Here is a 114,160-nt window from a genome sequence, read left to right on the forward strand (position 1 = left end):
GCGCTGGCGCGTTTTGAGGAAGATGAGATGATTGGCATCGTGCGGTTCGGTAAAGCCGATTGCGTACGCTCCGCGCTCTGCCAGCGAACGCTTAACGCCTACGATTAAGCTCGCCTGATATCACCATGTAAAAGCCCAACGTGTGTTGGGCTTTTTTTGTTTTTATCTTTTGCGTTTTCTCTGTGGCTGGAAGGTGGGTGCGCTTGCGCTTACCCCCCTTATGGGCGGTTTTGCAGGGCAGGTAAGCGGAGCGCACCTGCCGTTTCGCAGACGAATGGTGGGTGCGCTTACGCTTACCCACCCTACGGCAGGTTTTGTAGGGCAGGTAAGCGGAGCGCACCTGCCAATGCAGGCGAATGGTGGGTGCGCTTGCGCTTACCCACTCTACGGAAGGTTTTGTAGGGCAGGTAAGCGGAGCGCACCTGCCGTTTTTCTGGCGCGATATAAAAACAAAAAAGCCTGAGGGTTAGCTCAGGCTCTTTCTTTGAATATGGCGGTGAGGGAGGGATTGATTCGGCCCGTTGGGCCTCACCCTGCGGGCAGTCAGCTCGCGTGGCTCGCAGACTGTCCCCCTGGCTGCGCCAGTGGTCGAACCCTGGTCGAGGCTTCTCATCCCTCCCGGGTCGGCGCGATATAAAAACAAAAAAGCCCGTACTCGCGTACAGGCTCTTTCTTTGAATATGGCGGTGAGGGAGGGATTCGAACCCTCGATACGTTGCCGTATACACACTTTCCAGGCGTGCTCCTTCAGCCACTCGGACACCTCACCATATTGTCTTGCTGCCTCGCGTAGCGGGGCAACGGGGCGCTACTATAGGGATCTGCATGAAAACGGTCAAGCAGATTTTTTTCTTTCTTTATCGTTCGGTTAAGGGTTAAACGAAATGGCGTTTTCTCCTGCAAAACCCGCCATTACAGCCCTCAATACCGCCTGATATCCCTTCATTCGCTTCGCTTATCGCGTTTTCTGTACCAGGCTTAAACCACAACTATGAGACAGAGAATGTGGAGCACTATGAAAGAGCGAAATCGTACTATCGGCATCGCGCCTTATGGCGGATCGGCGGGCGGCTGGGGCGCACTGAAGGCCGTTGCTGACGCTATCCGCGGCCAGATGTCGGTGAAGCAGGACGTGATTGCCCTGTTCAAAGTCAATCAGCCGCAGGGGTTTGACTGCCCAGGCTGCGCCTGGCCCGATCCGCAGCACGCCTCGTCGTTTGAGTTTTGCGAAAACGGCGCGAAAGCGGTCTCCTGGGAGGCCACCAGCAAACGCACCACGCCGGATTTTTTCGCGGCGCATACCGTCAGCGAACTTTGGGAGCGCAATGCGTTTGAGCTGGAAGGCGAGGGGCGACTGACGCACCCGATGAAATACGACGCGGCTAGCGATACCTATCAACCTATTGAATGGGAAACGGCGTTTCAGGAGATTGGCGAGCGCCTGCGCAGCTATGACGACCCGGACAGCGTGGAGTTTTACACCTCGGGGCGCGCCTCCAACGAAGCCGCATTCCTGTGGCAGCTTTTCGCCCGCGAATATGGCACCAACAACTTCCCGGATTGCTCCAACATGTGCCACGAACCGACCAGCGTCGGCTTGCCAGAATCTATCGGCGTCGGCAAAGGCACCGTAGAGCTTGACGATTTCGACCACTGCGACCTGGTGCTGTGCATCGGTCATAATCCCGGCACTAATCACCCGCGTATGCTCGGCACGCTGCGCGAAGTCTCGAAGCGCGGCGCGACTATTGTCGCTATAAACCCGCTTCGCGAGCGTGGCCTAGAGCGGTTTACCTCGCCGCAAAGCCCTATTGAGATGCTGTCGTTGAGTTCCACTGCGCTCGCCTCGACGTACTATAAAGTGCGCGTCGGCGGCGACGCGGCCATGCTCAAAGGCGTAATGAAAATTTTGCTCTCCATGCATGAAGAGGCGCTGGCGAACGGTGAGCCGGGCATCATTGATGAGGCGTTTATCCGTGAGCATACCGAAGGGTTTGAGGCGCTGAAGGCGGATCTCGACGCGACCGAGTGGGATCACATCCTGAAAGTCTCCGGTATGGAGCGCAAAGAAATCCAGAATGTCGCGCGTCTGTATGCAAAGGCGGAGCGGACCATTATCTGTTACGGCATGGGGATAACCCAGCATCAGTACGGCACCCAGAACGTGCAGCAGATCGCCAACCTCCTGCTGCTGCGCGGCAATATCGGCAAAAAAGGCGCAGGCATCTGCCCGCTGCGTGGGCATTCTAACGTGCAGGGCGACCGCACGGTGGGCATCACGGAGATCCCGCCGCAGTCGCTGCTTGACAGTATCGAGCGCGTTTTTGGTTTTAAACCGCCGCAGAAACACGGCCATGGCGCTGTCGCTGCGATTCAGGCGATGCGCGACGGTAAAGCCAAAGCGCTGCTGTGCCTGGGCGGTAATCTGGCCGAGGCGATTTCCGATCCGCAGGTCACATTTCCGGCCATGCACAATCTCGATTTAGTCGTACATATGGCGACCAAACTTAACCGTTCGCATTTGCTGCTCGGCAAGCACAACTATATTCTGCCGGTGCTGGGCCGCACGGAAACGGACGTGCAGGCGTCGGGCGAACAGAGCATTACCGTTGAGGATTCGATGTCGATGGTGCACGCCTCGCGGGGCATGCTGCAACCAGCGTCGCCGCACCTGCGCTCAGAGCCCGCTATCGTGGCGGGGCTTGCCAAAGCGACGCTGCCGGAGACGGTCGTCAACTGGGACAAAATGATCGGTGATTACAGTTTTATCCGTGACGCCATCGAGGCGGTGTTCCCGGCGTTCGCGAACTTCAATGAGCGCGTGAAGCAGCCGGGCGGTTTCCGTCTGCGCAACGCGGCCTCGGAGCGCGTCTGGAATACGCCATCCGGCAAGGCGCAGTTTAAGGTGATGCAGGGGATTAATGAGGATCCGCGATCGCTTAAGTGCCACGATCTGGTGCTGACCACGCTGCGCAGCCATGACCAGTACAATACGACGCTGTATGGCCTGAATGACCGCTACCGCGGCGTGACCGGGCGGCGCGACGTGTTGTTTATCAACCCGGATGAGGCAGAAAAACGCGAGCTGCGCGTGGGCGATCAGGTAAACGTGACCGCGCTTGATCCGGACGGCAATCCGACCTCGCGGCGGCTCAATAACCTGACAGTGGTGGTTATCGATATGGCTCCTGGCTCGGTGGGGGCCTATTACCCCGAGGCCAATGTGCTGGTGCCGCTGGACAGTCATGACACTCAAAGCGGGATCCCTGCTTACAAAAGTATCCCAATCGCGATGGAGCGCGTCGCCGAGCCGGTGACGACGTCGGGGGCGCGGCGCTAACCGGTGGGCACCTGCTTTCTCGCGGGCGTGGTGGGTGCGCTGGCGCTTACCCACCCTACGGCAGGTTTTGTAGGGCAGGTAAGCGGAGCGCACCTGCCGTTTTCCTGGCGCGATATAAAACAAAAAAGCCTGTACTTGCGTACAGGCTCTTTCATTGAATATGGCGGTGAGGGAGGGATTGATTCGGCCCGTTGGGCCTCACCCTGCGGGCAGTCAGCTCGCATGGCTCGCAGACTGTCCCCCTGGCTGCGCCAGTGGTCGAACCCGGGTCGAGGCTTCTCATCCCTCCCGGGTCGGCGCGATATAAAACAAAAAAGCCCGTACTCGCGTACAGGCTCTTTCTTTGAATATGGCGGTGAGGGAGGGATTCGAACCCTCGATACGTTGCCGTATACACACTTTCCAGGCGTGCTCCTTCAGCCACTCGGACACCTCACCATATTGTCATCCCGATGCTGTCGGGACGGGCGCTAATGTAGGGGAAAGGCCCATAGGCGTCAACGTAAATTTAGCGCTTTTCGGCGCGTTTAAACAAACTTCATACAAAATGCGCTTAAAACAACCATTTTTTATCTGGTCCCATGATCCGTTACAGGAATGAATATATGCGTTTTTTTTAATCGCTTACATTGACAGATTTCTTTAATCTGTGCGGCATAATCAAAAGCGATAAATAATTCGCATGGCAAATAATACAAAAAATAATGATTAAATCGCATGAATACAAGCCGAAGAAATTATCATCTATAGACTAATGAAACAGGCGTGCTGAAATAATTAGAGAGTAAGATAATATTCAATTAATATATATTTTGATTGAATGAAACAATGTAACAAGCACAAAATAAAATTTGCTATTTATCTGGAAACTTTAAAGAAAAATGAGGCAGGGAATTGTCAACTTATTTATCTGCGGATAATATGCGCGGGCATTTCATCATAGCGGATATTTATTCGCAAAAAAAATGGTTTTGGATTAACAATCAAGGAGAAGATATGAAAAAAAAACTCTGTTGGATGGCGCTTGCAGGCGCGCTGACATTTTATGCCGCTTCAGTTTTAGCCGCGGATGGTAAAATTAATTTCACAGGAAAAATTACCGATCAGGCATGTGAAATTGATGATGACGATAAAGTGCTGGATGTGGATCTGGGTGTCTATTCCGTTAATCAGTTTAACGCGACCGTCGGTGTTAAAACGCCGCCTATTCCTGTGAAGATTAAGCTCAAAAACTGCCCGGTTGTGGAATCAGGTGAAAACCCGCACTTTAGCGTTTATCTCACGGGCGATGCCGATCCGGTGAATAAAGATTACCTGAAAGTAGCAGATGGCGGTGCTACCGGCGTGGCGATTGTCATTACGGATGATGAAGGCACGCTTATTCCTATGAACCAGTTCTCTCAGCGTAAATTTGAAATTCCCGATGCGACGATGGATCTCAACCTCATTGCCTATTATGAGTCAACAAGCACCACGGTTGGCGCAGGGGTAGCTAACGGGACAACCGATATTACTTTTGATTATCGCTAATTAAGCAATTATTTAACGTATCATCAAGCCGTTAACACGGGTTAGCGGCTTGTTATTCTTCTTTCAAACTGAGTTGACTATGCGTGCGATGAGAAAATTTATTCTCAGGGTGAATCTTTTTATCTTTCTGCTCTTTATGGTAAATAACGTCACCGCCGGTGGTATTGTCGTTGGCGGTACTCGTATCATTTATGAGGGAAATAAAAAAGAGGCGGCACTGGGCGTTAAAAATAACAGCACTGAGAGCCCCTTTTTATTGCAAACGTGGGTGGATAACGGAGACGGGAAAACGCGCGGCCCTTTTATGGTCACACCGCCGCTATTTCGTATCGAGCCTTTAGAAGATCATGAATTGCGTATTGCGAAAACGGGTAGCCTGCCGGAGGATCGCGAATCGTTATTTTATCTGAATATCCGGGCCATCCCACCCTCATCTCAGGATGCGGTCAATACTCTCAAGCTCGTGGTGAAAACCCGCCTCAAGCTGTTTTACCGCCCGCAGGCGCTGGTTGCCGATGCGCAGACGGCTTATAAACAGCTCACATTTCATCTCGCCGGTGGTCAACTGGTGGCCGAAAACCCGACGCCCTTTTACATGGTATTTGACAGCCTGAAGGTGGGAACAACACGCATTCAGAGCGCTGATATGCTCGCGCCTTTCGCAAACCAGCACTTTACGCTGCCCGCAACAGAAACCGGGCGGGAGGTGAGCTGGCGCGTCATCAATGATTATGGCGGCGTGACAAAACCTGAGACTCGTCATTTGTGAGCCTGACAGCAAGGAATGCGCCAGTGAAAATAAACATTAATGCCTTAAACCCGGGGTTGCCCGGGCGTGCTTTCGCGTCGGTGCTGGCCACTACGCTGACCTTCACTGCGGGTGGCTTTGACAATGCTTGTGCGCAGGAGAAAGTCTGGTTTGATCCGGCGCTTATGGAGCAGGGTGATCCGGGCCAGCGGGGCGTCGATCTCTCCATTTTTAGCGTGAAAGACCAGCTCCCCGCGGGCAACTACCCGCTGCGCATTCGGCTTAACGACAGCGAAATGTTTACCCGAACGATTTCTCTGACGATGGATGCGAGCGGAGAAACCCATCCGGTTATTACGCCTGCGCTGTTACAGGAACTCAACGTCAAAACCGACGCCTATCCGGCGCTGGCGGCACTGGCACCGCTGGCACCGATTGAGGATATTGGCGCGCTGATCCCGGCGGCATCGGTGCGGCTTAATACGCATCGGATGGCGCTGGAAGTCAGTATTCCTCAGGCGGCGTTGCGACACACTGCCCGGGGCTATGTCGATCCACAATACTGGGATGACGGCGTCCCGGCGTTATTTAGCAACTACACGTTTAACGGTACGGATACGCATAGCGATGTGGGCGAGAGCGATTCTTCACGGTATCTCAACCTGCAGAACGGACTGAATATTGGCCCGTGGCGCGTTCGTAACTATTCCACCTGGAACAAAAGCGACGACGAGGCGCACTGGGACTCGATCTACACCTATGTGCAGCGGGATATTAAACCCTGGCGTTCACAGTTAACGCTTGGAGAAAGTTATTCCCCGTCAGCCATCTTTGACAGCGTGAAATTCAAAGGCGCGCAGCTCGCATCCGACGATAATATGCTGCCTGACAGTCTGCGCGGGTTTGCGCCGGTTATCCGGGGCATCGCAAATTCCAGTGCCGAAGTGACGGTACGCCAGAATGGCTACATCATTTTTCGCGATACCGTGGCGCCGGGGGCGTTTGAAATCAGCGATCTCTATCCCACCTCGCATAGCGGCGATCTGGAGGTCACCATTAAAGAGGCTGATGGCAAAGAGCGACGTTTCATTCAGCCCTTTTCCGCCGTACCGATCATGCAGCGGCCTGGTCAGGTGAAATACAGCCTGACGGCGGGTGAGTACGATCCAAACAGTGCTGAAGATGCTACACCGACGTTTGCACAGGGGACGATGATTTATGGCGTCAATAATCAGCTGACGCTTTACGGCGGTGCAATGGGCGCTGATACCTGGCAGGCCGCCGCGTTAGGGGTAGGCGTTGGGCTGGATGAATGGGGGTCGGTCTCACTTGATATCACGCATGCGCGCAGCCAGTTACAGAATGACACCACATCGTCAGGCGAGTCTTATCGTTTTCAGTACTCCAAAAACATTGCGCTGACGGACACCTCCATCACACTTGCCGGATACCGGTATTCCACCAGTGGTTACTTCGGCTTTGACGAAGCAAGCCATGACGCATCCTGGTTCGACGATCGCTACGGCGGGTACTATCAGCAGCGTAGCCAGCTACAAATCAGCATTAGTCAGACGCTCGACAGCATGGGTTCATTTTACCTGAACGGCTATCAGCGTGATTTCTGGAATCGCACGGATAAAGAACAGAACCTTTCTACTGGTTTCGCCTTCTCAGCAGCAGGTGCGACATGGTCGCTCTCCGCCACGTGGAATAAAACGCAAGAGCAGACTGACCGGCAAATTGCACTCAGCGTCAGCGTGCCGTTGAGCCGTTGGCTCTCTAACAGCTGGGCGACGTTTAACGTGAGCCAGAATCAGGATGGCGACACGCGTTACCAGAGCGGCCTCAGTGGCACGCTGATGGATGACGGCAGGCTTAGCTATTCGCTTCAGCAGAGCTATAACCAGGCGGGACAAGAAGGCGATAACACCGCCGACAGCAGCGCTGATGTAAACTACAAATCACGTTTCGCCAATATGAGCCTGGGGTATTACCACGCCGATGATTCGCAGCAGTGGAATTACGGTGTCTCTGGCGCGCTGGTGGTCCACCCTCATGGCATCACCTTTTCTCAGCCGCTCGGCGACGCTTTTGCGCTGGTGGATACCAATGGCGCAGGCGATATCCGCTTTAAAAATCAGGCCGGGGTGGCAACCGACTGGCTGGGCTATGCCGTCATTCCCTGGCTCACACCCTATGAGAGAAATGAACTGTCGCTTGATACCACCACACTGCCCGCGGGTGTCGATGCCGACAACACGCACATGACGCTTATCCCGAACAAAGGCGCACTGGTTTATGCCCGTTTTGACGCGCGTAAAGGATCTCGGGTGTTGCTGACCCTGCGACAGGCGAACGGTCAGCCTGTGCCGTTTGGCGCACTGGTCACGCTGGAGGGTATTGAAAACTATGAAAGTATGGTGGGTGAGGGCGGCGTGGTGTATCTGTCCGGCGTCAAACAGAACGGTATGGCGCAGGTGAAATGGGGCAACCATTCCGGGCAAACAGTGCAAAGCGCCTGTTGTTTTACACGACGCGGCATCAGGCGAAAGTGATTTGCTATCGCTGACCGCCGTGTGCCGATAATAAGAGAACGACCTTATGTTAAGAAAACTATCTGGCGTAATAGTGGTTTGCGCGGCGCTAAACACACCGCATTTGCAGGCAGCTACGGGTTTCTGCAATACCACGAACGGCCCCAAAATTTATACCGTCGATGCGAGCATGTCGGTCTCCGATCCTGATAATAACCAGACCGGGAAAACATTTACCGAACGGTTTGGTTCCTCAGAAAATTACAGCGCGCATTGCGATTGCGATGATAGCGACCTCAACAAAGATCCGCACCCAGGCGCGTACTATAAAGGTGAGTATCTGGCCCCCGCCACTCAATATGGCAGCGCATATTATATACATGTTAATGACAATATTGAGCTTGCGGCGGCCATCAACATCGCTAATGTGGGGGATGTGCAGGTGCCATTTACCGATATCTGGAACAAAAAAAATAATGGCTGTTCACTTAACAGTTTTACTACCGGGCAGAGTGGCGTGCTGGCATTTCGCATCAGCAAGCCTTTTTTTGGGCAGATGACGATTCCGCAAATGGCTGTGGCGGCGATTTACGGCACCGTAAGGCCAGGTCAATATTCCAGCGAGCCGATGGCTAAAGTCTTCGTTGAAGGCACTATCACCGTGCCGCAAAGCTGTGAAATCAATGCAGGCGAGGTGATCTCCGTAGATTTCGGCACCATTTTTGCCAAAAATTTCGCAACACGCGGCCATAAACCGGAAGGATTCGTGGATAAAAAAACAACCATTGCCTATATCTGTAAAAATATCAGCGATGGCGTGACGTTAACGATGACGTTTTCCGGCGCGCCAGCGAACAGCATCCCGGAGGCGCTCGCCACCACAAACCCGGATGTCGGAGTATTGCTTAAAGACGACGGCGAGCAGGTCATCCCTATAAACACAGGAGAAGTGCCAATGCCGCTGGATCCGTCAACCGATATGACCAACCGCACTGGCAAGGTCGATATCCTTACGGCACCGGTGAACCTTAGCGGTAATACGCCGCAAATGGGTGAATTTTCCGGCTCAGCATCAATCACCATCGATATTCGCTAATCCTTTTCGCTTTTCCTCTGACAGCTGCCCCAAAGGCGGCTGATTTTGTTATGGTTAATCCCATTAACCTGTCAGGAGAAGCGCCGTGGACATCCTCTTTTACCATCCCACTTTTGATATCAGCGAATGGGCGGTTTTATTGCAACGCCATCTGCCGCAGGCGCGCTTGCGCGCCTGGCAGCCCGGCGATAACGCCGCCGCAGATTACGCGCTGGTCTGGCATCCCCCGTATGACATGCTGCGCGGACGCGTGGATCTGAAGGCGATTTTCGCCCTCGGCGCGGGCGTCGATTCGCTGTTAAGTCGTTTGAATGAATACCCGGATCTGCTGCCGTCCGGCGTGCCGCTGTATCGGATGGAGGATACCGGTATGGCCGCCCAAATGCAGGAGTACGCCATAAGCCAGGTGCTGCACTGGTTCCGCCGCTTCGACGATTACGCCGCGCTACAGCGCGAGGCGCGCTGGGAGCCGCTTGAGGAGTATCGCCATGCGGATTTCCAGGTAGGCGTCCTCGGCGCGGGCGTGCTCGGCGGCCAGGTGGCGCAGAGTCTGAGCCGCATGGGGTTTCCTGTGCGCTGCTGGAGCCGCAGCCGCAAAGCGCTGCCTGGCGTTGAAAGCTTTGCGGGGCCCGATGAACTACCAGCTTTTCTGCGCGGCACACGGGTGCTGATTAATCTCCTGCCCAACACGCCGGAAACGGTGGGCATTATTAACGCGCAGTTGCTGGCGGCGCTTAACGACAACGCGTATGTCCTGAACCTGGCGCGCGGTGTACATCTGGTGGAGGAAGATCTACTGGCCGCGCTGGATCGCGGGAAAGTGAAGGGCGCGATGCTGGATGTTTTTCATCAGGAGCCATTGCCAGCCGATAGCCCCCTGTGGCGACACCCGCGCGTGCGCATTACGCCTCACGTGGCGGCTGTTACCCGGCCTGAAGAAGCGGTGGCCTTTATCGCACAGAGTATTACGCGAATCGAGCGCGGCGATATACCACCGAATCAGGTGGACGTGGCTCGCGGCTACTAGCGCCCCGGCGATTCGGCTAAAAATCGCCGGGGATACCTGTTATCCTTGCATAAAATCACAGAGGAGAGCGCCATGTATCCCGTTGACCTGCATATGCACACCGTCGCCAGCACCCATGCCTACAGCAACCTGCATGATTACATCGCCGCGGCGAAGCAAAAAGGTGTCCGGCTTCTGGCTATCACCGATCACGGCCCGGACATGGCGGATGCGCCGCATCACTGGCACTTTATTAATATGCGTATCTGGCCGCGCGTCGTGGATGGCGTCGGCATTCTGCGCGGTATTGAAGCGAATATTAAAAACCGCGAAGGCGAGATTGACTGCACCGGCCCGATGCTCGATTCACTCGATCTGATTGTTGCGGGCTTCCACGAGCCGGTATTTGCGCCGCAGGATAAAGACGCCAATACCGAAGCGATGATCGCGACGATGGCAAGCGGCACGGTGCATATCATCAGCCACCCCGGAAACCCGAAATATCCCGTCGATATTCCGGCTGTCGCCGCTGCTGCCGCCAAATATCAGGTCGCGCTTGAAATTAATAACTCATCGTTTACCCACTCCCGTAAAGGCAGCGGACCAAACTGCAAAGCGATCGCCGCCGCAGTACGCGATGCGGGCGGCTGGGTGGCGCTGGGTTCGGACTCCCATACTGCGTTTACGCTCGGCGATTTCCATGAATGCCGCAAGGTGCTGGATGAGGTCGATTTCCCGGAAGATCGCATCCTTAACGTGTCGCCGCGCCGTCTGCTCAATTTTCTTGAAACCCGCGGAATGACGCCGATTGCTGAATTTGTCGCCCTTTAATTTTGTCTGAAATGGAATCTGTTAATGAATGAGTTTTCAATAATTTGCCGCCTGCTCGGCTCGCTCTGGTACCGTGCGCCGCAGGATCCGGTTGTGGCACCGATTTACGGTCTTATCCGCGAAGGCAAGCTCGCGCAGAACTGGCCGCTTGAGCAGGATGAGCTACTGGCGCGGCTGCAAAAAAATGCCCAGCCGGACGCCGTCGAGGCAGATTATCAGGCGCTGTTTGGTCAGGATGACGCCCGGGTGTCGCCGCTGCGTTCCGCCTGGGTGGCAGAGAGTAGCGAGCAGGAGATTCGCGCCTTTTTAACCGCGCGCGGCATGCCGCTCGGCGAGGCGGCGGCGGATCATTTTGGTCTGCTGCTGCTGGCGGCCTCATGGCTTGAAGATCAGTCTGCGGAAGATGAAATTGAGGCGCAGGAAACCTTATTCGGCGAGTTCCTGATCCCATGGTATGAAACGTTCCTCGGCAAAGTGGAAGCGCACGCCGCCACGTCATTCTGGCGCACGCTGGCGCAGATCACGCGTGAAGCCATCCAGGCGATGTGGGAAGAACTGCAGGAAGAGGAAGAAGAGGGGGATGCGGAGTAATTTTTATATGTGATTAGCGTCACATATAAAATGTAACTCACTGTGCGTTATTTCATGTGACGTGCGACAGATCGCATTTCTTCGGCGGCGTTTTGTTAAGATACGCCGCCATGAACAGACACTTTTCTCTCGCATTAACGACTGGCCTGCTTTCCGCCCTCTGGGCGTGGGCCGCCGTCGCACTCGGCCTGCCTTCCTGGGCAGGCTTTCTCGGCTGTACGGCCTGGTTCGCCAGCCCCAAAGGCGGCGTTACTGGCTTTCTGACTATTCTCTTTACGCTTGGCAGCGGTGTGCTGTGGGCGCAGGTAATTATCGCCGGTAGCGCTGTAGCGCCTGGAATCACGTGGTTAAGCTACGCCATGACCGGTGTAGTGGCGTTTCTAATGTGTATTCAGTCGCGCCAGACGCTACTCAGTTTTGTTCCAGGGACGTTTATCGGTGCCTGCGCCACGTTTGCCGCACAGGGCGACTGGAAAAGCGTGCTGCCCGCGCTGCTGCTGGGCCTGCTCTTTGGCGTAGCGATGAAAGCGAGTGGGCAATGGCTTGCCGGACGCGCAGCGCCAAAAAGCACCACGGTTGCTGAGTGAAATAAAACCCGCTTAGGCGGGTTTTATTGTTTTTCGCCTTGACGCTGCCGTGTTCCGTTTTCCTTAAGCTCTGTTAGTCCTGATTAAGCGCTTTACTCATTCCCCATCCCTCACTTTTTTTGCTCTGGCCTCTTCCCTGATCTTTAATTGTAATTTATATGTTAATAGTAAGTTAAAATAACAATACCTCAGGGGAACTATTATGATCTTTACGTCATTGCGTATTGCCGCTATTAGCGCTGCACTTGCATCTTTCTCTGGCGCAACCCTGGCGCAGTCGGTTGGAACGATTACCTTTCATGGCGCGATTGTTGAAGAAGGCTGTGCGGTCGCGCACCAGACGACGCACATTGAAGTATCGTGCTCGCATGGCACTAAGATGTACCGACAGACGCTCTCTCTGCGCGGCTCGGGTGTACGCGAACGCCATTCTGAGTGGGTGCACAGCCGCCTCGATTACCTCAATCCCTCGCATACGATGGGTATCCTGACACTGACCTACCGTTAAGCAGGTTTTGGCGGCAGCCTCCCGGTGTGCTGTTCTACACTTTAGGGAACACAAATGGTCAGGAGAGAAGTATGTCCGGACGTATCAATGTGGTGCAGGGTGATATCACCCTCATCGATGTCGACGTTATCGTCAACGCCGCCAATCCCTCATTGATGGGCGGCGGCGGGGTGGATGGCGCAATTCATCGTGCCGCCGGACCGGCGCTACTCGCCGCCTGCAGGCAGGTGCGCCAGCAGCAGGGCGAATGTCAGCCAGGCCACGCGGTGATAACTGAAGCGGGCGATCTCGCCGCGAAAGCCGTCGTACATACGGTGGGCCCGGTCTGGCGCGGGGGGCAGGATAACGAACCGCAACTGCTGGCGGATGCCTATCGCAACAGTCTTCAGCTTGTCGCCGCCAATGGTTACAACAGTGTGGCGTTCCCGGCGATCAGCACCGGTATCTACGGTTACCCGAAAGCGGCAGCGGCGCAAATCGCCTTTGAGACCGTTTCAGACTATCTCACCAGGCACCCTCAACCGAAGCAGGTATACTTTGTCTGCTATGACGAAGAAAACTTCCTGCTTTACCAGCGGTTACTGGGACAATACGACGAACAGCCGGGCGCATAACACCCGGCTCGGACGCGCTATCGCCCCGACGACGGCGCAGCACCCCAACCACAGTGGTTTACATCCGCTTGATGACAGCCTCGACGCCTTCGCCGCCCGCTACCTGCTGGCGGAGATGGCGGAGCAGACTATCGACGTCCAGTACTATATCTGGGAAGACGATATGTCCGGGCGGTTGCTGTTTGGCGCACTGCTGGCGGCGGCGCGACGCGGCGTGCGGGTGCGTATTCTGCTGGATGATAACAATACGGTGGGCATGGACAGCACGCTGCGGCTGCTGAATGCCCATCCGAATATTGAAATCCGTCTTTTTAACCCTTTCTCTTTTCGAACGCTACGCGCGCTCGGTTATCTCACCGATTTCGCCAGGCTCAACCGCCGGATGCATAACAAAAGCTTCACGGTGGATGGCGAAGTGACGATCATTGGCGGGCGCAACGTCGGCGATGCCTATTTTGGGGCAGGCGAACAGCCGCTGTTCTCCGATCTCGACGTGCTGGCGATTGGCCCGGTGGTGGCGGAGGTCACACAGGATTTCGAGCGCTACTGGCGCAGCCGGTCAGTCTCGACGCTGGATAACGTGCTGGACGTCAAGGACGAAGAGATAGACGCCCGCGTGCAGTTGCCGCCGCACTGGAAGGACGATCCGGTGGCGCAGCGCTACCTTGAGCGTCTGGAGAGTACGCGTTTTGCGAGCTATATCGAAACACGCACGCTCCCGCTTGTGTGGGCCAAAACGCGGCTGTTAAGCGACGATCCGCGCAAAGGGCAGGGGAGAGCGCGCCGACATACCCTCCTTCCGCAGCGCATGATGACGCACATCGGCGAGCCCAAATCGCAGTTCGATATCATCTCCTCCTATTTTGTGCCGACACGCGGCGGCGTGGCGATGCTACTGGCGCTGCGTCGTAAAGGCGTGAGGATCGCCATACTCACCAATTCGCTGGCGGCGAACGATGTCGCGGTCGTTCACGCGGGGTACGCACGCTGGCGTAAAAAACTGCTGCGTCACGGCGTCGAACTGTATGAGCTGAAACCGACGCGTGAGGCCGGGCGTGTACCGCATGACCGCGGGCTGACCGGCAATTCCGGCTCCAGCCTGCATGCCAAAACCTTCAGCGTCGATGGAAATCAGGTGTTTATCGGCTCGTTTAATTTCGATCCGCGCTCGGCGATGCTCAATACCGAAATGGGTTTTGTGATTGAAAGCGAAACGCTGGCGGGCGCGATTCATAAGCGCTTTACGCGTACGCGGCGCGAGGCGGCCTGGGCGCTACGTCTTGACCGCTGGGGGCGCATCAACTGGATAGAAGAGAAAGACGGTCAGGAGATTGTCTGGAAAAAGGAGCCGAAAACGCGCTTCTGGCAGCGCCTTTTGGTGCGCCTTGTGTATCGTCTGCCGGTTGAGTGGATGCTCTGAAAGCACGCGCCGCGAGGGCGCGTGTCACTATCACCCCGTCGCGGTACCCGGCGACGGGGTTTTATTTTGCGGCTTGCCTGAGAACAGAAAGCGTAGTAGCGGAATGCGCAGATGGGCCTCATACAGCGCCACCGCAATGCCAATCACAAACACCAGGCCTGCGATAAAGCCCAGCGCGTTAGAGTGAATGTGCGGCGTGATATACGCGCCGAAGAACAGCGTCAGCGGGTGGTGCACCAGATAGATAAACAGCGAAGCGTTAACAAAGTAGGTGACCCGCGCCGATTTGAAATTCAGCAGGCGGTGGCCGAGCGAGAACACCACATTCACCATCCACAGGCCCATCAGCATGCTAATAACGTTGTCAGTTTCATACATCCAGGCGTCGCCGCTGCCGTATCGCTGGTTCAGCAGATAGGCGACAAAGGCCACGGTCGAGCCCACCGCGCAGCCAGGCGAGAACGTCGTAAAACGGTTTTTCAGCGAGGCGTGTTTAAACGCCAGCGCGCCGAGAATAAAAAACGGCGAATAAAACAGGGTCTGCATCACCACAAAATTAAACAGCCCGTCGCTTAATATCGGCGCATAGACGATAAAAATAAAACGGCGCAAAGCAGCAAACGCGACGCCAAAAAGTAAAAACAACGCTGAGAGTTTTCCTAATGTCAGTCGTTCAGCCAGCGCCGCGCTTTTTTCTTCCGGGACGTTTTTTATCCACTGAAATATCAGCAGACCGAGCGTCGTGAAAACCACCAGCACTAACAAAAACCATAAATGCGACGTGAGTTCCCACACCAGCGTATTGTATTTGTCGTAACCGGAAAGCGTATGCCAGCTATCGGCGCGGCCTTTGACATATTGCAGCATCAAAAATTGCGGCAGTGTGAGCAAGGGGATCGCGGTCAGCATCGGAATGCCGACACGCTCCACGCGTACTTTCCACCAGCGTTTTCTTGGGTAACGCAGGAACAGCATGTAGGAAAAATATCCTGAAATAACAAAGAAGACCTGCATGCGGAAGGCGTGGATGAAGTCATTGAACACTGTCAGGCCTTCAGAGGGCGTCAGGCTGTTAACGTGCCACTGATGCGTGGAATAGATCAGCGAAATATGAAACGGGATGCCAAGGAGCATCAACCATGCGCGTATGGAATCGAGAAAAAATTCTCTCTGTGTTGGTGTCGTCATATCACTCCATAAAATCTCGGACTATTCGCCTTATCCCTCAGGCTGATTCTGTTTTAGATTCGGCCCCCACCCTACAGGAAGGCCGCGACACAGTCTCCAGGACAAATTCGCAAAGCGAAAATGGCGCGCATTCATTTGCTTAATCGCTGAACCGACGTGCTGAACAAAGCGGGGATTGTGTTGTCGGAAACCGCAAGTTTCCATTAAAATGGATCGGATTGATTTAAGCACACAAAGGGGGAAGTGCTTAGTTATATGAAACATAAAACACAGATGATGAAAATGGGTTGGCTGGGTGCAGCAGTGATGTTGTCACTTTATACCACTTCAGGTTGGGCCTTCACTATCGACGACGTCGCAAAACAGGCGAAATCCTTAGCGGGAAAAAGCTATGAAGCGCCGAAAAGCAACCTGCCCTCCGTTTTCCGCGATATGAAATACGCGGACTACCAACAGATCCAGTTCAATCACGACAAAGCCTACTGGAGCAAAATCAAAACCCCGTTCAAGCTTGAATTCTACCATCAGGGTATGTACTTCGACACGCCGGTTGCCCTTAACGAGGTGACGGCCAATACGGTTCGCAAAATTAAGTACAGCCCGGATTATTTCAATTTCGGTAATGTGCAGCACGACAAAGATACGGTTAAAGATCTGGGCTTTGCTGGTTTCAAAGTGCTCTACCCGATCAACAGCAAAGATAAAAACGACGAAATCGTCAGCATGCTCGGCGCGAGCTACTTCCGCGTGATTGGTCAGGGCCAGGTGTACGGGCTTTCCGCGCGCGGTCTGGCTATCGACACCGCGCTGCCCTCTGGCGAAGAGTTCCCGCGCTTTCGCGAGTTCTGGATTGAGCGTCCTAAACCGACCGACAAACGCCTGACGATTTACGCGCTGCTGGATTCTCCGCGCGCGACTGGCGCCTATCGCTTCATCATCACCCCCGGTCGCGATACGGTTGTGGATGTACAGTCGAAAGTCTACCTTCGCGATAAAGTGGGCAAACTGGGCGTTGCACCGCTGACCAGCATGTTCCTCTTCGGGCCGAACCAGCCGTCGCCGGCGACTAACTACCGCCCGGAACTGCATGACTCCAACGGTCTTTCCCTGCACGCCGGTAACGGCGAGTGGATCTGGCGTCCGCTGAATAACCCGAAACATCTCGCGGTCAGCACGTTTACCACCGAAAACCCGCAGGGCTTTGGCCTGTTGCAGCGTGGCCGTCAGTTCTCCCGTTTTGAAGATATTGACGACCGCTACGATCTGCGTCCGAGCGCGTGGGTCACCCCGCAAGGGCAGTGGGGGAAAGGCAAAATCGAGCTGGTGGAAATTCCAACCAACGACGAAACCAACGATAACATCGTCGCTTACTGGACGCCGGATCAGCTGCCGGATCCGGGCAAGGAGATGAATTTCAAATACACCATCACCTTTAGCCGTGACGAAGACAAACTGCACGCGCCGGAAAACGCGTGGGTGCTGCAGACGCGTCGTTCCACGGGCGATGTGAAACAGTCCAATCTCATTCGTCAGCCGGACGGTACCATCGCGTTTGTGGTGGATTTCACCGGCACCGAAATGCAAAAGCTGCCGGACAACACGCCGGTGACCGCTCAGGCGAGCATTGGCGATAACGGCGAAATCGTAGAAAACAGCGTGCGCTACAACCCGGTCACCAAAGGTTGGCGTATGACGCTTCGCGTGAAAATCAAAGACGCCAAGAAAACCACTGAAATGCGCGCTGCCCTTGTGAATGGCGACCAGCCGCTGAGTGAAACCTGGAGCTATCAGCTACCTGCCAATGAATAAGTCTACTGAGTATATCGACCTGCTGCCGCTTTCTGACGCTGAGAAAGCGGCGCTGCCGACATCGGACATGCAGGCCCTTCATCAGGCGCTGGACGCTGAAGGGCGCGTCTGGGCCCGCGAGGATGATTCCCCGCTGGGCTCGGTGAAAACGCGTCTCGAACAGCGCTGGTCAGACTCGCTCAAGGGCGATCAACTGATCAAAGACGATGAAGGCCGCACCCAGATCCAGGCCATGCCAAAGGCAACACGTTCCTCCATGTTCCCGGACCCGTGGCGCACCAACCCGATTGGGCGCTTCTGGGACCGTCTGCGCGGTCGTGAAGTGCTGCCGCGCTACATGGCGGGGCTGACGAAAGAAGAGCGCGCCGCGGAGCAGAAATGGCGTACGGTCGGCACCATCCGCCGTTACATTCTGCTGCTGCTGACGCTCTCTCAGACCGTCGTCGCCACCTGGTATATGAAAACCATTCTGCCGTATCAGGGCTGGGCGCTGATCAATCCGGCGGACATGATGGGCCAGGACTGGCTGGTGTCGCTGATGCAACTGCTGCCGTATGTGCTGCAAAGCGGCATCCTTATCCTGTTCGCTATCCTGTTCTGCTGGGTGAGCGCCGGGTTCTGGACGGCGCTGATGGGCTTTTTGCAGCTGCTTATCGGTAAAGATAAGTACAGCATCTCCGCCTCGACGGTGGGCGACGAGCCGATAAACCCTGAGCACCGCACTGCGCTTATCATGCCTATCTGTAACGAAGACGTGGATCGCGTCTTCGCGGGCCTGCGCGCCACCTGGGAGTCGGTGAAAGCCACCGGCCAGCAGGCGCACTTCGACGTGTATATCCTGAGCGACAGTTACAATCCGGATATCTGCGTTGCCGAGCAGAAAGCCTGGATGGAGCTGATTGCCGAAGTGCAGGGCGAAGGGCAGATTTTCTATCGCCGCCGTCGCCGTCGTGTGAAGCGTAAAAGCGGCAACATCGACGATTTCTGCCGCCGCTGGGGCAACCAGTACAGCTACATGGTGGTGCTGGACGCCGACTCCGTGATGACGGGCGACTGTCTGACCGGTCTGGTGCGTCTGATGGAAGCGAACCCGAACGCCGGGATCATCCAGTCGTCGCCGAAAGCCTCCGGGATGGACACGCTCTATGCTCGCTGCCAGCAATTTGCAACACGCGTTTACGGGCCTCTGTTTACCGCCGGCCTGCACTTCTGGCAACTGGGCGAATCGCACTACTGGGGCCATAACGCGATTATCCGCGTGAAGCCGTTTATCGAGCACTGTGCGCTGGCACCGCTCCCGGGCGAGGGCTCTTTCGCAGGCTCTATCCTCTCCCACGACTTTGTGGAAGCGGCGCTGATGCGTCGTGCAGGCTGGGGCGTATGGATTGCCTACGATCTGCCGGGCTCTTATGAAGAGCTGCCGCCGAACCTGCTGGATGAGCTTAAGCGCGACCGTCGCTGGTGTCATGGCAACCTGATGAACTTCCGTCTGTTCCTTGTTAAAGGGATGCACCCGGTTCACCGCGCGGTGTTCCTGACGGGCGTGATGTCTTATCTGTCAGCGCCGCTCTGGTTCCTGTTCCTGGCGCTCTCGACGGCATTGCAGGTAGTACACGCGCTCACCGAGCCGCAATACTTCCTCCAGCCGCGTCAGCTCTTCCCGGTGTGGCCGCAGTGGCGTCCTGAGCTCGCGATAGCGCTGTTTGCTTCAACGATGGTGCTGCTGTTCCTGCCGAAGCTTTTGAGCGTCATTCTCATCTGGTGTAAAGGCCCGAAAGAATACGGCGGTTTCCTGCGCGTGACGCTCTCTCTGCTGCTGGAAGTGCTGTTTTCGGTACTGCTGGCGCCGGTGCGTATGCTGTTCCACACCGTGTTTGTGGTGAGCGCGTTCCTTGGCTGGGAAGTGGTCTGGAACTCGCCGCAGCGCGACGACGACTCCACCCCGTGGAGCGAAGCGTTCATGCGTCATGGCTCTCAGCTGTTGCTGGGGCTGGTGTGGGCGGTCGGCATGGCGTGGCTTGATCTGCGCTTCCTGTTCTGGCTGGCGCCTATCGTGTTCTCGCTTATCCTGTCGCCGTTTGTGTCGGTGATTTCGAGCCGCGCGACCGTCGGCCTGCGCACCAAACGCTGGAAGCTGTTCCTGATCCCGGAAGAGTATTCGCCGCCGCAGGTGCTGGTGGATACCGACCGTTATCTGGTGCTCAACCGAAGCCGTTCACTGGACGATGGCTTTATGCACGCGGTGTTCCATCCGTCGTTTAACGCGCTGGCAACCGCCATGGCGACCGCGCGTCACCGCGCAAGCCACGTGCTGGAAATTGCCCGCGATCGTCATGTCGAGCAGGCGCTGAACGATACGCCGGAGAAACTGAACCGCGACCGCCGTCTGGTACTGTTGAGCGATCCGGTTACGATGGCGCGTATGCACTACCGCGTCTGGGCACACCCGGAGCGCTATTCATCCTGGGTAAATCATTATGAGACGCTGAAGCTTAACCCGCAGGCATTAAGCACGCCGTAAGCGTTAAGCGTAGTGAAATGAAAATGCCGGCCATTAAGGCCGGCATTTTTTTGCCCGCAGGACGGGCTGTTATACTGCATACATAACGTTAAAACGCGAGGTCGCCTTTGAGAATTATCGCCGTTCTGCTTGCCGTCTGGATGCTCTGCGGTTGTGGCAGCATCATCAGTCGCGCCGTGCCGGGGCAGGGGCATGGCAACCAGTATTACCCCGGCGTGCAGTGGGATGTGCGCGACAGGCCGTGGCGTTTTATCCTGATGCTCGACCTGCCGTTTTCACTTATCTTCGATACGCTGCTGTTGCCGGTTGATATGCATCACGGCCCGTATGAGTAACGCTTAGCGGGTGGTGTCCCACTCATCCGCCGCGGTGCGTCCCTCTTCGGTGTCCAGCGGCGGCTCCAGCTGAAATTCGCCCTCATCCCATTCATGCAGGGTATTTTCTTCCTGCCACTCCTGGCGCAGCTCAATCTCATCGAAATCGCCGTCAAACACGCTCTGTGCGGCATCGCCGGTTAACACGGTCAGGCAGTCGCCTTCGTCGGTTTCATCGGCGAAGAATTCTGCCTGCCACATGATCTCCCCGTCCTGCAGCACATATTTTTGCATATTGAACAGCTCGACAACCGCGTCCTCTTCCTCAACTCCCGGATTCGCGGCGAGGAACTCTTCGCGTGCTGCGTCAATGGCTTCTTCAAGCGTGGCGTACATAGTCATAGCTTTCTCCCTGAACGGACATGGTTGTTTCAGGAAAGAATAGTCGAAGATTGCGGTTTGCAAGTATGAATGGAAAAAATTTGGAAGGGGCGAGGCCCGCACGCGCCTAAGGCACGGCGGGCGAAAAGGTTTAGTAGCGGGACGGCACGCCTTCCGGGCGCGTTTTAAAGCGGCGGTGCAGCCACATATATTGATCCGGCGCCATCAGAATGCACTTCTCAACGATGCTATTCATCCAGGCGGCGGTCTCTTCGGCGCTGCCAAGCGGCGGCGCGCACTCCGGCTCCAGCGCAATCAGTTCGTAGCCGCTGCCGTCCGCTTTACGGCGCGGCACGAACGGCACGATGCAGGCCTTCGACATTTTCGCGAGCATCCAGGTGCCGGACGTCGTGGCGGCCTGATCGACTGCGAAAAATGGCACAAACACGCTGTTTCGCGGGCCGTAGTCATGGTCCGGCGCATACCAGATGATCTCGCCGCCTTTCAGCGCCTTGATCATCCCTTTGAGATCCTTACGGTCGAGCATCGTTTTATTGGAGCGCAGACGGCCCCAGGTTTGCAGCCAGTCGAGCAGGGGGTTGTCGTTCGGGCGATAGACCCCGATGCCCGGCGTATGCATCCCGAAGATGCGCGCGCCAAGCTCAAGCGTCAGAAAATGCACGCCGATAAGCAAAATGCCCTGTTTTTGCGCCAGCAGCGCTTTCACGGGTTCCACGCCGGACACCTCTGTCCAGCGCTCGACGCGCCAGTTGGGCCAGAACCAGGCCATGCCGGTTTCCATCAGCCCCATACCGACCGATTCAAAGTTCTTCACCACCAGCGCCTCGCGCTCGGCGTCGCTCATATCAGGAAAGCAGAGCTCAAGGTTGCGGTGGGCAATGCGTGCGCGGCGCTTCATCAGCCGCTTCGCAATACGTCCCAGGCCGTGGCCGAGCCGCCAGATAACCGGGTAGGGCAGCAGCACGACAAGATACAGCAGGCCAATGCCAAGCCAGGTCAGCCAGTAACGGGGGTGCAGCAGTGCGCGAGAAAATTGCGGTAAATGCGTCATGAAAATTCCATTAATTGCAGGCGAAGCCCTTTCACGGCCCGTATTGTGACATTTTTTTGCGAACGACCAAAATTCTCTGCCTTTCGCGCCGCGATGCCTGACTGAAGATCACTCACAGGTAAGGTGTGGAAAATGTAGCGTAAAATGTAAGGATGTAAATTAACGGTAATTGCTATATGATGCCGGCCGTTATTTATTCCCCCACCGATAGCAGGAACGTACACCATGCCAGTGTTACACAACCGCATATCGAATGAGGAACTGAGGGCGCGCATGCTCGCCGAAACCGAGCCGCGCACCACCATCTCATTCTATAAGTATTTCACCATCGACGATCCGAAGGCCACGCGCGACGCGCTCTGGCAGGCGTTCACCGCGCTGAATGTCTTTGGCCGTATCTATCTTGCCCATGAAGGCATCAACGCGCAGATAAGCGTTCCTGAAAGCAACGTCGAGGCGTTTCGCGCCGCGCTGTATGGCTTTCATCCGGCGCTCAATGGCGTGCGCCTGAACATTGCCCTGGATGACGACGGGAAATCCTTCTGGGTGCTGCGCATGAAAGTGCGTGACCGCATCGTGGCGGACGGCATTGACGATCCGACCTTTGACGCGAGCGACGTGGGCGAATATCTCAAGGCGGCGGAAGTGAACGCCATGCTTGACGATCCGGACGCCGTGTTTATCGATATGCGTAACCACTACGAATATGAAGTGGGCCATTTTGAAAACGCGCTGGAGATCCCGGCGGATACGTTCCGTGAACAGCTGCCGAAAGCCGTCGAGATGATGCAGGAGTACAAAGACAAGAAAATTGTCATGTACTGCACCGGCGGCATCCGCTGTGAGAAGGCGAGCGCGTTTATGCGTCACAACGGTTTCCAGAAAGTCTGGCATATTGAAGGCGGCATCATCGAATACGCCCGCAAAGCGCGCGAACAGGGGCTGCCGGTGCGTTTCGTCGGTAAAAACTTCGTGTTTGACGAACGTATGGGTGAGCGTATCTCTGACGACGTGATCGCGCACTGCCATCAGTGCGGCGCGCCGTGCGACAGCCACACCAACTGTAAAAACGACGGCTGCCACCTGCTGTTCATCCAGTGCCCGGCTTGTGCCGAGAAGTTTTCTGGCTGTTGCAGCGAGCTCTGTAAAGAAGAGATGTCGCTGCCGGAAGAGGAGCAGCGCCACCGCCGCGCAGGGCGTGAGAACGGCAATAAAATCTTTAATAAATCCCGCGGGCGTCTTAACACCACGCTTGGTATTCCGGACCCGGAATAACCCGCAGGCATAAAAAAACCGGTCAGCTGACCGGTTTTTTTTCGCCAGAAGCGAATTACTTCTGCTTCACGCCTTCTACCGAAATAATCAGATCCACGTCCTGAGACGCCGGGCCGAGATCGGTCGTGATGTTGAAGTCTTTGAGTTTGATTTTGCCTTCCGCTTCAAAGCCCGCGCGCTCGCCGCCCCACGGATCTTTACCCTGGCCCAGCAGTTTGGCTTCAAGGGTGACCGGTTTGGTTACGCCGTTCAGGGTCAGATCGCCGGTAATATCCAGCTCATCGCCATCTTTCTTCACGCTGGTGGAGGTGAAGGTCGCTTTCGGGAATTTCGCCACGTTCAGGAATTCCGCGCTGCGCAGGTGTTTATCGCGCTCGGCGTGGTTGGTGTCGACGCTGTTGGTGTTAATGGTCACGCTGACTTTATCCGCCGCCGGGTTTTTCTCATCGAAAGTGAACGAACCGTCGAAATCGCGGAACGTACCGTACAGCCAGCTATAACCCAGGTGCTGGATACGGAAGTTAACGAAGGCGTGCTGGCCTTCTTTATCAATTTTATAGTCGGCAGCAACGGCTGAGCCGGTGGTGAACAGCAGGGCACCCAGAGTGACCCCCAGCAGGCTTTTCTTCATATTTCGCTCCATGGTTAATGTGACGCTTTCCCGAGCATCCGCTTCAGGGTGACGTCTTTGTCGACAAAATGGTGTTTCAGCGCGGCGGCGGCATGTGCGACGGAGAGCAGCACCACGCTCCAGGCGAGCCACAGGTGAATATCGCCAGCCAGATCGGCCTGCTCGCCTGCGCCGCTCACCAGGGCAGGGACTTCAAACAGCCCGAAGACGGAAATCGGTTTGCCTTCGGCGGTGGAAATCAGATACCCGCTGATGAGGATCGTCAACAGGATCAGGTAGAGCATCACATGCACTGCAACAGCGCTGTAATGTGTGAGTCGCGAATAACTGGCCAGCGGAGGCGGCGGCGGAGAGATAAAGCGCCAGACCACGCGTACCAGCAGGAAAATAAACAGGATGATGCCGATACTCTTGTGAATTTCCGGTGCCTGGTGATACCAGACATCGTAATAACCGAGCGATACCATCCACAGCCCGAGCGCAAACATGCCGTAAACCGTCAGCGCCATCAGCCAGTGAAGCAGTACCGAGAAATGTCCGTATCGAGTAGGTGAGTTACGCCACTGCATGGTTATGCATCCGTCAGTAAGAATGACTCAAACAGTGGCGTCTGGGGGAATGAAATGCAAACCAAAAAAACAAAACAAATTATTCAAATAATTTGAATGTAAAAATGTGTCCCTTAAAAAACGCTTATTCATTGCTGAAACCGCTATAGCGCAGGCGAATAAGGGATTCCGGTTAGGTTATAAAGCAAGCACCGCAGGCGGCAGGATTGTTTAGCAGCAAAATAGTTTAGCGATTTATCAGGTTTTGTCAGCGGGAAATCAATAATTTTGACATTGAAATGTCAGGGCGCGGGCCAGGAAATCGTCCCGGCCCGCTGCCTGCTCATGCAGAAGTGGCAAAACGTGAGAGCGAAAACGGCGTCAGATCGAAATCATAAGGTTTATCGGCTGCGAACTGCGCGGCGATTTCCCCAAGCACCGAGGCGAATTTAAAGCCGTGGCCGCTCAACCCCGTGACCAGTAGTACATTTGGGATATCCGGCAGGGTGTCGATGATAAAATCTTCATCCGGCGTGTTGTCATAGGTGCATGACGCGCCATACAGACAGCCGCCGATGCCCGGCAGGAAATGGCGCAGGAACGGGAACGCTTCTGAACCGTCGGTCGCCACCGCGCCAAATGGTACACGTTCTTCCGGCTTCGAAATGACCTGTCCGCCATTATGCTTGCCGATTTTCAGCTCGTTATTTTCCGCCGGGAACCCGTAAAACTGATCGCCGTTTGGCATTTCGCCGGTAAAGGCCGGAAAGCGGTTATTGGCGCTGTAGCGTCCGTCGGCCTGATACCAGGCGAAGATTTTACGCACTGGCGTCACGGGAATCCCCGGCACCAGGCGCGATACCCACGTACCGGCGCTGATAAGCGCCTTGCGGGCGCGATAGACGCCATCGGCGGTCGTGACGGTAACGCCATCTTCCGTGGCCTCAAAACCGCTCACCGGGCAGTTAAAAAGCTGTGCGCAGCCCGCTTCTTCAGCGAGACGGATATAGGTGGCGATAGCTTTTTCGCTGCGCAGCACGCCGGAGTTGGGTTCAAACAGGCCGAGATAGTTTTCCGGCAGACGGATTTCCGGCCAGCGCGTCATCACCTCTTCACCGGTCAGTTTCTCCAGCGGCAGTTGCCAGCGCGCGGCGCTGTCGGCGACGTTCGCCAGAAATGCGGAATCAGTGGGGCCGAGATTAATCACGCCGGTCCGCTCGAAAATACGCTCGCCGCCAAGGTCGCCGAGCTCATCCCACAGCGCCTGCGCGCGCAGCACTAGCGGCACATAACGCTCGCCTTCGCCATACGCATGGCGGATAAGGCGCGTGTCGCCATGGTGGCTGCCTTCCTGATGGGGCGGATGGGCGCTGTCTGTCATTAATACGTTGAGCCCGGCGCGGGTCGCGTAATAACCGGCCGCTGCGCCTGTTGATCCGCTACCGATGATAATCAGATCGTATTCCATGAAATTACTCCGTGAAAACCGTTGATTAGCAGAGTAATTAAGAGCAGGACAATTCTCAAGCGCGAAAAAATAAAGGCACCCCGGAGGGTGCCTTTGCGTTATAAGAAAAGCACGGTATCAGTGCTTGCGATAATCGCTTTCCTGGTACTCACCGGATTCAATTTTTGCAATGCCGGCTTCTAAGATGGAAATAAATTGTCTTGCTACATCGGTCGTTAGCCATAATGTCTGGCCCACTTCGGTTGCTTCGCGATCCACCTGCGGAGAGGATTGATAGTGCAACCGCAGCATCAGTGCGTCATAGCTGTCGACGGTGCTGATGTCCCATCCAACAAGGGGATGCGTCTGTATTACTTCATTTTTTTCCATCATAACCCCCTTTATACGTGTTTATAGACAACGACTCATGAGGTTCAATGCGTGTTTTCTTATCTCTGAAGCAAATAAAGTATATCAACCAATAAAGGAAAATGGGGCAGAAATAAATACCCTGACACACATTTTTTTCGAGATTTTGAATTAACTGAACAATAAAACGGCAGATTATTCGCAAATTTTTGTTAAGAGGACGGATCAATGAGATTTCAGCTGAAAAGAAAAAATTCGGACTATCGCAGAAAAAGGCGCTACAAATAAAAAAGCCGGGCGGCGAAGCCCGGAAAAACTGACACCATAGAGAAGACAGTAATGAGGGTTAATCCGTGGTAAACCAGTCGTCAGCGCTCTCCCAGGTTTCCTGGAGAATTTCGCTGATGCGATCTTTATCTTCTTTCGCGCCACCCAGAACCGACAGCTGATTAGCGGCGGCATAGCGCACGCTCACATGATTCGGCATTTCCGGAAAATGGCTTTCAATACGGCGGGATAGCTCGCAGGCCAGCGCATCGATAGCACCCGGCGGCAGCGGCGTGGTTTTGGCGATAGTCACTTCGATACGCATAACAACCCCCTGTTAATCATACTGTATATATATACAGCTTTGCCGGGCGGCATGCAACAGGGGGCCGTGATTTTTTTAGCGCGTGCTTAGCGTTTTACGGTCCAGCGTACCGCTTCACCCGCCAGGAACGGCACCAGCGTGTCGTCGGCGATAGGGATAGTTTCCGGCATAACGCTCTCCTCGCGCACCAGCGTTACGGTGCCTTCATTCACCGGCAGACCGTAAAACCGCGGGCCGTTCAGCGAGGCGAACGCTTCAAAATGCGCCAGTGCATTCATCTCTTCAAATACGGTGGCGTATGCGCCGAGCGCGGAAGGGGCGTTAAAACAGCCTGCGCAGCCGCAGCTCGTCTCTTTGCGATGGCGCGCGTGAGGCGCGGAGTCGGTACCGAGAAACACGCGTTCACAGCCGCTTGCGACCAGCTCGCGCAGCGCCTGCTGATGCACATTACGCTTGAGGATCGGCAGGCAATAGAGATGCGGGCGAATGCCGCCTGCGAGCATGTGGTTGCGGTTAAACATCAGGTGCTGCGGCGTGATGGTCGCGCCGAGCAGCGAATTCCCGTCGCGCACGTAGTCGGCGGCGTCTTTAGTGGTGATATGTTCAAATACCACTTTCAGGCCCGGCAGGCGCTTTCTGAGCGGCTCCATCACCGTCTCGATAAACCGCGCTTCGCGATCGAAAATATCAACCTCGCTGTGCGTCACTTCACCATGCACCAGCAGCGGCATGCCGAGTTTTTCCATGCGCTCAAGCACCGTCATAATGTTATCGACACTGGTGACGCCGTGGCTGGAGTTGGTGGTGGCGTTTGCCGGGTAGAGCTTGGCGGCGGTAAATACGCCCTGCTGGAAACCGCGCTCCAGCTCGTCTGCATCCAGCGTGTCGGTGAGGTAGCAGGTCATCAGCGGTTCGAACGTGTGGTTTTCCGGTACGGCATCGAGAATGCGCTGGCGATAGGCGATAGCGGCTTCCACGGTCGTGACCGGCGGCGCCAGGTTTGGCATGACAATAGCGCGCCCGTAAGTTTCGCTGGTAAAAGGCACGACGGTTTTCAGCATGTCGCCATCACGCAGATGAACATGCCAGTCGTCAGGGCGGCGGATAGTTAAAACCTGGGGTTGTGCAGTCATGGAAGGCTCCGGCTTGGGGAAACAGTCAGTAATGGCTGGTTTTATGCCGGGCACTAAGGATAAGCGTAAACGTTTTCCTTTGCATCCTTTTCCTGAAAAAACGGGGGCATTGCGCCCCCGGCGTGGCGTTAATCGGTCAGCGGGATGACGATTTCGCCTGGTTTTACTTCAAGCCCTTTGGCGAATTTTTTCGCCAGCGCTTCGCCTTTGGTACGGTCTTCGCTCAGCACATAGGCCGGACGCTGTTCAAAGTAACTGCGCAGGGATTTATTCAGATACGGCATTAACGTTTCCAGCACCGGTGCCATTTTTTCCGGCGTGATGCTGCTGTCGACCACTTCCATTTCGCGCAGATAAATAGCGCCTTTCTCCTTATCGAACGTCGGCAGCGCTTTCAGTTTGAGCTTCACCAGCGCCTTCTGGTTGCCGAACAGCGACGTCATATCAAGGCTCGCATCGCCGTTAAGCGTGATTTTATTCGGCTCTTCGCGGCCAATGGCGCTGTTCAGATTCGTTAAGACAATATGCGCGTCGGCAAGGCCCGGCACGCCGATATCTTTGGCGTAGTTATTGCGCTTTTGTAGCGCCTGATTGATGTCCTGTTCGGTGACGGTGTATTGCGTGAGCTGGTTACATCCCACCAGCAAGCCGCTGACGATAAGCGCTGCGGCGACTAACATTTTTTTCATAAGCTTCCCTCGTTCTGGTGCTGTCGGGCGATCCTGACACAAAGCAGGATGCCCCGCCAGTGGAAGCGGCAAAAGCGGATTCGGCTTAAAACGCCGGTGGAGGCCACCGGCGCTGTCGTCAGATAGCCATTTTTGACAGCAGATTAATTTGCGTCTGCTTGGCCATGTTGTCGCGGTAGTCGGCGACGCGGGTAGGGTAGTTGACGCCCGCAACCAGCGTCAGGTTGCGCAGCAGCGGGAAGAGATGAATATCATCTTCAGAAAGCTCGCCGTTCACGGCGTTCGGCTGAACGATGTGTTTATCAAGCGCACGCAGGTCGTCGCTGATGTTTTTAATCAGCCCGGCGGAGTGAGACATGTGCTCTTCAAAGGACCCAATCGCCGCCTCTTTTTTCTCGGTAAAGTAACGGCGCGCCTCGGGGGTGGCGAACTCATCGAACGGCGCTTTGGCGAAGCGCGGCAGCAGCAGGCGGTTAACGTAGCCGTTAACGCGGCGCAGCCACTCTTCAATCGCCGGGTTGCGCTTGCCGGTGAGCAGCGGTTTGCCGTCGAGATTATCGACGTAGTAAACGATATCCATGCTTTCCGGCAGGTAGCGGCTGTCGTCTTTTTGCAGAATCGGGGCCATCTTCTGGCCAATCATGCGGGTGGGCGTGGCTTCGTCATCGTTAGACATCACGATAAGCTCCACCGGAAGGTTTTTCAGCCCGAAAATCATGCGCGCTTTCAGACAGAACGGACAGTGATCGTAAATATATAACTTCACGTTTCTCCTCCTGCTCAGGTGACTGATTTTTAAGTATGGAGGAGAAAACGCGGGGGAGCAAACGCTCCCCGGTCTTAACTTTCCTGCTCCAGAAGCCCCGGCGCGAGCCGCTTCTGGCTGAACTGCCACCAGAGCATCAGGAATGTCCCGACGCCTATCACACCCAGCATCGCCCACGGCAGCTCCGGCGTATTAAGCGCGCGGCCTGCGTCAAACAGCCAGCCGCCGCCCGCGTAGCCGAGCGCGCCGCCAAAAGCGAGGCCAAGACGGCTAAAGCCCATATAGCTGCCGCGCGCGCGGGCGTCCGCGAGCGACGCGCTCAGGGTTTCACGCGCCGGTTCGGCGATAATCGAGCCGATATAAAAGAGGCAAATTAAGGTAAACAGTTGTTGCAGGTTGCTTGCAAGGCCAATCGGCACCAGGCTGAACGTCATCACCAGCAGCCCGGCCATCAGGCGCTGTTCAAGGCGAAAACGTTTTTCGCTCCAGCGCGCCAGCGGATAGAGCAGCGTCAGCGACAGCACGGCTTCAATGGCGTACATCCATTTCACCGCTGCCGGTTCGCCCGCGATATCGTTAACCATCACCGGCAGCATCAGCATCACCTGCACCGCCAGCATGTAATAGCCGGTCAGCGTCAGCACGTAGGTGACGAAGCGCCTGTCGCGCAGGACGCGGCCCATGCCTTCGCGCAGCGGCGTGCGCACCGTGGAGAGCTTCCAGTCCGGCAGCAGCCAGGCGTTAAAACCCGCGCAAAGCACAAACAGCAGCGCACCGACGCCACATACCAGCCGGAAATCGTATTGCAGCAGCCAGCTGCCGATAAGCGCGCCCGTCACGGCACCGGCGCTGTCCTGCATCATCAGCAGGGAGAAAAAGCGGCCGCGCTCCTGAGGACGCACCAGCTTCACCACCAGCGCCGAGCGCGGCGGGTCGAAAAGCGTGCCGCCAAGCCCGGAGAGCACGCAGGAGAGCCACAGCACCCACGGTTCGTGGGCCACCGCCATCGTCGCAAAGCCCGCCGCACGCAGCAGCATACCGGTGACGATCATTGGCCGCGCGCCCAGACGGTCAGCGATGGCACCGCCGAAAATCCCAAGCCCTTGCTGAACGAGCTGGCGCAGGCCGAGCGCGATGCCCACCATGAGGGCGGCCCAGCCGAGGCTGTCGACAAAGCGGATGGAAATAAGCGGAAAGACGACGAAAAAGCCCAGAACCACGAGCATGTTGTCAATTAACAGGAAATACTTACCCAAGCTCCTTGCCTGCGACACGCTGGACATTTCCCCTCCCGGGAAAAAAAGCGAAGATACCGCACTATCTTACGGCTTCACGGGCGCGGTGGTGATGTTTTGCGCGACAATATTTTTTTATCGATCGCTATGATTGATTGATGAAATTCATCGTCAGGCCGCGTGGCGCGTCAAAGAATGGCATGTTGCTGTTTTCACTGTTTTGTTCGGCGCGGTTATAGTAAAACGTAATGCCCGCGACGGCGCGCTGTCCGGGGCTGGAGTGAGGAATAATGCCGAGAAAGGAGCAGGGTATCGATGTTTGGCTACCGAAGTAACGTGCCGAAAGTAAGATTAACAACCGATCGCCTGGTAGTGCGCCTGGTGCACGATCGCGACGCATGGCGGCTGGCGGATTACTACGCCGAGAACCGCCAGTTTCTGAAGCCCTGGGAGCCTGTCCGTGATGAAAGCCACTGCTACCCCTCGGGCTGGCAGGCGCGGCTTGGCATGATCAACGAACTCCACAAACAGGGCAGCGCCTTTTACTTTGCGCTGCTCGATCCGGACGAAACGGAAATCCGCGGCGTCGCTAACTTTTCCAATGTGGTGCGCGGCTCGTTCCACGCCTGTTATCTTGGCTATTCGCTGGGCGAAAAGTGGCAGGGGCAGGGGCTGATGTTTGAAGCGCTCACCAGCGCCATTCGCTACATGCAGCGCAGCCAGCATATGCACCGCATCATGGCTAACTATATGCCGCACAACCAGCGCAGCGGCGATCTGCTGGCACGCCTCGGGTTTGAGAAAGAAGGCTATGCCAAAGATTACTTACTGATAGACGGCGTCTGGCGCGATCACGTGCTGACCGCGCTCACCGCGCGCGAATGGACACCGGGGCGCTGAGGAGAAAACTATGAAACATCAGTTCAGCGCGCTGGAAGCGCGCGTCATCGGCTGTATGCTGGAAAAACAGGTCACCACGCCTGAGCAATATCCGCTTTCGGTCAACGGCGTGGTGACGGCCTGCAATCAGAAAACCAACCGCGAGCCGGTGATGAACCTGAGCGAGGCGCAGGTGCAGGAGACGCTGGATCAGCTGGTGAAACGCCATTATCTGCGCACCGTCAGCGGTTTCGGCAATCGCGTGACCAAATATGAGCAGCGCTTTTGTAATTCTGAATTTGGCGATCTGAAATTCTCGCCTGCCGAAGTCGCGCTGGTCACGACCCTGCTGCTGCGCGGCGCGCAGACGCCGGGCGAGTTGCGCAGTCGCGCAGCGCGCATGCATGAGTTCAGCGACACGGCGGCGCTTGAAAACACGCTTGAGACGCTCGCCACCCGTGAGGACGGGCCGTTTGTCACGCGTCTGCCGCGCGAGCCGGGCAAGCGTGAAAGCCGCTATATGCATCTTTTTTGCGGCGAGCCGGATACCGCAACGCTTGCCGCGAGTAACGAAACCGCAGGCGTGGATACCGACGCCTTAACCGCGCGCGTTGAGGCGCTGGAACTTGAGGTGGCGGAACTGCGCGAGCGCCTCGAATCACTGTTAGGTCACCTGGGAGAATAATCGTGGCGAAATTACGCGTTGGGGTTGTCGGGCTTGGCGGTATTGCGCAAAAAGCCTGGTTGCCGGTGCTGTCACAGGCGACGGACTGGACGCTCGTGGGGGCGTTCTCCCCGACGCGCGCGAAAGCGCTGCCGGTCTGCGAGGCGTACCGGATGCCGTATATCGATTCGCTACAGGCGCTGGCCGCGCAGTGCGACGCGGTTTTTGTCCACAGCGCCACCAGCAGTCATTACCAGGTGGTCAGCGAATTGCTGAACGCGGGCGTCCATGTCTGCGTCGATAAACCACTGGCGGAAAACCTCGCCGACGCCGAGCGTCTGGTGACGCAGGCCAAACAGCGCCATCTGACGCTAATGGTCGGCTTCAACCGCCGTTTCGCGCCGCTCTATCGCGATCTGAAAAACGCGATGGGCGCGGGGGCGTCGCTGCGCATGGATAAACACCGTGCCGACAGCGTTGGCCCGCATGACCTGCGCTTCACGCTGCTGGATGATTATCTGCATCTGGTAGATACCGCGCTGTGGCTCGGCGGCGGCGAGGCGACGCTTACGAGCGGCGCGTTGCAAACCACCGCGCAGGGCGAAATGTGGTACGCCGAACATCATTTCCGCCGCGGCGATCTGTCCATCACTACCAGCATGCACCGTCGCGCCGGTAGCCAGCGCGAGTGGGTGCAGGCGGTCACCGACGGCGCGCTGATTGACGTGACCGACATGCGCGAGTGGCGCGAAGAGCGCGGCGCAGGCGTGGTGCAGCGTCCGGTGCCTGGCTGGCAGAGCACGCTGGAGCAGCGCGGTTTTGCGGGCTGTGCGCGGCACTTCATCGACTGCGTGCAGAATCAGACGGTTCCTGAAACCGCAGGCGAGCAGGCGCTTCTTGCCCAGCGCGTGGTGGAGCGGCTCTGGCGCGAGGCGATGCGCGAATAACGGTGGGCGCATCTGCCAGTAGTATTTCCCTTTCAGTCGAGTAGACTAAGCGCTTCGCTGAAAAGCCCCCAGACGCCTGCCCTGCAGGCGTCGGTGTTTATGGGAAAGAACAACAATGAATTTACTGAAGTCGCTGGCTGCGGTCAGCTCGATGACGATGTTTTCCCGCGTGCTCGGGTTTGCGCGCGACGCCATTGTGGCGCGGGTGTTCGGGGCCGGGATGGCGACCGACGCCTTCTTCGTGGCGTTTAAACTGCCGAACCTGCTGCGTCGCATCTTCGCCGAAGGCGCGTTCTCGCAGGCGTTTGTGCCGATCCTCGCCGAATATAAAAGCAAGCAGGGCGAAGACGCCACGCGCGTGTTTGTGGCCTATGTCTCTGGCCTGCTGACGCTGGCGCTCTTTGTGGTGACGATAGCCGGCATGCTGGCCGCACCCTGGGTGATTCTGGTGACCGCGCCGGGTTTTGCTGATACGGCCGATAAATTCGCGCTCACTTCGTCGCTGTTGCGTATTACCTTTCCTTATATTCTGCTGATTTCGCTGGCCTCGCTCGCGGGTGCGATTCTTAACACCTGGAACCGTTTTTCGGTGCCGGCGTTTGCGCCCACGTTTCTTAATATCAGCATGATCGGTTTTGCACTTTTCGCCGCGCCATATTTTAACCCGCCGGTGCTGGCGCTCGCGTGGGCGGTCACGGTCGGCGGCGTGTTGCAGCTCGTTTATCAACTGCCGCACCTGAAGAAAATCGGCATGCTGGTGCTGCCGCGCATTAACTTTAAAGATGCGGGCGCGATGCGCGTTATGAAACAGATGGGGCCGGCCATTCTCGGCGTGTCGGTGAGCCAGATCTCGCTCATCATCAACACGATTTTCGCCTCGTTTCTGGTCTCCGGCTCGGTCTCCTGGATGTATTACGCTGACCGCCTGATGGAGTTTCCGTCCGGCGTACTGGGCGTGGCGCTCGGGACTATCCTGCTGCCCTCGCTGTCGAGAAGTTTCGCGAGCGGTAATCATGACGAGTATTCGCGCCTGATGGACTGGGGGCTGCGCCTGTGTTTTTTACTGGCGCTGCCAAGCGCGGTGGCGCTCGGCATTCTTGCTAAACCGCTGACCGTTTCGCTGTTCCAGTACGGCAAATTCTCCGGTCACGACGCGCTGATGACCCAACAGGCGCTGGTGGCGTACTCGGTCGGACTGATGGGGCTGATTGTGGTGAAAGTGCTCGCGCCGGGGTTCTATTCGCGCCAGGACATCAAAACGCCGGTGAAAATCGCCATCGTGACGCTCATCATGACCCAGGTGATGAACCTCGCGTTTATCGGGCCGCTGAAACATGCGGGGCTGGCGCTCTCGATTGGTCTTGCGGCCTGTCTTAACGCGAGCCTGCTCTACTGGCAGCTGCGTAAGCGTAAAATTTTCCAGCCGCAGCCGGGGTGGGGAGCATTTTTAACGCGGCTGATTATCGCGGTGCTGGTGATGTCCGCGGCGCTTATCGGCGTGATGCATTTCATGCCGGACTGGGCGCAGGGCAGCATGCCGCTGCGTCTGCTGCGTCTTGCGGGCGTGGTAGTCGCAGGCGTTATCGCGTATTTCGCGACGCTCACCGTGCTTGGCTTCCGCGTGCGGGATTTCGCGCGTCGTACGGTGTAAACCGAACGGCGGTAAACGCTGTTACAAAAACGCGCCAGTGGGTTTCCCCGGCGCGTTTTTTTATAGGCGATTTTCAGTGTGCTTTTATTCAGATGTGAAAAAACCTTCCGGCAGGATTTCCCTGCCGGAATGGCGTTTTTTACCCGTAACCTTGCGGTCAGATGGCGATTTTCTTCCCGCCGCGATGCATATTCGCGGCAGTCTGCCCGTTCGCGCCGTAAAGCGCTGGCTCTTGCATCGGCTTTAACACCGCCAGCGCCTGCTGGTTACGCGCCATTTGCCCTTCGAGCAACCAGCCGTTATGCATATTTAAATCGCGCAGGTGCAGGGTTTTCTGAGTGATCGTCTGCCAGCGTTGCGCCATGTCCGGCGGCGCGTCACGGTGCGTTTTCTGTTCGCTGCGGCGCTGCTGTTCAAGATAGTCCAGCGTGGCCAGCAGCGAGCTTTTCTCTTCAGTGATGCGCTGAAGCGCACTGCTGTTGAGACTGCCCGCGGATAACTGCTGCTGCTCCGCATCCATCACAGATTTCAGCGAATTCAGGACAGTTGTCATTTGGTCTAACACTTCTGACAGACGGCTCATAGGTTATTTATCCTGCAAGAAACTCTGAGCTTCCTGGATAAGCGCATCGGCGATTTTGCCGGTGTCCATTTTCAGCTCGCCATTACGAATGGCGGCCTTCAGCGCTTCCACACGCTCAACGTTGATATCATCAGCGCCTGGCTTCATCAGTTTTGCCTGGGCGCCGCTTAAGGTGACGCTGGCGCTGCCAGCCGCCGCGGTTTCCGTCGGACGGGCTTTCGGTGCCTGCGGTTCACTGTTTTCGCGCGGTTGCACCGTACTCACTGGTTTCAGGGGTGACGTGCGTTCAATGCTCATTGATTTTTTCCTCATAGAGGGGCTCGCGGCGTAGAGCCGATATTCATCGTTAGTTGATTAACTATATCGGCAGCCACGATGAATTCTTTATAAAGATTACAGGTTAATCAGAATAATCCCATCAGAACCCACGATGCCGCTGACCACCTGGCCTGAGGCCATTCTGACCCGGGCGTTTTGCGCCACCGCCGCATTGTTGAGGGCGCGGCCTTCGCCATTGATGCTAAAGCCTTCGCCGTTGGCGAGGATCTGGACTTGCTGACCCGCTTTTACGCGCCAGGACTGACGCACCATCGACAGCATCACCGGCTGGTTTGCCGCGAGGTCACGCAGAGTAACAGCTTCGCGCGCCTGGTCAAGATTGAGCATAGCGTTTGGCGGCAGGAGATCCAGACGGCCGCGTTCCAGGCGGATGTTAGACTCATCCAGCATGCCGCCGCGCGCGACAGGCTGACTGGCCACCACGTAGTTTCCGAAGGCCTGAACATTCACCTGCATGTACCGTTTCTGCTCGCCGCAACGCACCTGCACGCTGAGGTTTCCCCATAAACGCGCGTTGCCCGGCAAGCTGAAATCAGGATTGTCGCAGGTGAGTCTCTGCGGCTCCGGCGTTTTCACCGTCACCACTACCGCATCGCTAATTCCTGCCAGACGCTGCAGAAAAAACGGCGTCAGCTGCGCGTTGAGCGCATCGGCGAAAATGCCGGGACTTAACAGCAGTAAACCCGCGGCGAGACAGAATTTCAGGCTCTTCATTGCACTTCTCCACTTTCGGAACAGGGAGGATTCTACTCTGCTCTGTTTTTGTTCAAGGCAACAAATAGCGACGCATTTTGCGTTTATTCCAACGATAACGCACGCGTGAGGAACAGTAAGCTGTGCACACTCACCAGACTAAGTGGAGGAATCATGCTCGATAAACTGGACGCCGCGCTGCGCTTCCAACAGGAAGCTATCAATTTACGCGCTCAGCGTCAGGAGATTCTGGCGGCCAATATCGCCAACGCCGATACCCCAGGTTATCAGGCGCGCGATATTGATTTCGCCAGCCAACTGAAAAAAGTGATGGATCAGGGCCGCGCGTCAGGCAGCACCATGACGCTCGCTATGACTTCATCGCGCCATATTCCGGCTCAGGCGTCGACCGGCGCTTCTCTTGATTTGCTGTACCGCGTGCCGGATCAGCCGTCTATGGATGGCAACACCGTCGATATGGACCGTGAGCGTACCCAGTTTGCTGACAATAGCCTGAAGTATCAGACCGATCTGCAGGTTCTTGGCGGCCAAATCAAAAGCATGATGTCCGTGCTGCAGCAACAGTAAGGGTTAAAAAGCGATGGCGCTTTTAAATATTTTCGACATTGCCGGTTCCGCGATGACCGCGCAATCCAAACGCATGAACGTGGCGGCAAGTAACCTTGCCAACGCCGACAGTGCGACCGGGCCGGATGGTCAGCCTTATCGCGCAAAGCAGGTGGTTTTCCAGGTTGACGCCGCACCAGGTGCTGCGACCGGCGGTGTAAAGGTGACGGATGTCGTGGAAAGCCAGGCTCCGGACAAACTGGTCTACGAGCCAGGCAACCCGCTGGCGGATGCCAAGGGGTATGTCCGTATGCCGAACGTTGACGTGGTCGGCGAGATGGTGAACTCCATGTCCGCCTCCCGCAGCTACCAGGCCAACGTTGAAGTGCTGAACACCGTGAAAAGCATGATGCTGAAAACGCTCACGCTCGGTCAATAAAGGAGAAAACAATGTCGGTTACGTCCAGCATTAACGAAAGTTACAGCACCAGCAGTACCAGCAGCGCAACCGCAGGCAGCAGTCTGACCGGGAGCAACGCCTCGGATCTGCAAAGCAGCTTCCTGACGCTTTTGGTGGCGCAGCTGAAAAACCAGGACCCCACCAACCCGATGCAGAACAACGAACTGACCACGCAGCTTGCGCAGATCAGCACCGTGAGCGGCATCGAGAAACTGAACACCACGCTCGGATCTATCTCCGGCCAGATCGATAACAGCCAGTCGCTTGCGGCGAGCGCGCTTATCGGTCACGGCGTGATGATCCCGGGCAGCACCATTCTGACCGGCAAAGAGACCACGACACCGTTTGGCGTCGAGTTGCAACAGGCCGCAGATAAAGTTACCGCCACTGTCACTGATAAGAGCGGGAAAGTCGTTCGTACCATCGAAATCGGCGCGCTGAGCGCTGGCGTTCATACCTTCTCATGGGATGGCACGATGAGCGACGGCACTAAGGCGCCGGATGGCTCCTACAACGTCTCCATTGCCGCAAGCAACGGAGGCACCCAGCTGGTCGCACAGCCGCTTAACTTCGCGCTGGTGAACGGCATTACGCGAAGCAACGGCGCGAGCCTGCTGGATCTCGGCACCTACGGGACCACCACACTCGACCAGGTACGGCAAATTATTTAAGCCTTCAATCTTATCAGGAGTAAGAAATGGCCTTTTCACAAGCGGTCAGCGGTCTGAATGCTGCCAGCACCAACCTCGACGTTATCGGCAACAACATTGCCAACTCCGCCACTTATGGTTTTAAGTCTGGCTCCGTCTCTTTCGCCGACATGTTTGCCGGTTCGAAAGCGGGCCTCGGCGTTAAAGTTGCGGGTATCACCCAGGACTTCGGCGACGGTGTGACCACCAACACCGGCCGTAAGCTCGACGTAGCTATCAGCCAGAACGGTTTTTTCCGTCTGCTTGACAGCAACGGCGGCGTATTCTACAGCCGTAACGGCCAGTTCAAACTGGACGAAAAAAGCAACCTGGTGAACATGCAGGGTATGCAGGTGACCGGCTACCCGGCAACCGGCACCCCGCCGACCATTCAGCAGGGCGCAGACCCGATTCCGCTGACCATCCCGACCGCGCAGATGCCGGCAAGCCAGACCACCAGCGCGAACTTCGTGATGAACCTGAACTCCTCTGACGATGTTCCGGCGCAGTCTCCGTTCGATCCGGCTAACTCCAGCACCTTTAACAAAAGCGTGCCGCTGACCGTTTACGATAGCCTCGGTAACGAACACAACCTGAAGCTGTACTACGTGAAAACCGCGGATAACCAGTGGGATGTCTATAACAACGACACCAGCGTAAGCGGCTCAACACCGACCAAACTGACCAGCCTGACTTTCAGCGACAGCGGCGCTCTGACCAGCATCACCAACGCGGCGCCGGCGGGCTCCCAGCAGGTGCCGATTTCTGTGGCGTCCCTGAACGGCTCCGCGGCATTCACCTTCAGCATGAACCTGACCGGCACCACTCAGCAGAACTCCGGCGCTAACGTCCTCCTGACCTCCAACCAGAACGGCTACAAGCCGGGCGACCTGGTGGGTTATCAGGTAAACGAAGATGGCAGCCTGGTGGGTAACTACTCCAACGAGAAGAGCCAGCTTTTGGGTCAGATCGTGCTGGCGAACTTCGCCAACCCGGAAGGTCTCTCTTCCCAGGGCGATAACGTCTGGTCTGCAAGCACCGCCTCTGGCGTGGCGCTGCTGGGCTCTGCCGGTACCGGCAACTTCGGCAAGCTGACCAGCGGCGCGCTCGAAGCGTCCAACGTCGACCTGAGTAAAGAACTGGTCAACATGATCGTCGCGCAGCGTAACTACCAGTCGAACGCGCAGACCATCAAGACTCAGGACCAGATCCTCAATACCCTGGTTAACCTGCGCTAATTGTCTGAAGGGATGGCTTAATGGATCACGCAATTTATACCGCCATGGGCGCCGCCAGCCAGACGCTGAACCAGCAGTCTGTCACGGCTAGCAACCTGGCCAACGCATCAACGCCTGGCTTTCGTGCTCAGCTCAACGCGCTGCGCGCCGTGCCGGTAGAAGGGCTGTCATTGCCAACCCGCACGCTGGTCACGGCGTCCACCCCTGGCGTGAATATGAGCCAGGGGTCGCTCGACTATACCTCCCGTCCGCTGGACGTTGCCATTCAGGGCAGCGACGGCTGGCTGGCGGTGCAGGCACCCGATGGCACCGAAGCGTATACCCGCAACGGTAACATCCAGCGCACGGCGACCGGTCAGCTCACCATTCAGGGAAATCCTGTGATGGGTGAGGGCGGTCCGGTCGTGGTGCCGGAAGGCGCGGAAGTCACGATCGCCGCCGACGGTACGATTTCCGTACTGAACCCGGGCGACGCCCCGAACACTATCGCGCCGGTGGGCCGTCTGAAGATGGTTAAAGCCAGCGCGAAGGAAGTGGTTCGCGGCGACGACGGACTGTTTCGTTTAAACCAGCAGGCGCAGACCGCCCGCGGCGCGACGTTGCAGGCCGACCCGACTGTCACTCTGATGTCCGGGGTGCTGGAAGGCAGTAACGTGAAACCCGTGGAAGCCATGACCGACATGATAGCCAACGCCCGTCGCTTCGAGATGCAGATGAAAATCATCACCAGCGTCGATGAAAACGAGCAGCGCGCTAATCAGTTATTGTCGATAAGTTAATCAACAGGACGACACTATGATCAGTTCCTTATGGATTGCCAAAACCGGCCTCGACGCCCAGCAAACCAATATGGACGTTATCGCCAACAACCTGGCGAACGTCAGCACCAACGGTTTTAAACGTCAGCGCGCGGTGTTTGAAGATCTGCTTTACCAGACCATCCGCCAGCCGGGCGCGCAGTCTTCTGAACAGACGACGCTGCCTTCCGGCCTGCAGATTGGTACCGGTGTGCGCCCTGTCGCCACCGAGCGTCTGCACACGCAGGGCAACCTGTCTCAGACCAACAACAGCAAAGATGTCGCGATTAAAGGCCAGGGCTTCTTCCAGGTTCTGCTGCCGGACGGCACCTCCGCGTATACCCGCGACGGTTCTTTCCAGGTGGATCAGAACGGCCAGCTCGTGACCGCGGGCGGTTTCCAGGTTCAGCCGGCTATCACCATTCCTGCGAACGCGCTGAGCATCACCGTCGGTCGCGACGGCGTGGTGAGCGTGACCCAGCAGGGAACGGCGGCGCCGGTACAGGTCGGCCAGATCAACCTGACCACCTTTATGAACGACAGCGGTCTGGAAAGCATTGGTGAAAACCTCTACACCGAAACCCAGTCCTCCGGCACGCCGAACGAAAGCACGCCGGGCCTGAACGGTGCAGGGCTGCTGTATCAGGGTTATGTCGAAACCTCTAACGTCAACGTGGCGGAAGAGCTGGTCAATATGATCCAGGTACAGCGCGCTTACGAGATCAACAGTAAAGCGGTTTCCACCACTGACCAGATGCTGCAAAAACTGACGCAACTCTAAAGCCTGTTTCGGTGTGGCGTAATGCCACACCGAACGCCACTACGAAGATGAAAGCAATGCAAAAGACCGGTGCGCAACTCTGCCCTATCGCGATAGCTCTCGCATTAACCCTGTCGGGCTGTGCGTGGGTGCCTTCTACTCCGCTGGTTCAGGGCGCGACGACCGCGCAGCCCGCACCTGCCCCCGCGCCGGTGGTTAACGGTTCCATTTTCCAGTCCGTACAGCAGATTAACTACGGTTATCAACCGCTGTTCGAAGATCGTCGTCCGCGTAACGTCGGCGATACGCTCACCATTGAGCTGCAAGAAAACGTCAGCGCGAGCAAGAGCTCGTCGGCAAACGCCAGCCGCGACGGCAAGACCAGTTTTGGTCTCGATACTGTTCCTCGCTATCTGCAGGGCCTCTTTGGCAATGCGCGCGCCGATGTCAGCGCATCCGGCGGCAATACCTTTAATGGCAAAGGCGGCGCTAACGCCAGCAACACCTTCAGCGGCACGCTTACCGTGACCGTCGATCAGGTTCTCGCCAACGGCAACCTGCACGTGGTCGGTGAAAAACAGATTGCCATTAACCAGGGCACAGAATTTATCCGCTTCTCGGGCGTGGTTAACCCTCGCACCATTAGCGGCAGCAACACGGTACCGTCCACGCAGGTGGCGGATGCCCGCATTGAATATGTCGGCAACGGCTACATCAACGAAGCGCAGAACATGGGATGGCTACAGCGTTTCTTCCTTAATTTATCGCCGATGTAACAGAGGTGAAAAATGTTTAAATCGCTTACAGGATTCCTGCTGTTGCTCGTCGCGACGTTCGCGCAGGCTGACCGCATTCGTGACTTAACCACCGTACAGGGCGTACGTGAAAACTCCCTGATTGGCTACGGCCTGGTGGTGGGCCTTGACGGCACCGGCGACCAGACGACCCAGACGCCGTTTACCACTCAGAGCCTGAACAACATGCTCTCGCAGCTCGGGATCACCGTTCCGGCGGGCACTAACATGCAGCTGAAAAACGTGGCGGCCGTGATGGTCACCGCCTCTTACCCGGCGTTCGCACGCCAGGGGCAGGCCATCGACGTGGTGGTCTCCTCAATGGGTAACGCCAAAAGTCTTCGCGGCGGTACGCTCCTGATGACGCCGCTGAAAGGCGTCGATAACCAGGTGTACGCGCTGGCGCAGGGCAACATTCTGATTGGCGGCGCGGGCGCTTCCGCAGGTGGCAGCAGCGTGCAGGTGAACCAGCTTAACGGCGGGCGTATTACCAACGGCGCGGTAATCGAGCGCGAACTGCCGACGCAGTTCGGCTCCGGCAACACCATTAACCTGCAGCTCAATAATGATGACTTTACGCTGGCGCAGCAGATTGCCGACACCATTAACCGCGCGCGCGGCTATGGCTCCGCGGTACCGCTGGACGCCCGTACCGTTCAGGTACGCGCACCGACCGGCGGCAGCTCGCAGGTGCAGTTACTGGCAGGCATTCAGAACCTTGAAGTGAATGTCGCGGTGCAGGACGCCAAAGTCATTATTAACTCGCGTACCGGCTCGGTGGTGATGAACCGTGAAGTGGCACTCGACAGCTGTGCGGTCGCGCAGGGCAACCTCTCTGTGACGGTTAACCAGCAGGCCAACGTCAGCCAGCCGAATACGCCATTTGGTGGCGGCCAGACGGTCGTGACGCCGCAAACCCAGATCGACATGCGCCAGAGTGGCGGTGCGCTGCAACGCGTTACCTCCAGCGCCAACCTGAACAGCGTGGTACGTGCGCTTAACGCGCTGGGCGCCACGCCGATGGATCTGATGTCGATTCTGCAATCCATGCAAAGCGCGGGCTGTCTGCGCGCCAAACTGGAAATCATCTGATGCTGACTGATAGCAAATTACTGTCCAGCGCCGCCTTTGACGCGCAATCACTGAATGACCTGAAAGCGAAGGTTTCAAAGGATCCGAACGGCAACCTGAAATCGGTTGCCCGTCAGATGGAAGGGATGTTCGTGCAAATGATGCTGAAAAGCATGCGCGAAGCGCTGCCCAAGGATGGGCTGTTCAGTAGCGATCAGACCCGGCTTTACACCAGTATGTACGATCAGCAAATCGCCCAGCAGATGACGGCGGGCAAAGGCTTAGGCCTCGCTGACATGATGGTCAAACAGATGGGCGGCGAGGCGGCTTCCAGCGAGCAGCCCGCTGCCGCGGCGGATAACGTGGCTCAGGTGCCGATGAAGTTTGATATCGACACCATGAACAGCTACCGCAACCAGGCGATTACCCAGATTGTGCGCCAGGCGATGCCGAAAGCGCCGACCAACGAAGAGCCGCTCTCCGGCGACAGCAAAGACTTCCTGGCGCAGCTTTCGCTGCCTGCGAAACTTGCGAGCCAGCAGAGCGGCGTGCCTCATCACCTGATTCTGGCGCAGGCCGCGCTGGAATCCGGCTGGGGCCAGCGCCAGATCCGCAAAGAGAACGGCGAGCCGAGCTTTAACATTTTCGGCGTGAAGGCGACATCGTCCTGGAAAGGGCCGGTGACCGAAATTACCACCACCGAATATGAAAACGGCGAAGCGAAAAAAGTGAAGGCGAAGTTCCGCGTTTACGGCTCTTATCTTGAGGCGCTGTCCGATTACGTGGGCATGCTGACGCGCAACCCGCGCTATGCGGCGGTGACTACGGCCGCGTCGGCGGAAGAGGGCGCGCAAGCGTTGCAGAATGCCGGTTACGCGACCGATCCGAACTACGCCCGCAAGCTGACCAGCATGATCCAGCAGATGAAATCGCTCGGTGAAAAAGTGAGCAAGGCGTACAACCAGGATATCTCGTCGCTGTTCTGAAACCACTCAAGTTCTCTTAAGCGCTGCCGATAATTATCGTCAGGACCCGCATATGAATGTTCAAAAGGAACCTCCATGTCCAGTAGCTTAATTAATAGCGCCATGAGTGGCCTGAGTGCGGCACAAACCGCACTGAGCACGGTGAGCAATAACATTTCTAACTATAACGTCGCAGGCTATACCCGCCAGACCACCGTTCTGGGGCAGTCTAACAGCACCATGACGCAGGGCGGCTGGGTCGGCAACGGCGTTTATGTTTCTGGTATTCAGCGTGAATATGATGCGTTCATCACCAATCAGCTGAACGCCGCGCAAAACCAGAGCAGCGGCTTAACCACCCGCTATGAGCAGATGTCGAAAATCGACGATATGGTCTCTGGCACCACCAACAATATCTCCACCACTATGCAGGATTTCTTCAAAAGCCTGCAGACGCTGGCCAGCAACGCCGAAGATCCGGCAGCGCGTCAGACCCTGCTCGGTAAAGCTGACGGTCTGGTAAACCAGTTTAAAGTGGTGGATCAGTATCTGCGCGACCAGGATAAACAGGTCAATACGGCCGTGACCGCCAGCGTCCAGCAGATCAACAACTACGCGACCCAGATTGCGTCGCTGAACGAACAGATCACCCGCCTGACCGGTATGGGCGCGGGCGCGTCGCCAAACGATCTGCTGGATCAGCGCGATCAGCTGGTGAGCGAACTGAATAAAATCGTCGGCGTGGATGTGTCCGTTCAGGACGGCAACACCTTTAACGTGACGATGGCGAACGGCTATAACCTGGTGCAGGGCAGTAAGGCAAGCCAGGTGGCTGCCGTGCCGTCCAGCGCCGATCCGTCTCGTACGACGATTGCATTTGTCGACAAGACCGCCGGGAACATTGAGATCCCGGAAAAGCTGGTCACCAGTGGTTCACTGGGCGGCCTGTTCGCCTTCCGCAGCGAAGATCTCGATCAGGCGCGTAATAACCTTGGCCAGATAGCGCTGGCTTTTGGTGACGCGTTCAACAAACAACACGAAGCGGGCTTTGACGCTAACGGCGACGCCGGTAAGGCTTTCTTTAAGCTCGGTTCTCCGGCGGCCATGAGCAACGCGCGTAACACGGGCTCCGCTTCGCTGACGGCAAGCATTACCGACAGCACGGCGGTGAAAGCCAGCAACTACCAGATGGCGTATGACGGCACGAACTGGAAAGTGACGCGTCTGTCTGACAACGTCACCGTGAACGCGACGCCGACCACCGATGGTGCCGGCAACGTGACCGCGCTGGAGTTTGACGGCCTGAAGATCGGCATTACGGGCGCGGCTGCGAACAAAGATACCTTCATCGTGAAGCCGGTTAACGACGTCATCATCAGCATGGATGTGAATGTCCATGACGAGTCTGAAATCGCGATGGCGTCAGACGCGACCTCTGGCGAGAGCGACAACCGTAACGGCAAAGCGCTGCTGGATCTGCAAAACAGCAAAGTCGTCGGCGGCAGCAAAACGTTTAACGATGCTTACGCGGCGTTTATCAGTGAAGTGGGTAACAAAACCAACACGCTGAAAAGCTCCAGTACGACCCAGACTAACGTGGTCACGCAGTTGACTAACCAGCAGCAGTCCATTTCCGGGGTTAACCTGGATGAAGAATACGGCAACCTGCAACGCTATCAGCAGTACTACATGGCGAATGCTCAGGTGCTGCAAACCGCGTCCGCGCTGTTTGACGCGCTTCTCCAGATTCGCTAACAGGGAACCGAACGATGCGTATTAGTACACAAATGATGTATCAGCAGAACATGCGGGGCATTACCGACTCGCAGAGTACCTGGCTGAAATACGGTGAGCAGATGTCCACCGGTAAACGCGTTAACCGTCCGTCTGACGATCCAATCGCCGCAGCCCAGGCTGTGGTGCTCTCCCAGGCACAGGCGCAGAACGAGCAGTACACCCAGGCACGTACCTTCGCGACGCAGAAAGTGTCGCTGGAGTCGAGCGTCCTGTCTCAGGTGACCAGCGTTATCACCTCCGCGCAGGAAAAAATCGTTTACGCGAACAACGGTACGCTGAGCGACACCGACCGCGCGTCGGTCGCAACTGACCTGCAGGGGATGCGCGATCAGCTGCTGAACCTGGCAAACAGCACCGATGGTAATGGCCGCTATATTTTCGCAGGCTATAAAACCGATGCCGCGCCGTTCTCCGGTACGCCTGGCAACATTACCTATAACGGCGGCACCGAAAACATCACGCAGCAGGTGGATTCCGCGCGCACGATGGTTATCGGCCATACCGGCGATCTGGTGTTCAACCGTATCACCAGCAACGCCAAGCCGGAGCCGGATGGATCGCCGAGCGAAACCAACCTGTTTAAAATGCTCGACTCCGCTATCGCCGCGCTGAAAACGCCGATGGAAGGTGCGGATGAGACGACCCAGCAGGGCCTGCTGGACGCCGTCTCCAAAACCTCGCGTGGGCTTAGCAACGCCCTGGATAACGTCGGCACCGTACTGGCGGAAGTCGGTACTCAGCAGAAAGAGCTGGAAAACCTCGATCAGTTGGGCGCGGAACGTACGCTGGGCCAGACGGCGCAGATGAGTAACCTGGTGGATGTGGACTGGAACTCGGCCATCTCCTCCTACGTAATGCAGCAGGCGGCGCTTCAGGCTTCCTACAAAGCGTTTAGCGATATGCAGGGCATGTCGCTGTTCCAGTTAAATAAGTAAGTTTGTCGATTTGAAGCATGTCATGAAACTGGGCATGCTTAATGTGCCCGCCTCGTTATTCTGAGGCGGGCTTTTTTTTGCTTATTGTGCAGCCTGTTGCGCTGCAATTTCTGTCGGACGCGCTTTCTGTGTGAGGCGAATCACCAGCGCCACGCCGCCTGCAAGCGTTGCCAGCGCCACCACGGCAGGCCAGCCGCCCAGCGCCCAGGCTTTACTGCCGAGCAGTGAACCGAGGGCCATACCCACAAACACACCGGTAAAGAGCAGGGCGTTAAGACGACCGCGCGCTTTCGGCTCAAGGCTATAGACCAGCGTCTGGTGCGCCACCAGCGACGACTGCAACCCTAAATCAAAACCCACCGCCGCGACGGCAATCAGCACTAACTGCATCGAAGGCGAAAGCAGGGGCAGCGCAAACATGGCGGCAAATGAGACCATCACCAGAAGGCTGCCGAGCTGCGTGACACGCGCCGGGCCAAAGCGATCGGACAGCACGCCGGAGAGCGGAGCGGCCAGCGCGCCCGCAGCCCCCGCCAGACCGAAAGCCCCCGCGACGGCGCTTCCCATGTGGAATTTATCGGCCAGCATCACCGCGAGCATCGACCAGAACGCGCTAAAGCCAATCGACAGAAATCCTTGCGCCATCGCCGCGCCGCGCAGCGTCGGGTAGCGTTTCCACAGACCGCCCATCGAGTGCAGGAGGGCCGGGTAGCTCAGCGTTGCATGGGTTTCAAAACGCGGCAGTACGCGCCACAGCACCAGCCCAATGAGCGCGATGCTGGCGGCGGCGAGCTGATACATCACCCGCCAGCCAAAGGCCGCGCTGATAACGCCGCTCACCGAGCGGGAGAGCAGAATGCCAAGCAACAGACCGGTCATCACGGTGCCGACGATTTTACCCTGCTGGCCGGCAGGGGAGAGGATCGCGGCGGCGGGCACGATATCCTGCGCCATGGTCGCCATCATGCCCACCAGCAGGCTTAATACCAGCAGGCTGTGCAATCCGCCGCTCAGGCTGTAGAGCGCCAGCATGACGGCGAGCGCCAGGCATTTCACCAGAATCAGCGTGCGGCGGTCATGGCGATCGCCCAGCGGCAGCAAGAACAGAATACCAAGCGCGTAGCCCGCCTGGGTCAGCGTCGGGATAAGGCCCATGCCGTCAACGCTCAGATGCAGATCGCTGCCGATAAGCGGCAGGATGGGCTGCGCGTAGTAAATCGAGGCGACGCTCAGCCCCGTCGCCATCGCCAGAATCAGTATCAGTAATCGTGAGAGCCCAGGGGCGGGTTGTGCAGCGTTGTTATGGTTATTCATGGTGAAACCCTCGTAAGTAGTCAGTGCGGAGGATTGTCCGCCCGCGGCAGCTGGCGCGGTAGAGGGCGACATGATAAAACGGTTATACGTCTGGCGTATGACAGAGAGAAATAAGATGGGTATTGAGCGTATAGACCGCGTGGAGCTGATGCATACCTTTGTGCGCATTATTGAGAGTGGCTCGCTCTCCGCCGCCGCGCAGCAGATGAATACCACCCAGGCGACCGTCAGCCGTCGGCTGAAATCGCTGGAAGATTTGCTTGGGGCGAGGCTCCTGCTGCGTACCACGCACGCCATGAAGCTCACCGATGACGGCGAGCGCTGCTATCAACATGCGCGCAGCGTGCTGGCGAGCTGGCAGGCGCTTGAGGATGAAATCAAAAACGCCGAAGGGGAGCCGGTTGGCGTCCTGCGTGTACGTGCGCCGCACGCGTTTGGTCAGGATCAGCTTATCGCGCCGCTTACCGCGTTTTTAAACCGTTATCCGGGGCTGTGCGTCGACTGGATGCTGAATGACAAGTCGCCGGACTTTATCAGCGATAACATCGACTGTGCGCTGCACGTCGGCCCGGATATCGACCCGTCGGTGATTGCCGTTGAGCTCGCCGAAGTGCCGCGCATCGTGGTGGCGTCGCCTGAGCTTCTGGCGCGTCACCCGCCCGTCGAGGATATTGACAGCCTCGCCGCGCTGCCGTGGGTGGCGCTCAGCACGTTTTATCGGCGTGAAGTCACGCTGCATCATATTGGGAGCGGCGAGCGGCAGGCATTTACGGTGCTGCCGCGGCTCAGTTCCGACAGCCTGTACGCTATCCGTCGCACGATCCTTAACGGGCTTGGCGTGGGGATGATTTCCGCGTGGGCGGTGGAGGAGGATTTGCGCGAAGGGCGTCTGGTGCAGCTGTTACCGCAGTGGCAGGTGCCCGCGCTACCGGTGTATCTGCTCTATCCGTGGGCGCGTTACTATCCTGCGCGGCTGCGCCGTTTTCTGGAACTGATGAAAGCCGTGATGCCAGAGCTTGCGGGAATGCGGCAGGTGACCGCCACCAAAAAACAGGGGAAAGCAGGCAATAAAAAAGCCGGTCATTGACCGGCTTTTTTGTGCGGGGAAGGTTACTCCACCGGCTGAGGACGCGTTGCAGGGGCAGAGGCCTGATGGGTGGCGCTGTGGCCGCCCGCAGCGCCTTTACCGCTGAACTCGAACGCCGGGCGAACCCAGTCGCTGTGACGCGGCGGCTCCGGGACATATTCCGGTGCCGGTGCGCGGGTCATTGGTGCAGAGGCGACGCTTGCGGACGCGACAGCCACCACCGGCGCTTTCACGTCGTCTTGCGGCGTTTGCGGCGCTTCAACCGGCGCGGCTTCCGGCGCTTTCACCGGCTCATCAGCAATCACTTCTGGCTGAGGTGCCTGTTCAGGCGCGCTTTCTGCGATGACAGCAGAGGTCTCTTCACGAGGCGCTTCGTCAGCGACCGGGGCGTCAGCCGGAACGGCTTCCTGTGCAACCTGCTCAGCGACGGCCTGATCCTGCGATTCGATAAGCTGCGGCTCGGCGTCGACCGGCGCGGCAATCGCTTCAGGATGCGTGGTTTCCACCACCGGCTCCTGCGATGCAGCTTCCACCACAGACGGCTCGACCACCACGGCTTCAGCGACCGGCGCAACCGGTGCTTCAGTCGCCTGGGTTTCAGCCACCGGCGCGGTGTTCTGCTCCAGCTGCTGTTCGTCCTGCTCCTGTACACGCGGCAGCGGGTAGCGGATCCAGACTTTACCGGACGCCATTTCTGGCGACGCGCACGCGACGGTCAGCGGCATTGGCGACTGGGTCGGGTAACGCTCGTCACGGTAGCGACGACGACGCTGGCCACTGACGCGCAGGTGACGCGGGGAACGGCGAGAGCGACGCGGCATACCGGCGTTTTCGCTGCCCGTCTGGTTGGTCTCTTCAGCGACGGCAGGCGTTTCCACGTTGGCAGGCAGCGCCAGCGGTGCGGCTTCTTCACGCGGTTCAGCGACCGGCGCGTCGGTGGTGCCGACAGCTTCTGCTTCCGCTGCGGATTCGATACGCACTTTCTGGCTCAGCTGGCGCGGTTTACGGCGCGGCATTACCTGAACAACGCGATCTTCCTGTTCGGTCTCTTCAACGGCCTCATCACGGTTCAGCGCGCTGACTTCCTGCTGCGCCTGACGTTTCTCTTCAGAACGACGGCGGTTGCGTTCGCGGCGCGGAGATTGCGGCTGATCGTCACGGGATTTCGCCTTATCGGCGGCCTCTTCAGCAACCGGGGTGCGGGTTTCACGTGCCTCGGCGTTCTGCTGTTTCTCACGACGATTACGGCGGTTCTCTTCGCGCGCTTCGCTGTTGTCACGGTTATCGCGATTGTCGCGGTTATCACGGGACGGACGCTCGCCGCGTTCACTGCGATCGCCACGCTCGTTACGGTCGCGACGGTTGTTCTGACGACGACCGTTGCGGCGCTCCTGTTGTTTCTCGTCGCGGTTTTTCGCAGGCTGCTGCTCCGGCTCGCTCGCGACAGGCTGTGCCTGCGGCTCGCTGGCGAACAGGCTCTTCAGCGCGCTGATGGCGCGGCTCAGGAAGCCTTCTTTGGCAGGCGCTGCGGCGTTGACCGGCGCTTTCGGCGCGGCGGTTTCGGCTTTCGGTGCGGCGGTTTCCTGCGGCACTGGCGGCACGTCCGGCATCACGAACGTGGCGAGCGCCGGCTGCTCAGGACGTTTACGCTCGGCGTATTCGTCTTCAGACGGCAGCGCCATCGCTTCTTCATGCAGCTTCGGCAGCATGTAGCTCAGGGTATGCGTCTCTTCGCCTTTACGCACGCGCAGTACGGAGTAGTGCGGCGTTTCCATCTGATCGTTTGGCACGATCACGCAGCGCACGCCGCCCTGACGCGTTTCGATAGCGGTAATCGCTTCACGCTTCTCGTTAAGCAGGTAGGAGGCGATAGGCACCGGAACGATAGCGTGAACTTCCTGGGTGTTCTCTTTCAGCGCTTCTTCTTCAATCAGACGCAGAATGGAGAGCGACAGAGATTCGTTATCGCGGATGGTGCCGGTGCCGCTACAGCGCGGACAGACGTGATGGCTGGATTCGCCAAGCGACGGGCTCAGGCGCTGACGGGACATCTCCAGCAGGCCGAAGCGGGAAATATGGCTAATCTGGATGCGCGCGCGATCCTGACGCACCGCTTCGCGCAGACGGTTTTCCACCGCGCGCTGGTGGCGTACCGGCGTCATATCGATGAAGTCGATAACGATAAGACCGCCTAAGTCACGCAGGCGCAGCTGGCGGGCGATTTCATCCGCCGCTTCCAGGTTGGTGTTAAACGCCGTCTCTTCGATATCGCCGCCGCGGGTCGCGCGGGCGGAGTTGATGTCGATAGCGGTCAGCGCTTCGGTGGTGTCGATAACAATCGAGCCGCCGGACGGCAGACGCACTTCGCGCTGGAAGGCGGACTCAATCTGGGATTCGATCTGATAGTGGCTGAACAGCGGAATTTCACCGGTGTAAAGCTTAATTTTGCTGCTGAAATCCGGACGACCCAGTGCCGCGATGTGCTGGCGGGCCAGCTCAAGCACTTTCGGGTTATCGATAAGGATTTCGCCGATGTCCTGGCGCAGATAGTCGCGAAACGCGCGCACGATGACGTTACTTTCCTGATGGATAAGGAACGGTGCCGGGCGGTTTTCAGCGGCTTTTTTAATGGCTTCCCAGTGCTTGAGGCGGAAGCTTAAATCCCACTGCAGCGCTTCGGCGGATTTACCGACGCCTGCGGTGCGCACGATAAGCCCCATGCCATCCGGCAGTTCCAGGCTTGAAAGCGCTTCTTTAAGCTCGGTGCGATCGTCGCCTTCGATACGGCGAGAGATACCGCCCGCACGCGGGTTGTTCGGCATCAGCACGAGGTAGCTGCCCGCGAGGCTGATAAACGTCGTCAGCGCTGCGCCTTTGTTGCCACGCTCTTCTTTGTCTATCTGAACGATGACTTCCTGGCCTTCGCGCAGGACATCTTTAATATTCGGACGACCATGAGAGGCGTAGTTTGCGGGGAAATATTCGCGGGCGATTTCTTTTAAGGGGAGGAAACCGTGTCTTTCGGCGCCATAATCCACAAATGCGGCTTCGAGACTTGGTTCAATGCGGGTGATTTTGCCTTTGTAGATGTTCGCTTTTTTCTGCTCGTGTCCAGGACTTTCGATATCCAGGTCGTACAGACGTTGCCCATCCACGAGGGCGACGCGCAACTCTTCCTGCTGAGTTGCGTTAATTAGCATTCTTTTCATCGTAACTTACTCGTTATTCTTACATTGACGACAAAGCTGCGGGCATGGTGACGCTGACCGGGAGTGAACCGATGGCCTCGTGACTGTTCGCGCCGTCAACCTCCCGGTTGTCGAACGCTTAAGAGGCGCAGAGTGTCGGTAGCCTGTATTTCAGGTGGAAATACAGCGCAATTATCAGAGGAATGACCGGGATTGTTTCTCCGGAAGCTTCCCTTTACCGGCCAGGCTGCAACCCGCAGCCCGCTAACTGCCTGAAAGTTCAACACGTCTTACGCCATTGCCGCGTGGAAGGACTGTCAGGCAAAACTGGTAATTCCGCAAAATTCCTTGTCTAAACAAGTCTCAACACGGAAAACAGTCGCATTATTCCATTGCTAAGCTTGATATAGCAAGCTGACTTTTGCCCTTTATCACCGACTTACTCACAGTTTTTTAACTTCTTGTTCGTCAGTTCCGCCGAAGCGGTGACAAAACGAACTCATTAGCTGTGTGAATCGATGAGTTAGTAAATATAAGCATATAAAAATGTGTGGCGCTACGGGCATCCGGTATTTAGAATCGCGCACCATGAAAACAGAGACTCCATCCGTAAAAATCGTTGCCGTTTCCGCCGATCAGGCCGGGCAGCGTATCGATAATTTTTTGCGCACCCAGTTGAAAGGCGTGCCAAAAAGCATGATTTACCGCATCCTGCGCAAAGGCGAAGTGCGCGTGAACAAAAAACGCATTAAGCCAGAATATAAGCTCGAAGCGGGCGATGAGGTGCGCATTCCGCCGGTTCGCGTAGCGGAACGCGAAGAAGAGGCGGTTTCCCCGCATTTACAGAAGGTGGCGGCGTTAAGCGACGTTATCCTTTATGAAGATGACCATATTCTGGTGCTGAATAAACCCTCCGGTACGGCCGTACACGGCGGCAGCGGGCTGAGCTTCGGTGTTATCGAGGGGCTGCGCGCGTTGCGCCCTGAGGCGCGTTTCCTGGAGTTGGTACATCGCCTCGATCGCGATACCTCCGGCGTGCTGCTGGTGGCGAAAAAGCGCTCGGCGCTGCGTTCCCTGCATGAACAGTTGCGCGAGAAAGGGATGCAGAAAGATTATCTGGCGCTGGTGCGCGGACAGTGGCAGTCGCATGTGAAAAACGTGCAGGCGCCGCTTCTGAAAAATATTCTGCAAAGTGGCGAGCGTATCGTGCGCGTGAATCAGGAAGGGAAACCCTCCGAGACGCGTTTTAAAGTGGAAGAGCGCTTTGCCATTGCGACGCTGGTACGCTGTAGCCCGGTGACAGGACGCACGCATCAGATCCGCGTTCATACGCAGTACGCGGGCCACCCCATCGCGTTTGACGATCGCTATGGCGACCGCGCGTTTGACGCGCAGCTGGCGTCAACCGGCCTTAACCGGCTTTTCCTGCATGCGGCGGCGCTGCGCTTTGAGCATCCAGGCACTGGCGAGACGATGCGTATTGAAGCGCCACTGGACGACGAACTTAAGCATTGTCTGAAAGTGTTACGCGCGGGCGGCTGACAGCCTCCCGAATGTAGTAGTTCTCAGGTTTGCCTCCCCGCGTTGCGGTTTGAAATGCACTATACTGAACACCCGGCTTCGGCCGGGTGTTTTTTTATACAATTACAACCGCATGGAGATAAAAATGGCCTGGTTACAATCCCGAACATGGAAACGTGTTTTCTTTACCCTGTTTCTGACAGGCATGGTGTGGCAGCTCGCTGGATGCGATAACGATAAAGAACCGGAGCAGCGCAAAGCGTTTATCCAGTTTCTCCAGACTCGCATTCTGCCGTCTGAAAAACTGTCCGTCCCGACGCTGACCGCGCAGGAAAAAGAGAGCTTTGGCAAGTACGCTGATGATTATGCCATTCTTAGCGATTACTCCAGCGAAATGACCACGGCGTTTTCTGGCAACGATCAGGCGATGCGCCAGATGCGCAGCGTGACCAGTGCGAAAGATATGGTGGAAAAGCGCGACACTATCGAGAAATCCCGCAAAGAAGTGGGGAATATCGAGTCAAAACGTGCCGACGCCATGAAGAGCGTGGAAGATCGTTATTCCAAACTGAAACAGCCGGACGACCTGAAAGCGGTGTTTGACCAGGCCTATCAGAAAACCGTGGTGCGCCCGAACGCGCTGCTGACCCAGACGCTGTCGCTGACCGACGCCATTCTTGGCCAGGCGCTGGATATCGGCAACTACCTGAACAGCCTTGGCAATAAAGTGCAGTACACTGGCGCGATGGCGCAGTTTACCGACCAGAAACAGCTGGATCTGTTTAACGAAAAACTGAGCGCGATGCGTGAGAAGCAACAAGAGCTGCTGACCGTTGCGCGCCAGCTGGCAGGCATGCAGTAAGCCTCGCTCTGCACTATAAAAAAGCCCTGCATTGCAGGGCTTTTGCGTTTTAAGCGCTCAGCGATGGGCGAGAGGATCGACCCCTTCGTTTCTGAGCATTTCACAAAGCCGAATGAGAGGCAGGCCCACCAGCGTGTTCGGGTCGCGCCCGTCGAGACGCTCAAAGAGCGTGATGCCAAGCCCTTCGCTTTTAAAACTGCCCGCGCATTGCCACGGCGTTTCGCGATGCAGATAGTTTTCGATTTCACTTGTACTCAGCGAGCGGAAATGGACGTGAAAGGGCTCGCAGTCGACCTGATACGCGCCGGTCTCGCTATTAAAAAGCGCGAGGCCAGTATAAAACGTCACAACGTTACCGCTGGCCTGTTGCAACTGCTTAATCCCATTTTCAAAGGTGTGCGGTTTGCCGGTAATGGTATTATTCAGCACGCAAACCTGATCGCTGCCGATAATCAAATGCCGGGGATATTTCTCCCGCAGCGCTTGCGCTTTTTGCAAAGCCAGCCTTAATACTAATTGTTGTGCGGTTTCATCCGCGTATGGGGTTTCGTCAGTCTCTGGGGCTGTGGTTTCAAACGGTAAACCGAGCTTTTCTAACAGGCTACGGCGGAACGGCGACGTGGAAGCAAGCACGATTGAGGTCATATTTTTCAGGGAAAGATAGCGAATCGATGAGCGCTATTTTAAACTGTCGGCCGCAATGTGTGCGAATAAATGGTAAAAGGTGTTTCAAACCCGCCTTTTTCTTTGACTCTATGACGTTACAAAGTTAATATGCGCGCCCTATGCAAAAGGTAAAATTACCCCTGACTCTTGATCCGGTTCGTACGGCTCAAAAACGCCTCGATTACCAGGGTATCTATACTCCTGAACAGGTAGAGCGTATCGCCGAATCTGTGGTCAGTGTGGACAGCGATGTCGAATGCTCCATGTCGTTCGCTATCGATAACCAGCGTCTCGCCGTGATGAAAGGCGATGCGACGGTTACGGTAACGCTCGCGTGTCAGCGTTGCGGCCAGCCGTTTAGTCATCAAGTCCACACAACGTATTGTTTCAGCCCGATCTCTAACGACGATCAGGCGGAAGCACTCCCGGAAGCGTATGAGCCGATTGAAGTTAATGAATTCGGCGAAATCGACCTGCTGGCAACGGTTGAAGATGAACTCATCCTCGCTCTGCCTGTAGTTCCGGTGCATGATTCTGAACACTGTGAAGTGTCCGAGGCGGACATGGTCTTTGGCGAACTGCCTGAAGAGGCACAGAAACCAAATCCATTTGCCGTGTTAGCCAGTTTAAAGCGTAAGTAATTGGCGTTTCCCGCGCGAGCAGGAATAAGCCGTAATTGAGGAGTAAGGTCCATGGCCGTACAACAGAATAAACCCACTCGTTCCAAGCGCGGTATGCGTCGTTCTCATGACGCGCTGACCGCTGTCACCAGCCTGTCTGTAGACAAAACTTCTGGTGAAACCCATCTGCGTCACCACATCACCGCCGACGGTTACTACCGCGGTCGCAAGGTTATCACTAAGTAATCACGCGCAAGCGTGGTTGAGCTTAGTGCGCTTTCCCCGCTTAAGCGGGGATAACCGTAACCTGGCGATATCTTGACACCTCTAACCCTGGCGTTAGATGTCATGGGCGGGGACTTTGGTCCTGCCGTGACAGTGCCTGCAGCATTGCAGGCACTGAATTCTGATCCACATTTGCATCTTCTTTTAGTCGGCGATCCCGACGCCATCACGCCATTACTTGCCAGAGCTGATTTTGAACAACGTTCGCGGCTGCAGATCATTGCGGCAGAGTCGGTTATTGCCAGTGATGCCCGTCCTTCACAGGCTGTGCGTAACAGCCGCGGCAGTTCTATGCGTATCGCGCTGGAGCTGGTGAAAGAAGGGCGCGCGCAGGCCTGCATCAGCGCCGGTAACACCGGCGCGCTGATGGGGCTTGCTAAACTGCTGCTTAAACCGGTCGACGGGATTGAGCGGCCCGCGCTGGTGACGGTGCTGCCGCATCAGCAGAAAGGAAAAACGGTGGTGCTCGATTTAGGCGCCAACGTGGATTGCGACAGCACGATGCTCGCGCAGTTTGCGATTATGGGCTCGGTCATGGCGGAAGAGGTGCTCGGCATCGAGAATCCGCGCGTCGCGCTGCTCAATATCGGCGAAGAAGAAACGAAAGGGCTGGATAGCATTCGTGACGCTGCTGCGTTGTTAAAAACGGTGCCATCGTTGAACTATATCGGCTATCTCGAAGCCAACGAATTACTGACCGGCAAAACCGATGTGCTGGTATGCGACGGTTTTGTCGGTAACGTCACGCTAAAAACGATGGAAGGTGTTGTCAGGATGTTCCTTTCGCTGCTCAAATCGCAGGGCGAAGGAAAAAAACGGTCGTGGTGGTGGCTTTTATTAAAGCGTTGGTTACAAAAAAGCCTCTCAAGGCGATTCAGTCACCTCAACCCCGACCAGTATAATGGCGCCTGTCTGTTAGGATTGCGCGGCACGGTGATTAAGAGCCACGGTGCAGCCAATCAGCGAGCTTTTGCGGTCGCGATTGAACAGGCAGTGCAGGCGGTGCAGCGACAAGTCCCTCAGCGGATTGCCGCTCGCCTGGAATCTGTATTACCCAAGAGTGACTGAGCGTACATGTATACGAAGATTATTGGTACAGGCAGCTATCTGCCTGAACAAGTGCGGACGAACGCCGATCTGGAAAAAATGGTGGAAACCTCTGATGAGTGGATTGTCACTCGCACTGGTATCCGCGAGCGTCGCATTGCGGCGCCCGGCGAAACCGTCGCCACTATGGGCTACGAAGCGGCACTGCGCGCCATCGATATGGCCGGTATCGACAAAGAACAGATTGGCCTGATTATCGTCGCCACCACCTCCGCCACGCACGCTTTCCCGAGCGCCGCCTGCCAGGTGCAGGGCATGCTCGGCATCAAAGGCTGCCCGGCATTTGACGTTGCCGCCGCCTGCGCCGGTTTTACCTATGCGTTAAGCATCGCCGATCAATACGTGAAATCCGGTGCGGTCAACAACGCGCTGGTGATTGGCTCCGACGTGCTGGCGCGTACGCTCGATCCTGAGGATCGCGGTACGATCATTCTGTTCGGCGATGGCGCAGGCGCGGTGGTTCTGGGTGCCAGCGAAGAGCCGGGCATTCTCTCCACGCATCTGCATGCCGACGGTAGCTACGGCGAACTGCTGACCCTGCCAAACCAGGATCGCGTAAATCCGGATAGCCCGACCTTCCTGACCATGGCCGGGAATGAAGTCTTTAAAGTGGCAGTGACGGAACTGGCACATATTGTCGACGAGACGCTGGAAGCCAATAAACTGGATCGCGCCGATCTCGACTGGCTGGTACCGCATCAGGCGAACCTGCGCATTATCAGCGCCACTGCAAAAAAACTCGGCATGTCGATGGATAATGTCGTTGTCACTCTCGACCGACACGGCAACACCTCTGCGGCTTCCGTGCCATGTGCGCTGGATGAAGCAGTACGCGACGGGCGCATTCAGCGGGGCCAACTGGTGCTGCTGGAAGCCTTCGGCGGCGGCTTTACCTGGGGTTCCGCACTGGTTCGTTTTTAATCGAGAAGGATAAAAAAATGACGCAATTTGCTTTTGTATTCCCGGGCCAGGGCTCTCAGGCCGTGGGAATGCTGTCTGACATGGCGGCAAATTTCCCCGTTATTGAAGCGACATTTTGCGAAGCCTCCGCGGCGCTGGGCTATGATCTCTGGGCGCTGGTGCAGCAAGGCCCGGCGGAAGAGCTGAACAAAACCTGGCAGACGCAGCCTGCGCTGCTGACCGCTTCCGTCGCGCTGTGGCGTGTATGGCAGGAGCAGGGCGGTAAAGCGCCTGCGCTGATGGCCGGTCACAGCCTTGGCGAATATTCCGCGCTGGTGTGCGCGGGCGTTATCGATTTCGCTGATGCGGTTCGTCTGGTTGAACTGCGCGGTAAATTCATGCAGGAAGCGGTGCCGGAAGGCACGGGCGCGATGGCCGCGATTATCGGTCTGGACGACGACGCGATTGCTAAAGCCTGTGAAGAGGCGGCTGAAGGGCAGGTGGTTTCACCGGTTAACTTCAACTCGCCAGGCCAGGTGGTTATCGCTGGTCACAAAGAAGCCGTTGAGCGTGCGGGCGCTGCCTGTAAAGCCGCGGGCGCTAAACGTGCGCTGCCGCTGCCGGTGAGCGTGCCATCCCACTGCGCGCTGATGAAGCCTGCCGCTGAGAAACTGGCTGCTGAGCTTGAAAAAATTACGTTTAACGCCCCGCAGATTCCGGTAGTAAACAACGTTGACGTGAAATGCGAAACGTCGCCGGAAGCTATCCGCGATGCGCTGGTGCGCCAGCTTTATAGCCCGGTGCAGTGGACGAAGAGCGTTGAATTTATCGCGGCGCAGGGCGTCACGCAGCTGTATGAAGTGGGCCCGGGCAAAGTGCTGACCGGCCTGACAAAACGTATTGTTGACACCCTGACGGCGGCGGCGATTAACGAGCCTGCCAGCCTGTCAGCGGCACTTGCGCAATAAAACGAGGAAAACCATGAGCTTTGAAGGAAAAATCGCGCTGGTCACCGGTGCGAGCCGCGGTATCGGCCGCGCTATCGCCGAAACCCTGGCCGCACGTGGCGCTAAGGTTATCGGCACCGCGACCAGCGAAAGCGGCGCGCAAGCGATTAGCGACTATCTGGGCGCGAATGGCAAAGGCCTGATGCTGAATGTGACCGATGCGGCATCCATCGAATCGGTTCTGGAAAATATTCGCGCAGAATTTGGCGAAGTGGACATTCTGGTCAATAATGCCGGAATCACCCGTGACAACCTGCTGATGCGAATGAAAGATGACGAGTGGAACGATATCATCGAAACCAACCTGTCATCGGTTTTCCGTCTGTCAAAAGCGGTAATGCGAGCTATGATGAAGAAACGTCACGGTCGCATTATCACTATCGGTTCTGTGGTCGGTACCATGGGAAATGCCGGTCAGGCCAACTACGCTGCGGCGAAAGCGGGTCTTATCGGTTTCAGTAAATCGCTGGCACGCGAAGTGGCGTCCCGCGGTATTACGGTAAACGTTGTTGCTCCGGGCTTTATTGAAACGGACATGACGCGTGCGCTGTCTGACGATCAGCGTGCGGGTATTCTGGCGGAAGTTCCTGCGGGTCGTTTAGGCGACGCAAAAGAAATCGCCAGTGCGGTTGCATTTTTAGCCTCTGACGAGGCCGGGTACATCACTGGTGAGACCCTGCACGTCAACGGCGGAATGTACATGGTTTAACCACGAATAAAATTATTTGCGTTATCAGGGCAATTGCCCGCAAAATAGCGTAAAATCGTGGTAAGACCTGCCGGGATTTAGTTGCAACTTTTTCAACATTTTATACACTACGAAAACCATCGCGAAAGCGAGTTTTGATAGGAAATTTAAGAGTATGAGCACTATCGAAGAACGCGTTAAGAAAATTATCGGCGAACAGCTGGGCGTTAAGCAGGAAGAAGTTACCAACAATGCTTCCTTCGTTGAAGACCTGGGCGCTGATTCTCTTGACACCGTTGAGCTGGTAATGGCTCTGGAAGAAGAGTTTGATACTGAGATTCCGGACGAAGAAGCTGAGAAAATCACCACCGTTCAGGCTGCCATTGATTACATCAACGGCCACCAGGCGTAAGTGAACATCTCCAGGCGGTCGCTCGACCGCCTGAGTTTTATCTTTTAGTCCCACAAGTATCTACTAATATCATCCCTCCCTGGAGGACAAACGTGTCTAAGCGTCGTGTAGTTGTGACCGGACTGGGCATGTTGTCTCCTGTCGGCAATACCGTAGAGTCTACCTGGAAAGCTCTCCTTGCCGGTCAGAGTGGCATCAGCCTGATCGACCATTTCGATACTAGCGCCTATGCAACGAAATTTGCTGGCTTAGTAAAGGATTTTAACTGTGAAGAGATCATCTCGCGAAAAGAACAGCGCAAGATGGATGCCTTCATTCAATATGGAATTGTCGCCGGCGTACAGGCCATGCAGGATTCCGGCCTTGAAGTGACGGAAGAGAACGCCACCCGCATCGGCGCGGCTATCGGTTCCGGCATCGGCGGCCTTGGCCTTATCGAAGAAAACCACAGCTCGCTGGTTAACGGCGGCCCGCGGAAAATCAGCCCTTTCTTCGTGCCATCAACGATTGTCAACATGGTGGCCGGTCACCTGACCATCATGTACGGTCTGCGCGGTCCCAGCATTTCCATCGCCACTGCGTGTACCTCAGGCGTGCACAACATCGGCCATGCGGCGCGTATCATCGCCTATGGCGATGCTGACGTTATGCTCGCAGGTGGTGCTGAGAAAGCCAGTACGCCGCTTGGCGTCGGCGGTTTCGGCGCGGCGCGTGCGCTCTCCACCCGTAACGATAACCCGCAGGCGGCAAGCCGTCCGTGGGATAAAGACAGGGATGGTTTTGTGCTGGGCGACGGCGCGGGCATCATCGTACTCGAAGAGTACGAGCACGCGAAAAAACGCGGCGCGAAGATTTACGCTGAACTGGTCGGTTTTGGTATGAGCAGCGATGCTTACCATATGACCTCTCCGCCGGAAAACGGCGCAGGCGCGGCGCTGGCGATGGTCAATGCGCTGCGTGACGCCGGTATCGACGCAGGCCAGATCGGTTATGTCAACGCGCACGGCACTTCTACGCCTGCAGGCGACGTTGCCGAAGCGCAGGCAGTGAAATCGGTCTTCGGCGACGCGGCAAAACGCGTACTGGTGAGCTCCACCAAATCGATGACCGGCCATCTGCTTGGCGCGGCGGGTGCGGTAGAGTCTATCTACTCCATCCTCGCGCTGCGCGATCAGGCTGTTCCGCCGACAATCAACCTGGACAATCCGGACGAAGGCTGTGACCTCGACTTCGTTCCGCATGAAGCGCGCCAGGTAAGCGGTATGGAGTATACCCTGTGTAACTCCTTCGGCTTCGGTGGCACCAACGGCTCTCTGATCTTCAAAAAGGTCTGACAGCCGTTACAAAGGCCCGCCCCGCGCGGGCCTTTGTACATTCTCCCTTCCTCTTGCTCCCTGTCGGTCATCCTGCGAGACTAATGCGCTACCCGTTAAGGAGCCTCTATGCTGTTAATTAATGGTATCGAACAGGATTGCCTGTCGGCGACCGATCGCGCCGTGCAGTTCGGTGATGGCTGCTTTACGACCGCCCGCGTTCGTGATGGCGTCGTTCATTTACTGGAAGCGCATCTGGCGCGCCTGCACGAAGGCTGTGAGCGGCTCATGATCCCCGTGCCGGATATCGACACGTTGCGTAACGAAATGCGCCAGGCGGCGCAGGGACAGGGTAGCGCAGTCGTGAAAGTTATTATTTCCCGCGGCGCAGGCAAGCGCGGCTACAGTATTGCCGGTTGCAGCGCGCCCACGCGTATTGTCTCGCGCAGCGCGTACCCTGACTTTTATTGCGAATGGCGCGAGCGCGGCGTGAGCCTCGCAACAAGCCCCGTGCGCCTCGGGCGCAACCCCCACCTTGCAGGCATTAAACATCTTAACCGGCTCGAACAGGTGTTGATCCGTACGCATCTTGAGCAGACATCCGCCGATGAGGCGCTGGTGCTTGACAGCGAAGGGTGGGTTACGGAATGCTGTGCGGCTAATTTGTTCTGGCGTAAAGGAAAAGCGGTGTTCACTCCCCGTCTCGATCAGGCTGGCGTTGACGGCCTTATGCGGCGTCATATTATTGGTTTGCTGAATCAGTCAGTCTGGCGATTGTCTGAAATTAACGCGCCCGCCAGTGCGCTTGAAGAGGCGGATGAAGTCTTCATCTGTAACGCGCTGATGCCGCTGGTGCCGGTGCGCAGTATTGACGGCCACGCTTACGCCTCGCGCGAACTGTATCACTACCTCATTCCCCACTGCGAATAACCGGGTTCCCATGAAGAAAATGTTGCGCGTCGCGCTTCTGCTGGTTCTTGTGCTTGCCATCGCGGCCGGCGTCGGTTACTGGAAAGTGCGCCAGCTGGCGCAAAGCCCGCTGCCGATTACGACAGAAACGATTTTCACGCTGAAGCCTGGCACCGGGCGTCTGGCGCTTGGTCAGCAGCTCTACGACGAAAAGCTCATCACGCGCCCGCGCGTGTTTCAGTGGCTGTTGCGCCTGGAGCCGGAGCTTTCACATTTTAAAGCGGGCACTTATCGATTCACGCCACAAATGACCGTTCGTGACGCCCTGCGTCTGCTGGCGAGCGGCAAAGAGGCGCAGTTCCCCATCCGCTTCGTCGAAGGGATGAAGCTGAGCGACTGGCTGAAACAGCTGCGCGACGCGCCTTATATCAAACATACGCTTAAAGATGACGACTACGCGACGGTCGCGCAGGCGCTCAAGTTTGAGCATCCGGAGTGGGTGGAAGGCTGGTTCTGGCCAGATACCTGGCTCTATACGGCGAATACGTCTGACGTGACACTGCTGAAACGCGCGCACGACAAGATGGTAAAAGCGGTCGATAACGTCTGGAAAGAGCGTATGGACGGACTGCCGTATAAGGATCCGAACCAGCTGGTGACGATGGCCTCGATTATTGAGAAAGAGACTGCGGTGGCGGCGGAACGCGATCGCGTCGCCTCTGTCTTTATCAACCGCCTGCGTATCGGCATGCGCCTGCAAACGGACCCAACGGTCATTTACGGCATGGGTAAGGATTACAACGGTAAGCTGTCGCGTAAGGATCTGGAAACGCCGACGCCGTATAATACCTACGTCATTAGCGGCTTGCCGCCAGGCCCTATTGCCATACCGGGCGAGGCGTCGCTGAAAGCGGCGGCGCATCCGGCGAAAACGCCGTATCTCTATTTCGTGGCGGACGGCAAGGGTGGCCACACGTTTACCACGAATCTCGCCAGCCATAATCGTGCGGTGCAGGATTATCTCAAGGCGCTTAAGGATAAAAATGAGCAGTAAATATATTGTTATTGAAGGCCTCGAGGGCGCGGGGAAAACCACAGCGCGCAATCTGGTGGTGGAGACGCTGAAATCGCTTGGCGTGACCGACATGACGTTTACCCGCGAGCCGGGCGGTACGGTGCTGGCGGAAAAGCTTCGCAGCCTGGTGCTGGATATTAAATCGGTCGGCGATGAAGTGATTACCGATAACGCGGAAGTGCTGCTGTTTTACGCGGCGCGCGTACAACTGGTGGAAACGGTCATTAAGCCTGCGCTTGCGCGTGGCGAATGGGTTATCGGCGATCGTCATGACCTCTCAACGCAGGCTTATCAGGGCGGCGGGCGCGGTATCGACCGTGAGCTGCTGGCGACACTGCGTCAGGCGGTGCTCGGCGATTTCTCCCCCGATCTGACGCTTTATCTGGATGTCGATCCGCGCATCGGGCTTGAACGCGCCCGCGCGCGCGGTGAGCTCGATCGTATCGAGCAAGAGTCGCTCGACTTCTTTAATCGCACTCGCGCCCGCTATCTTGAACTGGCCGCCGCCGATCCGCGCATCATCACGATTGACGCTTGCCAGCCGCTGGAGGCAGTCAGTCACGATATTCGTGCGACGGTGACGCGCTGGGTGCAGGAGCAGCAATAATGAAATGGTATCCGTGGCTGCGCCCCTCGTTTGAACATCTGGTCGGCAACTGGCAGGCCGGCAGGGGACACCATGCGGTATTGATCCACGCGCTGCCCGGCATGGGCGACGACGCGCTGATTTACGCGCTGAGCCGCTGGCGCATGTGTCAGCAGCCGCAGGGCCAGAAAAGCTGCGGCGAGTGCCGCGCCTGCCAGCTGATGCAGGCGGGCACGCACCCGGATTATTATCTGGCGGAGCCGGAGAAGGGCAAATCGACGCTCGGCATCGACGCTATCCGCGACATCAGCGAAAAGCTCTACGATCGCGCGCGGCTCGGCGGTGCCAAAGTGGTCTGGATCAAAGAGGCGGCGCAGCTGACCGAAGCGGCGGCGAATGCGCTTTTGAAAACGCTGGAAGAGCCGCCGGAAAACACCTGGTTTTTGCTGGGCTGCCGCGTGCCGGAGCAGTTGCCCGCAACGCTTCGCAGCCGCTGTTTTAGCTGGCATCTCGCGCCACCCGACACGCGCTATGCCGAGGCCTGGCTTGCGCGCGAGACGCAGGCGGAGCCGTCGCGTATCAACGCCGCGCTGCGTCTCACCGGCGGTGCGCCCGCCGCCGCGCTTGAGCTGCTCCAGCCGGAGCAATGGCAGCAGCGCGTGGCGCTTGGCGATAAAATGACAGCGGCGCTGACGAGCGGCGACTGGCTTTCTCTGTTGCCTGCACTTAACCATGAACAGGCGCCATTTCGTCTGCACTGGCTGGCCGCGTTTCTGATGGACGCGCTGAAGTGGCGTCACGGGGCGCAGAGCGCGCTGGTCAATACCGATTACCCGGTGCTGGTGGCGCAACTGGCGCAACGGTTTTCACCTGCCGTCATTCAGGCGATGCTCGATTCTCTGTTCCGCTGTCGCGACAGGCTGCTCAATGTCGCAGCCGTCAATCGCGAACTGCTGCTCACCGAACTGTTACTCACCTGGGAGCGCTACATGCGCCCTGACGCGGTGCTTCCTTCTTATCACCTCTGAGAGAGACGTTATGTTTTTAGTCGACTCACACTGCCATCTCGATGGCCTGGATTATCAGTCTCTGCATAAAGATGTGGATGACGTGCTGGCGAAAGCCGCCGCGCGCGACGTGAAATATTTGCTGGCGGTCGCCACGACGCTGCCGGGCTATAAAACGATGCGCGAGCTTATTGGCGAGCGTGACAACGTGGCTTACTCCTGCGGCGTGCATCCGCTCAATCAGGACGAAGCGTACGATGTGGAGGAGCTTCGTCGTCTGGCCGCCGATCCGCGCGTGGTTGCGATGGGCGAAACGGGCCTTGATTACTACTACACGCCGGAAACCAAAGCCCGCCAGCAGGAATCCTTCCGCCATCACATTCGCATCGGCCGCGAGCTTAACAAGCCCGTTATCGTTCATACGCGCGATGCCCGCGAAGATACGCTGGCTATCCTGCGCGAAGAAAAAGTGACGGACTGTTCAGGCGTACTACACTGTTTTACGGAAGACAAAGAGACGGCGGGTAAACTTCTGGATCTGGGTTTTTACATCTCCTTTTCCGGCATTGTGACCTTCCGCAATGCGGAGCAGATCCGCGAGGCCGCGCGCTATGTTCCGCTCGACCGGATACTGGTGGAAACCGACTCGCCGTACCTGGCACCGGTTCCGCATCGCGGTAAAGAGAATCAGCCAGCGATGGTGCGCGATGTGGCGGAATATATGGCGGTACTTAAGGGCGTGAGCCTGGAAACGCTCGCAGAAACCACTACCCGCAACTTCTCCACGCTGTTTCATATCGACCTCGCCACGCTGCAATCTGCCTGAAAATCTGAGTTATTTTAAAGCTCGTAATTAATGGACAAAGCGAGTAAAGTTCACCGCCGAAATTCGGGCGGTGAACGGCGATTTATAAACATCCTGAAACACTTAATGTAAAGAATCGCAAGTTTTTGCCCAGGGCTTGTTTGAAACGTGATAGCCGTCAAACAAAGATCGCGTGATTTATTTTACTCTGCGTAATAAATAAAGGGCGCTCAGATGCCCTGTTTATGGCCCGTTTCTCCCCCGGGCTGATGCGTGAAACGCGTAAAAAAAGCACAAATACTCAGGAGCACTCTCAATTATGTTTAAGAATGCATTTGCTAACCTGCAGAAGGTGGGTAAATCGCTGATGCTGCCAGTCTCCGTACTGCCTATCGCAGGTATCCTGCTGGGCGTCGGTTCTGCAAACTTCAGCTGGCTGCCAGCCGTGGTTTCCCACGTTATGGCGGAAGCGGGCGGATCGGTTTTCGCCAACATGCCGCTTATTTTCGCTATCGGTGTTGCGCTGGGCTTCACCAATAACGATGGCGTTTCTGCACTGGCCGCTGTGGTGGCTTACGGCATCATGGTGAAAACCATGGCAGTCGTTGCACCACTGGTTCTGCATCTCCCACCGGACGAAATCGCGGCGAAACACCTGGCAGATACCGGTGTGCTGGGCGGGATCATCTCGGGTGCGATTGCAGCCTATATGTTCAACCGTTTCTACCGCATTAAGCTTCCTGAGTATCTGGGCTTCTTCGCCGGTAAACGCTTCGTGCCGATCATCTCTGGTCTGGCGGCGATCTTCACCGGCGTTATCCTGTCCTTCATTTGGCCGCCGATTGGTTCCGCTATCCAGACGTTCTCTCAGTGGGCGGCTTACCAGAACCCGGTTGTCGCGTTTGGTATCTACGGCTTCATCGAACGCTGCCTGGTGCCGTTTGGTCTGCACCATATCTGGAACGTACCTTTCCAGATGCAGATCGGCGAATTCACCAACGCGGCAGGTCAGGTGTTCCACGGCGATATCCCGCGCTACATGGCGGGCGACCCGACCGCGGGCAAACTCTCTGGCGGCTTCCTGTTCAAAATGTACGGTCTGCCGGCTGCTGCCATCGCTATCTGGCATTCGGCTAAACCGGAAAACCGCGCCAAAGTTGGCGGTATCATGATCTCCGCGGCGCTGACCTCGTTCCTGACCGGTATTACCGAGCCGATCGAGTTCTCCTTCATGTTCGTGGCACCGATCCTGTACGTTATCCACGCGATTCTGGCAGGTCTGGCTTTCCCGATCTGTATCCTTCTGGGTATGCGTGACGGTACGTCCTTCTCCCACGGCCTGATCGACTTCATCGTTCTGTCCGGTAACAGCAGCAAACTGTGGCTGTTCCCGATTGTGGGCGCGGGCTACGCGGTGGTTTACTACACCATCTTCCGTGTGCTTATCAAAGCGCTGGATCTGAAAACCCCGGGCCGTGAAGACGCGACCGAAGACGCCAAAGCCGCTGGCACCAGCGAAATGGCACCGGCTCTGGTGGCCGCGTTTGGTGGTAAAGAGAACATCACTAACCTCGACGCCTGTATCACTCGTCTGCGCGTAAGCGTGGCTGACGTGGCGAAAGTGGATCAGGCTGGCCTGAAGAAACTGGGTGCTGCGGGCGTGGTTGTCGCAGGCTCCGGCGTTCAGGCGATTTTCGGGACTAAATCCGATAACCTGAAAACCGAAATGGATGAGTACATCCGTAACAGCTAATCCTGGCTGACGGGGAGATAAAAAGAGGGAGGCGTAAGCCTCCCTTTTTTACGTCTGTCATAAGGGTAAAGATGAGAGCGCACAGGGATAGCATCGATAAACCTGGATCGCGGCAGACGTTAATCAGGGAATAAAAAAGGGAGCCATCAGGCTCCCTTTTGTTCGTAGTAATAAATGTCAGAAGCTGTAGCTCGCCGTCACGGAGAAGTTGCGCGGCGCGCCGTAGACGCCATACGTGCCCAGATAATCGTAATACACTTTATCGAAGACGTTGTTCAGGTTCGCCTGTACCGCAAGATTTTTGGTCGCCTGGTAGCGCGTGAACAGATCCACCACGGTATAGCCGTTCTGGGAAATGCGCGTGTCGCCATTCGGCCCTGCGATATCCTGCCAGGTTTTGGTCTGCCAGCGCGCGCCGCCGCCAACGGTCAATGCGGGCAGCGTCGGCAACTGATAACGGGTAAACAATTTCATGGTGGTGCGCGGCTGGTCCGGGTTGACGGCCACGCCATCGCCCGCTTCGGCCACATAGCGGCTCGCACCGAAGGTCAGCTGCCAGTTATCGGTCAGCGCGCCGTTCAGCTCAAGCTCAACCCCTTTACTGACGGTGCCATCAACGGATTTATACGCCGTCTGCCCGCCGGAGCCAGGGATGATCACACCGGTGTTCAACGCCACGTTATCCTGCTCGATGCGGAACACCGCGAGCGAGGCCGTCAGACGGGTGTTAAACCAGTCGGCTTTGAGCCCGGCTTCATAGGCTTTACCGGTGGTCGGATCGAGGAACTCGCTGTTTACATCGCGCTGACCGCTCGGCTGGAAGATAGAGGTATAGCTGGCATACGCCGACCACGTATCGTCGATATCGTAAATCAGGCCCGCGTAAGGCGTCACGTCATCCGCTTTGCTGCGACGAATTTCATCCGGCTTGCGCTCCAGATTGTATTTTGCGTTCCACTCGGTGTAGCGCGCGCCCAGAATCAGATGCAGCGGATCGGCAAGCGAGAGGCGCGTGGCGGCATAAATGGATTTCTGACGAATCACGTCGCGCTGGTAAAGCGCAAAGCTGGACCATGTCGGGTTCGCCACCGTGCTGCCGTCATAATCGTGAATATTCCCGACGTCCATCAGGCCGGAATTATCATTCACCGGATATGAATTGTCATAGTTGTTGCGCTGGCGGCTGTAGCTGCCGCCAAACATCATTTCATGCTGACGTCCCGCCAGCTCGTAGCCGCCGCGCACGAAGGCGTCGACCGAATCCTGCTTACGCTCGCCCACGTTCCAGCCGCCCCACGCGCCCTGCCAGAGCGCGGCGTTGTAGCGACCGGTGGTTTTATCCGGGAAACCGTCGATATACATCATGCGGTTGTCGAAATTGGTTTCGGCGTGCATCGCGTTCACTTTCGCCTCCCAGCCGTTATTAAAGCGCTGCGTCAGGTTGGCGAAAATTTTGGTGGAATCGAGATCGGAGTAGGCCCAGTCGGCGGCGGTATTAAAACCGCGGCGGAAATGCGTCCGGCTGCCGTCGCTGTAAAGTGAAGGGAAGCCGCCCCAGGTCGGGCTGTCTTCTTCGCTTTTCTGATAGTCATAGCCGAGTGACAGCAGCGTTGACTCGGTGATGTCGGCATCCACGACGCCATAAATGAATTTTTTGCGGTAATGGTTACGCTCAACGAAGCTGTCGTTATCCTGATAACCGGCGACCACGCGCCCGCGAACTTTACCGGACTCCACCAGCGGTGACTGCACATCCATCACGTAGCGTTGTTTGTCCCAGCTACCATAAGTGGCAGAGACGTTGCCTTTAAACGTCTGGCTGTCGGCGTGTTTACGCACCATATTCACATACGCCGACGGGTTGCCGGTGCCGCTCATCAGCCCGGCCGCGCCGCGCACGATCTCGATTTTATCGTATATCGCCGTGTCGCCCGCGGTGTCGCCAAAGTTCCAGCGGTTATCAAGAAACGTCGGCATATCTTCGTAGGCGAAATTGCTGATGTAAAAACCGCGCGCGAAAAAGTTGGTCCGGCTGGTGTCGATGCGCGCGGCGGTCACGCCCGTGGTGTTTTCCAGCACATCTTCAATAGTCGTTAACTGCTGATCCTGCATGCGTTGCTGGCTAATGACGCTGACCGACTGCGGAATATCACGCGGCACCAGGAGCATTTTGGTGCCGGACGTGGTGGTTTTGACGCTGTAATCCTGTGATTCGTCAGGCGTGCCGCTGTCGGCGGCGGCATCGACCACTATCGTGTCGCTGGCGGCAGGCGCTGCGTAAACCGCGGGCACCGCCAGCGCGCTGGCGATACTGAGCGCGAGCAAAGAGGGAAGGGAAGACGCCGGAACGGCGCCCTGACGGAGTACATGCTTAGCCATGTGTTGCCCTTAAAATAAGAAAATGATGCTGTGCATCAGGCTGTTGTCATACGACGCTCTCCCCAGGCTTCCTGTCCTGATGGAAAATGTTCGCAGACTAAAACAACGTTCCGCTGTCAATAAGAATGAGAAATATAATCATTTGTCTTTGCGCTGTAAACAAATGTAAGAGGCGTTACAAACTCATGCGTAAGCAGGGCGGAGTAACTGTCAGGCGCAGCGGCATCAGGAGTCGCGTGTAGCGCGCTATAAATATCCGCTTTATAAAGAAAAACCGGGGCAAAGGTTGAAAGGATGCGATTATCTCGCTCATACTCTTAACGTTTATCCAAGAAGGAAAAAAACCATGGCCGAAGAAACCATTTTCAGCAAAATTATTCGTCGCGAGATCCCCGCCGACATCGTCTATCAGGATGAGCTTGTCACCGCGTTTCGCGATATTTCTCCCCAGGCCCCGACCCATATTTTAATCGTCCCGAATGTGCTGGTGCCGACGGTCAATGACGTCACGGCGGAACACGAACAGGCGCTGGGGCGTCTTTTTACTGTCGCGGCGAAAATCGCACAGCAGGAAGGCATCGCCGAAGATGGCTATCGCCTTATCATGAACTGCAATCGTCATGGCGGGCAGGAGGTCTACCACATCCATATGCATCTGGTCGGCGGCCGTGCGCTGGGGCCAATGCTTGCGCATAAAGGCCTCTGAGATGGCACGCGTACGCACAGGCTGGTTGCTGGCCGCTCTGCTGATGGCGGGGTGCCGTTCCACGCCGACCATTCCCGTCGGCGATGAGCAGGCCATTGTCATGGAATCCAGCGTGCTGGCAGCGGGCATCACCGCTGAAAAACCAGACTTTTCTTTGCAAAACGGCAAGCCTGTCGCCGCCGCGACCATTTACAATAACAAAGACGCGCCCGTTACCGTGCACTACCGCTTTTACTGGTATGACGCCCGTGGGCTGGAAGGCCAGCCGCTGGAAGTCCCGCAGACAGTCGTTATCCCGGCCCAAGGACGCGTAACGGTGACCAGTCAGACTGACTATCTGGCGGCACGGAAAGCCCGTCTTTATCTCTATCTCTGAAGGGGGAAATGTTGAACAGAATGTATCGCTATGCGCTGCTGGCGACCGTCGCCCTGGCGCTGTCGGGCTGTATTTTACCCGGCGAGCAAAAACCGGCACCGGTCGAAGAAGCGCAGCCAGGCACGCAGCAACCCACGCAGCCGGTGCCGCAGCCGACGCAGCCGGTACCGACCGTGCCGTCCGTGCCGTCGATTCCGGCGCAACCTGGCCCGATTGAACATCAGCCTGAAAACGCGACGCCTGAGCCAAAAGCGCGTACCTATGACTGGAACAGCGCGATGGCACCGATGGTCGGCAAAATGTTGCAGGCTGACGGGGTGAACGCAGGCAGCGTGCTGCTGGTCGATAGCGTAAACAACCGCACCAACGGTTCAATGCAAACCGGCCCGGCCACCGAAGCCCTGCGCGGCGCGCTGGCGAATAACGGTAAATTCACGCTGGTCTCCGCACAGCAGCTCTCCATGGCGAAACAGCAACTGGGGCTTTCGCCGCAGGACAGCCTGGGTTCACGCAGCAAAGCCATCGGTATCGCCCGCAACGTGGGCGCGCAGTATGTGCTGTATGCCAACGCCAGCGGTAATGTGAATGCGCCTACGCTGCAAATGCAGCTGATGCTGGTACAGACCGGCGAAATTATCTGGTCAGGTAAAGGTGCCGTTCAGCAAACCCAATAATCTGAACCTGGAAGGGTTCTTAGCGCAGAGTTTCCCGGCGGCTTCGGCCGCCGGTGTCGTTTGCGCGCTACCCGGTCTCAGCGACGGTGCCTGGCAGGTGGTCGTTGATGATGAAACGCTGGTGGCGCGCCGGGATCTACGCCAAAGCCGTGCCCGTAGCCCGCGTCAGTACCGCGCGCTGAAACGGCTGCCGGCAACGCTCGCGCCGCGTCCGCGCTGTTGCGTCAACGGCTGGCTGGCGGTCACGTTTTTACCCGGTGAGATCCGGGATGTGCTGCCAGCGGTGCCGCAACTGGGTGCGCTGCTGTATCATCTGCACCAGCAGCCGCGTTTTGGCTGGCGCATCGAGCTGATGCCGCTTCTGCTGCGCGACTGGCAGCAAAGCGCGCCGTCGCGCCGCACGCGCTTCTGGCTGCGACTGTTGCACCGGTTACGTCGCACGGGCGAGCCCCGTCCGCTGCGCCTCGCGCCGCTGCATATGGACGTGCATTCCGGGAATCTGGTCTGGCAGCAGGACAAACTGATGCTCATTGACTGGGAATACGCCGGTGACGGCGACGTGGCGCTGGAGCTCGCGTGCGTCTGGCTCAATGACGAGACGCGGCAGGCGCTGATTACCGATTATGCGCACCGCGCGGCTATCGACGAGACGCAACTGCGCCGTCAGGTGGCGCGCTGGATGCCGTGGAGCGGGTTGCTGATGGCGGGCTGGTACGAGCGCCGCTATCAGGAAACCGGCGACCGCACATTTATCACACTTGCAGACGAGGCCTGGCGCCAGCTGCAAACGCGTTAACACGAAGGGAGAAAAACATGGGTCCGGTCATGCTGGATGTGGAAGGCTTTGAGCTTGATGCCGAAGAGCGTGAAATCCTCGCGCATCCGCTGGTGGGAGGGCTTATCCTCTTTACCCGCAACTATCACGATCCAGAGCAACTGCGTGAACTGGTCCGCCAGATCCGCGCAAGCGCCCGCAATCATCTGGTGATTGCCGTAGACCAGGAGGGCGGACGCGTACAGCGTTTTCGCGAGGGCTTTACTCGTCTGCCAGCGGCACAAAGTTTTGCTGCGCTGCTGGGAATGGACGCAGGCGGCAAACTGGCGGAAGAAGCGGGCTGGCTGATGGCGTGTGAAATGATCGCGATGGATATCGATATCAGCTTTGCGCCGGTGCTGGATGTCGGGCATCTCAGCGCCGCGATTGGCGAGCGTTCCTTCCACGAAGAGCCTGAAAACGTGCTGGCGATGGCGAAGCGTTTCATTACCGGCATGCAGAGCGCGGGAATGAAAGCGACGGGCAAACACTTCCCCGGCCACGGTGCCGTCAGCGCCGATTCCCATAAAGAGACGCCGCGCGACCCGCGTCCGGCCGGAGAAATTCGCCGCCACGATATGCTGCCGTTTCGCGAGCTGATTAGTTACAACATGCTTGATGCGGTAATGCCGGCGCACGTCGTCTATAGCGACGTCGATCCGCTGCCGGCGAGCGGTTCGCCTTACTGGCTCAAGCAGGTGCTGCGCAAGGAGCTCGGTTTTGACGGCGTGATTTTCTCAGACGATCTGTCGATGGAAGGCGCGGCAATCCTCGGAAGCTACGCGGAGCGCGGCCAGGCGGCGCTGGATGCCGGTTGCGATATGATCCTTGTCTGTAATAATCGTAAGGGTGCCGTAAGCGTTCTTGATAACCTGTCACCGATCAAAGCAGAGCGTGTTACACGTTTGTATCATAAAGGTGTAATTACGCGTCAGGAACTGATGGCGTCGGCGCGCTGGAAGCAGGTAAGCGGGGAGCTTACCGCGCTGCATGAGCGCTGGCAGACGCACAAGGCGGGGCAATAACGCTTGCCCTGAAGCTGCTACGCTGGGATGAGAATGCGATGATAATCTACTTACACGGTTTCGATTCAAACAGTCCGGGTAACCACGAGAAAGTGCTGCAACTGCAGTTTATCGACCCGGATGTGCGGCTTATCAGCTACAGCACGCGCCACCCGAAACACGATATGCAGCATCTGCTGCGCGAAGTGGACAAAATGCTGCAGCTGAACGTCGATGACCGCCCGCTCATCTGCGGCGTGGGGCTCGGCGGTTTCTGGGCGGAGCGCATCGGCTTTTTATGCGACATCCGCCAGGTGATTTTCAACCCGAACCTGTTTCCGTATGAAAACATGGAAGGGAAAATCGACCGGCCGGAGGAGTATCTCGATATCGCCACTAAATGCGTTGAGAACTTCCGCGAGAAAAACCGCGATCGCTGCCTCGTGATTCTCTCGCGTGAGGATGAAGCGCTCGACAGCCAGCGCTCCGCCGAGCTGCTGCATCAGTATTATGAAATCGTCTGGGATGAAGAGCAGACGCACAAGTTCAAAAATATCTCGCCGCACCTTCAGCGCATTAAGGCATTCAAAGCGCTGGGGTAATCCCGCCGTCGTGCCAACATTTTGCATCACCGAACAAACGGGTCAGTCAAACGCTGGCCCGTTTTTGTTTAACTTTAATGCATAAAAATTGATGCACATCAAATTTGGTATGACCAATGCACCGTTCATGTTATGCTCATATCTGTTGTGAGCCGGGTTGCTAAACTATTGTTAATTAAAAGCTATTTTTAATAACTTTGAATTAACAATTAGTTAAACACTTTAAGGGGGTCACGTTGACTACGCCATTAAGAAAGATCGTTATCGTGGGCGGCGGCGCCGGCGGACTGGAGCTCGCAACGCAGCTCGGTCACAAACTGGGCCGTGGCAAAAAAGCGAAAGTCACGCTGGTGGATCGCAACCATAGTCACCTGTGGAAGCCGCTGCTGCATGAAGTGGCAACCGGTTCGCTGGATGAAGGCGTCGACGCGCTGAGCTATCTGGCGCACGCGCGCAACCACGGTTTCCAGTTCCAGCTCGGTTCGGTGGTGGATATCAACCGCGAAGCCAAAACCATTACGCTTGCTGAACTGCGTGATGAAAAAGGCGAGCTGCTGGTGGCCGAGCGTAAAGTGCCGTATGACACGCTGGTCATGGCGCTCGGCAGTACTTCCAACGACTTCAACACGCCGGGCGTGAAAGATCACTGCATCTTCCTCGACAACCCGCATCAGGCGCGCCGTTTCCATCAGGAAATGCTTAACCTGTTCCTGAAATATTCCGCTAATCTGGGCGCTAACGGCAAAGTCAACATCGCGATTGTCGGTGGCGGCGCGACGGGCGTTGAGCTTTCCGCTGAGCTGCATAACGCGGTGAAACAGCTGCACAGCTACGGTTACAAAGGGCTGACCAACGAAGCGCTGAACGTGACGCTGGTGGAAGCGGGCGAACGTATTCTGCCTGCGCTGCCGCCGCGCATCTCCAGTGCGGCGCATAATGAGCTGACCAAACTCGGCGTGCGCGTGCTCACCAATACCATGGTGACCAGCGCGCAGGAAGATGGGCTTAACACCAAAGACGGCGAATTTATTCAGGCTGACCTGATGGTCTGGGCGGCGGGCATCAAAGCGCCCGATTTCATGAAAGAGATTGGCGGCCTGGAAACCAACCGCATCAATCAGCTGGTGGTGGAGCAGACGCTGCAAACCACGCGCGACCCGGATATCTTCGCCATTGGCGATTGCGCGTCCTGCCCGCGTCCTGAAGGTGGTTTCGTCCCGCCGCGCGCCCAGGCCGCGCACCAGATGGCTTCCTGCGCGTTGGATAACATCCTGGCGCAGATCAAAGGCAAGCCGCTTAAGCCGTATGTCTACAAAGACAAAGGCTCGCTGGTGTCACTGTCGAAATTCTCGACGGTCGGCAGCCTGATGGGTAACCTGATGCGCGGCTCAATGATGATTGAAGGGCGCATCGCGCGCTTTGTCTACATCTCGCTGTACCGCATGCACCAGATTGCGCTGCATGGTTACTTTAAAACCGGGCTGATGATGCTGGTAGGCAGCATTAACCGCGTGATCCGACCGCGCCTCAAGCTGCACTAAGCTCAGTCTCCGCCTCTGTCATACAGGGGCGGATGTCATTTTGTTTCCGTCATATTTCCCCTCAGACAACTCTCAATCCGCTGATCCACCCCACGTTATCCTGTTTTTTGAGTCGTTTTCCGATATCCACTCTGTGGCCTTAATTGCAAAATTGTTACTAATTGCACAGCCGGGAGGAATTCCTGTGAATAAATCAATGTTAGCGGGTATTGGTATCGGGGTAGCAGCTGCGCTGGGCGTAGCGGCGGTGGCCAGTCTGAATGTTTTCAGCACTTCGCCAAAATATGCCCAGGTGGTTTCAGCCACCCCTATCAAAGAGACGGTGAAAACGCCGCGTCAGGAGTGCCGTAACGTCACTGTCACGCATCGCCGTCCGGTTCAGGATGAAAATCGCCTGACCGGCTCGGTACTGGGTGCGGTCGCAGGCGGCGTTATCGGCCATCAGTTTGGTGGCGGACGCGGCAGAGACGTCGCGACGGTCGTGGGGGCGCTCGGCGGTGGTTATGCGGGTAACCAGATCCAGGGCCACCTGCAGGAAGGCGATACCTACACCACAACGCAGCAGCGCTGCAAAACGGTGTATGACAAATCAGAGAAAATGCTGGGTTACGATGTGACATACCGCATCGGGGAAGAGCAGGGCAAAATCCGTATGGATAACGACCCGGGTAGCCGTATCCCGCTGGACAGCAACGGACAGCTGGTTCTGAATCAGAAAACCTGAAAATAAAATAGCTTCACATCATTATTGCCCCTCTTGCACTCAGGCGGAGGGGCTTTTTTTTGGTTTTTTGCAGGTGAATAACAACCAGAAAACCTGACAGGAAAACGCTCATGCCTGACAAAATGCAGGCATGAGCGTCGAAAAACCATTACATAGCATTGTGTTGTCTGAATAAGATAAAACCAGTGATCAGCACTGAGAGAAACGCAAAAAGAATAGAACCACCGCAGAACAACCAAAGGCCAAATAACAATGTTATTACTATTAACACCTTAAATAATGGTAATAGCAAAGCCATGTTCATCTTCCTTCTGTAGGTGTATAGCCAAAAAGCGTCTCGTGTCGTCCATCTGTGAAACTCAATACACCACGGATACTGTGTGGAAAAACGTCCTCGTCCCTGCACGGCCCCGTCTTCATGACGTAAATCGCTCCTGTTCTAATAATTGGTGGTGCTAATTAATTAGCACACGAATAATCATTTCTTTAACGGTAAAAGAGTAGCTATTCTGGAGGATATATTTGCCAGTTTTTACCTATTAATGATCGTCAGAAAAAGAGATCCAGAAGGAATATGGTATTCATTGCGGTTATATGTGAAGGGTGAGCGGCGGGCACCGCTCACGAAGGGAGAGAATTGCTTTACAGCAGATGCGGCCACAACCGCATAGTCATATTCACGATCTCAATTAATTCTTCCTGCGTCGCGCCTTCACGGGCACTGACAGACATGCCGTGGACCAGGCAACTGATAAAGCGCACCAGCGCAGGCAAATTGCAGTTTTCCGGGATTTCCTTTTGCGCCTGACGTTCACTGAAGAACCGCAGCAAAATGGCCTCACGTTGCGTATTACGCGCTTTCAGCGTGGCGGCAATCTCCTCTGACGAGGCGGCCAGCGCAGCGGAGGTGGTGACCATAAAACAGCCTGCGGGCGTCTCTTTGCTGGCGAAGCAGCGTGCCACCGCGCACAGATAATCATGCAGCGCTTCGTCGACGCGTTTTTCGGCGTGAAACAGCAGGGTTTCCTGCTGCTGTGCGAAACGCGCGATATAGCGATCGAGCACAGCCCGGAACAAGCCCTCTTTATTGGTGAACTCCGCATACAGCGTGGGTGCCTTGGCACCAGTCGCTTCGACCAGGTGCGCAAGTGACGTCGCTTCGTATCCGTGTTGCCAGAATAGTGCCATGGCCTTATCAAGCGCCGCTTCCCTGTCGAACACTTTTGGTCGGCCACGGCTTTTTTTAGCGCCACTGTGGGCTTCTGTAGTCATAGTGCCGTTTAACCTCTTTATGTAAACCTGCCCCCAAAATACCCCTTTTTGCCCCCGCAGTACCAGCAAAACCGCGCTGCAGGTGCGCCACAGGGTACGTGACAGGCGTTTCAGTAATTAAAATAACGATCGTTAAAAATTATATTGACACGTGATGCAGATCACAACTATCCTTTATCTATCGATCGTTAATTAAATAAATATTAACGACCACGTAACTAAATCCGCATTACAAACGAAAGGGTACCCACATGAAAACCGTTAAAGCACTGTTCGCCGCCGCTGTACTGAGTTCGTTGTCGTTTGCAAGCGTCGCTGCCGTTGAGGTGCAGTCCACCCCGGCAGGTCAACAAAAGGCGGGCACCATCTCTGCGACCGCAGGGACTAACCTGTCCTCGCTGGAAGCCGAGCTTGCGCAGAAAGCTGACGATATGGGCGCAAAATCGTTCCGTATCACCTCTGTTAACGGCCCGAATAATCTGCACGGCACCGCTGTCATCTATAAATAAGCCCTCAAGATCACCTGTTAAAAGGCCCTGTCTCCGGACAGGGCCTTTTTTGTTTCAGATGGCGTCGCTGGCAGGCGCTGGCGGATGAGCAGTGACGTTAACCGGTATGCCGGAGCGCAGTCGCAGCGCCTGTTCCATCACCTCGCGGTCGGTTTGCTCTGCGGCTTCAAAAGTTTTGAGCGTCGCGTTGAGAGTAATCGGCAGCGTTTTCGGGTCATCCTCGATGCGCTTTGAGAGCGGCTGATGGACTTCAACAAACCGACGCCCGTCCGGCTCGACAGACGCTTTCACCGGCGCGTTGATGATATTGACGCGCGTACCGACCGGCACTGCGCTGAACAGGTGTTTGATGTCGTCATCGCGCAGACGGATACAGCCCGAGCTGACGCGCATGCCGATACCGAAATCCGCATTCGTGCCGTGCAGCAGATAGACGCCGCCGTAAGCTGCAAGGCGAATGGCGTGATGGCCCATCGGGTTGTCCGGCCCGGCAGGCATCACGGCCGGTAAATCGATCCCTTGTGCTTTATAACGTGCGCGAATATTGGCCGTCGGCGTCCAGGTCGGGTTGGCGCGCTTTTGCGATACCGTGGTCTGCATGGTTGGCGTGAGCGTGTCGCCGTCAAGCTGGCCGATGCCAATCGGGTAGACGGTCACTGTGTTCTCGCCTGGCGCAAAATAGTAGAGCCGCAGCTCGGCAAGATTAATCAGAATGCCTTCGCGCGGGGCGTCCGGCAGCAGCATCTGGCGCGGAATGGTCAGCACGCTACCCGCGCGCGGCACATACGGATCAACGCCGGGATTGGCCTGCAACAGCGCCAGAAAGCCGACGTTATAGCGTTTGGCGATCGCCTCCAGCGAGCCGCCATCGTCCGCCACCGTGTGGTAGAGGGTTTCGCCAATCAACCGGCTGCCTGGTGCGGGGAGAGGGTAAGTATTCGCCAGCGCCTGGCTTGCGCCAAACGTCATGCCAGCGACAAGCGCCAGCCATGACAGCCAGCGAGAAAAACGCGCGTGTTCTCTTTTCATTTACAGATCCCAAAGGCGGAGAAGTTTTTGTAATACATACATAAAGAGAGAAGTATGGCGGGGCTTCGTCCAGGGAAACCCTGGACGATTGCAAAGGATTGTAAAGTTACGCCCCGCGCGGGTGCGTGAAGGATTTAAGGCAGCGAGTGTTCGGCGAGTTGCGCCATAAACTGACGCACCCATTCCATTCGGGTTTTCCGCTCTTCCAGCTCGCGGAAGAATTTCAGGCGTGTCGGCCCGTCGAGGCGGTAATGCTGTGGCTCTTTTTGCAGCAGGCCGATAAGCCAGCCCGGATCGACATGATTTTTCTCGGCAAACTCAATGGTGCCGCCTTTCTCGTTAGCCTCAATTTTACGCACGCCAAGCTTCTGCGCCTGCTGGCGCAGGGCCGCGATATCCAGCAGATTGCGCGCCGGGTCCGGCAGCAGGCCAAAGCGGTCGATAAGCTCCACTTTGATCTCTTCAAGTTCCTGCTCTTTTTTGGCGCTGGCGATGCGCTTATAGAACGACAGGCGCGTGTTCACATCCGGGATAAACGCCTCCGGCAGTAGCGATGGCATCCGCAGTTCTACTTCCGTCTGCTGACTGGTGAGATCTTCAAGCGACGGCTCGCGCCCGGCTTTCAGCGCGTCCACCGCGTTTTCCAGAAGCTCCATATAGAGTGAGAAGCCGATGGTTTCCATCTGACCGCTCTGATCTTCGCCCAGCAGCTCGCCCGCGCCGCGAATCTCCAGATCGTGCGTCGCGAGCGCAAAGCCCGCGCCGAGATCTTCCAGCGACGCGATCGCCTCAAGACGCTTCTGCGCGTCGGTGGTCATCGCCTTCGGCGGCGGCGTCAGCAGCCACGCATATGCCTGATGATGCGATCGCCCGACGCGGCCGCGCAGCTGGTGCAGCTGGGCGAGACCAAAATGATCGGCGCGCTCGATGATAATGGTATTGGCGGTCGGAATATCGATACCGGTTTCGATGATCGTGGTGCACACCAGCACGTTAAAGCGCTGATGATGGAAATCGTTCATCACCCGCTCAAGCTCGCGCTCGCGCATCTGGCCGTGACCGATGGCGATGCGTGCCTCCGGCACCAGATTCGCCAGCCGCTCGGCGGCCTTCTGGATATTCTCGACATCATTGTAGAGGTAATAGACCTGACCGCCGCGCAACACTTCACGCAGGATGGCCTCGCGCACGACCAGATTGTCATACTCGCGCACGAAGGTTTTCACCGCCAGACGACGCGCGGGCGGCGTGGCGATAATCGACAGGTCACGCATGCCGCTCATCGCCATGTTCAGCGTGCGCGGAATAGGCGTCGCGGTGAGCGTCAGAATATCCACATCGGCGCGCATCGCTTTAATACGTTCTTTGTGACGCACCCCGAAGCGGTGTTCTTCATCGACAATCAAAAGACCGAGATCTTTCATTTTGACGTCGCTCTGCAACAGCTTGTGGGTGCCGATAAGAATATCGACTTTGCCTTCAGCGGCCTGTTCCAGCACCTGCGCCTGCTCTTTGGCGCTGCGAAAGCGCGACAGTAACTCAATGCGCACCGGCCAGTTGGCGAAGCGATCGCGGAAGTTGTCGTAATGCTGCTGGGCCAGAAGCGTGGTCGGCACCAGCACCGCCACCTGTTTATTGTTCTCGACCGCCAGGAACGCCGCGCGCATCGCGACTTCGGTTTTACCGAAGCCCACGTCGCCGCACACCAGACGATCCATCGCCAGCGGCTGGCACATGTCGCTCAGCACTGCGTTAATCGCCTGCGCCTGATCGGGCGTGGTTTCAAACGGAAACCCTTCGCAGAAGAGCTGATACTGCTCTTTGTCATGCTTAAAGGCGAAACCGGATTTCGCGGCGCGCTGGGCGTAGATATCCAGCAGCTCCGCCGCCACATCGCGCACTTTTTCCGCCGCTTTCTGGCGCGCTTTCGACCACGCGTCGCCGCCAAGCTTGTGCAGCGGCGCGTTCTCTTCGGCACCGCCTGCGTAGCGGCTGATGAGATGCAGCGACGACACCGGCACATAGAGCTTCGCGTCGTTGGCATAGGTGAGCATCAGGTATTCCGCCGTGATGCCGCCTGCCTCAAGCGTCGTCAGCCCGGCGTAGCGGCCCACGCCATGCTCCAGATGCACCACCGGCTGGCCGGGGCGCAGCTCCGCCAGGTTGCGGATGAGCGTATCCGGGTTAATGGTGCGGCGGCTCTCCTGGCGGCGGCGCGTGACGCGCTCGCCCAGCAGATCGCTCTCGCAGATAAACGCGCGCTGGCGCAGGGTATCGATAAATCCGCGCTCCGACGCGCCGATGCTCAGATAGCGCTCACCCGCCTGCGCGTCTTCAAGCCGCAGAAGGCGCTTCGGCATGACTTTAATGCGCGAAAGGAGCTCCGAGAGCGCCTCGCGGCGGCCTTCACTTTCCACCGAGAAAATCACCGGGCCGGTGAAGGACTCCAGAAAGCGGCGCAGGCTGTCGAGCGGCGATTTCTGCTGCGCCTGCACCGCGATATCCGGCAGCGGCTGGTAGCCCAGATTGGTATTGGCGGCTTTATCGGCCAGCGCCTCGGTTTTCAGCTGCACGCGCGGCCAGGCTTTTAACTGCGCATGAAGTTCATCGGTGCGCAGCCAGAGTGCTTCTGGCGGCAACAGCGGGCGCATCGGGTCGACGCCGCGGTTCTCAAAGCGCGCCACGGCATCGGCCCAGAAGCGGTCGGCGCTCGCTTCCAGATCGCCCGTGCTCACCACCAGCGTATTTTTCGGAAAATAGCTGAACAGCGGCGGCAGCGGCTCGCTAAAGAACAGCGGCTGCCAGTATTCAATACCTGCGGGCAAGGTGCCTTTGCTCACCTGTTGGTAGATATGCTCCGGGTCGCGCTTGACCTCGAAACGGTCGCGCCACTGGCTGCGGAACAGCTCTATGGCCGCTTTATCGGTCGGGAATTCGTGCGCGGGCAGCAGATTTATCGCTTCCACCTCTTCGAGCGTGCGCTGGGTATCGACGTCAAACAGCCGCAGGCTGTCGATTTCGTCGTCGAAAAAGTCGATGCGGTAGGGTTGTTCGCTGCCCATCGGGTAGAGATCGAGCAGCGCGCCGCGGGTGGCGTATTCGCCATGCGCCATCACCTGATCCACATGGCGATAGCCCGCCTGGTCCAGCTGCGCGCGCAGGGTGTCGCGTGAAAGCTGCTGGCCTTTTTGCATCACCAGCGCGTGGCCGTGGAGGAAGCTGTGCGGGCAGACGCGCTGCATCAGCGTATTCACCGGCAGGATCAGCACGCCGCGCTGCATACCGGGCAGCTGATAGAGCGTCGACAGGCGCGAGGAGATAATCTCCTGGTGCGGCGAGAAGCTGTCATACGGCAGCGTCTCCCAGTCAGCCAGGTTCATCACCAGGCTTTCGGTAAATTGTTGAATTTCATCGTGCAGACGCAGGGCGGTTTGCATATCCGGCGCGATAAGCACCAGCGGGCCGGCATGGCGTTCCGCCATTTCCGCCACCTCAACGGCGCAGGCCGCGCCGGTCAGTTCACCCAGTTGACGCTGATCGCCCGCTTTGACGGGCAGAGAGTAACGATATTGTTCAGGCATAGAAGGCGAAGCGTGCTCCGGTTGTGCCGCTTGTCCGGGATAAAAACCCGGCGACAGAGTGGGTTAGTGGTTCCATAAATCAGATCTGGGCTTTATTATCGTTGATCACTTTGCATTAGCAACCGTACAAGACGGATTTCATGTATCAACCTGTCGCGTTATTTATCGGCCTGCGCTATATGCGCGGGCGTGCAGCAGACCGCTTCGGCCGTTTCGTCTCCTGGCTCTCCACTATCGGCATCACGCTCGGCGTGCTGGCGCTGGTGACCGTGCTCTCGGTGATGAATGGTTTCGAGCGAGAACTGCAAAACAACATTCTCGGGCTGATGCCGCAGGCGCTTATCAGTTCATCCAAAGGCTCTGTCAACCCGCAGCAACTGCCTGCCGACAGCCTCCACCTGCAGGGCGTTAACCGTATCGCGCCGCTAACCACCGGCGATGTGGTGCTGCAAAGCGCCCGCAGCGTGGCGGTCGGTGTGATGCTGGGGATTGACCCGGCGCAGCGCGACCCGCTGACGCCGTATCTGGTCAACGTCAACCAGCAGGATCTGACCGCCGGGAAATACAACATCATTCTCGGCGAGCAGCTTGCGGGCCAGCTTGGCGTGAAACGCGGCGACCAGCTGCGCCTGATGGTGCCGTCCGCCAGTCAGTTCACGCCAATGGGCCGCCTGCCGAGCCAGCGTCTCTTCACCGTTATCGGCACTTTCGCCGCCAACAGCGAAGTGGATGGCTATCAGATGCTGGTCAATATTCAGGACGCTTCACGCCTGATGCGCTACCCGGCAGGAAATATCACCGGCTGGCGACTGTGGCTGAATGAGCCGCTGAAAGTGGATACGCTGAGCCAGCAGACGTTACCGCCCGGCACGCAGTGGCAGGACTGGCGCGAGCGTAAAGGCGAGCTGTTCCAGGCCGTGCGCATGGAGAAAAACATGATGGGCCTGCTGCTAAGCCTGATTGTCGCCGTCGCCGCGTTTAACATCATTACGTCGCTCGGGCTGATGGTGATGGAGAAGCAGGGCGAAGTGGCTATTCTGCAAACCCAGGGCCTGACGCGCCGTCAGATCATGGCGGTGTTTATGGTGCAGGGGGCCAGCGCGGGCGTTATCGGCGCGCTGTTTGGCGCGCTGCTCGGCGCGCTCCTTGCCAGCCAGTTAAATAATTTGATGCCGGTGATTGGCGCGTTCCTTGATGGCGCTGCGCTGCCAGTCGTTATCGAACCGTGGCAGGTCATCGGTATTGCGCTCTCGGCGATGGCCGTCGCGCTGTTGTCCACGCTTTATCCTTCCTGGCGCGCTGCCGCCACCGAACCCGCTGAGGCTTTACGTTATGAGTAATTCTGTGCTGTTACAGTGCGACAACCTGTGCAAACGCTACCAGGAAGGCAAAGTGCAAACGGATGTGTTGCACAACGTCAGCTTCAGCATCGACGCGGGCGAAATGATGGCAATTGTCGGCAGCTCCGGCTCCGGTAAAAGTACGCTGTTGCACCTGCTGGGCGGGCTGGATACACCGACTTCCGGCGACGTGATTTTCAGCGGTCGGGCGCTGAGCACGCTCTCTTCTTCCGCCAAAGCGGAGCTGCGTAACCGCGAGCTTGGTTTTATCTACCAGTTCCACCATCTGCTTCCCGATTTCACCGCGATGGAAAACGTGGCGATGCCGCTGCTTATCGGCAAAGCGCCGAAGGCCGAGACCGAGCGCCGGGCGCTCGCGATGCTGGACGCCGTGGGGCTCGCGCACCGCAGCAACCACCGTCCGTCTGAGCTTTCCGGCGGCGAGCGCCAGCGCGTCGCGATTGCTCGCGCGCTGGTGAATAATCCGCGTCTGGTGCTGGCGGATGAACCGACCGGCAACCTCGACGCCCGCAACGCCGACAGCATTTTCGACCTGCTCGGCGAGCTGAATAAAACCCAGGGCACCGCCTTTCTGGTGGTGACGCACGATCTGCTACTGGCGAAACGGCTGTCGCGCCAGCTGGAGATGCGCGACGGGCACCTGAACCCTGAGCTGACCCTGATGGGGAGGGCGTAATGGCTTCCCCGTTATCATTACTGATTGGTCTGCGCTTTAGCCGGGGACGCAGACGCAGCGGCATGGTGTCGCTTATCTCCGTTATTTCAACGATTGGCATCGCGCTTGGCGTGGCGGTGCTGATTGTGGGCTTAAGCGCCATGAACGGCTTTGAGCGCGAGCTGAACAATCGCATTCTGGCGGTCGTGCCGCATGGTGAAATCGAGCCGGTGGAGCAGCCGTGGCGCGGCTGGCAGGATGTTGTGACGCGCGTTGAGAAGGTCAACGGCATCGTCGCGGCGGCGCCGTATGTCAACTTTACCGGGCTGGTGGAGAGCGGAGCGAACCTGCGCGCCATTCAGGTGAAAGGCGTTGATCCGGCGCAGGAGCAGCGTTTAAGCGCGCTGCCGCATTATGTGCAGAACAACGCCTGGCAAAGTTTTCAGGCGGGCAAACAGCAAATCATTATCGGTAAAGGTGTTGCGGATGCGCTGAAAGTGAAGCAGGGCGACTGGCTCTCTATCATGATCCCGAATTCTGACGCCGACCATAAGCTGTTGCAGCCCAAACGCGTGCGTTTGCAGGTGGCAGGCATTCTGCAACTGAGCGGCCAGCTCGATCACAGCTTTGCAATGGTGCCGCTGGCCGATGCGCAGGGCTATCTGAACCTCGGTGACAGTGTCACGGGCATCGCCATCAAGGTGAATGACGTCTTTAACGCGAATCAACTGGTGCGCGACGCGGGTCAGGTGACGGATGCCTATGTCTATATCAAAAGCTGGATCAACACCTACGGCTACATGTACCGCGATATCCAGATGATCCGCGCGATTATGTATCTGGCGATGGTGCTGGTGATTGGCGTCGCCTGCTTTAACATCGTCTCGACGCTGGTGATGGCGGTGAAAGATAAAAGCAGCGACATCGCGGTGCTGCGTACGCTCGGTGCGAAAGACGGGCTTATCCGTGCGATTTTCGTCTGGTACGGACTGCTCGCCGGGCTGCTCGGCTCGGTCAGCGGCGTGGTGGTGGGTGTGCTGGCGTCGTGGCAGTTGACCGCTATCATTCACGGGATTGAAAAACTGATCGGCCATCATTTCCTCTCGGGTGACATTTACTTTATCGACTTCCTGCCTTCGGAGCTGCACGTGCTCGACGTGGTCTATGTGCTGCTGACGGCGCTGGTGCTGAGCCTGCTGGCGAGCTGGTATCCGGCACGGCGCGCGAGCCGCATCGATCCGGCGCGGGTACTGAGCGGACAATAATTCAGGGAGCGGCGGATGTATTACGGGTTTGACATTGGCGGCAGCAAAATCGCCCTCGGTGTATACGATGACGCGCGGCGTCTGCAATGGCAAACCCGCGTCGCGACGCCGCATGATAGCTACGAGAACTTTCTCGACGCCATCAGCGCGCTGGTGGCAGAGGCTGACCGCCGCTTTGGCGGCGCGGGGCATGTCGGCGTTGGCATTCCCGGCATCCCGGAAACGGACGACGGCCTGCTGTATGCCGCCAATCTGCCCGCCGCCAGCGGCAGGGCGGTGAGGCGCGATCTCAGCGCGCGGCTCGGGCGCGACGTGCGTATCGATAACGACGCCAACTGTTTTGCGCTCTCCGAGGCCTGGGACGATGAGTTCAGCGCCTATCCTGTTGTGATGGGGCTTATCCTCGGCACTGGTGTCGGCGGCGGCGTGATTGTCGAGGGCAAACCATTGACCGGGCGCAGCTTTATCACGGGCGAATTCGGCCATATCCGGCTGCCGGTGGACGCGCTCGCCATCCTCGGGCGCGATATTCCGCTTATCCGCTGCGGCTGCGGGCAACACGGCTGTATTGAGAATTATCTTTCCGGTCGGGGCTTTGCATGGCTCTGGCATCACTTCTACCATGAATCACTGGACGCGCCGCAAATCATTGCCCGCTGGCAGCAGGGTGACACGCAGGCGCAGGCGCATGTTGAGCGTTATACCGACCTGCTGGCGGCCTGTGTCGCGAGTCTGTTGACCGTGCTGGACCCGCATCTGGTGGTGCTCGGCGGCGGGCTGTCGGGGTTTTCGCATCTGACAACGGCGCTTAGCGCGAAGCTGCCTGCGTATCTGCTGCCCGTTGCGAAAGTGCCGCGTATTGAGCAGGCGCGCCACGGCGACGCGGGCGGTATGCGCGGTGCGGCTTTTCTCCATCTCACACGCTCACGGAGTTGAAATGCAATCGCGTCGTCTGCACCGGCTGGGCCGGTTTCGAAGGAATAAACGTCGGCTGCGCGAGCGCTTGCGCCAGCGTATTTTTTTCCGGGACAGAATTATGACACCTGAAGTGATGAATAAACCTGTGGTAGTGGTCTTAACCGGGGCGGGGATCTCGGCGGAATCGGGCATTCGCACGTTCCGCGCCGCTGACGGCCTGTGGGAAGAGCATCGCGTGGAGGATGTGGCAACGCCGGAAGGGTTCGCGCGTAATCCGCAGCTGGTGCAGGAATTCTACAACGCCAGACGCCGCCAGCTGCAGCAGCCGGAGATCAAGCCTAACGCGGCGCATCTGGCGCTGGCGCGGCTGGAAGAGGCGCTCGGCGACCGCTTTTTACTGGTCACCCAGAATATCGATAACCTGCACGAGCGCGCGGGCAGCAAAAATGTGGTGCATATGCATGGCGAATTGCTGAAAGTGCGCTGTTCGCAGAGCGGGCAGGTGCTGGAGTGGACGGGCGACGTGACGCCTGGCGATAAATGCCACTGCTGCCAGTTCCCCGCGCCGCTGCGCCCGCACGTAGTGTGGTTCGGCGAGATGCCGCTCGGGATGGATCGTATTTATGAGGCACTCGCGCGCGCCGATGTGTTTATCGCCATCGGCACCTCCGGGCACGTTTATCCGGCCGCCGGATTCGTGCATGAAGCGAAGCTTCAGGGCGCGCATACCGTGGAGCTGAACCTTGAGCCAAGCCAGGTCGGCAGCGAGTTCGAAGAGAAGCATTACGGGCTGGCAAGCCAGGTGGTGCCGGAGTATGTCGAGAAGCTGTTGAAAGGTCTGTGACGACAGGGATGTCAGAGGGAAACGGCGGGTGCGCTTCGCTTACCCGCCCTACACAGAACATTAACCGGTTTTCGTAGGGTGGGTAAGCGAAGCGCACCCACCTTTTCACCACAATGAAACTTACCGTCCCGCCTTTAACTTCTGGTAATACGACTCGTAAATCGCGCTGGCGTCGCCGACATCGTTCTGCCATTCGCCCTTCTTGATGGTAGCTTCGTCCGGATAGAGCGACTTATCTTCCGCCACCTCTTTCTTCAGAAGCTTACGGGCCGCCAGGTTTGGCGTCGGGTAACCGATGGTCTCAGCGACCTGTTTCGCCACATCCGGGCGCAGCAGGAAGTTAATCAGCTTATGCGCGCCTTCCACATTCTTCGCATTCGCCGGGATAGCGAGGCTGTCCATCCAGAAGATCCCGCCTTCTTTCGGCCAGACGACATCCAGCGGCGCGCCCGCCTGACGAGCGACCCACGCGGAGCCGTTCCACACCATACCGAGATTCACTTCGCCTTCCAGATACGGGTTCGCCGGGTTGTCGGAGTTAAACGCCGCCACGTTTGGCATCAGCTTTTTCAGCTCGTTATAGGCGGCTTCAATCTCTTTCGGATCGGTGGTATTGCCGGAAAGCCCGAGCTTACGCAGCGCCATCTGGAACACTTCGCGCGCATCGTCGGTCAACAGCAGGCTGCCTTTGTATTCCGGCTTCCAGAGATCGGCCCAGGAGGTCACGCTTTTCGGATCGATGGCGTCGCTGTTCACGCCAATCGCCGTCGCGCCCCAGATGTAGGGAATGGAGTAGTCGTTATTCGGATCGAAAGGCTTATTCAGCATCGCCGGATCCAGATTGTGAAAATTCGACAGCTTGCTCTTGTCGATCTTCTGGATCATTCCTTCTTTGCGCATCTTGTCGACAAAGTAGGTGGACGGCACCACGAGATCGTAGGCGCCCTGCTGATAGGTCTTCAGCTTGGCGTACATGGTTTCATTCGATTCATAGGTCGAATAGATAACCTTAATGCCCGTCTCCTTCGTGAACTGCTCAAGCAGGCCCGGCGGCACATACTCGGTCCAGTTGTAGAAATAGAGCGTATTTTTGTCATCAGCATGCGCGGCGCTCATGCCGAACGCCAGAGCACCCGCAGCAAGCAGGTGGCGTGACCATTTTTTCATTTTACGTCCCCTGGATTTAAGGCCTGGCGAGGCAGGCTTTTCGTTTTATCGCGAAGCATCAGCTGGCTTGCCAGTACGAGAACCAGCGACAGCATCAGCAGAATGGTGGCGAGCGCGTTCACTTCCGGCGACACGCCCACTTTGACCATCGAGTAAATTTTCAGCGGCAGGATTTCATAGCCCGGCCCCGTCACGAACGACGACACCACCACGTCATCCATCGACAGCGTAAAGCTCAGCAGCCAGCCCGCCGCCACCGCCGGCATCGCCAGCGGCAGAATGATTTTGCGCAGAATCGTGATTTCGCTGGCACCCAGATCGCGCGCCGCTTCAAGCATTCGCACGTCAAAGCCTTTCAGCCGTGAATAGACGGTCACGACCACAAACGGCAGGCAGAAGGTAATGTGCGAGAACAGCAGCGACCAGAAGCCAAGCTGAATGCCCACCAGCATAAAAAGCACCAGCAGGGAAATCGCCATCACGATATCGGGCGACATCATCACCACAAACAGCATGCCGCTGACAAACGGTTTGCCGCGAAAACGGTAGCGGTAGAGCGCGACCGCCGTCAGCGCGCCGATAAGGGTCGCGAACGTGGCGGAAAACACCGCCATTGTCAGCGAGTGTTGCGCGGCCTGTAACAGGCTGTCGTTATTCATCAGCAGGCTATACCAGTTGGTGGTAAAGCCCTGCCAGTTAATGCCGAAACGCGAGCTGTTGAACGAATTCACAATCAGGATCACGATCGGGATATAAAGATAAGCGTAAATGGCGGTCATAAAACCGCCGCGCAGCAGGCGACCGATCATTCCAGTTCCACCTTCTTGTTAAGCAGGCGCGCGGCGCGCCAGTACACCAGCAGCATCAGCCCCATCACCAGCGTCAGCGTAATGCTGGTGGCCGCGCCAAACGGCCAGTCGCGGATATTCAGGAACTGGCTCTTGATAACGTTGCCGATAAGCAGGTTTTTCGCGCCACCCATCAGATCGGAGACATAAAACAGCCCCATCGCGGGCAGCATCACCAGCAGACACCCGGCAATAATCCCCGGCATCGTCAGCGGCAGAATGATGCGCACAAAGGTTTGCAGTTTGCTGGCCCCGAGATCTTTTGCGGCTTCGAGCAGCGGCTTATCGAGCTTCTCGATGCTGGAGTAGAGCGGCATCACCATAAACGGCAGCAGAATATAGACCAGGCCGATAATCACCGCGGATGGCGTGTACATAATGCGTAACGGAGCGTCGATAACGCCAAGCCACAGCAGAAACTCGTTCAGATAGCCGCGCGTGCTGAGAAACAGCTTCAGCCCGTAAATCCGGATAAGCGAGTTTGTCCAGAACGGGACTATCAGCAAAAACAGCAGCAGCGGGCGCACTTTCGCGGGCAGCTTTGCCAGAAACCACGCAAACGGGTAACCCAGCACCAGACACGCCAGCGTCGCCTGTAGTGCCATATTCAGCGAGTGCAGCAGCACCTGAAAATAGAGCGGGTCGAGCAGGCGCGCGTAGTTATCCAGTGTAAAGACCAGGCTTACGAAATGCGCGTCGTCGCGGGTGAGAAAGCTGGTGGCGATGATCATCAGGTTGGGCAGAAAAACAAACAGCACCAGCCAGCCGACGATGGTGGCGATCACCACATTCTGGAATTTACGCGAGCTTTTCATCGGCCAGCACCACCTCCCAGCTCTCCACCCAGGTCACGGCCATTTTCTGATCGAGCGAGTGGTCAAAATCCGGGTCATCTTCGTTGAAGAATTCGCTAACCAGCACGATTTTGCCGTTTTCCAGCTCAACAACCGATTCCAGCGTCATGCCTTTATAGTTGCGCTCGCGCACAAACCCTATCAGGCCGTCGGCCTCGCCGTCGCCGTTAATCTCTTCAACGCGCAGATCTTCCGGGCGCAGCAGCACGTTAAGTTTCTGGCCCGCCGTCACCGGGAAGGCGACATACAGCACGCATTCGCGGCCTTCGACATTAGCGCGCACGCGCTGCGCGTCGATACGCTCAATGACGGTGGCGTCAAAAATATTGATCTCGCCGATAAAGCTCGCCACAAACAGGTTTTTGGGTTCTTCGTAGATTTCGCGCGGCGTGCCGTCCTGCTCGATGCGCCCGTCGCGCATCACCACGATGCGATCGGACATCGTCAGCGCTTCTTCCTGATCGTGCGTCACGAACACAAACGTAATCCCCAGCTTGCGCTGCAGCGCTTTCAGCTCGTTCTGCATCTGTTTGCGCAGTTTATAGTCGAGCGCCGAGAGGGATTCATCAAGCAGCAGCAGGCGGGGTTTATTGACCACGGCGCGGGCGATCGCCACGCGTTGCTGCTGGCCGCCGGAAAGTTGATGCGGTTTGCGCTGGGCAAATTCCTCAAGCTGCACCATCTTTAAAGCATCCATCACACGCGGCGTTATCTCAGCGGTGGGTGTTTTTTGCATCCGCAGGCCAAACGCGACGTTCTCAAACACCGTCATATGCGGAAACAGGGCGTAGCTCTGGAAAACGGTATTGACGTGGCGATGCTCGGCGGGAACGTCGGTGATGTCCTGTGCATCGAGCGTGATCCGCCCGGCGTCGGCGTTCTCAAGGCCTGCGATAAGGCGCAGCACGGTGGTTTTACCGCAGCCGGAGGGGCCGAGGAGCGTGAGGAATTCACCATGATTGATGGTCAGTGAGAAATCAGAAATGACGGTTTTACCATCAAAGCTTTTCCCGATATCCGCCAGTTGCAGAAGCGGGGAAAGCGAGCGCGGCTGTGTATTCAATTTTTTGACTCTGTCCCGTAAAAAACGCATCAAGAAGAAACCGGATGCGGGGTTTGTGATGAACCACCTTTGGGTCTGGCACGTGATAAGGGCAGGCATTCTACGGCAAACCATTGAAATCGCCAATGCCACAGACGCTTTCTTGCCGGTTTCGCGTGGTTTTCCACGTTTTCTGTCACGTCAGGCGCATGAAGAAGGAGATACCCCCTTTTTCCCCGCAGGATTATTCCTCTTCGCCGGGCGAAAGGTGACCTGAAACAATATTTGTCTTTTAATGCTTAATGATAATAACGTCACAAAATAACAGGGGTGAGAACATGGATAAATTACTCGAACGTTTCCTGCAATATGTCACTATGGATACCCAGTCACGGGCCGGGGTGAAGCATGTTCCCAGCACCGAAAGCCAGTGGAAGCTGTTAAACCTGCTGAAGAACCAGATGGAAGAACTGGGCATGGTTAACGTGTCGCTAAGCGAACACGGCACGTTGATGGGCACGCTGCCCGCCAACGTAGATAAACCCGTCCCGCCCATCGGATTCATTTCTCATGTCGATACCTCGCCAGATTTCACCGCCAAAAACGTGAACCCGCAAATCGTTGAAAACTACCGCGGCGGGGATATCGCGCTCGGCACCGGCGAAGAGATCCTCTCACCGGTGATGTTTCCGGTGCTCCATCAGTTGCTCGGCCACACGCTTATCACCACCGACGGCAAAACGCTGTTAGGCGCGGATGATAAAGCGGGTGTCGCAGAGATCATGACCGCCATGGCGACGCTTTCGCAGAAAAACATTCCCCACGGCGATATTCGCGTGGCCTTTACGCCGGATGAAGAGGTGGGCAAGGGGGCGAAGTATTTTGACGTTGAAGCGTTTGATGCGCGCTGGGCATACACCATGGACGGCAGCGGTATCGGCGAGCTGGAGTATGAGAATTTCAACGCGGCCTCGGTGACCATCAAAATCGTTGGCAACAACGTGCACCCCGGCAGCGCCAAAGGCGTGATGGTGAACGCGCTGTCGCTCGCCGCGCGTATTCATGCGCTGGTGCCCGCCGACGAAAGCCCGGAGTGCACCGAAGGGTACGAGGGGTTTTATCATCTGCACACCATGAAAGGCTCGGTGGATCGCGCCGAGATGCATTACATCATCCGTGATTTTGATCGCGAGAATTTCGAAGCGCGCAAACGCCGTATGATGGATATCGCGAAACAGGTCGGTAAAGGGCTGCACCCGGATTGTTATATTGAGCTTGCCATCGAGGACAGCTATTACAATATGAGCGAGAAGGTGGCGGAGCATCCGCATATCATCGAGATTGCGCGCCAGGCGATTGTCGATTGCGGCATGGAGCCGCAGTTAAAGCCGATTCGCGGCGGCACCGACGGCGCGCAGCTGTCGTTTATGGGCCTGCCATGCCCGAACATTTTCACCGGCGGGTACAATTATCACGGCAAGCATGAGTTTGCGACGCTGGAAGGAATGGAAAAAGCAGTGCAGGTGATTGTACGTATCGCCGAATTAACCGCACAGCGGGAGGCGTAAAGGCGCAAAAGGCGTAAAAGAGGCGGGTGCGCTGCGCTTACCCGCCCTACAAATTCAGGGATCATGTATGTAGGGTGGGTAAGCGGAGCGCACCCACCATTCACATCAAACCCTTCACGTTATGTCGTAGGGTGGGTAAGCGTCAGCGCACCCACCATTGACATCAAATCCATCGCGTTATGTCGTAGGGTGGGTAAGCGGAGCGCACCCACCGTAATACTCGCGATAACCGACGCCTTACTCCGCAAAATACCAGTACCCGCTGTTTACCAGCGCGGCCAGCATTGCGAGGAATGACGGGTCTTCCAGCGCGTCGCCAAACATCGCGTCATTCAGCACCACTTCATTGGCGAGCTGATGCAGCGCCGGGCGGTGCGGCGTATCTATCTTCTCGCCGTTCACAAAGACGTCCTCGCCGATACGCAGCACGCGCAAACCGCCGAGACGTACCAGCGTATCACCCTGTTTCAGCGCATCGTAAATTTCATCCGGCTGGTACGGCGGCTCCGGCGGCGACACATCCAGCTCGTGACGCGACTGGGTGATAAACTCACCAAACCACTCATTGAAATTATCCGGGTCGCGGATCAGATCCAGCATCATGTCGCGCAGCTTTTCGACTTCCGCAGGCACAATGTCTGCCGGACATTCGCGTGCGGGCACATCCGGATCGCTGTAGCGATGGCTGCCGAGCTCACGCTGCAACACATAATCGGCGAACCCGCTGATAAGCTCGCGACCGCTCGGTGCGCGAAAGCCCACGGAATAGTTCATCGAGTTTTCCAGCGAATAGCCTTCGTGCGGGAATCCCGGCGGAATATAGAGAATATCGCCCGGCTCCAGCTCTTCGTCGATCAGCGCTTCAAACGGCGCGACCTGCAGCAGATCCGGGTGCGGGCAGTGCTGTTTCATCGGCACTTTTTCGCCGACGCGCCAGCGGCGACGGCCAACGCCCTGGATAATAAACACATCGTATTGATCAAGATGCGGGCCAACGCCGCCGCCTGGCACCGAAAAGGAGATCATCAGATCGTCAATACGCCAGTCCGGCAGGGCGCGGAACGGGCGCATCAGCGCGGCGCTCGGCTCGTGCCAGTTATTCACCGCCTGCACCAGCAGCGACCAGTTGGTTTCGCCTAAATGATCGTAGCTCTGGAACGGGCCGTGGCTCACGTCCCATTTGCCGTCCTGATGACTGACCAGGCGGCTGTCCACCTCGTTCTCCATCGCAAGACCGGCCAGTTCGTCCGGGGAGAGCGGGTCGACAAAATTCTTAATGCCGCGCTTTAACACCACCGGGCGTTTTTGCCAGTAGCGTTCAATGAAATCGGGCCAGTTTATCTCTACGTGGTAGTCCATATTGTATTCCGCAGGCTCTCAAGATGAGTCGGATTATAACGGACGCGCGTCACTCTGCGTGGTTGTCTGACAGGTTTTTTCGAAGCGTTGCGGAAGATTCGCCCACCGGCGGCTGCTGACGGGCGAAAATCACTTCCATGCGTGCGCCGCCAAGCGCGCTGGTGCTGGTGAGGATCTGCCCGTTATATTGCTCCACCACTTCACGGGCGACCGACAGCCCAACGCCCTGGCCTGGGCGCAGCGTATCGGCCCGCTGGCCGCGATCAAACACCAGCGCGCGTTTGCTTTCAGGAATACCAGGGCCATCATCTTCCACCACCAGGTGCAGCGTGTCATCCGCCACCCGTGCGGTCACTTCGACAAACTCCAGACAATATTTGCAGGCGTTATCCAGCACGTTGCCCATCACTTCGAGAAAATCGTTTTTCTCGCCGATAAAGACAATTTCCGGCGAGATATCGAGCGTGATGCTGACGCCTTTGCGCTGGTAAACCTTATTCAGCGCCGACGTGAGATTATCCAGCAGAGACGCCACCGGGTGCAGTTCGCGGCTCAGCAGCATATTGCCGCTGCGCATACTGGCGCGATGCAGATAGTAGCCTATCTGCTGTGAAATACGGCTGATCTGCTCCAGCATCACCGGCTCGGCCTGTTCCACATCCGTTTTGCCGGTGCGCAACGATCGCAGCGTGCTCTGGAGCACCGACAGCGGCGTTTTCAGGCTGTGGGTGAGATCGGTGAGCGTTGTGCGGTATTTCTCGTAGCGCTCGCGCTCGCTTTTCAGCAGCCGGTTGAGATTATGGACAAGGCTCGTCAGTTCGCGAGTGGTGTAGGGGTTCAGTTGTTCACGATGGTGCTCTTCCAGCTCGCGCACTTCGCGCGCCAGCGCTTCTATAGGGCGCAGGCTCCACCAGGCGGCGAGCCACAGGAGCGGGATCACCAGCAGCAGATTCGCCGCCAGCACATAGATAAACCAGTTCCAGACGCTCCATGAGCTTTTCAGCTCGTCAGGAATAGTGTCCACCACCACGACCGTCAGCGCGGGCATATTGGTGGTTGCCGGATAGACATTGACCGCGACCGAGTGCGTGGTTTCGTCGTTTTTATCCGGGTCGTAATCATTAAGCCGCTTTTGCAGCGCCCGGTTTGCGCCCAGCAGCAGGCGCGAATCGCTAAAGCGCGTCTCCAGCTCGTGAAAACCGTTCGCGTTGAGCCACTCGGGGCGAATCGCCTTCATCAGGCGCGGCACATCGCGCTGCGACCAGAGGAGTTTGCCTTTTTCGTTATAGATAAAGGTCAGCGTCGGGCTCTGCCTGTCGATATGGTCGGGGATCTCAACGGTCAGTTTGCCGTTTTCGAAACGGGCAAGGGTATAGAAGAGATTGCTCTCACCGCGCAGCAGTCTGAAGGTGGTTTTATCGAAACTGACGCTGTAACCCACCAGCGCCACCACGCCGTAGGCGAGCGAGAGCACCAGCACCACCGCCGCGGTCGCGAGTAAAAAGCGCACCCGCAGCGAGAGCGGGAGAAAGTGGCGCAGGACGTTTTTTTTCATTTAGCGTAGATCGAACCGGTAACCCTGGCCGCGCACTGTCGTGATCGCTTCGCCCGGGTATTCCGCCTGGATTTTTTTACGCAGACGGCCCATCAGCACGTCAATGGTGTGGCTTTCGCGAAGCTCCGCATCCGGGTAGAGCTGAAGCATCAGCGAATCTTTGCTAACGACCTTGCCCGCGTTGCGGATAAGCGTCTCCATAATGGTGTATTCGAAGGCGGTCAGGCGGATCAGATTGTCGTTGATGGTCACTTCCCGGCGCGAGAGATCCACCACGAACGGCGGCATAGAGATCACCTGCGAAGCGAGCCCGCTGTTGCGGCGCAAAAGCGCCTGCATTCTCGCCACCACTTCTTCGATGTGAAACGGCTTGGTGACGTAATCATCGGCACCGGCGCCCAGCACTTCGACTTTATCCTGCCAGCCCTCACGGGCGGTGAGTACAAGAACAGGCAGCGTGATCTCACTGGCGCGCCAGCGACGGATCAGGCTCAGCCCGTCTTCATCCGGCAGACCCAGGTCGACAATCGCCACGTCCGGCAGGTGTTCATTCAGGTAATAATCCGCTTCTTTGGCATCTTCCGCCGCATCCACCTGATGGCCAAGCTCCGAGAGCTGCACTTTCAGGTGATGCCGCAGTAAGGCGTTATCCTCGACGACCAGCACGCGCATCCGGGGTCCCCTTATCCATCAAATATATAAATAGTTTAACGCCAATTATTACTGAAAGGGCATAAACATTGGATAAACCAGCGAGGCATCAACAGGCGGGCGGAAAAGGCGAGGGGAGAAGGTAGCGCGCCACCCGCAGGTGACGCGCAGAGGCTTATTTCAGGTCATCAACCATCTGGATGGCGCGGCCGATGTAATTGGCCGGCGTCATCGCTTTCAGACGGGTTTTTTCGTCTTCCGGCAGTTCGAGGCTGTCGATGAACTGTTTCATGCCTTCGGCGTCAACGCGTTTGCCGCGGGTCAGCTCTTTGAGCTTTTCATACGGTTTCTCAATGCCGTAGCGGCGCATCACGGTCTGAATCGGCTCGGCCAGTACTTCCCAGTTGTTGTCGAGCTCAGCCAGCAGGCGATCGCGGTTCACTTCCAGCTTGCTCACGCCTTTCAGCGTCGACTGATACGCGATGAGCGAATAACCGACGCCGACGCCCAGGTTACGCAGAACGGTGGAGTCGGTCAGGTCGCGCTGCCAGCGGGAGACCGGCAGTTTGCTCGCCAGATGTTGCAGCACGGCGTTCGCAAGCCCCAGGTTGCCTTCGGAGTTCTCGAAGTCAATCGGGTTGACCTTATGCGGCATGGTGGAAGAGCCGATTTCGCCAGCGATGGTTTTCTGTTTGAAATGGTTCAGCGCAATGTAACCCCAGACGTCGCGGTCGAAGTCGATAAGGATGGTATTAAAGCGCGCCATGCAGTCAAACAGCTCAGCGATATAGTCGTGCGGCTCAATCTGGGTGGTGTACGGGTTCCACTGGATGCCGAGCGAGGTCACAAACTCCTCGCTGAACTGGTGCCAGTCCACTTCCGGGTATGCAGCGATGTGGGCGTTATAGTTACCCACCGCGCCGTTGATTTTACCGAGGATCTCGACCTGCTGGAGCTGACGGTACTGGCGCTCCATCCGGTACGCGACGTTCGCCATCTCTTTGCCCATGGTGGACGGCGTGGCTGGCTGGCCGTGCGTGCGGGAGAGCAGCGGGATATCACGGTACTGGTGCGCCAGGTCTTTGACCGCGTCAATAATGTTGCGCCAGAACGGCAGGATCACTTCTTCGCGCGCGGTGGAGAGCATCAGCGCGTGGGAGAGATTGTTGATGTCCTCTGAGGTACAGGCGAAGTGGATAAACTCAGACACCGCGTGGAGCGCCGGAACGTCAGCCACTTTTTCCTTCAGGAAATACTCAACCGCTTTGACGTCGTGGTTGGTGGTGCGCTCGATGGTCTTGATGCGCGCCGCGTCTTCTTCGCTAAAGCCTGCGACAATCGCATCGAGGAAATCGTTTGCGTTTTTGTCAAAAGCAGGAACTTCCTTGATCGCTGCGTGTGCGGCCAGCTTTTGCAGCCAGCGTACTTCAACCTGTACGCGGAATTTCAGCAGGCCAAATTCGCTGAAAATGGCGCGCAGCGCGCTGACTTTATCGCCGTAGCGTCCATCAACGGGGGAAACGGCGGTCAGTGAGGATAATTCCATCAGTCACTCCTGAGAGGTTAACATTGAGCAAGAATTTGTTTCGCCTGGGTGGTCAGACGATTACGGGAAAACATTAGTTGCAGGCGTCCGCCGCCGACCTGCTGCCAGAGCACCGCGGCGCGGATACCGGCGAGCAGCGTGGCGCGAACTTTCGCCTGGATCTGCGGGCTTTGCAGCACGTTGGGCGAGCCGTTAACCTGAATACGCGGGCCGAGCGGGCTAATCACATCCACATAAATGCCGGCCATCGCGCTCATCAGCGTATCGGATTCCAGCTCGAAATGCTCAAGCTGGCGGCTTAAATCCGCGATGCGATTGCCAAGCGTATTCATCGCGCCTTTGCTGGCGGCAAGTTTACGCTCCAGCACCATCAGGCTTAACGTGTAGCGCGTCAGTTCTGCGCCGAGGCCCTGACGGCTGCTGGTGTTCAGCATGCCAAGCAGCGTCTCAAGACCGATTTTCAGCCCGGCTTCGCGGCCGCCGAAAACGTCAAGCGTCGACGCCGGGTTCTGGTCAATCACGCTGTTAAGCGAGACGCGCAGGGCATCGCTGTCACACGTGCCCTCATGCGCGAGCGACTGAACCAGACGTGCCGACTGGCAAATGCCCGCCAGCGCAAGGGTGATGTCGTAGAAGTTCTTTGCCACACAGACTCCTTTTTATCGCGGCTGTACATTCATGGCCGCGCACGCGGCATCAGGCTTAAACCGGCAGCGGCAGGCGCTGTTCGATAATACCGCCGCCCAGGCACACTTCGCCCCGATAAAACACGGCGGACTGCCCCGGCGTGACCGCGGCGACCGGCTCGTCAAACACCACTTCGATGCGATCGTCATCCAGCGGACGGACGGTGCAGGGAATATCGGCCTGACGGTAGCGCGTTTTCACGGTGCAGGTAAACGGCGCGGTGACCGGCTCGCGATCGACCCAGTGCAGTTGCTGTGCGATAAGACCGACTGACATCAGGCGCGGATGATCGTGGCCCTGAGCGACAATCAGAATATTGTTTTCGACGTCTTTATCCACCACGTACCACGGCTCTTCGCCGCCGTCTTTGGTGCCGCCGATGCCAAGCCCTTTGCGCTGGCCGAGCGTGTGATACATCAGACCCTGATGCTCGCCGATAGTATCGCCGTCAACGGTGACGATTTTACCCGGCTGGGCAGGCAGATAGCGGCCGAGGAATTCGCGAAACTTACGCTCGCCGATAAAGCAGATGCCGGTGGAATCTTTTTTCTTTGCCGTCACCAGATCTAACTCTTCGGCAATGCGGCGCACTTCCGGTTTTTCCAGCTCGCCAACCGGGAACAGGCTTTGGGCGACCTGATCGTGGCCGAGCGTATAGAGGAAATAGCTCTGGTCTTTATTGCCATCAAGCCCGCGCAGCAGGCGGCTTTTGCCGTCCACATCGGCGCGACGCACATAGTGGCCGGTCGCGATATAATCCGCGCCGAGATCTTCGGCCGCGAATTCGAGGAAGGCTTTAAATTTGATCTCTTTATTGCAGAGGATATCCGGGTTTGGCGTGCGTCCGGCTTTATATTCCGCCAGGAAATGCTCAAACACGTTATCCCAGTATTCCGCCGCGAAGTTCACGGTATGCAGCTCAATGCCGAGCTTATCGCACACCGCCTGGGCGTCTGCGAGGTCGGATGCGGCCGTGCAATAATCCTCGCCGTCATCCTCTTCCCAGTTCTTCATAAAGAGACCTTCCACCTGGTAGCCCTGCTGTTGCAGTAACCACGCGGAAACGGAGGAATCGACGCCGCCGGACATGCCGACGATGACTTTTTTCTGGCTGTTATCAGACATTGCACCACTCACGACTTAAAACAAAGGCGGCGTATTCTAGCACGCGCTGGCGGCGCAAACACCCCCTGAGCGCGCCGGGTTTGCCTACGGGCGTGAAGAAAAGGGCTTAACGGCAAGAATTGCGACGCGCGGGTGCGTATAAAAAGAGGGGGAAAAGAGGCGGGGGCGCATCGGCCCCCGCGAGTGGGATCAGGCGTAACTTTCCTGAAGACTAAACTGCTCGACGGTCTGCGCCAGCTGCTGCGCCTGCTCTTCGAGCGAGCTGGCCGCTGCCGCCATCTGCTGCACCAGCGCGGCGTTCTGCTGCGTCACGCCGTCCATTTCGTTCACGGCGATCGTCACCTGGCTGATGCCTTTCGACTGTTCATCCGAAGCGCTGACAATCTCCCCGATAATGGTCTGCACGGAATGCACCGCCTGGGTCATCTCCTGCATGGTTTTGCCGGCGTCGTTCACCAGTTGTACGCCGTTCGCCACGCGCTGGCCCGACTCTTCAATCAGCGCTGCAATCTCTTTCACCGCGTTGGCGCTGCGCTGCGCCAGGCTTCGGACTTCGCTTGCCACCACCGCAAAGCCGCGGCCCTGTTCACCCGCGCGCGCTGCCTCTACCGCCGCGTTGAGCGCCAGGATATTGGTCTGGAACGCGATACTGTTAATCATCGTGGTGATATCGCTGATTTTCTTCGAGCTGTCGTCGATCTGCGCCATCGTCTGTACCACCTGGCCGACCAGCGTTTCGCCGCGGCTGGCGATTTGCGTGGCGTTGGCGGTCAGTTCCGTCGCGTGATGGGCGTTGGCGGCGTTGTGTTTCACGGTCGCGCTGATCTGCTCCATGCTGGCGGCGGTCTGCTCCAGCGCGGCTGCCTGTTCTTCGGTGCGCGACGAAAGGTTAATGTTGCCGCTGACGATTTCGCCCGCGCCCTGACGCACGGAGTCGCTCGCTTCTTTGATCTGCCCGACAATGCCGCGCAGCTGCGCCTGCATAGTGTGAAGGGCGTAGAACAGGCTGCCGCGATCGCCCGGTTTAACGTCAATCGCGTTATCGAGCTTGCCGTCGGCCACCGCCAGCGCAATGGTCGCGGCTTCCAGCGGCTCACCGCCGAGAGGCCGGAGCACTTTGCGGCTAAAGACGATACCGAGCAGCGCGCTCACTAGCAGAATGCTCACCACCATAAGAATAATGGCGTTCATTAACTGGCGGTTCGCGGCGGCCATCACCTGGCTTACCGGTGCCACAATGCCGAGATACCATTTATCCGTGCTATTACCGATGGTGACAGGCTGCCAGGTGACCAGCGCTTTTTCGCCAAGGATCGGATCGTCCTGCTCAACCACGTTGCTGGTGAAACCCGCGGTATCGCCAGGGAACGGTTTGCTGGTTAGCTTTTTATCCGGGTAGGAGACGATTTTGCCTGCCGTTGAAAGCAGCATGGCATAACCGACGCCTTCCCAGGGTTTGATCTGATTCACTTTTTGCTGAAGCGACGCCAGCGAAATATCGGATGTCACCACGCCCTTAAGCTGACCGTCGGAGACAATCGGGGCCGCCACCGAGGTCAGCAGCGTCGGCACGCCGTTATAGGCGTAGCTGTAGGGTTCAATCAGCGTATCTTTCTGGGTTTTCTGCGGGATCAGGTAGTAGTCGCCCTGGCCTGGCGTCAGGTAGGAGAGCAGGGGGTGAAACTGGTAATTACCCGACTGACCGTGGTCGACGAAAAAGGCGTAACGGCCTTTCGGCGCCTGGCCGGGTTTGCCGTCAAACTCGGCGTCGCGACCGTCAAAGGCGTTTTCTTCAAAGATGACGGAAATCGAGAGGTAATTTGGGTTATCGCGCAGCGCGCCTTCGAGCAGTTGATCGGCGACTTTACGGTCGGTGATGCCGGCGCGGGGCAGGGACGCCATGCTGTGGCCAAGATTATGCGCCACATCGCGCGCGTAGTTGAGCTCCTGCTGGATTTTCAGCGCTTCGCTCTGGGCAATCTGGCGTAAATAGCTCTCGGCCAGGGATTTTTGTTCGTTGCTGGATTGCCAGCTCAGCACGCCGATGGTGACGACAAACCCCAGCGTGATGGTTAATGCGCCCGTCAGCAGCATTTGTGCACGGGTACTCATCTTTTTATGAACGGATTGTCTGGCCATCACGGCTCCTCAGGATCAACCACGAAAAATCATTACTTTCCCTTCGCTACGAGCCTCCTGGTCAATCTCTTATCGGCGTCGATTTTTTGTTCTTTAATGGCATAAAAAGCGAAATGACTGGTGGAAAAACGGGCGATTTAGCGTTTGTCTGGCGGAGGAAAGGGCGAGGCAGTAGCCAGAATGGCAGATAGTGCTGAGTGTAGCGGATGGCGGCAGCAGGTTAAGCTGCCGTTAAAAGTTTCAGTGCGAAACAAATAGTGCGGTGAAGTTAACGCTGCGGCCAGTTAAACGCGCCAATTAGCGAGAGCGGATAACGCTCGCCGCGCTGCCAGGTGCGAATGCTTTCGGCCACCAGTGGAGAGCGCAGGTTGGTCGCCGAAAGAATTTCCTCAGCGCTCACCCAGCGGCAGAGGTCGATATCGCTGTCGTGCGGCTCGGTTGGCAGCGGCGCGTCAAGTTCAATACTGAACAGAAAGCGCAAAAACGGCGTGTTGTCGGGTGCCAGCCACTGGTGCAGACGCAAAAAATGCTGCGGTTCGGCGCGGATGCCGGTCTCTTCCCACAGTTCGCGGCGCGCGGCTTCCACCAGCGTTTCGTCGGCTTCGAGATGGCCGGCAGGCTGGTTCCAGAGCGCTTTGCCATTAATGGTCTCTTCCACGACCAGGAATTTGCCCTGCGCGTGTACCACGCAGGCGACGGTGACATGGGGTTTGAACATCCGGTTCTCCTTATTTGAGCGGAACGTCTCGCCACTGGCCGCAGGCCAGAGAATCAAGAGTATAGTCGCCCATCGCGTAACGAATCAGCCGGAGCGTCGGGAAGCCCACGTGCGCGGTCATGCGCCGCACCTGGCGGTTACGCCCTTCATAAAGCGTGATTTTAAGCCAGCTGGTGGGAATCGATTTACGCTCGCGAATTGGCGGATTACGCGGCCACAGCCAGGCAGGTTCTTCAACGCGCTCAACGCCTGCGGGGAGCGTTGGGCCGTCGTTCAGCGTCACGCCACTGCGCAACTGCGCCAGCGCCGCTTCCGTCGGCTCGCCTTCCACCTGCACAAAATAGATTTTGCCGGTGCGTTTGCCGGGCTGGGTCAGTTTTGCCTGTAACGCGCCGTCGTTGGTCAGCACCAGTAACCCTTCGCTGTCGCGATCGAGACGGCCCGCGGCATAGACGCCCGCCACCGGAATAAAATCCTTCAGCGTCTGGCGGCCTGCCTCGTCGGTAAACTGCGGCAGCACATCATAAGGTTTATTAAAGAGGATCAGCCGTTTCGGGCCTTCGGGTTTGCGGCGCTTAGGGGAATGTTGTGAGCTGAATCGCTCAAGCCGGTGATTTCTATAAGAAGTTTTCTGCATACTATTTTCAGGCTTTATCAATTGCCGCATTATACCCTATTCATAAGGGCGTGGCATGGGGCAGAACATTCAGGTAGTATTATCACGCCTATTACAAATCATTAACATAATGAGTCACAACCAGAAGCGCTCGAAGGAGAGGTGAATGGAAAGCAAAGTAGTAGTTCCGGCGGAAGGTGCAAAGATCACAGCGCAAAACGGCAAGCTGAATGTCCCCCACAACCCGATCATCCCGTTCATTGAAGGCGATGGTATCGGTGTGGACGTGACGCCGGCGATGCTGAAAGTGGTCGACGCCGCGGTTGAGAAAGCCTACAAAGGCGAGCGTAAAATTTCCTGGATGGAAATTTACACCGGTGAGAAATCTACCCAGCTTTACGGTCAGGATGTCTGGCTGCCCCAGGAAACCCTGGATCTGATTCGTGAATATCGCGTTGCCATCAAAGGCCCGCTGACCACCCCGGTTGGCGGCGGTATTCGCTCCCTCAACGTCGCCCTGCGCCAGGAGCTGGACCTTTACGTCTGCCTGCGCCCGGTACGTTACTACCAGGGCACCCCGAGCCCGGTTAAACACCCGGAACTGACCGACATGGTTATCTTCCGTGAAAACTCTGAAGACATCTACGCGGGTATCGAGTGGAAAGCCGACTCCGCTGACGCTGAGAAAGTGATCAAATTCCTGCGCGAAGAGATGGGCGTGAAGAAAATCCGCTTCCCGGAACATTGCGGCATCGGCATCAAGCCGTGTTCTGAAGAAGGCACCAAACGCCTGGTGCGCGCGGCGATTGAATACGCCATCACCAACGATCGCGAATCCGTGACCCTGGTGCACAAAGGCAACATCATGAAATTCACCGAAGGCGCGTTTAAAGACTGGGGCTACCAGCTGGCGCGTGAAGAGTTCGGCGGCGAGCTTATCGACGGCGGCCCGTGGGTGAAAATCAAGAACCCGAACAACGGCAAAGAGATCGTTGTGAAAGATGTTATCGCCGACGCCTTCCTGCAGCAGATCCTGCTGCGTCCGGCGGAATATGACGTTATCGCCTGTATGAACCTGAACGGCGACTACATCTCTGACGCCCTGGCGGCGCAGGTTGGCGGCATCGGCATCGCGCCGGGCGCGAACATCGGTGACGAGTGCGCGCTGTTCGAAGCGACCCACGGCACCGCGCCGAAATACGCAGGCCAGGACAAGGTGAACCCGGGCTCTATCATTCTCTCAGCTGAGATGATGCTGCGTCATATGGGATGGTTCGAAGCCGCTGACCTGATTGTTAAAGGTATGGAAGGCGCTATCAACAACAAGACCGTGACCTATGACTTCGAACGCCTGATGGAAGGCGCTAAGCTGCTGAAATGCTCAGAGTTTGGCGACGCGATTATCGCGAACATGTAATCCAGATGCTGGGTTAGGCAAAAACGGGAACCAGTTGGTTCCCGTTTTTTTATGTCTGCAAATGCTTCCTCAAAATTTCCACATTTAGCATGATCGAATAATCGCGTGTATTTCTTCTAAAGAAAAAGAGAGTGCTGCCGTTAAATATTAATTATACGGCCCCCGCCCGCTGTTCATAAAACACACAATTTAATGTAGCGTAATAAGGATTTTACTATCATGAATTATTCTGTTATTGGTACAGGCACTATTAAAGCTGCGGTACTCTCTACAACGTTACTATTAGCTGGCTGTAGTAATTTATTTCCTAAACCTGCCCTGTATGTTCCCCCGGCGAATACATCCGATGTTGCGAGAATTCGCTTGATGGGCGCGCCTATGAGCTATGCCCTGTATCAGACAGATAGCGAGGGTAAAACAACCGGAGGCTGGGTTCAGGAGCATAGCGCTTACGTCAATATCCTTCTTGGAAATACCCGGGATCTGGGATTCCCCAAACTGAAGAATAAAGATTATAGCGATACTTATTTCGAAACGTACCTGCTTCCGGATCGTGAAACAACGATCCATCACTCTTTATACGGGGGATGCTCGGTTGTTCTGAATATCACGCCAAAGAAAAAGGCATTATATGAGATCCGTTACAGCTATGGAGATAAAACAGGTTACTGCGTCATTTATGCCAAAGAAATAAAATACGACGCTGATATGGGCATTTATTACGAGGATGACGTAGAGTGAAAGTGAAATATTTTCTTTTGCTGATAATCACTACAATCGTGCTGACTGGCTGTGCTGCCAATGTGGATAGAACACGTGCCTCCGATTTAGCTAATTATTCCGAGAAAGACATCCGTACGAGTATCGTTGTGGGTAAATCCACTAAAAAAGATGTCCTGCTTTTACTTGGTACACCTGCTATTCCAAAAGAGTTTAAAACCGCCAGCCACTGGATTTATGCCTCAAAAGTCGTGGATCGCCGTCTCTATTTCTTTATTCCCATATTCAGGGACAGAGATCAGTTTCTGCTGTTGGAATTCAATAACAACGGTGTAGTGAGTAAATTTCAATACACCGAGAAGTAATTCACAGGCAGGCGTAAGGCCTGCCATATCTTCTTGACGGAGTATGTCACCTTCCACTGCGCTTGCTCAGCAATAGCGTAACGCTCCAGTAAGTAAGCCCGCGCATTCATCTGTTCCCTTTAAAAACGTCTCACACCCGTCTACCGTCATGACATATGCCTGGGGTCTGGCAGCTTACGTTTAAAGGACGCTTCAGAAAGGCTATTCGTCTTGCAACGATGGCATAAACGACGCCAGGTTTTTGCCGCTGAGGCGAGCCGCTTCAAAGTAGAATGATAGCTTCCCGAAAGTTTGCCTGATCTTTCCCGCTGTCTGAAAACCGTTACCGGAGGTGCAACATGCTGATGTACACAACGATAGGGACAAACCACCTGGATCGTATGACGGCGTTTTATGATGCCATCTTTGACGTACTGGGAGTCCCACGGATCCCCTCATGGACCGAAGGCTGGGCGACGTGGGGAGAGCCATTGGGTGAGGGATTCAGTTTTTGCATTTGCCCGCCGTTTAACAAGAAACCGGCAACGGCGGGAAATGGCACCATGTTTTCCTTCAAAGCCAGCAGCGCGGAAGCGGTGAGAGAATTCCATGCGGCAGGTCTGCGTCATGGCGGAAGTGATGAAGGAAAGCCCGGCATCAGAGAGATGTATGGGCCGGATTTTTACGTGGCCTATCTTCGTGACCCTGATGGACATAAGCTGGCGTGCGTTTGTTATCCTTTCCACCCGGAAAAGGATAAACCCGCGCAACAGTGAATGTGGCGCTACGGCAAGAATAGCGGGCGGCAAATTGTCTTTTCTCTCAACCAGCCTGAGCCGCAAACTTTGTCAGCGGTATGCCCGGTCTTAACATTACCGTTGCCAGGCAACAGAGGGGGGTTATGTATTACTCAGAAAATGTTTAAGACCATCAATAAAAGCCCGTACCCGAACAGGAAGATGCCTTCGGTTAGGGTAAATGGCATGGATGGCAACATTTTCGCCCTGCGCTTCGGGTAGCACGTGGATAAGGCGGCCTTGCTGGATATCGTTTTGCACCATGAACGACGGTAAAAAACCAATACCCAGCCCCATTAGCGCGGCAGTGCGAATGGCATCTCCACTGTCAAACCTGACGTAATTGCGACCGTTCAGCGCGATCTGCCCTTGCCTGGTATCAATGAAATTCCATGCCGTCGTGGCTGCCCCAAGCCCATAAACCAGCCGGCGATGGTTTTTCAGCTCAGCAAGCGAGGTCGGCATTCCCCATGCCTGCAGATAATCCGGCGACGCCATAAGCTGTGGCGTTGTGCGGTCTATCACCTGCGTAATGTATTGATAACTCGTAACGCCGCTGCCGACACGAAGCGCAAGATCGAAACCTTCTTCGACAAGATCCACGACCCGATCGCTAAAACTAACCTCAATACTTACATCTGGCGAACGGTGTAAAAATTCACGAATAAACGGCAGAACGATCATTTTGCCGTAACCTTCTGAGACGGTCAGTCGAAGGATGCCTTTTGCCTGCCGCGGGTTCTGGCGGATGCTGGATTCGGCATCTGCTAAATCTTCCAGAATCTGACAGCAGCGATGATAAAACGCGTGGCCCTCCGCCGTGAGAGACAAACTGCGGGTGGTCCGCTGAAAAAGCCGTGTCTCCAGGTAGGCTTCTAAACGTGCCAGCGCTTTACCCGCCGCAGAACGCGTTAGTCCCATTGCCTTACCGCCCGCCACGAAACTCCCGGCTTCCGCCACCGCAACAAAGATACGCAGCGTATGAATGTCCAGCCCGGTCCCGGTTGCGTTTCCCGAAGCGATTTTTCTGCCTGTCATTGGGGAGCCTTTTTCGTCAATAGAGTAAATACAATCCCATTGTAGAAATTAAACAACAGAGGTTTCAATCATGCTCCCGAACAATGCCCAGGAGATCCTGGATAAATGGATCCATGTCGCCGGTCCCGTGGTAGAGAAACTGTATGGCCAGTCAGAAGCGGGCTGGCCTGAGGTGCGCGCTCACTATATGCAGGGACTTGAAAAAATCTTTCCTGCTATTAAAGGGGTGTCTTACCGCACCGTTACGTTAGGCAACATACCGGCGATGCTCAGTGAGCCGCAGAAACAGACAGAGAACCGCGTGGTGCTTTACCTTCACGGCGGCGGTTATGTCCATGGCGGCGTTACCGCATACCGCGGGCTTACGGGCCGCATCGCTGAGGCGCTGCACGCGCGGGTTTATACGCCGGACTACCGCCAGGCGCCTGAATTTCCCTTTCCGACGCCCATTGACGATGCCTTTCGCGCGTATTGCGCCTTGCTTGATAGCGGCATCCCGCCTGAAAACCTCGTACTGGTGGGCGATTCAGCAGGAGGCGCGATGGTGGTGACGATAATGCGCAAGGCGCGTGACGCGGGGCTTCCGCTGCCAGCGGGCGGGGTGGCCATCTCACCCTGGGCCGATCTTACCCATCGCGGTTTATCTGCAACCACGCGTGACGGGATTGATCCGCTCTGTCGCGTCGATTTTCTTAATGCACTGGCACGATGCTTTCTCGCCGGCGAGCTGCCCACTCATCCTGATGCTTCCCCCGTTTACGCGAATGTTCACGGGCTTGCGCCGATCCTCATCCAGATCGGTGAGAACGAGGTCATGCTGAGTGGTGCCCTAACGCTTGCTTCAAATCTGGGGGAGGCGCGTGTACGCACCACGCTCGAAGTCTGGCCCGGGATGTTCCATGTCTGGCATCTTCTGGCGGGTAACCTGCCGCAAGCCGATCAGGCGCTGCGTAACGCGCTTCGTTTTCTTGAGGATGCTTTTATTAATGCGAGGGACGCGGCGAAATAAGATGAATAATACGGATATGTCAAAAGTGCGCTGAGTATGCGTCTCCAGTCCGTACGAGCCTTGAAAACCGTGGCGTAAGGCCAGACAAAGCGGAGCGATCGCCGGAAAGAGAAAAGGGCTAAAGCGTCAGCCCTTTGTGTTCATGGTTACGCGTTAAGCGGTTTCAGAACCCAGGCGTGCGGGTCTGTTTGCTCTCCATAAACGTGATGCGCGCCTGGCTCCAGGAAGGGTCGGAGAGTTCGAGCGAGGTATTCGACATTTCCAGCGTGGCCTGATTCCTGTCATTGCTACAGGCATCGCTCGCCATTTTCCCTGGATTCTTACACCACACCATGGGCGTGGTGTAAGTGCCGTTAGACTGAGGCCCATATTTTTCCAGAGCTGCCTTTTCCATGGCCGTTTTATTATCCGTTGACCACGGCAGTTTGTAGGTAATCATGGATACCACGAGAGGGTGCGCCGGATCTACCGGTACGCGGCCTTCAAAGTGTACTGAAAGCTCCACGCCATCTTTCTCATAGCCGACATACTGTGGCTGCTTATTACCGGTTACGGCATTCATCATCGGGAATTTATCAACGTTCAGCGCGGATGCCGGGACATGGAAATGATCCGTCATCGCTTTCACGGCCTGGTCGTAATCCATCCCCGTTTTGACACCGGCGACATCAAAGGTGGTCACATCAACGGCGCGAAGAGTGTCAGCCTGTGCAAGCGGGGCGGCCAGCATTGAAAATACAATAAGGGATGAGCAGCGTTTTAGCATGGCGAACTCCTGTTCTTTATAAAAATCCCTGCGTATTTACTGACGCAGGGATAACGGCGGAATGACGAACCTTACGCGAACTATTAATAAGATGAAAATATTCCATGCCGGAACGCCCCCCTTAATTTGGGGGGGCGGCGATATTACGACTGGGGTTCCTGCTGTTGAATTTTACAATACCGCGCGCCCGGTAATGCAAGATCCAGCAGCAGGGCGTCTGCAACTTTTAGCCCGCTCCACTGATTAACCTGCATTTTTATTTTATTCGCGATGACGGCCTTTGAGCCGTGGTTTGACTATTTATAACAGCGTATTTTTTACAGCAGCCTGACCGACTGATTCAGCCAGTCTGGCAAATTTTGCCGGTACCAGTTGAGATATAAGGGGAGCGACGCTTTTTGTCGCTCATGGAGCAGTATGACCACCTCGGTAACAATCCAGGCTTTAGCGATGGCGATTTCGCGCGCGAGTTCACTCACCGGGTAATGAGATGAGAAGCGGCAGTAACGCCCGGCCATCTCAACAAACGCCTGCGGCGTGCCCATGCCTTTAATCAGCGGTGCGAGGTCAATCGCCGGGCTTGCGCGCCCGAATCGTTCCCAGTCAAACAGCACTCGCTCACCATTCTCTCTTCTGCCCCAGTTGCCCGCATTGCTGTCGCCAGAAATCAGGCCGGGTTTATCAAACAGCACAGCGCTGTGGCGGTGAAAAGTGCGTAACTGCCTGGCGGCTTGCACAGGAAGTGCCAGGCGGCTGAGTGCATTTTCAAGCGCCGCACCTGACCAGCCATGCGGGTGATAATGCCAGCCGGGATGAGCCGGATAACCGTGCAGGCGCGCCAGTATCGCAAGAATGCGGTCGTCTGCCACGTCGTCCTGGTCAATGGCGTGTGGTATATATTCAAGCGTCAGCTTGCGCTGCTCAGCATCGGCAGCGAATAACGTTGGGGTCAGGATACCGGCATCAGCAAGTTCACGTGCCACATCCTGATAGAAAGCGTATTCAACGGCTCCCACCGGGCATTTTTCAATTACCGCGCGGCCTGTTTTATCCGCCGTGAGCGTCACGCGGGCACTACCCATTTGGGAGAGATCGGCAGACATGCGTTTTTCCTGAAGCATATGCCCGTAAATAATCTCTTTTTTAACATGAAAATAGTGCCAGTGGGATGAGATGCGTCTTATGCAGTCCTGAAACCGAGCGCGGCGCGGCGTAGTGAATAAAGCGCCGGGCGCATCCTGTCGCCCGGCGCTTTATTCATGAACACATGAATGAGACTGCCTGATGGCGCCGTGTTCCCTGAGACCTAAACCCAATACTTTCTGTCAGCTAACTTTAAAGATATCGACGGTCTGCTTGAGCAGGTGAGACTGCTCTTTCAGCGACATTGCGGCGGAAGAGGCTTCTTCCACGAGCGCCGCGTTCTGCTGCGTGACCGCGTCCATCTGGTTGACCGCAAGGTTAATTTGTTCAATACCGCGGCTCTGTTCGCCGGTGGACAACGCCAGCTCGGACATAAGCACCGACACCTGATTAACAGAATTGATGATTGCCTTCATGCTTTCGCCCGCGCGGCTGACTTTCTCGCTGCCGGAGGTAATATGCGTGCCGGACTGTTCAATCAGCTCTTTAATCTCTTTGGCGGCGGCGGAAGAGCGCTGCGCCAGATTGCGCACCTCGCTTGCCACTACCGCGAATCCGCGACCCTGTTCGCCCGCGCGTGCCGCTTCAACGGCGGCGTTGAGCGCCAGAATATTGGTCTGGAAGGCGATGCCTTCGATGATGCCGGTAATGGAGTCGATACGTCTGGCGCTTGATTCAAGCTCCATCATGGATTCCACGGCTTCTTCCATAATCTGATTGCCCTCCTGCGCCGATTCACGCATTGAACCCGCCAGCAGGTCTGCATTATGCGTATTGTCAGACGTATGCTTCACAGTGGAGGTCAACTGCTCCATGCTGGCCGCGGTCTCGCCAAGAGACGCCGCCTGCTCTTCAGTGCGGGCGGAGAGATCGATATTCCCGGCGGCGATTTCATCAGCGGCATGCGCCACGCTGTCGCTGGAATCGCGGACCTGAATAATAATATTGCACAGGGACTGGCGCATTTGTTCAAGCGCGGTAAGCATCCTGCCAATTTCATCACCGGAATGCGAAATAATCGGATTCTGTAAATCACCTTCAGCGATTTTCTTGCACTGGGCGTGCGCGATATCCAGTGGTTTAAGGATCCGACGCTGGATAAGAATAAATACCGCAAGCAGAATCAGAATGAAAATAATCGTAAACCCACCCAGCAACGTAAGGCTGTATTTAAATTGTTCCTGCGCATCCAGATTAAGGTTATGCGCATAATCTTCCCGGAAAGAGAGGAGTTTCAGCAATTCATTTTCGAACTGATAATCCAGCGCCGGTACGGTAAAGCTTGCAAGCTGGTTAAAGCGCTCTACGTCATTATTGGTTGCGGCCTCGATCATGGGGCGTAAACCGTTGTCGAGATAATTCTGCCAGGTCTGTCGATAGGGCGCTAAAATTTCCTCTTCTCCCGGCGTACGAGGCGAAGCCATATAGGAATCAAAAGTTTCCACCGCGTGCTGTAGGAATTCATTCGCGCCCTCCAGTGAGGTTTCCGCCTGTGAGGTTTTGCCTAATGACTGATTAATCATCGCTTCCATCAGGCGCACGCGAACGGTCCGGCTGTGGTTAATCGGGTCTACCACGGAAAGCACGACGCGGATTTCTTTATTCACATCATCCAGCGCCTGATTACTGCGTGTTAACGACCACAGGTTAGAGGCGGAACTGGCGAGAAAAATAACGATTAACGCGCCAAGGGTTATAAATGAAAACAACCTTACTGTCATTGCCATCCTTTTTATATTCACTTTCATACTCAACAATATTTCTCCATCACGCGATATAAACGGTTCATGGCGTTTATCGGCGGCAGAGGATCGGCTTTTAGACAGGGTTAAAGTAAATAAACGCAAAGAAATGCAGATGGACGTGTGATAATGTTAATAAAACAGGTGGCATAAATGTAATAATATTAAAAGCGTAATGCTCATTTTAAAAGGATGTGTTCTGATTTGCTTTTCGTTAATTTTATTTTATTGGAATGTGACGCGATGTTTATGGCGCGGGAGTGTTGAATTAAATAAGGCGGCGAAGCATTAGCATGCTAATAAAATAGCGGTAATTGATTAAAAGCACCAGGAATACCGGCGCTTTTAACCGGATAGTCAAACAGGTTTTAGAGTGGATGCGCTGGAGTCTGCGCGAAGACAAATAAATGATTACAGGCGGGGCAGATGAGCGTTTTTTGCTTGTTGACGCGGGCGGCGCTGTGTTCAGATTTTTCATTGCATTTCGGGCAGGTGACACGGCTTAAGTAACTGTCTTGCGATTTTCTTTTATGAATAGCCATAAGTATCTTCTTTGAATTGTGGAGGGGGCACCTTACACACATTGAGTCGCAATAGCCCGATTTTTATTTTTTTTTAATTTACGGCTGCGCTTTTTTTATACCGCGCGATCGCGATTCTGGTAGTTTCAGGGCGCGGGCCGCTGCGTATCCCACAGGCGCTGGTGGGGATCCCTGTCATGCTGCCCGCGATAAAAACCATTATCTGGCTGTTTACGACAGCACCGCACGGTCAATGCGGCGACTGCGACAGTAACAGTAGTGATTAAATAATAAGCCCGGCATGAAGCCGGGCTTTCGCGTAATGAGGTCAATCTTAACAACGCAGATTACCGTTATGACTCATCGCCATAATAGAGCGTGCCGATTTTAATTAACGGTCTGCCCTGCGCTTTACGGTGCAGGTTGGAGTCACGCAGCGAATAGACGCAACCGCAATATTCCTGCTGATAAAAGCGCTCGCGCTTGCTGATTTCAATCATGCGCGCCGAGCCGCCCTGTTTACGCCAGTTATAGTCCCAGTACACCATGCCTTCATACGGGGCCGCGGCGCGGTGACCACAGTCGTTAATCTGCTGCATATTTTTCCAGCGTGAAATACCAAGCGAACTGCTGATCACCTTAAAGCCGTTTTCATGCGCATAAAGCGCGGTGCGTTCAAATCGCATATCGAAGCACATCGTGCAGCGCACGCCGCGCTCAGGCTCCCACTCCATTCCTCTGGCGCGCTCGAACCAGTTATCGGTATCGTAATCGGCGTCCACAAAAGGGATACCGTGCTGTTCGGCGAAGCGGATATTTTCCTCT

109 protein-coding genes, 2 tRNA genes, 2 other RNA genes and 1 pseudogene (2 of these 114 running past the window's edge) are annotated in these 114,160 nt (G+C 56.7%); 69 read left to right on the forward strand and 45 right to left on the reverse strand.

What is annotated here, in order from left to right; all coding sequences use genetic code 11:
* Nucleotides 1-108 carry the 3' portion of a phosphate starvation-inducible protein PhoH gene (gene phoH / locus G9X48_RS02550; RefSeq protein ID WP_004387572.1) on the forward strand. 681 nt of this gene lie to the left of the window's left edge, so 108 of the gene's 789 nt are visible here — the last part of the coding sequence; the start codon falls outside the window, past its left edge; it ends in the stop codon at nucleotides 106-108.
* 383 nt (nucleotides 109-491) lie between these two features.
* Here phoH and G9X48_RS02555 read toward each other — a convergent pair.
* Nucleotides 492-634: non-coding RNA, RtT sRNA (locus G9X48_RS02555), on the reverse strand.
* A 47-nt stretch (nucleotides 635-681) separates the two neighbouring features.
* Nucleotides 682-769, reverse strand: a tRNA-Ser gene (locus G9X48_RS02560).
* A 246-nt stretch (nucleotides 770-1,015) separates the two neighbouring features.
* Here G9X48_RS02560 and G9X48_RS02565 point away from each other — a divergent pair.
* Nucleotides 1,016-3,340, forward strand: coding sequence for an FdhF/YdeP family oxidoreductase (locus G9X48_RS02565; protein ID WP_097640789.1), 2,325 nt, complete (start codon nucleotides 1,016-1,018; stop codon nucleotides 3,338-3,340).
* Between the two features lie 161 nt (nucleotides 3,341-3,501).
* Here G9X48_RS02565 and G9X48_RS02570 read toward each other — a convergent pair.
* Nucleotides 3,502-3,644: non-coding RNA, RtT sRNA (locus G9X48_RS02570), on the reverse strand.
* 46 nt (nucleotides 3,645-3,690) lie between these two features.
* Nucleotides 3,691-3,778 (reverse strand) — tRNA-Ser (locus G9X48_RS02575).
* Nucleotides 3,779-4,336: 558 nt separating this feature from the next.
* On the opposite strand from G9X48_RS02575, the gene G9X48_RS02580 reads away from it, so the two are divergent.
* The 11 genes and pseudogenes from G9X48_RS02580 (at nucleotide 4,337) to G9X48_RS02630 (ending at nucleotide 14,805) form a co-directional block, all read left to right on the forward strand.
* Nucleotides 4,337-4,870 carry a fimbrial protein gene (locus G9X48_RS02580; protein WP_097641551.1) on the forward strand — a complete coding sequence of 178 codons (534 nt, stop codon included), beginning with the start codon at nucleotides 4,337-4,339 and terminating at the stop codon, nucleotides 4,868-4,870.
* 79 nt (nucleotides 4,871-4,949) lie between these two features.
* A complete protein-coding gene (locus G9X48_RS02585) occupies nucleotides 4,950-5,639 on the forward strand; it encodes a molecular chaperone (RefSeq protein ID WP_097641545.1) in 690 nt (229 codons plus the stop codon).
* A gap of 23 nt (nucleotides 5,640-5,662) precedes the next feature.
* Nucleotides 5,663-8,204: pseudogene (locus tag G9X48_RS02590) on the forward strand (fimbria/pilus outer membrane usher protein).
* 15 nt (nucleotides 8,205-8,219) lie between these two features.
* On the forward strand, nucleotides 8,220-9,248 hold the full coding sequence (locus G9X48_RS02595; protein WP_171964755.1) for a fimbrial protein: 1,029 nt from the start codon (nucleotides 8,220-8,222) through the stop codon (nucleotides 9,246-9,248).
* A gap of 85 nt (nucleotides 9,249-9,333) precedes the next feature.
* Entirely contained in the window at nucleotides 9,334-10,275 is a 942-nt protein-coding gene (ghrA, locus tag G9X48_RS02600; RefSeq protein WP_097641548.1) for a glyoxylate/hydroxypyruvate reductase GhrA, read from the forward strand.
* A 72-nt stretch (nucleotides 10,276-10,347) separates the two neighbouring features.
* Entirely contained in the window at nucleotides 10,348-11,085 is a 738-nt protein-coding gene (locus G9X48_RS02605; protein WP_097641549.1) for a phosphatase, read from the forward strand.
* A 24-nt stretch (nucleotides 11,086-11,109) separates the two neighbouring features.
* Nucleotides 11,110-11,676 carry a molecular chaperone gene (locus G9X48_RS02610; RefSeq protein ID WP_032989950.1) on the forward strand — a complete coding sequence of 189 codons (567 nt, stop codon included), beginning with the start codon at nucleotides 11,110-11,112 and terminating at the stop codon, nucleotides 11,674-11,676.
* Nucleotides 11,677-11,786: 110 nt separating this feature from the next.
* Nucleotides 11,787-12,263 carry a DUF1097 domain-containing protein gene (locus G9X48_RS02615; protein ID WP_004385249.1) on the forward strand — a complete coding sequence of 159 codons (477 nt, stop codon included), beginning with the start codon at nucleotides 11,787-11,789 and terminating at the stop codon, nucleotides 12,261-12,263.
* Between the two features lie 202 nt (nucleotides 12,264-12,465).
* Nucleotides 12,466-12,771 (forward strand): hypothetical protein, encoded by a 306-nt coding sequence (locus G9X48_RS02620; protein WP_097641550.1) that lies wholly within the window; start codon nucleotides 12,466-12,468, stop codon nucleotides 12,769-12,771.
* 71 nt (nucleotides 12,772-12,842) lie between these two features.
* Nucleotides 12,843-13,385 carry an O-acetyl-ADP-ribose deacetylase gene (gene ymdB / locus G9X48_RS02625; protein ID WP_012125107.1) on the forward strand — a complete coding sequence of 181 codons (543 nt, stop codon included), beginning with the start codon at nucleotides 12,843-12,845 and terminating at the stop codon, nucleotides 13,383-13,385.
* Nucleotides 13,318-14,805: a phospholipase D family protein gene (locus G9X48_RS02630; protein WP_129559939.1), complete on the forward strand. Its 1,488-nt coding sequence runs from the start codon at nucleotides 13,318-13,320 to the stop codon at nucleotides 14,803-14,805. The genes ymdB and G9X48_RS02630 overlap by 68 nt, the downstream gene beginning before the upstream one ends.
* 30 nt (nucleotides 14,806-14,835) lie before the next feature.
* Here G9X48_RS02630 and mdoC read toward each other — a convergent pair whose 3' ends face one another.
* Entirely contained in the window at nucleotides 14,836-15,993 is a 1,158-nt protein-coding gene (gene mdoC, locus G9X48_RS02635; protein ID WP_085661396.1) for a glucans biosynthesis protein MdoC, read from the reverse strand.
* A 273-nt stretch (nucleotides 15,994-16,266) separates the two neighbouring features.
* Here mdoC and mdoG point away from each other — a divergent pair, with 273 nt between their 5' ends.
* From mdoG to G9X48_RS02650, 3 genes are all read left to right on the forward strand, one after another.
* On the forward strand, nucleotides 16,267-17,802 hold the full coding sequence (gene mdoG / locus G9X48_RS02640) for a glucans biosynthesis protein MdoG (RefSeq protein WP_097640899.1): 1,536 nt from the start codon (nucleotides 16,267-16,269) through the stop codon (nucleotides 17,800-17,802).
* The gene (gene mdoH / locus G9X48_RS02645) at nucleotides 17,795-20,323 is read left to right on the forward strand and encodes a glucans biosynthesis glucosyltransferase MdoH (protein WP_004385243.1); all 2,529 of its coding nucleotides are present in this window, start codon (nucleotides 17,795-17,797) and stop codon (nucleotides 20,321-20,323) included. Before mdoG ends, mdoH begins: the two co-directional genes overlap by 8 nt.
* A gap of 107 nt (nucleotides 20,324-20,430) precedes the next feature.
* Nucleotides 20,431-20,658: a YceK/YidQ family lipoprotein gene (locus tag G9X48_RS02650; protein WP_004385242.1), complete on the forward strand. Its 228-nt coding sequence runs from the start codon at nucleotides 20,431-20,433 to the stop codon at nucleotides 20,656-20,658.
* Between the two features lie 3 nt (nucleotides 20,659-20,661).
* On the opposite strand, the gene G9X48_RS02655 is transcribed toward G9X48_RS02650, so the two are convergent.
* The gene (locus G9X48_RS02655; RefSeq protein ID WP_004385241.1) at nucleotides 20,662-21,039 is read right to left on the reverse strand and encodes a MysB family protein; all 378 of its coding nucleotides are present in this window, start codon (nucleotides 21,037-21,039) and stop codon (nucleotides 20,662-20,664) included.
* Between the two features lie 130 nt (nucleotides 21,040-21,169).
* Complete coding sequence (locus tag G9X48_RS02660) at nucleotides 21,170-22,090, reverse strand: Kdo(2)-lipid IV(A) acyltransferase (protein WP_097640867.1); 921 nt, start codon at nucleotides 22,088-22,090, stop codon at nucleotides 21,170-21,172.
* Nucleotides 22,091-22,315: 225 nt separating this feature from the next.
* On the opposite strand from G9X48_RS02660, the gene G9X48_RS02665 reads away from it, so the two are divergent.
* Entirely contained in the window at nucleotides 22,316-23,365 is a 1,050-nt protein-coding gene (locus G9X48_RS02665) for a rhodanese-related sulfurtransferase (protein ID WP_097640868.1), read from the forward strand.
* A gap of 55 nt (nucleotides 23,366-23,420) precedes the next feature.
* Here the strand turns inward: G9X48_RS02665 and G9X48_RS02670 are convergent, their stop codons facing one another.
* From G9X48_RS02670 to mdtH, 9 genes are all read right to left on the reverse strand, one after another.
* Nucleotides 23,421-23,996, reverse strand: coding sequence for a YceI family protein (locus G9X48_RS02670; protein ID WP_007866757.1), 576 nt, complete (start codon nucleotides 23,994-23,996; stop codon nucleotides 23,421-23,423).
* Between the two features lie 14 nt (nucleotides 23,997-24,010).
* The gene (locus tag G9X48_RS02675; RefSeq protein ID WP_105629507.1) at nucleotides 24,011-24,565 is read right to left on the reverse strand and encodes a cytochrome b; all 555 of its coding nucleotides are present in this window, start codon (nucleotides 24,563-24,565) and stop codon (nucleotides 24,011-24,013) included.
* 322 nt (nucleotides 24,566-24,887) lie between these two features.
* Nucleotides 24,888-26,012, reverse strand: coding sequence for an N-methyl-L-tryptophan oxidase (solA, locus tag G9X48_RS02680; RefSeq protein ID WP_097640869.1), 1,125 nt, complete (start codon nucleotides 26,010-26,012; stop codon nucleotides 24,888-24,890).
* A gap of 117 nt (nucleotides 26,013-26,129) precedes the next feature.
* Complete coding sequence (gene bssS / locus G9X48_RS02685; RefSeq protein ID WP_007707814.1) at nucleotides 26,130-26,384, reverse strand: biofilm formation regulator BssS; 255 nt, start codon at nucleotides 26,382-26,384, stop codon at nucleotides 26,130-26,132.
* Nucleotides 26,385-26,706: 322 nt separating this feature from the next.
* Nucleotides 26,707-26,952 carry a DNA damage-inducible protein I gene (dinI, locus tag G9X48_RS02690; RefSeq protein ID WP_004385233.1) on the reverse strand — a complete coding sequence of 82 codons (246 nt, stop codon included), beginning with the start codon at nucleotides 26,950-26,952 and terminating at the stop codon, nucleotides 26,707-26,709.
* Between the two features lie 86 nt (nucleotides 26,953-27,038).
* Nucleotides 27,039-28,085, reverse strand: coding sequence for a dihydroorotase (gene pyrC / locus G9X48_RS02695; RefSeq protein WP_097640870.1), 1,047 nt, complete (start codon nucleotides 28,083-28,085; stop codon nucleotides 27,039-27,041).
* A 128-nt stretch (nucleotides 28,086-28,213) separates the two neighbouring features.
* On the reverse strand, nucleotides 28,214-28,774 hold the full coding sequence (locus tag G9X48_RS02700) for a lipoprotein (RefSeq protein WP_097640871.1): 561 nt from the start codon (nucleotides 28,772-28,774) through the stop codon (nucleotides 28,214-28,216).
* Nucleotides 28,775-28,892: 118 nt separating this feature from the next.
* Nucleotides 28,893-29,540, reverse strand: coding sequence for a glutaredoxin 2 (gene grxB, locus G9X48_RS02705; protein WP_097640872.1), 648 nt, complete (start codon nucleotides 29,538-29,540; stop codon nucleotides 28,893-28,895).
* A gap of 74 nt (nucleotides 29,541-29,614) precedes the next feature.
* Nucleotides 29,615-30,823: a multidrug efflux MFS transporter MdtH gene (gene mdtH, locus G9X48_RS02710; protein ID WP_097640873.1), complete on the reverse strand. Its 1,209-nt coding sequence runs from the start codon at nucleotides 30,821-30,823 to the stop codon at nucleotides 29,615-29,617.
* Nucleotides 30,824-31,090: 267 nt separating this feature from the next.
* Here mdtH and rimJ point away from each other — a divergent pair, with 267 nt between their 5' ends.
* From rimJ to murJ, 4 genes are all read left to right on the forward strand, one after another.
* Nucleotides 31,091-31,675, forward strand: a complete 585-nt coding sequence (gene rimJ, locus G9X48_RS02715; protein WP_004385224.1) for a ribosomal protein S5-alanine N-acetyltransferase — start codon at nucleotides 31,091-31,093, stop codon at nucleotides 31,673-31,675.
* 10 nt (nucleotides 31,676-31,685) lie between these two features.
* Nucleotides 31,686-32,339: a YceH family protein gene (locus G9X48_RS02720; RefSeq protein ID WP_097640874.1), complete on the forward strand. Its 654-nt coding sequence runs from the start codon at nucleotides 31,686-31,688 to the stop codon at nucleotides 32,337-32,339.
* A gap of 2 nt (nucleotides 32,340-32,341) precedes the next feature.
* Nucleotides 32,342-33,265, forward strand: a complete 924-nt coding sequence (locus tag G9X48_RS02725; RefSeq protein ID WP_085046676.1) for a Gfo/Idh/MocA family oxidoreductase — start codon at nucleotides 32,342-32,344, stop codon at nucleotides 33,263-33,265.
* A gap of 115 nt (nucleotides 33,266-33,380) precedes the next feature.
* Nucleotides 33,381-34,916: a murein biosynthesis integral membrane protein MurJ gene (gene murJ, locus G9X48_RS02730; RefSeq protein WP_007866771.1), complete on the forward strand. Its 1,536-nt coding sequence runs from the start codon at nucleotides 33,381-33,383 to the stop codon at nucleotides 34,914-34,916.
* Nucleotides 34,917-35,073: 157 nt separating this feature from the next.
* Here murJ and flgN read toward each other — a convergent pair whose 3' ends face one another.
* The 3 genes from flgN to flgA all read right to left on the reverse strand — a co-directional run bounded on the left by flgN (nucleotide 35,074) and on the right by flgA (nucleotide 36,552).
* Nucleotides 35,074-35,499 carry a flagella biosynthesis chaperone FlgN gene (gene flgN / locus G9X48_RS02735; protein ID WP_004385219.1) on the reverse strand — a complete coding sequence of 142 codons (426 nt, stop codon included), beginning with the start codon at nucleotides 35,497-35,499 and terminating at the stop codon, nucleotides 35,074-35,076.
* A 3-nt stretch (nucleotides 35,500-35,502) separates the two neighbouring features.
* The gene (gene flgM / locus G9X48_RS02740; RefSeq protein ID WP_004385218.1) at nucleotides 35,503-35,796 is read right to left on the reverse strand and encodes a flagellar biosynthesis anti-sigma factor FlgM; all 294 of its coding nucleotides are present in this window, start codon (nucleotides 35,794-35,796) and stop codon (nucleotides 35,503-35,505) included.
* 96 nt (nucleotides 35,797-35,892) lie between these two features.
* On the reverse strand, nucleotides 35,893-36,552 hold the full coding sequence (gene flgA, locus G9X48_RS02745; RefSeq protein ID WP_097640875.1) for a flagellar basal body P-ring formation chaperone FlgA: 660 nt from the start codon (nucleotides 36,550-36,552) through the stop codon (nucleotides 35,893-35,895).
* A gap of 153 nt (nucleotides 36,553-36,705) precedes the next feature.
* Here flgA and flgB point away from each other — a divergent pair, with 153 nt between their 5' ends.
* From flgB to flgL, 11 genes are all read left to right on the forward strand, one after another.
* A complete protein-coding gene (flgB, locus tag G9X48_RS02750) occupies nucleotides 36,706-37,119 on the forward strand; it encodes a flagellar basal body rod protein FlgB (RefSeq protein WP_004385215.1) in 414 nt (137 codons plus the stop codon).
* A gap of 13 nt (nucleotides 37,120-37,132) precedes the next feature.
* Nucleotides 37,133-37,537, forward strand: a complete 405-nt coding sequence (gene flgC, locus G9X48_RS02755) for a flagellar basal body rod protein FlgC (RefSeq protein WP_004385214.1) — start codon at nucleotides 37,133-37,135, stop codon at nucleotides 37,535-37,537.
* Nucleotides 37,538-37,548: 11 nt separating this feature from the next.
* Nucleotides 37,549-38,229, forward strand: a complete 681-nt coding sequence (gene flgD, locus G9X48_RS02760; RefSeq protein WP_004385213.1) for a flagellar hook assembly protein FlgD — start codon at nucleotides 37,549-37,551, stop codon at nucleotides 38,227-38,229.
* Between the two features lie 26 nt (nucleotides 38,230-38,255).
* The gene (gene flgE, locus G9X48_RS02765) at nucleotides 38,256-39,485 is read left to right on the forward strand and encodes a flagellar hook protein FlgE (protein ID WP_007888947.1); all 1,230 of its coding nucleotides are present in this window, start codon (nucleotides 38,256-38,258) and stop codon (nucleotides 39,483-39,485) included.
* 20 nt (nucleotides 39,486-39,505) lie between these two features.
* On the forward strand, nucleotides 39,506-40,264 hold the full coding sequence (locus tag G9X48_RS02770; protein WP_004385211.1) for a flagellar basal body rod protein FlgF: 759 nt from the start codon (nucleotides 39,506-39,508) through the stop codon (nucleotides 40,262-40,264).
* A gap of 16 nt (nucleotides 40,265-40,280) precedes the next feature.
* Nucleotides 40,281-41,063: a flagellar basal-body rod protein FlgG gene (gene flgG, locus G9X48_RS02775; RefSeq protein WP_004385210.1), complete on the forward strand. Its 783-nt coding sequence runs from the start codon at nucleotides 40,281-40,283 to the stop codon at nucleotides 41,061-41,063.
* A 56-nt stretch (nucleotides 41,064-41,119) separates the two neighbouring features.
* Entirely contained in the window at nucleotides 41,120-41,818 is a 699-nt protein-coding gene (gene flgH, locus G9X48_RS02780) for a flagellar basal body L-ring protein FlgH (protein WP_004385209.1), read from the forward strand.
* 12 nt (nucleotides 41,819-41,830) lie between these two features.
* The gene (locus G9X48_RS02785; protein ID WP_004385207.1) at nucleotides 41,831-42,928 is read left to right on the forward strand and encodes a flagellar basal body P-ring protein FlgI; all 1,098 of its coding nucleotides are present in this window, start codon (nucleotides 41,831-41,833) and stop codon (nucleotides 42,926-42,928) included.
* Nucleotides 42,928-43,893, forward strand: coding sequence for a flagellar assembly peptidoglycan hydrolase FlgJ (gene flgJ / locus G9X48_RS02790; protein WP_097640876.1), 966 nt, complete (start codon nucleotides 42,928-42,930; stop codon nucleotides 43,891-43,893). The genes G9X48_RS02785 and flgJ overlap by 1 nt, the downstream gene beginning before the upstream one ends.
* 75 nt (nucleotides 43,894-43,968) lie before the next feature.
* The gene (gene flgK, locus G9X48_RS02795) at nucleotides 43,969-45,627 is read left to right on the forward strand and encodes a flagellar hook-associated protein FlgK (RefSeq protein WP_007888943.1); all 1,659 of its coding nucleotides are present in this window, start codon (nucleotides 43,969-43,971) and stop codon (nucleotides 45,625-45,627) included.
* Between the two features lie 14 nt (nucleotides 45,628-45,641).
* Nucleotides 45,642-46,604, forward strand: a complete 963-nt coding sequence (gene flgL, locus G9X48_RS02800; RefSeq protein ID WP_014729144.1) for a flagellar hook-associated protein FlgL — start codon at nucleotides 45,642-45,644, stop codon at nucleotides 46,602-46,604.
* A gap of 81 nt (nucleotides 46,605-46,685) precedes the next feature.
* Here the strand turns inward: flgL and G9X48_RS02805 are convergent, their stop codons facing one another.
* Nucleotides 46,686-47,918 carry an MFS transporter gene (locus G9X48_RS02805; protein ID WP_097640877.1) on the reverse strand — a complete coding sequence of 411 codons (1,233 nt, stop codon included), beginning with the start codon at nucleotides 47,916-47,918 and terminating at the stop codon, nucleotides 46,686-46,688.
* 115 nt (nucleotides 47,919-48,033) lie between these two features.
* On the opposite strand from G9X48_RS02805, the gene G9X48_RS02810 reads away from it, so the two are divergent.
* Nucleotides 48,034-49,005, forward strand: a complete 972-nt coding sequence (locus tag G9X48_RS02810) for a LysR family transcriptional regulator (RefSeq protein ID WP_097640878.1) — start codon at nucleotides 48,034-48,036, stop codon at nucleotides 49,003-49,005.
* Between the two features lie 23 nt (nucleotides 49,006-49,028).
* Here the strand turns inward: G9X48_RS02810 and rne are convergent, their stop codons facing one another.
* Entirely contained in the window at nucleotides 49,029-52,214 is a 3,186-nt protein-coding gene (gene rne / locus G9X48_RS02815; RefSeq protein WP_097640879.1) for a ribonuclease E, read from the reverse strand.
* A gap of 567 nt (nucleotides 52,215-52,781) precedes the next feature.
* Between rne and rluC the strand changes: the two genes are divergently transcribed.
* Nucleotides 52,782-53,735 carry a 23S rRNA pseudouridine(955/2504/2580) synthase RluC gene (gene rluC / locus G9X48_RS02820; RefSeq protein ID WP_007888936.1) on the forward strand — a complete coding sequence of 318 codons (954 nt, stop codon included), beginning with the start codon at nucleotides 52,782-52,784 and terminating at the stop codon, nucleotides 53,733-53,735.
* 124 nt (nucleotides 53,736-53,859) lie between these two features.
* A complete protein-coding gene (locus G9X48_RS02825) occupies nucleotides 53,860-54,576 on the forward strand; it encodes a DUF3053 family protein (RefSeq protein WP_007888935.1) in 717 nt (238 codons plus the stop codon).
* 57 nt (nucleotides 54,577-54,633) lie between these two features.
* On the opposite strand, the gene G9X48_RS02830 is transcribed toward G9X48_RS02825, so the two are convergent.
* Nucleotides 54,634-55,221: a nucleoside triphosphate pyrophosphatase gene (locus G9X48_RS02830; RefSeq protein ID WP_097640880.1), complete on the reverse strand. Its 588-nt coding sequence runs from the start codon at nucleotides 55,219-55,221 to the stop codon at nucleotides 54,634-54,636.
* A 140-nt stretch (nucleotides 55,222-55,361) separates the two neighbouring features.
* Between G9X48_RS02830 and yceD the strand changes: the two genes are divergently transcribed.
* The 14 genes from yceD (at nucleotide 55,362) to ptsG (ending at nucleotide 67,709) form a co-directional block, all read left to right on the forward strand.
* On the forward strand, nucleotides 55,362-55,883 hold the full coding sequence (gene yceD / locus G9X48_RS02835) for a 23S rRNA accumulation protein YceD (RefSeq protein WP_007782922.1): 522 nt from the start codon (nucleotides 55,362-55,364) through the stop codon (nucleotides 55,881-55,883).
* A gap of 51 nt (nucleotides 55,884-55,934) precedes the next feature.
* Nucleotides 55,935-56,108 carry a 50S ribosomal protein L32 gene (rpmF, locus tag G9X48_RS02840; protein WP_004385196.1) on the forward strand — a complete coding sequence of 58 codons (174 nt, stop codon included), beginning with the start codon at nucleotides 55,935-55,937 and terminating at the stop codon, nucleotides 56,106-56,108.
* A 72-nt stretch (nucleotides 56,109-56,180) separates the two neighbouring features.
* Complete coding sequence (plsX, locus tag G9X48_RS02845) at nucleotides 56,181-57,215, forward strand: phosphate acyltransferase PlsX (protein ID WP_076728691.1); 1,035 nt, start codon at nucleotides 56,181-56,183, stop codon at nucleotides 57,213-57,215.
* Nucleotides 57,216-57,221: 6 nt separating this feature from the next.
* Nucleotides 57,222-58,175, forward strand: coding sequence for a beta-ketoacyl-ACP synthase III (locus G9X48_RS02850; protein WP_063264776.1), 954 nt, complete (start codon nucleotides 57,222-57,224; stop codon nucleotides 58,173-58,175).
* 17 nt (nucleotides 58,176-58,192) lie between these two features.
* A complete protein-coding gene (fabD, locus tag G9X48_RS02855) occupies nucleotides 58,193-59,122 on the forward strand; it encodes an ACP S-malonyltransferase (RefSeq protein ID WP_004385194.1) in 930 nt (309 codons plus the stop codon).
* Between the two features lie 13 nt (nucleotides 59,123-59,135).
* On the forward strand, nucleotides 59,136-59,870 hold the full coding sequence (gene fabG, locus G9X48_RS02860) for a 3-oxoacyl-ACP reductase FabG (protein WP_007707910.1): 735 nt from the start codon (nucleotides 59,136-59,138) through the stop codon (nucleotides 59,868-59,870).
* 154 nt (nucleotides 59,871-60,024) lie between these two features.
* Nucleotides 60,025-60,261: an acyl carrier protein gene (acpP, locus tag G9X48_RS02865; protein ID WP_000103754.1), complete on the forward strand. Its 237-nt coding sequence runs from the start codon at nucleotides 60,025-60,027 to the stop codon at nucleotides 60,259-60,261.
* Nucleotides 60,262-60,353: 92 nt separating this feature from the next.
* Complete coding sequence (gene fabF / locus G9X48_RS02870) at nucleotides 60,354-61,595, forward strand: beta-ketoacyl-ACP synthase II (RefSeq protein WP_004385192.1); 1,242 nt, start codon at nucleotides 60,354-60,356, stop codon at nucleotides 61,593-61,595.
* A gap of 108 nt (nucleotides 61,596-61,703) precedes the next feature.
* Nucleotides 61,704-62,504, forward strand: a complete 801-nt coding sequence (pabC, locus tag G9X48_RS02875) for an aminodeoxychorismate lyase (protein WP_007888933.1) — start codon at nucleotides 61,704-61,706, stop codon at nucleotides 62,502-62,504.
* Nucleotides 62,505-62,514: 10 nt separating this feature from the next.
* Nucleotides 62,515-63,537 (forward strand): cell division protein YceG, encoded by a 1,023-nt coding sequence (yceG, locus tag G9X48_RS02880; RefSeq protein ID WP_097640881.1) that lies wholly within the window; start codon nucleotides 62,515-62,517, stop codon nucleotides 63,535-63,537.
* The gene (gene tmk, locus G9X48_RS02885) at nucleotides 63,527-64,165 is read left to right on the forward strand and encodes a dTMP kinase (protein WP_004385189.1); all 639 of its coding nucleotides are present in this window, start codon (nucleotides 63,527-63,529) and stop codon (nucleotides 64,163-64,165) included. Before yceG ends, tmk begins: the two co-directional genes overlap by 11 nt.
* Nucleotides 64,165-65,172: a DNA polymerase III subunit delta' gene (holB, locus tag G9X48_RS02890; protein ID WP_004385188.1), complete on the forward strand. Its 1,008-nt coding sequence runs from the start codon at nucleotides 64,165-64,167 to the stop codon at nucleotides 65,170-65,172. Before tmk ends, holB begins: the two co-directional genes overlap by 1 nt.
* 10 nt (nucleotides 65,173-65,182) lie before the next feature.
* Nucleotides 65,183-65,977, forward strand: coding sequence for a metal-dependent hydrolase (locus tag G9X48_RS02895; RefSeq protein ID WP_007866811.1), 795 nt, complete (start codon nucleotides 65,183-65,185; stop codon nucleotides 65,975-65,977).
* Nucleotides 65,978-66,275: 298 nt separating this feature from the next.
* Entirely contained in the window at nucleotides 66,276-67,709 is a 1,434-nt protein-coding gene (ptsG, locus tag G9X48_RS02900; RefSeq protein ID WP_004385186.1) for a PTS glucose transporter subunit IIBC, read from the forward strand.
* A 177-nt stretch (nucleotides 67,710-67,886) separates the two neighbouring features.
* Here ptsG and fhuE read toward each other — a convergent pair whose 3' ends face one another.
* Entirely contained in the window at nucleotides 67,887-70,088 is a 2,202-nt protein-coding gene (gene fhuE / locus G9X48_RS02905) for a ferric-rhodotorulic acid/ferric-coprogen receptor FhuE (protein ID WP_097640882.1), read from the reverse strand.
* 346 nt (nucleotides 70,089-70,434) lie between these two features.
* Between fhuE and hinT the strand changes: the two genes are divergently transcribed.
* The 8 genes from hinT (at nucleotide 70,435) to G9X48_RS02945 (ending at nucleotide 76,529) form a co-directional block, all read left to right on the forward strand.
* Nucleotides 70,435-70,794 carry a purine nucleoside phosphoramidase gene (hinT, locus tag G9X48_RS02910; RefSeq protein ID WP_004385184.1) on the forward strand — a complete coding sequence of 120 codons (360 nt, stop codon included), beginning with the start codon at nucleotides 70,435-70,437 and terminating at the stop codon, nucleotides 70,792-70,794.
* 1 nt (nucleotide 70,795) lies between these two features.
* Entirely contained in the window at nucleotides 70,796-71,170 is a 375-nt protein-coding gene (locus tag G9X48_RS02915) for a YcfL family protein (protein ID WP_007866820.1), read from the forward strand.
* Between the two features lie 8 nt (nucleotides 71,171-71,178).
* Entirely contained in the window at nucleotides 71,179-71,844 is a 666-nt protein-coding gene (lpoB, locus tag G9X48_RS02920; RefSeq protein WP_012125073.1) for a penicillin-binding protein activator LpoB, read from the forward strand.
* On the forward strand, nucleotides 71,822-72,640 hold the full coding sequence (gene thiK / locus G9X48_RS02925; protein ID WP_097640883.1) for a thiamine kinase: 819 nt from the start codon (nucleotides 71,822-71,824) through the stop codon (nucleotides 72,638-72,640). Before lpoB ends, thiK begins: the two co-directional genes overlap by 23 nt.
* A 17-nt stretch (nucleotides 72,641-72,657) precedes the next feature.
* Nucleotides 72,658-73,683, forward strand: a complete 1,026-nt coding sequence (gene nagZ / locus G9X48_RS02930) for a beta-N-acetylhexosaminidase (protein ID WP_054624627.1) — start codon at nucleotides 72,658-72,660, stop codon at nucleotides 73,681-73,683.
* Nucleotides 73,684-73,721: 38 nt separating this feature from the next.
* Nucleotides 73,722-74,264, forward strand: a complete 543-nt coding sequence (gene ycfP, locus G9X48_RS02935; protein ID WP_004385179.1) for an alpha/beta hydrolase YcfP — start codon at nucleotides 73,722-73,724, stop codon at nucleotides 74,262-74,264.
* A gap of 236 nt (nucleotides 74,265-74,500) precedes the next feature.
* Complete coding sequence (locus tag G9X48_RS02940; protein ID WP_012125069.1) at nucleotides 74,501-75,805, forward strand: NAD(P)/FAD-dependent oxidoreductase; 1,305 nt, start codon at nucleotides 74,501-74,503, stop codon at nucleotides 75,803-75,805.
* A gap of 184 nt (nucleotides 75,806-75,989) precedes the next feature.
* Nucleotides 75,990-76,529: a glycine zipper 2TM domain-containing protein gene (locus tag G9X48_RS02945; protein WP_007866833.1), complete on the forward strand. Its 540-nt coding sequence runs from the start codon at nucleotides 75,990-75,992 to the stop codon at nucleotides 76,527-76,529.
* Between the two features lie 642 nt (nucleotides 76,530-77,171).
* Here G9X48_RS02945 and G9X48_RS02950 read toward each other — a convergent pair.
* Complete coding sequence (locus G9X48_RS02950) at nucleotides 77,172-77,801, reverse strand: TetR/AcrR family transcriptional regulator (RefSeq protein WP_004385175.1); 630 nt, start codon at nucleotides 77,799-77,801, stop codon at nucleotides 77,172-77,174.
* Between the two features lie 251 nt (nucleotides 77,802-78,052).
* On the opposite strand from G9X48_RS02950, the gene bhsA reads away from it, so the two are divergent.
* A complete protein-coding gene (gene bhsA, locus G9X48_RS02955) occupies nucleotides 78,053-78,310 on the forward strand; it encodes a multiple stress resistance protein BhsA (RefSeq protein ID WP_007866836.1) in 258 nt (85 codons plus the stop codon).
* Nucleotides 78,311-78,364: 54 nt separating this feature from the next.
* Here the strand turns inward: bhsA and G9X48_RS02960 are convergent, their stop codons facing one another.
* Nucleotides 78,365-79,339, reverse strand: a complete 975-nt coding sequence (locus tag G9X48_RS02960; protein ID WP_007898410.1) for a L,D-transpeptidase family protein — start codon at nucleotides 79,337-79,339, stop codon at nucleotides 78,365-78,367.
* Between the two features lie 134 nt (nucleotides 79,340-79,473).
* Nucleotides 79,474-82,920 carry a transcription-repair coupling factor gene (gene mfd, locus G9X48_RS02965; protein ID WP_015386792.1) on the reverse strand — a complete coding sequence of 1,149 codons (3,447 nt, stop codon included), beginning with the start codon at nucleotides 82,918-82,920 and terminating at the stop codon, nucleotides 79,474-79,476.
* Nucleotides 82,921-83,060: 140 nt separating this feature from the next.
* Here mfd and lolC point away from each other — a divergent pair, with 140 nt between their 5' ends.
* The 5 genes from lolC to cobB are packed head-to-tail and all read left to right on the forward strand — an operon-like array spanning nucleotide 83,061 to nucleotide 87,963.
* Entirely contained in the window at nucleotides 83,061-84,260 is a 1,200-nt protein-coding gene (gene lolC, locus G9X48_RS02970) for a lipoprotein-releasing ABC transporter permease subunit LolC (RefSeq protein ID WP_097640884.1), read from the forward strand.
* Nucleotides 84,253-84,957, forward strand: a complete 705-nt coding sequence (gene lolD / locus G9X48_RS02975) for a lipoprotein-releasing ABC transporter ATP-binding protein LolD (protein WP_014729124.1) — start codon at nucleotides 84,253-84,255, stop codon at nucleotides 84,955-84,957. Before lolC ends, lolD begins: the two co-directional genes overlap by 8 nt.
* Nucleotides 84,957-86,201, forward strand: a complete 1,245-nt coding sequence (gene lolE / locus G9X48_RS02980) for a lipoprotein-releasing ABC transporter permease subunit LolE (protein WP_054624632.1) — start codon at nucleotides 84,957-84,959, stop codon at nucleotides 86,199-86,201. The genes lolD and lolE overlap by 1 nt, the downstream gene beginning before the upstream one ends.
* Nucleotides 86,202-86,216: 15 nt before the next feature.
* Nucleotides 86,217-87,137 (forward strand): N-acetylglucosamine kinase, encoded by a 921-nt coding sequence (gene nagK, locus G9X48_RS02985; protein ID WP_097640885.1) that lies wholly within the window; start codon nucleotides 86,217-86,219, stop codon nucleotides 87,135-87,137.
* A gap of 1 nt (nucleotide 87,138) precedes the next feature.
* Nucleotides 87,139-87,963 carry a Sir2 family NAD+-dependent deacetylase gene (cobB, locus tag G9X48_RS02990; RefSeq protein ID WP_007866857.1) on the forward strand — a complete coding sequence of 275 codons (825 nt, stop codon included), beginning with the start codon at nucleotides 87,139-87,141 and terminating at the stop codon, nucleotides 87,961-87,963.
* 120 nt (nucleotides 87,964-88,083) lie between these two features.
* Here the strand turns inward: cobB and potD are convergent, their stop codons facing one another.
* Genes potD through potA form a run of 4 tightly spaced genes read right to left on the reverse strand, consistent with a single transcriptional unit; the run spans nucleotide 88,084 to nucleotide 91,925 of the window.
* On the reverse strand, nucleotides 88,084-89,130 hold the full coding sequence (potD, locus tag G9X48_RS02995; protein ID WP_004387334.1) for a spermidine/putrescine ABC transporter substrate-binding protein PotD: 1,047 nt from the start codon (nucleotides 89,128-89,130) through the stop codon (nucleotides 88,084-88,086).
* Nucleotides 89,127-89,939, reverse strand: coding sequence for a spermidine/putrescine ABC transporter permease PotC (gene potC, locus G9X48_RS03000; RefSeq protein ID WP_004387333.1), 813 nt, complete (start codon nucleotides 89,937-89,939; stop codon nucleotides 89,127-89,129). The genes potD and potC overlap by 4 nt, the downstream gene beginning before the upstream one ends.
* Nucleotides 89,936-90,793, reverse strand: a complete 858-nt coding sequence (gene potB / locus G9X48_RS03005; protein WP_085661038.1) for a spermidine/putrescine ABC transporter permease PotB — start codon at nucleotides 90,791-90,793, stop codon at nucleotides 89,936-89,938. The genes potC and potB overlap by 4 nt, the downstream gene beginning before the upstream one ends.
* Nucleotides 90,777-91,925, reverse strand: a complete 1,149-nt coding sequence (gene potA / locus G9X48_RS03010) for a spermidine/putrescine ABC transporter ATP-binding protein PotA (protein ID WP_085661039.1) — start codon at nucleotides 91,923-91,925, stop codon at nucleotides 90,777-90,779. The genes potB and potA overlap by 17 nt, the downstream gene beginning before the upstream one ends.
* A 287-nt stretch (nucleotides 91,926-92,212) precedes the next feature.
* On the opposite strand from potA, the gene pepT reads away from it, so the two are divergent.
* Nucleotides 92,213-93,442, forward strand: coding sequence for a peptidase T (gene pepT, locus G9X48_RS03015; RefSeq protein ID WP_097584043.1), 1,230 nt, complete (start codon nucleotides 92,213-92,215; stop codon nucleotides 93,440-93,442).
* A gap of 237 nt (nucleotides 93,443-93,679) precedes the next feature.
* On the opposite strand, the gene G9X48_RS03020 is transcribed toward pepT, so the two are convergent.
* From G9X48_RS03020 to rluE, 9 genes are all read right to left on the reverse strand, one after another.
* On the reverse strand, nucleotides 93,680-94,801 hold the full coding sequence (locus G9X48_RS03020) for a cupin domain-containing protein (RefSeq protein ID WP_085661041.1): 1,122 nt from the start codon (nucleotides 94,799-94,801) through the stop codon (nucleotides 93,680-93,682).
* A gap of 49 nt (nucleotides 94,802-94,850) precedes the next feature.
* Nucleotides 94,851-96,356 carry a two-component system sensor histidine kinase PhoQ gene (gene phoQ / locus G9X48_RS03025; RefSeq protein WP_014729120.1) on the reverse strand — a complete coding sequence of 502 codons (1,506 nt, stop codon included), beginning with the start codon at nucleotides 96,354-96,356 and terminating at the stop codon, nucleotides 94,851-94,853.
* Complete coding sequence (phoP, locus tag G9X48_RS03030; RefSeq protein ID WP_004387968.1) at nucleotides 96,357-97,028, reverse strand: two-component system response regulator PhoP; 672 nt, start codon at nucleotides 97,026-97,028, stop codon at nucleotides 96,357-96,359.
* A 154-nt stretch (nucleotides 97,029-97,182) separates the two neighbouring features.
* Nucleotides 97,183-98,553, reverse strand: coding sequence for an adenylosuccinate lyase (gene purB / locus G9X48_RS03035; protein ID WP_007901069.1), 1,371 nt, complete (start codon nucleotides 98,551-98,553; stop codon nucleotides 97,183-97,185).
* A 17-nt stretch (nucleotides 98,554-98,570) separates the two neighbouring features.
* Nucleotides 98,571-99,200, reverse strand: a complete 630-nt coding sequence (gene hflD / locus G9X48_RS03040; protein ID WP_097640887.1) for a high frequency lysogenization protein HflD — start codon at nucleotides 99,198-99,200, stop codon at nucleotides 98,571-98,573.
* A 55-nt stretch (nucleotides 99,201-99,255) separates the two neighbouring features.
* Nucleotides 99,256-100,365: a tRNA 2-thiouridine(34) synthase MnmA gene (gene mnmA, locus G9X48_RS03045; protein ID WP_014729118.1), complete on the reverse strand. Its 1,110-nt coding sequence runs from the start codon at nucleotides 100,363-100,365 to the stop codon at nucleotides 99,256-99,258.
* A gap of 189 nt (nucleotides 100,366-100,554) precedes the next feature.
* Nucleotides 100,555-102,504 (reverse strand): methyl-accepting chemotaxis protein, encoded by a 1,950-nt coding sequence (locus G9X48_RS03050; RefSeq protein WP_105536321.1) that lies wholly within the window; start codon nucleotides 102,502-102,504, stop codon nucleotides 100,555-100,557.
* Nucleotides 102,505-102,772: 268 nt separating this feature from the next.
* Complete coding sequence (locus tag G9X48_RS03055; protein WP_004387964.1) at nucleotides 102,773-103,222, reverse strand: NUDIX hydrolase; 450 nt, start codon at nucleotides 103,220-103,222, stop codon at nucleotides 102,773-102,775.
* A 10-nt stretch (nucleotides 103,223-103,232) separates the two neighbouring features.
* Nucleotides 103,233-103,889: a 23S rRNA pseudouridine(2457) synthase RluE gene (rluE, locus tag G9X48_RS03060; RefSeq protein ID WP_071989528.1), complete on the reverse strand. Its 657-nt coding sequence runs from the start codon at nucleotides 103,887-103,889 to the stop codon at nucleotides 103,233-103,235.
* Between the two features lie 115 nt (nucleotides 103,890-104,004).
* On the opposite strand from rluE, the gene icd reads away from it, so the two are divergent.
* From icd to G9X48_RS03080, 4 genes are all read left to right on the forward strand, one after another.
* On the forward strand, nucleotides 104,005-105,255 hold the full coding sequence (gene icd / locus G9X48_RS03065) for an NADP-dependent isocitrate dehydrogenase (RefSeq protein ID WP_007849342.1): 1,251 nt from the start codon (nucleotides 104,005-104,007) through the stop codon (nucleotides 105,253-105,255).
* Between the two features lie 219 nt (nucleotides 105,256-105,474).
* On the forward strand, nucleotides 105,475-105,996 hold the full coding sequence (locus G9X48_RS03070) for a hypothetical protein (protein ID WP_225805783.1): 522 nt from the start codon (nucleotides 105,475-105,477) through the stop codon (nucleotides 105,994-105,996).
* On the forward strand, nucleotides 105,993-106,340 hold the full coding sequence (gene bamE / locus G9X48_RS03075) for an outer membrane protein assembly factor BamE (protein WP_032989906.1): 348 nt from the start codon (nucleotides 105,993-105,995) through the stop codon (nucleotides 106,338-106,340). The genes G9X48_RS03070 and bamE overlap by 4 nt, the downstream gene beginning before the upstream one ends.
* A 338-nt stretch (nucleotides 106,341-106,678) precedes the next feature.
* Nucleotides 106,679-107,095 carry a VOC family protein gene (locus tag G9X48_RS03080; RefSeq protein ID WP_029039688.1) on the forward strand — a complete coding sequence of 139 codons (417 nt, stop codon included), beginning with the start codon at nucleotides 106,679-106,681 and terminating at the stop codon, nucleotides 107,093-107,095.
* Nucleotides 107,096-107,218: 123 nt separating this feature from the next.
* Here G9X48_RS03080 and G9X48_RS03085 read toward each other — a convergent pair whose 3' ends face one another.
* Nucleotides 107,219-108,154, reverse strand: a complete 936-nt coding sequence (locus tag G9X48_RS03085; RefSeq protein ID WP_097640889.1) for a LysR family transcriptional regulator — start codon at nucleotides 108,152-108,154, stop codon at nucleotides 107,219-107,221.
* A 70-nt stretch (nucleotides 108,155-108,224) separates the two neighbouring features.
* Here G9X48_RS03085 and G9X48_RS03090 point away from each other — a divergent pair, with 70 nt between their 5' ends.
* Nucleotides 108,225-109,163 (forward strand): alpha/beta hydrolase, encoded by a 939-nt coding sequence (locus G9X48_RS03090; protein WP_097640890.1) that lies wholly within the window; start codon nucleotides 108,225-108,227, stop codon nucleotides 109,161-109,163.
* Between the two features lie 163 nt (nucleotides 109,164-109,326).
* On the opposite strand, the gene G9X48_RS03095 is transcribed toward G9X48_RS03090, so the two are convergent.
* From G9X48_RS03095 to G9X48_RS03115, 5 genes are all read right to left on the reverse strand, one after another.
* Nucleotides 109,327-109,929: a hypothetical protein gene (locus G9X48_RS03095; RefSeq protein WP_097640891.1), complete on the reverse strand. Its 603-nt coding sequence runs from the start codon at nucleotides 109,927-109,929 to the stop codon at nucleotides 109,327-109,329.
* 317 nt (nucleotides 109,930-110,246) lie between these two features.
* Nucleotides 110,247-111,050 carry a phosphotransferase gene (locus G9X48_RS03100; RefSeq protein ID WP_097640892.1) on the reverse strand — a complete coding sequence of 268 codons (804 nt, stop codon included), beginning with the start codon at nucleotides 111,048-111,050 and terminating at the stop codon, nucleotides 110,247-110,249.
* 204 nt (nucleotides 111,051-111,254) lie between these two features.
* Nucleotides 111,255-112,793 (reverse strand): methyl-accepting chemotaxis protein, encoded by a 1,539-nt coding sequence (locus G9X48_RS03105; RefSeq protein WP_097640893.1) that lies wholly within the window; start codon nucleotides 112,791-112,793, stop codon nucleotides 111,255-111,257.
* Nucleotides 112,794-113,182: 389 nt separating this feature from the next.
* Nucleotides 113,183-113,356: a YnfU family zinc-binding protein gene (locus G9X48_RS03110; protein ID WP_004385768.1), complete on the reverse strand. Its 174-nt coding sequence runs from the start codon at nucleotides 113,354-113,356 to the stop codon at nucleotides 113,183-113,185.
* Between the two features lie 332 nt (nucleotides 113,357-113,688).
* Nucleotides 113,689-114,160, reverse strand: the 3' portion of a protein-coding gene (locus tag G9X48_RS03115) for an epoxyqueuosine reductase QueH (RefSeq protein ID WP_004385766.1). 182 nt of this gene lie beyond the right edge of the window; the window shows 472 of its 654 coding nt (coding positions 183-654); the start codon falls outside the window, past its right edge; its stop codon occupies nucleotides 113,689-113,691.

This window comes from Cronobacter sp. HA18006, from assembly GCF_011605445.1.
In the GTDB taxonomy this organism is placed as follows: domain Bacteria; phylum Pseudomonadota; class Gammaproteobacteria; order Enterobacterales; family Enterobacteriaceae; genus Cronobacter; species Cronobacter sakazakii.

Bases quoted from the DNA above. Each gene is read 5' to 3' on its own strand.
- lpoB (WP_012125073.1), top strand. From the start codon at position 71,179: ATGTTGAACAGAATGTATCGCTATGCGCTGCTGGCGACCGTCGCCCTG.
- G9X48_RS02610 (WP_032989950.1), top strand. From the start codon at position 11,110: ATGAATGAGTTTTCAATAATTTGCCGCCTGCTCGGCTCGCTCTGGTAC.
- rimJ (WP_004385224.1), top strand. From the start codon at position 31,091: ATGTTTGGCTACCGAAGTAACGTGCCGAAAGTAAGATTAACAACCGAT.
- yceD (WP_007782922.1), top strand. From the start codon at position 55,362: ATGCAAAAGGTAAAATTACCCCTGACTCTTGATCCGGTTCGTACGGCT.
- flgL (WP_014729144.1), top strand. From the start codon at position 45,642: ATGCGTATTAGTACACAAATGATGTATCAGCAGAACATGCGGGGCATT.
- lolE (WP_054624632.1), top strand. From the start codon at position 84,957: ATGGCTTCCCCGTTATCATTACTGATTGGTCTGCGCTTTAGCCGGGGA.
- purB (WP_007901069.1), bottom strand. From the start codon at position 98,553: ATGGAATTATCCTCACTGACCGCCGTTTCCCCCGTTGATGGACGCTAC.
- G9X48_RS02850 (WP_063264776.1), top strand. From the start codon at position 57,222: ATGTATACGAAGATTATTGGTACAGGCAGCTATCTGCCTGAACAAGTG.
- icd (WP_007849342.1), top strand. From the start codon at position 104,005: ATGGAAAGCAAAGTAGTAGTTCCGGCGGAAGGTGCAAAGATCACAGCG.
- holB (WP_004385188.1), top strand. From the start codon at position 64,165: ATGAAATGGTATCCGTGGCTGCGCCCCTCGTTTGAACATCTGGTCGGC.
- nagZ (WP_054624627.1), top strand. From the start codon at position 72,658: ATGGGTCCGGTCATGCTGGATGTGGAAGGCTTTGAGCTTGATGCCGAA.
- bssS (WP_007707814.1), bottom strand. From the start codon at position 26,384: ATGATGGAAAAAAATGAAGTAATACAGACGCATCCCCTTGTTGGATGG.
- G9X48_RS02565 (WP_097640789.1), top strand. From the start codon at position 1,016: ATGAAAGAGCGAAATCGTACTATCGGCATCGCGCCTTATGGCGGATCG.
- pabC (WP_007888933.1), top strand. From the start codon at position 61,704: ATGCTGTTAATTAATGGTATCGAACAGGATTGCCTGTCGGCGACCGAT.
- mfd (WP_015386792.1), bottom strand. From the start codon at position 82,920: ATGCCTGAACAATATCGTTACTCTCTGCCCGTCAAAGCGGGCGATCAG.
- mdoC (WP_085661396.1), bottom strand. From the start codon at position 15,993: ATGACGACACCAACACAGAGAGAATTTTTTCTCGATTCCATACGCGCA.
- G9X48_RS03105 (WP_097640893.1), bottom strand. From the start codon at position 112,793: ATGACAGTAAGGTTGTTTTCATTTATAACCCTTGGCGCGTTAATCGTT.
- flgA (WP_097640875.1), bottom strand. From the start codon at position 36,552: ATGAAGAGCCTGAAATTCTGTCTCGCCGCGGGTTTACTGCTGTTAAGT.
- G9X48_RS03050 (WP_105536321.1), bottom strand. From the start codon at position 102,504: ATGGCCAGACAATCCGTTCATAAAAAGATGAGTACCCGTGCACAAATG.
- mdoH (WP_004385243.1), top strand. From the start codon at position 17,795: ATGAATAAGTCTACTGAGTATATCGACCTGCTGCCGCTTTCTGACGCT.
- ymdB (WP_012125107.1), top strand. From the start codon at position 12,843: ATGTCCGGACGTATCAATGTGGTGCAGGGTGATATCACCCTCATCGAT.
- G9X48_RS02655 (WP_004385241.1), bottom strand. From the start codon at position 21,039: ATGACTATGTACGCCACGCTTGAAGAAGCCATTGACGCAGCACGCGAA.
- G9X48_RS02950 (WP_004385175.1), bottom strand. From the start codon at position 77,801: ATGACTACAGAAGCCCACAGTGGCGCTAAAAAAAGCCGTGGCCGACCA.
- G9X48_RS03100 (WP_097640892.1), bottom strand. From the start codon at position 111,050: ATGCTTCAGGAAAAACGCATGTCTGCCGATCTCTCCCAAATGGGTAGT.
- phoQ (WP_014729120.1), bottom strand. From the start codon at position 96,356: ATGAAAAAAAACGTCCTGCGCCACTTTCTCCCGCTCTCGCTGCGGGTG.
- G9X48_RS02785 (WP_004385207.1), top strand. From the start codon at position 41,831: ATGTTTAAATCGCTTACAGGATTCCTGCTGTTGCTCGTCGCGACGTTC.
- flgD (WP_004385213.1), top strand. From the start codon at position 37,549: ATGTCGGTTACGTCCAGCATTAACGAAAGTTACAGCACCAGCAGTACC.
- solA (WP_097640869.1), bottom strand. From the start codon at position 26,012: ATGGAATACGATCTGATTATCATCGGTAGCGGATCAACAGGCGCAGCG.
- G9X48_RS02615 (WP_004385249.1), top strand. From the start codon at position 11,787: ATGAACAGACACTTTTCTCTCGCATTAACGACTGGCCTGCTTTCCGCC.
- rluE (WP_071989528.1), bottom strand. From the start codon at position 103,889: ATGCGGCAATTGATAAAGCCTGAAAATAGTATGCAGAAAACTTCTTAT.
- G9X48_RS03090 (WP_097640890.1), top strand. From the start codon at position 108,225: ATGCTCCCGAACAATGCCCAGGAGATCCTGGATAAATGGATCCATGTC.
- pyrC (WP_097640870.1), bottom strand. From the start codon at position 28,085: ATGACTGCACAACCCCAGGTTTTAACTATCCGCCGCCCTGACGACTGG.
- flgB (WP_004385215.1), top strand. From the start codon at position 36,706: ATGCTCGATAAACTGGACGCCGCGCTGCGCTTCCAACAGGAAGCTATC.
- G9X48_RS02915 (WP_007866820.1), top strand. From the start codon at position 70,796: ATGGCACGCGTACGCACAGGCTGGTTGCTGGCCGCTCTGCTGATGGCG.
- flgH (WP_004385209.1), top strand. From the start codon at position 41,120: ATGCAAAAGACCGGTGCGCAACTCTGCCCTATCGCGATAGCTCTCGCA.
- flgE (WP_007888947.1), top strand. From the start codon at position 38,256: ATGGCCTTTTCACAAGCGGTCAGCGGTCTGAATGCTGCCAGCACCAAC.
- G9X48_RS03020 (WP_085661041.1), bottom strand. From the start codon at position 94,801: ATGGACTACCACGTAGAGATAAACTGGCCCGATTTCATTGAACGCTAC.
- mdoG (WP_097640899.1), top strand. From the start codon at position 16,267: ATGATGAAAATGGGTTGGCTGGGTGCAGCAGTGATGTTGTCACTTTAT.
- fabD (WP_004385194.1), top strand. From the start codon at position 58,193: ATGACGCAATTTGCTTTTGTATTCCCGGGCCAGGGCTCTCAGGCCGTG.
- G9X48_RS02660 (WP_097640867.1), bottom strand. From the start codon at position 22,090: ATGACGCATTTACCGCAATTTTCTCGCGCACTGCTGCACCCCCGTTAC.
- G9X48_RS03085 (WP_097640889.1), bottom strand. From the start codon at position 108,154: ATGACAGGCAGAAAAATCGCTTCGGGAAACGCAACCGGGACCGGGCTG.
- flgJ (WP_097640876.1), top strand. From the start codon at position 42,928: ATGCTGACTGATAGCAAATTACTGTCCAGCGCCGCCTTTGACGCGCAA.
- potD (WP_004387334.1), bottom strand. From the start codon at position 89,130: ATGAAAAAATGGTCACGCCACCTGCTTGCTGCGGGTGCTCTGGCGTTC.
- ptsG (WP_004385186.1), top strand. From the start codon at position 66,276: ATGTTTAAGAATGCATTTGCTAACCTGCAGAAGGTGGGTAAATCGCTG.
- G9X48_RS02720 (WP_097640874.1), top strand. From the start codon at position 31,686: ATGAAACATCAGTTCAGCGCGCTGGAAGCGCGCGTCATCGGCTGTATG.
- fhuE (WP_097640882.1), bottom strand. From the start codon at position 70,088: ATGGCTAAGCATGTACTCCGTCAGGGCGCCGTTCCGGCGTCTTCCCTT.
- yceG (WP_097640881.1), top strand. From the start codon at position 62,515: ATGAAGAAAATGTTGCGCGTCGCGCTTCTGCTGGTTCTTGTGCTTGCC.
- phoP (WP_004387968.1), bottom strand. From the start codon at position 97,028: ATGCGCGTGCTGGTCGTCGAGGATAACGCCTTACTGCGGCATCACCTG.
- rluC (WP_007888936.1), top strand. From the start codon at position 52,782: ATGAAAACAGAGACTCCATCCGTAAAAATCGTTGCCGTTTCCGCCGAT.
- G9X48_RS02825 (WP_007888935.1), top strand. From the start codon at position 53,860: ATGGCCTGGTTACAATCCCGAACATGGAAACGTGTTTTCTTTACCCTG.
- murJ (WP_007866771.1), top strand. From the start codon at position 33,381: ATGAATTTACTGAAGTCGCTGGCTGCGGTCAGCTCGATGACGATGTTT.
- G9X48_RS02670 (WP_007866757.1), bottom strand. From the start codon at position 23,996: ATGAAGAAAAGCCTGCTGGGGGTCACTCTGGGTGCCCTGCTGTTCACC.
- tmk (WP_004385189.1), top strand. From the start codon at position 63,527: ATGAGCAGTAAATATATTGTTATTGAAGGCCTCGAGGGCGCGGGGAAA.
- bhsA (WP_007866836.1), top strand. From the start codon at position 78,053: ATGAAAACCGTTAAAGCACTGTTCGCCGCCGCTGTACTGAGTTCGTTG.
- lolC (WP_097640884.1), top strand. From the start codon at position 83,061: ATGTATCAACCTGTCGCGTTATTTATCGGCCTGCGCTATATGCGCGGG.
- G9X48_RS03110 (WP_004385768.1), bottom strand. From the start codon at position 113,356: ATGGCTATTCATAAAAGAAAATCGCAAGACAGTTACTTAAGCCGTGTC.
- G9X48_RS02580 (WP_097641551.1), top strand. From the start codon at position 4,337: ATGAAAAAAAAACTCTGTTGGATGGCGCTTGCAGGCGCGCTGACATTT.
- G9X48_RS02830 (WP_097640880.1), bottom strand. From the start codon at position 55,221: ATGACCTCAATCGTGCTTGCTTCCACGTCGCCGTTCCGCCGTAGCCTG.
- G9X48_RS02675 (WP_105629507.1), bottom strand. From the start codon at position 24,565: ATGCAGTGGCGTAACTCACCTACTCGATACGGACATTTCTCGGTACTG.
- G9X48_RS02895 (WP_007866811.1), top strand. From the start codon at position 65,183: ATGTTTTTAGTCGACTCACACTGCCATCTCGATGGCCTGGATTATCAG.
- flgC (WP_004385214.1), top strand. From the start codon at position 37,133: ATGGCGCTTTTAAATATTTTCGACATTGCCGGTTCCGCGATGACCGCG.
- cobB (WP_007866857.1), top strand. From the start codon at position 87,139: ATGCAATCGCGTCGTCTGCACCGGCTGGGCCGGTTTCGAAGGAATAAA.
- potC (WP_004387333.1), bottom strand. From the start codon at position 89,939: ATGATCGGTCGCCTGCTGCGCGGCGGTTTTATGACCGCCATTTACGCT.
- G9X48_RS02770 (WP_004385211.1), top strand. From the start codon at position 39,506: ATGGATCACGCAATTTATACCGCCATGGGCGCCGCCAGCCAGACGCTG.
- fabG (WP_007707910.1), top strand. From the start codon at position 59,136: ATGAGCTTTGAAGGAAAAATCGCGCTGGTCACCGGTGCGAGCCGCGGT.
- flgM (WP_004385218.1), bottom strand. From the start codon at position 35,796: ATGAGCATTGAACGCACGTCACCCCTGAAACCAGTGAGTACGGTGCAA.
- G9X48_RS02700 (WP_097640871.1), bottom strand. From the start codon at position 28,774: ATGAAAAAAATGTTAGTCGCCGCAGCGCTTATCGTCAGCGGCTTGCTG.
- rpmF (WP_004385196.1), top strand. From the start codon at position 55,935: ATGGCCGTACAACAGAATAAACCCACTCGTTCCAAGCGCGGTATGCGT.
- nagK (WP_097640885.1), top strand. From the start codon at position 86,217: ATGTATTACGGGTTTGACATTGGCGGCAGCAAAATCGCCCTCGGTGTA.
- G9X48_RS03095 (WP_097640891.1), bottom strand. From the start codon at position 109,929: ATGCTAAAACGCTGCTCATCCCTTATTGTATTTTCAATGCTGGCCGCC.
- G9X48_RS02960 (WP_007898410.1), bottom strand. From the start codon at position 79,339: ATGAAAAGAGAACACGCGCGTTTTTCTCGCTGGCTGTCATGGCTGGCG.
- pepT (WP_097584043.1), top strand. From the start codon at position 92,213: ATGGATAAATTACTCGAACGTTTCCTGCAATATGTCACTATGGATACC.
- flgN (WP_004385219.1), bottom strand. From the start codon at position 35,499: ATGAGCCGTCTGTCAGAAGTGTTAGACCAAATGACAACTGTCCTGAAT.
- G9X48_RS03055 (WP_004387964.1), bottom strand. From the start codon at position 103,222: ATGTTCAAACCCCATGTCACCGTCGCCTGCGTGGTACACGCGCAGGGC.
- flgK (WP_007888943.1), top strand. From the start codon at position 43,969: ATGTCCAGTAGCTTAATTAATAGCGCCATGAGTGGCCTGAGTGCGGCA.
- G9X48_RS02595 (WP_171964755.1), top strand. From the start codon at position 8,220: ATGTTAAGAAAACTATCTGGCGTAATAGTGGTTTGCGCGGCGCTAAAC.
- flgG (WP_004385210.1), top strand. From the start codon at position 40,281: ATGATCAGTTCCTTATGGATTGCCAAAACCGGCCTCGACGCCCAGCAA.
- G9X48_RS02810 (WP_097640878.1), top strand. From the start codon at position 48,034: ATGGGTATTGAGCGTATAGACCGCGTGGAGCTGATGCATACCTTTGTG.
- rne (WP_097640879.1), bottom strand. From the start codon at position 52,214: ATGAAAAGAATGCTAATTAACGCAACTCAGCAGGAAGAGTTGCGCGTC.
- G9X48_RS02665 (WP_097640868.1), top strand. From the start codon at position 22,316: ATGCCAGTGTTACACAACCGCATATCGAATGAGGAACTGAGGGCGCGC.
- potB (WP_085661038.1), bottom strand. From the start codon at position 90,793: ATGAAAAGCTCGCGTAAATTCCAGAATGTGGTGATCGCCACCATCGTC.
- G9X48_RS02620 (WP_097641550.1), top strand. From the start codon at position 12,466: ATGATCTTTACGTCATTGCGTATTGCCGCTATTAGCGCTGCACTTGCA.
- ycfP (WP_004385179.1), top strand. From the start codon at position 73,722: ATGATAATCTACTTACACGGTTTCGATTCAAACAGTCCGGGTAACCAC.
- dinI (WP_004385233.1), bottom strand. From the start codon at position 26,952: ATGCGTATCGAAGTGACTATCGCCAAAACCACGCCGCTGCCGCCGGGT.
- potA (WP_085661039.1), bottom strand. From the start codon at position 91,925: ATGCGTTTTTTACGGGACAGAGTCAAAAAATTGAATACACAGCCGCGC.
- G9X48_RS02805 (WP_097640877.1), bottom strand. From the start codon at position 47,918: ATGAATAACCATAACAACGCTGCACAACCCGCCCCTGGGCTCTCACGA.
- G9X48_RS03070 (WP_225805783.1), top strand. From the start codon at position 105,475: ATGAATTATTCTGTTATTGGTACAGGCACTATTAAAGCTGCGGTACTC.
- lolD (WP_014729124.1), top strand. From the start codon at position 84,253: ATGAGTAATTCTGTGCTGTTACAGTGCGACAACCTGTGCAAACGCTAC.
- G9X48_RS02585 (WP_097641545.1), top strand. From the start codon at position 4,950: ATGCGTGCGATGAGAAAATTTATTCTCAGGGTGAATCTTTTTATCTTT.
- mdtH (WP_097640873.1), bottom strand. From the start codon at position 30,823: ATGTCCAGCGTGTCGCAGGCAAGGAGCTTGGGTAAGTATTTCCTGTTA.
- hinT (WP_004385184.1), top strand. From the start codon at position 70,435: ATGGCCGAAGAAACCATTTTCAGCAAAATTATTCGTCGCGAGATCCCC.
- G9X48_RS03080 (WP_029039688.1), top strand. From the start codon at position 106,679: ATGCTGATGTACACAACGATAGGGACAAACCACCTGGATCGTATGACG.
- G9X48_RS02605 (WP_097641549.1), top strand. From the start codon at position 10,348: ATGTATCCCGTTGACCTGCATATGCACACCGTCGCCAGCACCCATGCC.
- acpP (WP_000103754.1), top strand. From the start codon at position 60,025: ATGAGCACTATCGAAGAACGCGTTAAGAAAATTATCGGCGAACAGCTG.
- G9X48_RS02630 (WP_129559939.1), top strand. From the start codon at position 13,318: ATGACGAAGAAAACTTCCTGCTTTACCAGCGGTTACTGGGACAATACG.
- mnmA (WP_014729118.1), bottom strand. From the start codon at position 100,365: ATGTCTGATAACAGCCAGAAAAAAGTCATCGTCGGCATGTCCGGCGGC.